Annotated in this window: 100 protein-coding genes and 2 pseudogenes (2 of these 102 running past the window's edge); 49 read left to right on the forward strand and 53 right to left on the reverse strand. The window is 59.8% G+C overall.

Annotation, left to right across the window (positions count from 1 at the left end; all coding sequences use genetic code 11):
* The 7 genes from ACA054_RS14425 to ACA054_RS14455 all read right to left on the reverse strand — a co-directional run.
* Positions 1-1200 carry the 5' portion of a flavin monoamine oxidase family protein gene (locus ACA054_RS14425; protein WP_497689994.1) on the reverse strand. It extends 264 nt beyond the left edge of the window, so the window shows 1200 of its 1464 coding nt (coding positions 1-1200); it begins with the start codon at positions 1198-1200; its stop codon lies beyond the left edge, outside the window.
* A gap of 569 nt (positions 1201-1769) precedes the next feature.
* The gene (locus ACA054_RS14430; protein ID WP_497689995.1) at positions 1770-3365 is read right to left on the reverse strand and encodes an arylsulfatase; all 1596 of its coding nucleotides are present in this window, start codon (positions 3363-3365) and stop codon (positions 1770-1772) included.
* Between the two features lie 45 nt (positions 3366-3410).
* Positions 3411-4313, reverse strand: a complete 903-nt coding sequence (locus ACA054_RS14435) for an SDR family oxidoreductase (protein WP_497689996.1) — start codon at positions 4311-4313, stop codon at positions 3411-3413.
* On the reverse strand, positions 4310-4750 hold the full coding sequence (locus ACA054_RS14440) for an acyl-CoA thioesterase (protein ID WP_497689997.1): 441 nt from the start codon (positions 4748-4750) through the stop codon (positions 4310-4312). Before ACA054_RS14440 ends, ACA054_RS14435 begins: the two co-directional genes overlap by 4 nt.
* A gap of 4 nt (positions 4751-4754) precedes the next feature.
* Positions 4755-6038 carry a histidinol dehydrogenase gene (gene hisD / locus ACA054_RS14445; protein ID WP_497689998.1) on the reverse strand — a complete coding sequence of 428 codons (1284 nt, stop codon included), beginning with the start codon at positions 6036-6038 and terminating at the stop codon, positions 4755-4757.
* A gap of 50 nt (positions 6039-6088) precedes the next feature.
* A complete protein-coding gene (locus tag ACA054_RS14450; protein WP_497689999.1) occupies positions 6089-7393 on the reverse strand; it encodes an MFS transporter in 1305 nt (434 codons plus the stop codon).
* A gap of 49 nt (positions 7394-7442) precedes the next feature.
* Positions 7443-8489: a LacI family DNA-binding transcriptional regulator gene (locus ACA054_RS14455; RefSeq protein WP_497690000.1), complete on the reverse strand. Its 1047-nt coding sequence runs from the start codon at positions 8487-8489 to the stop codon at positions 7443-7445.
* Positions 8490-8686: 197 nt separating this feature from the next.
* On the opposite strand from ACA054_RS14455, the gene ACA054_RS14460 reads away from it, so the two are divergent.
* The 10 genes from ACA054_RS14460 (at position 8687) to ACA054_RS14505 (ending at position 23345) form a co-directional block, all read left to right on the forward strand.
* Positions 8687-10657, forward strand: coding sequence for an alkyl/aryl-sulfatase (locus ACA054_RS14460; RefSeq protein WP_497690001.1), 1971 nt, complete (start codon positions 8687-8689; stop codon positions 10655-10657).
* A gap of 71 nt (positions 10658-10728) precedes the next feature.
* Complete coding sequence (locus tag ACA054_RS14465; protein ID WP_497690297.1) at positions 10729-11388, forward strand: TetR/AcrR family transcriptional regulator; 660 nt, start codon at positions 10729-10731, stop codon at positions 11386-11388.
* Between the two features lie 169 nt (positions 11389-11557).
* Positions 11558-12988, forward strand: coding sequence for a hypothetical protein (locus tag ACA054_RS14470; RefSeq protein ID WP_497690002.1), 1431 nt, complete (start codon positions 11558-11560; stop codon positions 12986-12988).
* Positions 12989-12991: 3 nt separating this feature from the next.
* Positions 12992-14449, forward strand: a complete 1458-nt coding sequence (locus ACA054_RS14475) for an acyl-CoA reductase (RefSeq protein ID WP_497690003.1) — start codon at positions 12992-12994, stop codon at positions 14447-14449.
* A gap of 144 nt (positions 14450-14593) precedes the next feature.
* A complete protein-coding gene (locus ACA054_RS14480; RefSeq protein ID WP_497690004.1) occupies positions 14594-15655 on the forward strand; it encodes an NAD(P)-dependent alcohol dehydrogenase in 1062 nt (353 codons plus the stop codon).
* 119 nt (positions 15656-15774) lie between these two features.
* Positions 15775-16917, forward strand: a complete 1143-nt coding sequence (locus ACA054_RS14485) for an acyl-CoA dehydrogenase family protein (protein ID WP_497690005.1) — start codon at positions 15775-15777, stop codon at positions 16915-16917.
* A gap of 372 nt (positions 16918-17289) precedes the next feature.
* Entirely contained in the window at positions 17290-19971 is a 2682-nt protein-coding gene (locus ACA054_RS14490) for a winged helix-turn-helix domain-containing protein (RefSeq protein WP_497690006.1), read from the forward strand.
* A 115-nt stretch (positions 19972-20086) separates the two neighbouring features.
* Complete coding sequence (locus ACA054_RS14495) at positions 20087-21139, forward strand: RHS repeat-associated core domain-containing protein (protein WP_497690007.1); 1053 nt, start codon at positions 20087-20089, stop codon at positions 21137-21139.
* 588 nt (positions 21140-21727) lie between these two features.
* Positions 21728-22087 carry a DUF6124 family protein gene (locus tag ACA054_RS14500; RefSeq protein WP_497690008.1) on the forward strand — a complete coding sequence of 120 codons (360 nt, stop codon included), beginning with the start codon at positions 21728-21730 and terminating at the stop codon, positions 22085-22087.
* Between the two features lie 442 nt (positions 22088-22529).
* A complete protein-coding gene (locus ACA054_RS14505) occupies positions 22530-23345 on the forward strand; it encodes an SDR family oxidoreductase (protein WP_497690009.1) in 816 nt (271 codons plus the stop codon).
* Between the two features lie 122 nt (positions 23346-23467).
* On the opposite strand, the gene gfa is transcribed toward ACA054_RS14505, so the two are convergent.
* Positions 23468-24046 (reverse strand): S-(hydroxymethyl)glutathione synthase, encoded by a 579-nt coding sequence (gfa, locus tag ACA054_RS14510; RefSeq protein ID WP_497690010.1) that lies wholly within the window; start codon positions 24044-24046, stop codon positions 23468-23470.
* Between the two features lie 186 nt (positions 24047-24232).
* Between gfa and ACA054_RS14515 the strand changes: the two genes are divergently transcribed.
* From ACA054_RS14515 to ACA054_RS14550, 8 genes and pseudogenes are all read left to right on the forward strand, one after another.
* A complete protein-coding gene (locus ACA054_RS14515) occupies positions 24233-25378 on the forward strand; it encodes an acyl-CoA dehydrogenase family protein (protein WP_497690011.1) in 1146 nt (381 codons plus the stop codon).
* A 44-nt stretch (positions 25379-25422) separates the two neighbouring features.
* Positions 25423-26565, forward strand: a complete 1143-nt coding sequence (locus tag ACA054_RS14520; protein WP_497690298.1) for an acyl-CoA dehydrogenase family protein — start codon at positions 25423-25425, stop codon at positions 26563-26565.
* A gap of 22 nt (positions 26566-26587) precedes the next feature.
* A pseudogene (locus ACA054_RS14525) lies at positions 26588-27490 on the forward strand (SDR family oxidoreductase); the annotation flags it as partial.
* Positions 27491-27523: 33 nt separating this feature from the next.
* Complete coding sequence (locus tag ACA054_RS14530; RefSeq protein WP_497690299.1) at positions 27524-28405, forward strand: MaoC/PaaZ C-terminal domain-containing protein; 882 nt, start codon at positions 27524-27526, stop codon at positions 28403-28405.
* Between the two features lie 64 nt (positions 28406-28469).
* Positions 28470-29576, forward strand: coding sequence for a thiolase C-terminal domain-containing protein (locus tag ACA054_RS14535; RefSeq protein ID WP_497690012.1), 1107 nt, complete (start codon positions 28470-28472; stop codon positions 29574-29576).
* Positions 29577-29657: 81 nt separating this feature from the next.
* On the forward strand, positions 29658-31355 hold the full coding sequence (locus tag ACA054_RS14540) for an AMP-binding protein (protein WP_497690013.1): 1698 nt from the start codon (positions 29658-29660) through the stop codon (positions 31353-31355).
* 791 nt (positions 31356-32146) lie between these two features.
* Positions 32147-33205, forward strand: a complete 1059-nt coding sequence (locus ACA054_RS14545) for an IS110 family RNA-guided transposase (RefSeq protein ID WP_497690228.1) — start codon at positions 32147-32149, stop codon at positions 33203-33205.
* A 516-nt stretch (positions 33206-33721) separates the two neighbouring features.
* On the forward strand, positions 33722-34780 hold the full coding sequence (locus ACA054_RS14550) for an IS110 family RNA-guided transposase (protein WP_497690300.1): 1059 nt from the start codon (positions 33722-33724) through the stop codon (positions 34778-34780).
* Positions 34781-35333: 553 nt separating this feature from the next.
* On the opposite strand, the gene ACA054_RS14555 is transcribed toward ACA054_RS14550, so the two are convergent.
* Together ACA054_RS14555 and ACA054_RS14560 are read right to left on the reverse strand one after the other, a co-directional pair.
* Positions 35334-36704, reverse strand: coding sequence for a DUF1329 domain-containing protein (locus ACA054_RS14555; RefSeq protein WP_497690014.1), 1371 nt, complete (start codon positions 36702-36704; stop codon positions 35334-35336).
* A 25-nt stretch (positions 36705-36729) separates the two neighbouring features.
* Positions 36730-38637 (reverse strand): DUF1302 domain-containing protein, encoded by a 1908-nt coding sequence (locus ACA054_RS14560; protein WP_497690015.1) that lies wholly within the window; start codon positions 38635-38637, stop codon positions 36730-36732.
* A 285-nt stretch (positions 38638-38922) separates the two neighbouring features.
* Here ACA054_RS14560 and ACA054_RS14565 point away from each other — a divergent pair, with 285 nt between their 5' ends.
* From ACA054_RS14565 to ACA054_RS14590, 6 genes are all read left to right on the forward strand, one after another.
* Positions 38923-40110 (forward strand): lipid-transfer protein, encoded by a 1188-nt coding sequence (locus ACA054_RS14565; RefSeq protein WP_497690016.1) that lies wholly within the window; start codon positions 38923-38925, stop codon positions 40108-40110.
* Positions 40111-40180: 70 nt separating this feature from the next.
* Positions 40181-40621 (forward strand): MaoC family dehydratase N-terminal domain-containing protein, encoded by a 441-nt coding sequence (locus ACA054_RS14570; protein ID WP_497639768.1) that lies wholly within the window; start codon positions 40181-40183, stop codon positions 40619-40621.
* A gap of 25 nt (positions 40622-40646) precedes the next feature.
* Positions 40647-41066 (forward strand): MaoC/PaaZ C-terminal domain-containing protein, encoded by a 420-nt coding sequence (locus ACA054_RS14575; RefSeq protein ID WP_497690301.1) that lies wholly within the window; start codon positions 40647-40649, stop codon positions 41064-41066.
* A gap of 26 nt (positions 41067-41092) precedes the next feature.
* Positions 41093-41920 carry an SDR family NAD(P)-dependent oxidoreductase gene (locus ACA054_RS14580; RefSeq protein ID WP_497639769.1) on the forward strand — a complete coding sequence of 276 codons (828 nt, stop codon included), beginning with the start codon at positions 41093-41095 and terminating at the stop codon, positions 41918-41920.
* 48 nt (positions 41921-41968) lie between these two features.
* Entirely contained in the window at positions 41969-42625 is a 657-nt protein-coding gene (locus ACA054_RS14585) for a DUF2889 domain-containing protein (RefSeq protein ID WP_497690017.1), read from the forward strand.
* The gene (locus tag ACA054_RS14590; RefSeq protein WP_497690018.1) at positions 42567-44138 is read left to right on the forward strand and encodes a class I adenylate-forming enzyme family protein; all 1572 of its coding nucleotides are present in this window, start codon (positions 42567-42569) and stop codon (positions 44136-44138) included. The genes ACA054_RS14585 and ACA054_RS14590 overlap by 59 nt, the downstream gene beginning before the upstream one ends.
* Before the next feature lie 164 nt (positions 44139-44302).
* Here the strand turns inward: ACA054_RS14590 and ACA054_RS14595 are convergent, their stop codons facing one another.
* Positions 44303-45817 (reverse strand): wax ester/triacylglycerol synthase family O-acyltransferase, encoded by a 1515-nt coding sequence (locus tag ACA054_RS14595; RefSeq protein ID WP_497690019.1) that lies wholly within the window; start codon positions 45815-45817, stop codon positions 44303-44305.
* 306 nt (positions 45818-46123) lie between these two features.
* Between ACA054_RS14595 and ACA054_RS14600 the strand changes: the two genes are divergently transcribed.
* Complete coding sequence (locus ACA054_RS14600) at positions 46124-47236, forward strand: alpha/beta hydrolase family protein (protein WP_497690020.1); 1113 nt, start codon at positions 46124-46126, stop codon at positions 47234-47236.
* Between the two features lie 138 nt (positions 47237-47374).
* Here ACA054_RS14600 and ACA054_RS14605 read toward each other — a convergent pair whose 3' ends face one another.
* Both ACA054_RS14605 and ACA054_RS14610 read right to left on the reverse strand, forming a co-directional pair.
* On the reverse strand, positions 47375-48703 hold the full coding sequence (locus ACA054_RS14605) for an MFS transporter (protein ID WP_497690021.1): 1329 nt from the start codon (positions 48701-48703) through the stop codon (positions 47375-47377).
* 56 nt (positions 48704-48759) lie between these two features.
* Positions 48760-50319: an acetolactate synthase large subunit gene (locus ACA054_RS14610; RefSeq protein ID WP_497690022.1), complete on the reverse strand. Its 1560-nt coding sequence runs from the start codon at positions 50317-50319 to the stop codon at positions 48760-48762.
* Between the two features lie 294 nt (positions 50320-50613).
* Here ACA054_RS14610 and ACA054_RS14615 point away from each other — a divergent pair, with 294 nt between their 5' ends.
* The 3 genes from ACA054_RS14615 to ACA054_RS14625 all read left to right on the forward strand — a co-directional run bounded on the left by ACA054_RS14615 (position 50614) and on the right by ACA054_RS14625 (position 54434).
* Positions 50614-51765 carry an iron-containing alcohol dehydrogenase gene (locus ACA054_RS14615; RefSeq protein WP_497690023.1) on the forward strand — a complete coding sequence of 384 codons (1152 nt, stop codon included), beginning with the start codon at positions 50614-50616 and terminating at the stop codon, positions 51763-51765.
* 197 nt (positions 51766-51962) lie between these two features.
* The gene (locus ACA054_RS14620; protein ID WP_497690024.1) at positions 51963-53369 is read left to right on the forward strand and encodes a DUF1254 domain-containing protein; all 1407 of its coding nucleotides are present in this window, start codon (positions 51963-51965) and stop codon (positions 53367-53369) included.
* Positions 53370-53402: 33 nt separating this feature from the next.
* On the forward strand, positions 53403-54434 hold the full coding sequence (locus ACA054_RS14625; RefSeq protein ID WP_497690025.1) for a DUF1254 domain-containing protein: 1032 nt from the start codon (positions 53403-53405) through the stop codon (positions 54432-54434).
* A 31-nt stretch (positions 54435-54465) separates the two neighbouring features.
* Here the strand turns inward: ACA054_RS14625 and ACA054_RS14630 are convergent, their stop codons facing one another.
* The 4 genes from ACA054_RS14630 to ACA054_RS14645 form a co-directional block, all read right to left on the reverse strand.
* Positions 54466-55332: a patatin-like phospholipase family protein gene (locus tag ACA054_RS14630; RefSeq protein WP_497690026.1), complete on the reverse strand. Its 867-nt coding sequence runs from the start codon at positions 55330-55332 to the stop codon at positions 54466-54468.
* 103 nt (positions 55333-55435) lie between these two features.
* Positions 55436-55876 (reverse strand): tryptophan-rich sensory protein TspO, encoded by a 441-nt coding sequence (gene tspO / locus ACA054_RS14635; protein WP_497690027.1) that lies wholly within the window; start codon positions 55874-55876, stop codon positions 55436-55438.
* Between the two features lie 247 nt (positions 55877-56123).
* The gene (locus ACA054_RS14640) at positions 56124-57911 is read right to left on the reverse strand and encodes an IlvD/Edd family dehydratase (RefSeq protein WP_497690028.1); all 1788 of its coding nucleotides are present in this window, start codon (positions 57909-57911) and stop codon (positions 56124-56126) included.
* Positions 57912-57959: 48 nt separating this feature from the next.
* Complete coding sequence (locus ACA054_RS14645; RefSeq protein ID WP_497690029.1) at positions 57960-59141, reverse strand: fumarylacetoacetate hydrolase family protein; 1182 nt, start codon at positions 59139-59141, stop codon at positions 57960-57962.
* A gap of 112 nt (positions 59142-59253) precedes the next feature.
* On the opposite strand from ACA054_RS14645, the gene ACA054_RS14650 reads away from it, so the two are divergent.
* A complete protein-coding gene (locus tag ACA054_RS14650) occupies positions 59254-60204 on the forward strand; it encodes a LysR family transcriptional regulator (RefSeq protein WP_497690030.1) in 951 nt (316 codons plus the stop codon).
* A 508-nt stretch (positions 60205-60712) separates the two neighbouring features.
* Here ACA054_RS14650 and ACA054_RS14655 read toward each other — a convergent pair.
* Entirely contained in the window at positions 60713-60979 is a 267-nt protein-coding gene (locus ACA054_RS14655) for a hypothetical protein (protein ID WP_497690031.1), read from the reverse strand.
* A 354-nt stretch (positions 60980-61333) separates the two neighbouring features.
* Between ACA054_RS14655 and ACA054_RS14660 the strand changes: the two genes are divergently transcribed.
* The 3 genes and pseudogenes from ACA054_RS14660 to ACA054_RS14670 all read left to right on the forward strand — a co-directional run.
* On the forward strand, positions 61334-62914 hold the full coding sequence (locus ACA054_RS14660) for an aldehyde dehydrogenase (NADP(+)) (protein WP_497690032.1): 1581 nt from the start codon (positions 61334-61336) through the stop codon (positions 62912-62914).
* Positions 62915-63004: 90 nt separating this feature from the next.
* Complete coding sequence (locus tag ACA054_RS14665; protein ID WP_497690033.1) at positions 63005-64387, forward strand: MFS transporter; 1383 nt, start codon at positions 63005-63007, stop codon at positions 64385-64387.
* A gap of 95 nt (positions 64388-64482) precedes the next feature.
* Positions 64483-64575, forward strand: a pseudogene (locus ACA054_RS14670) (ureidoglycolate lyase); the annotation flags it as partial.
* Between the two features lie 112 nt (positions 64576-64687).
* Here ACA054_RS14670 and ACA054_RS14675 read toward each other — a convergent pair.
* Positions 64688-65176 carry an APC family permease gene (locus ACA054_RS14675; RefSeq protein WP_497690034.1) on the reverse strand — a complete coding sequence of 163 codons (489 nt, stop codon included), beginning with the start codon at positions 65174-65176 and terminating at the stop codon, positions 64688-64690.
* 241 nt (positions 65177-65417) lie between these two features.
* Here ACA054_RS14675 and ACA054_RS14680 point away from each other — a divergent pair, with 241 nt between their 5' ends.
* Both ACA054_RS14680 and ACA054_RS14685 read left to right on the forward strand, forming a co-directional pair.
* Complete coding sequence (locus ACA054_RS14680; RefSeq protein ID WP_497690035.1) at positions 65418-65819, forward strand: hypothetical protein; 402 nt, start codon at positions 65418-65420, stop codon at positions 65817-65819.
* Positions 65820-66273: 454 nt separating this feature from the next.
* The gene (locus ACA054_RS14685) at positions 66274-66618 is read left to right on the forward strand and encodes a hypothetical protein (RefSeq protein WP_497690036.1); all 345 of its coding nucleotides are present in this window, start codon (positions 66274-66276) and stop codon (positions 66616-66618) included.
* Between the two features lie 55 nt (positions 66619-66673).
* On the opposite strand, the gene ACA054_RS14690 is transcribed toward ACA054_RS14685, so the two are convergent.
* The 9 genes from ACA054_RS14690 to ACA054_RS14730 all read right to left on the reverse strand — a co-directional run bounded on the left by ACA054_RS14690 (position 66674) and on the right by ACA054_RS14730 (position 77005).
* A complete protein-coding gene (locus ACA054_RS14690; protein WP_497690037.1) occupies positions 66674-67096 on the reverse strand; it encodes an alpha/beta fold hydrolase in 423 nt (140 codons plus the stop codon).
* 48 nt (positions 67097-67144) lie between these two features.
* Entirely contained in the window at positions 67145-68485 is a 1341-nt protein-coding gene (locus tag ACA054_RS14695) for an OprD family outer membrane porin (protein WP_497690038.1), read from the reverse strand.
* A gap of 209 nt (positions 68486-68694) precedes the next feature.
* Positions 68695-69867, reverse strand: a complete 1173-nt coding sequence (locus ACA054_RS14700) for a M20 aminoacylase family protein (protein ID WP_497690039.1) — start codon at positions 69865-69867, stop codon at positions 68695-68697.
* 4 nt (positions 69868-69871) lie between these two features.
* Positions 69872-71161: an MFS transporter gene (locus ACA054_RS14705; protein ID WP_497690040.1), complete on the reverse strand. Its 1290-nt coding sequence runs from the start codon at positions 71159-71161 to the stop codon at positions 69872-69874.
* A gap of 327 nt (positions 71162-71488) precedes the next feature.
* A complete protein-coding gene (locus tag ACA054_RS14710; protein WP_497690041.1) occupies positions 71489-72412 on the reverse strand; it encodes a LysR family transcriptional regulator in 924 nt (307 codons plus the stop codon).
* Between the two features lie 40 nt (positions 72413-72452).
* The gene (locus ACA054_RS14715) at positions 72453-73379 is read right to left on the reverse strand and encodes a helix-turn-helix domain-containing protein (RefSeq protein WP_497690042.1); all 927 of its coding nucleotides are present in this window, start codon (positions 73377-73379) and stop codon (positions 72453-72455) included.
* A 157-nt stretch (positions 73380-73536) separates the two neighbouring features.
* A complete protein-coding gene (locus ACA054_RS14720) occupies positions 73537-74079 on the reverse strand; it encodes a VOC family protein (protein ID WP_497690043.1) in 543 nt (180 codons plus the stop codon).
* Entirely contained in the window at positions 74076-75971 is a 1896-nt protein-coding gene (locus tag ACA054_RS14725) for an oxidoreductase (protein WP_497690044.1), read from the reverse strand. Before ACA054_RS14725 ends, ACA054_RS14720 begins: the two co-directional genes overlap by 4 nt.
* A gap of 131 nt (positions 75972-76102) precedes the next feature.
* Positions 76103-77005, reverse strand: coding sequence for a LysR family transcriptional regulator (locus ACA054_RS14730; protein WP_497690045.1), 903 nt, complete (start codon positions 77003-77005; stop codon positions 76103-76105).
* A 338-nt stretch (positions 77006-77343) separates the two neighbouring features.
* On the opposite strand from ACA054_RS14730, the gene ACA054_RS14735 reads away from it, so the two are divergent.
* The 5 genes from ACA054_RS14735 to ACA054_RS14755 all read left to right on the forward strand — a co-directional run bounded on the left by ACA054_RS14735 (position 77344) and on the right by ACA054_RS14755 (position 83836).
* Positions 77344-78684 (forward strand): MFS transporter, encoded by a 1341-nt coding sequence (locus tag ACA054_RS14735; RefSeq protein WP_497690046.1) that lies wholly within the window; start codon positions 77344-77346, stop codon positions 78682-78684.
* Between the two features lie 176 nt (positions 78685-78860).
* Positions 78861-80144 carry a salicylate 1-monooxygenase gene (gene salA, locus ACA054_RS14740; protein ID WP_497690047.1) on the forward strand — a complete coding sequence of 428 codons (1284 nt, stop codon included), beginning with the start codon at positions 78861-78863 and terminating at the stop codon, positions 80142-80144.
* Between the two features lie 80 nt (positions 80145-80224).
* Positions 80225-81163, forward strand: coding sequence for a catechol 1,2-dioxygenase (gene catA / locus ACA054_RS14745; protein ID WP_497690048.1), 939 nt, complete (start codon positions 80225-80227; stop codon positions 81161-81163).
* A 48-nt stretch (positions 81164-81211) separates the two neighbouring features.
* Complete coding sequence (locus tag ACA054_RS14750) at positions 81212-82357, forward strand: NAD(P)-dependent alcohol dehydrogenase (RefSeq protein WP_497690049.1); 1146 nt, start codon at positions 81212-81214, stop codon at positions 82355-82357.
* Between the two features lie 27 nt (positions 82358-82384).
* Positions 82385-83836 (forward strand): aldehyde dehydrogenase, encoded by a 1452-nt coding sequence (locus ACA054_RS14755; RefSeq protein ID WP_497690050.1) that lies wholly within the window; start codon positions 82385-82387, stop codon positions 83834-83836.
* Positions 83837-83904: 68 nt separating this feature from the next.
* On the opposite strand, the gene ACA054_RS14760 is transcribed toward ACA054_RS14755, so the two are convergent.
* From ACA054_RS14760 to ACA054_RS14775, 4 genes are read right to left on the reverse strand one after another with little or no spacing between them, the layout of a single operon-like run.
* Entirely contained in the window at positions 83905-84888 is a 984-nt protein-coding gene (locus ACA054_RS14760; RefSeq protein ID WP_497690051.1) for an LLM class flavin-dependent oxidoreductase, read from the reverse strand.
* A 44-nt stretch (positions 84889-84932) separates the two neighbouring features.
* A complete protein-coding gene (locus ACA054_RS14765) occupies positions 84933-85739 on the reverse strand; it encodes a sugar phosphate isomerase/epimerase family protein (RefSeq protein ID WP_497690052.1) in 807 nt (268 codons plus the stop codon).
* A 15-nt stretch (positions 85740-85754) separates the two neighbouring features.
* Positions 85755-86555 (reverse strand): sugar phosphate isomerase/epimerase family protein, encoded by an 801-nt coding sequence (locus ACA054_RS14770; protein WP_497690053.1) that lies wholly within the window; start codon positions 86553-86555, stop codon positions 85755-85757.
* Positions 86552-87568, reverse strand: a complete 1017-nt coding sequence (locus ACA054_RS14775) for an LLM class oxidoreductase (protein ID WP_497690054.1) — start codon at positions 87566-87568, stop codon at positions 86552-86554. The genes ACA054_RS14770 and ACA054_RS14775 overlap by 4 nt, the downstream gene beginning before the upstream one ends.
* Positions 87569-87726: 158 nt before the next feature.
* Between ACA054_RS14775 and ACA054_RS14780 the strand changes: the two genes are divergently transcribed.
* Positions 87727-88608: a LysR family transcriptional regulator gene (locus tag ACA054_RS14780; RefSeq protein WP_497690055.1), complete on the forward strand. Its 882-nt coding sequence runs from the start codon at positions 87727-87729 to the stop codon at positions 88606-88608.
* A 77-nt stretch (positions 88609-88685) separates the two neighbouring features.
* Here ACA054_RS14780 and ACA054_RS14785 read toward each other — a convergent pair whose 3' ends face one another.
* The 3 genes from ACA054_RS14785 to ACA054_RS14795 are packed head-to-tail and all read right to left on the reverse strand — an operon-like array spanning position 88686 to position 90610.
* A complete protein-coding gene (locus ACA054_RS14785) occupies positions 88686-89087 on the reverse strand; it encodes a DoxX family protein (RefSeq protein ID WP_497690056.1) in 402 nt (133 codons plus the stop codon).
* A gap of 16 nt (positions 89088-89103) precedes the next feature.
* A complete protein-coding gene (locus ACA054_RS14790) occupies positions 89104-89775 on the reverse strand; it encodes an alpha/beta hydrolase (protein ID WP_497690057.1) in 672 nt (223 codons plus the stop codon).
* The gene (locus tag ACA054_RS14795; protein WP_497690058.1) at positions 89768-90610 is read right to left on the reverse strand and encodes a DODA-type extradiol aromatic ring-opening family dioxygenase; all 843 of its coding nucleotides are present in this window, start codon (positions 90608-90610) and stop codon (positions 89768-89770) included. Before ACA054_RS14795 ends, ACA054_RS14790 begins: the two co-directional genes overlap by 8 nt.
* A gap of 114 nt (positions 90611-90724) precedes the next feature.
* Between ACA054_RS14795 and ACA054_RS14800 the strand changes: the two genes are divergently transcribed.
* On the forward strand, positions 90725-91624 hold the full coding sequence (locus tag ACA054_RS14800) for a LysR family transcriptional regulator (RefSeq protein ID WP_497690059.1): 900 nt from the start codon (positions 90725-90727) through the stop codon (positions 91622-91624).
* 23 nt (positions 91625-91647) lie between these two features.
* Here the strand turns inward: ACA054_RS14800 and ACA054_RS14805 are convergent, their stop codons facing one another.
* From ACA054_RS14805 to ACA054_RS14825, 5 genes are all read right to left on the reverse strand, one after another.
* On the reverse strand, positions 91648-92601 hold the full coding sequence (locus ACA054_RS14805) for an alpha/beta fold hydrolase (protein ID WP_497690060.1): 954 nt from the start codon (positions 92599-92601) through the stop codon (positions 91648-91650).
* Between the two features lie 39 nt (positions 92602-92640).
* A complete protein-coding gene (locus tag ACA054_RS14810) occupies positions 92641-94026 on the reverse strand; it encodes an MFS transporter (protein ID WP_497690061.1) in 1386 nt (461 codons plus the stop codon).
* A 90-nt stretch (positions 94027-94116) separates the two neighbouring features.
* Positions 94117-94731, reverse strand: coding sequence for a nitroreductase family protein (locus ACA054_RS14815; protein WP_497690062.1), 615 nt, complete (start codon positions 94729-94731; stop codon positions 94117-94119).
* A 69-nt stretch (positions 94732-94800) separates the two neighbouring features.
* Complete coding sequence (locus ACA054_RS14820) at positions 94801-95154, reverse strand: putative quinol monooxygenase (RefSeq protein ID WP_497690063.1); 354 nt, start codon at positions 95152-95154, stop codon at positions 94801-94803.
* Between the two features lie 84 nt (positions 95155-95238).
* Positions 95239-95436, reverse strand: a complete 198-nt coding sequence (locus ACA054_RS14825; RefSeq protein WP_497690064.1) for a tautomerase family protein — start codon at positions 95434-95436, stop codon at positions 95239-95241.
* A gap of 166 nt (positions 95437-95602) precedes the next feature.
* Between ACA054_RS14825 and ACA054_RS14830 the strand changes: the two genes are divergently transcribed.
* The 6 genes from ACA054_RS14830 to ACA054_RS14855 all read left to right on the forward strand — a co-directional run bounded on the left by ACA054_RS14830 (position 95603) and on the right by ACA054_RS14855 (position 101192).
* Entirely contained in the window at positions 95603-96505 is a 903-nt protein-coding gene (locus tag ACA054_RS14830; RefSeq protein WP_497690065.1) for a LysR family transcriptional regulator, read from the forward strand.
* A gap of 410 nt (positions 96506-96915) precedes the next feature.
* Entirely contained in the window at positions 96916-97557 is a 642-nt protein-coding gene (locus ACA054_RS14835) for a dTMP kinase (protein ID WP_497690066.1), read from the forward strand.
* 234 nt (positions 97558-97791) lie between these two features.
* Positions 97792-98865, forward strand: coding sequence for an NAD(P)-dependent alcohol dehydrogenase (locus tag ACA054_RS14840; RefSeq protein WP_497690067.1), 1074 nt, complete (start codon positions 97792-97794; stop codon positions 98863-98865).
* A gap of 211 nt (positions 98866-99076) precedes the next feature.
* Positions 99077-99961, forward strand: a complete 885-nt coding sequence (locus ACA054_RS14845; RefSeq protein WP_497690068.1) for a universal stress protein — start codon at positions 99077-99079, stop codon at positions 99959-99961.
* A 126-nt stretch (positions 99962-100087) separates the two neighbouring features.
* Positions 100088-100645: a chalcone isomerase family protein gene (locus tag ACA054_RS14850; RefSeq protein ID WP_497690069.1), complete on the forward strand. Its 558-nt coding sequence runs from the start codon at positions 100088-100090 to the stop codon at positions 100643-100645.
* A 10-nt stretch (positions 100646-100655) separates the two neighbouring features.
* Positions 100656-101192 (forward strand): DUF3833 domain-containing protein, encoded by a 537-nt coding sequence (locus tag ACA054_RS14855; protein WP_497690070.1) that lies wholly within the window; start codon positions 100656-100658, stop codon positions 101190-101192.
* Positions 101193-101195: 3 nt separating this feature from the next.
* On the opposite strand, the gene ACA054_RS14860 is transcribed toward ACA054_RS14855, so the two are convergent.
* The 7 genes from ACA054_RS14860 to ACA054_RS14890 all read right to left on the reverse strand — a co-directional run bounded on the left by ACA054_RS14860 (position 101196) and on the right by ACA054_RS14890 (position 106722).
* Positions 101196-101684 carry a DUF2878 domain-containing protein gene (locus ACA054_RS14860; RefSeq protein WP_497690071.1) on the reverse strand — a complete coding sequence of 163 codons (489 nt, stop codon included), beginning with the start codon at positions 101682-101684 and terminating at the stop codon, positions 101196-101198.
* Between the two features lies 1 nt (position 101685).
* On the reverse strand, positions 101686-102945 hold the full coding sequence (locus tag ACA054_RS14865; protein WP_497690072.1) for a class I SAM-dependent methyltransferase: 1260 nt from the start codon (positions 102943-102945) through the stop codon (positions 101686-101688).
* Positions 102920-103732, reverse strand: coding sequence for a DUF1365 domain-containing protein (locus ACA054_RS14870; RefSeq protein WP_497690073.1), 813 nt, complete (start codon positions 103730-103732; stop codon positions 102920-102922). The genes ACA054_RS14865 and ACA054_RS14870 overlap by 26 nt, the downstream gene beginning before the upstream one ends.
* Positions 103729-104976 (reverse strand): NAD(P)/FAD-dependent oxidoreductase, encoded by a 1248-nt coding sequence (locus ACA054_RS14875; RefSeq protein ID WP_497690074.1) that lies wholly within the window; start codon positions 104974-104976, stop codon positions 103729-103731. Before ACA054_RS14875 ends, ACA054_RS14870 begins: the two co-directional genes overlap by 4 nt.
* Positions 104977-104982: 6 nt before the next feature.
* Positions 104983-105732: an SDR family NAD(P)-dependent oxidoreductase gene (locus ACA054_RS14880; RefSeq protein ID WP_497690075.1), complete on the reverse strand. Its 750-nt coding sequence runs from the start codon at positions 105730-105732 to the stop codon at positions 104983-104985.
* Positions 105729-106151 carry a nuclear transport factor 2 family protein gene (locus ACA054_RS14885; protein ID WP_497690076.1) on the reverse strand — a complete coding sequence of 141 codons (423 nt, stop codon included), beginning with the start codon at positions 106149-106151 and terminating at the stop codon, positions 105729-105731. Before ACA054_RS14885 ends, ACA054_RS14880 begins: the two co-directional genes overlap by 4 nt.
* A 124-nt stretch (positions 106152-106275) precedes the next feature.
* Positions 106276-106722, reverse strand: a complete 447-nt coding sequence (locus ACA054_RS14890) for a PAS domain-containing protein (RefSeq protein ID WP_497690077.1) — start codon at positions 106720-106722, stop codon at positions 106276-106278.
* 176 nt (positions 106723-106898) lie between these two features.
* Here ACA054_RS14890 and ACA054_RS14895 point away from each other — a divergent pair, with 176 nt between their 5' ends.
* Positions 106899-107804 carry a MerR family transcriptional regulator gene (locus ACA054_RS14895; RefSeq protein WP_497690302.1) on the forward strand — a complete coding sequence of 302 codons (906 nt, stop codon included), beginning with the start codon at positions 106899-106901 and terminating at the stop codon, positions 107802-107804.
* A 146-nt stretch (positions 107805-107950) separates the two neighbouring features.
* On the opposite strand, the gene ACA054_RS14900 is transcribed toward ACA054_RS14895, so the two are convergent.
* The 6 genes from ACA054_RS14900 to ACA054_RS14925 form a co-directional block, all read right to left on the reverse strand.
* Positions 107951-108943: a LacI family DNA-binding transcriptional regulator gene (locus ACA054_RS14900; protein WP_497690078.1), complete on the reverse strand. Its 993-nt coding sequence runs from the start codon at positions 108941-108943 to the stop codon at positions 107951-107953.
* Between the two features lie 75 nt (positions 108944-109018).
* Positions 109019-110521, reverse strand: coding sequence for a glycoside hydrolase family 32 protein (locus ACA054_RS14905; RefSeq protein ID WP_497690079.1), 1503 nt, complete (start codon positions 110519-110521; stop codon positions 109019-109021).
* Positions 110518-111663 (reverse strand): ABC transporter ATP-binding protein, encoded by a 1146-nt coding sequence (locus ACA054_RS14910; RefSeq protein WP_497690080.1) that lies wholly within the window; start codon positions 111661-111663, stop codon positions 110518-110520. The genes ACA054_RS14905 and ACA054_RS14910 overlap by 4 nt, the downstream gene beginning before the upstream one ends.
* 27 nt (positions 111664-111690) lie before the next feature.
* Entirely contained in the window at positions 111691-112533 is an 843-nt protein-coding gene (locus ACA054_RS14915; protein ID WP_497690081.1) for a carbohydrate ABC transporter permease, read from the reverse strand.
* Positions 112530-113492, reverse strand: coding sequence for a carbohydrate ABC transporter permease (locus tag ACA054_RS14920; protein ID WP_497690082.1), 963 nt, complete (start codon positions 113490-113492; stop codon positions 112530-112532). The genes ACA054_RS14915 and ACA054_RS14920 overlap by 4 nt, the downstream gene beginning before the upstream one ends.
* A 21-nt stretch (positions 113493-113513) precedes the next feature.
* The gene (locus ACA054_RS14925) at positions 113514-114788 is read right to left on the reverse strand and encodes an ABC transporter substrate-binding protein (protein ID WP_497690303.1); all 1275 of its coding nucleotides are present in this window, start codon (positions 114786-114788) and stop codon (positions 113514-113516) included.
* A 168-nt stretch (positions 114789-114956) separates the two neighbouring features.
* On the opposite strand from ACA054_RS14925, the gene ACA054_RS14930 reads away from it, so the two are divergent.
* A protein-coding gene (locus ACA054_RS14930; protein ID WP_497690083.1) for a carbohydrate porin crosses the window boundary here: on the forward strand, positions 114957-115343 show its start. Its footprint extends 1179 nt past the window's final position; only the first 387 of its 1566 coding nucleotides appear in the window; the start codon lies at positions 114957-114959; its stop codon lies beyond the right edge, outside the window.

Below are 115343 nucleotides of genomic sequence, written 5' to 3' on the forward strand. Positions count from 1 at the left end.
CACAGCGTCTCGATCCTGGATGTCGAGTTTGGCGGGGTCGCTACCGAAACCGACGAAGATAGTGTGGTCCTCTGCCTTGGCGTAGGTCACCAGCAGATTGAGCGGCTGTTTCGAATCGGCGATGCCGAGCATCTTGCCCTCGGTTGGCAGCTTGCCCTTGGTCCGCACGAATACTTTGATGCCGCTTCCGGTATGACCTTCTTTCGCCGCCTCCACGAGCGCCGGGTCGAGCGCCGGGCTGAAAGCGATGCGCGGCAGCACGTTCATCGGTACGGCAATGATCACGGCGCCGGCAGAGATGATGTCGCCCTGTTGGGTGGTCACCAGTACGCGATTGCCCTGATCGTCGACCTTGGTCACCGGTGACGAAAGGCGCACCTCGGGCTTGCCGTCATCGATCATGGCGTTGATCAGGCTGACGGTGCCGTCCTTGAACGTGTAATGGCCGAGTGAGTCGACGAACAGTGACAAATCCGAGCCCGGCAGTGCCCACCAGCGCAGTACATCGGCGTAGGAGGCGCGATCGCTGGTCGTATGCGCGGCGCCTGCGACGTAGGCATCGACAATGGTGCGTTGCAGCGGCGTCAGATTCAGCTGCGCGTAACGGTCGGCTGCCGTCATTCCGTCTACCGCGAGCAGTTCTTTCCAGGTGTGCTTGGCGTCGTAAGGACGCTCCCACAGTTTTCGTCCCTCCGCGAAATAGGCGTTAACGGCCTCGGCGACGGTGATCAGGTCCTTACCCTTGAGTTCGACACGCTCGCCGTCGTGAAGCACGTAGATGGTCTGCTTGTCTTCAACGAAGGGCTCGGGGGTTTCCTTGAGCTTGAGGGCGTAGCGTTGCACCTCGCTCCATACGAAGGGTTGGCTCCAGTGGATCCAGGTGCCGCCCAGCTCGATCTTGTGGCCGGCGAATTCACTGCTGAAGGTGCGCCCACCGAGGCGGCTGCGCGCTTCCAGCACCAGGGTCTTGTAGCCGTTTTTCATCGAGTCGCGTGCTGCCGTTACGCCGGCAAATCCGCCACCGATAACGATGACGTCGTAGTCGCAGTCCGGTCGCTTGCTGGCTCGCTGTGGTTCGCCAGCCAGCGCCATGCCATTGGGCGCGGCCGCGACCGCTGCTACCGCACCCGCGGCGCCTGCTACGCCTGCATTGCGCAGGAACTTGCGACGGCTGACGCCAGTACTGTGATTCTTGTCCATTTCCACACCTTTGATTCTGACTGCTGAGGTTTGCCTCAGCCTGCCTGAACGAGGTGGGGTGCGATTGTCGGCTGACGCCAACGCTTTGCCATCGGGTGCCATCGGTTGCCCGATCGTTCCCACGCTCTGCGTGGGAATGCATCCCGTGACGCTCTGCGTCACCATTGCGCAGGGCTCAAGTCCAGCGTCGTCAGCGGAACGCGGAGCGTCCCTGGCGGCATTCCCACGCAGAGCGTGGGAACGATCAAGACCACCGGGCTCTATTTCCTTATCATTCCCACGCTCTGCGTGGGAATGCATCCCGTGACGCTCCGCGTCACCATTGCGCAGGGGCTCAAGTCCTGCGTCAACTGCGGAACGCGGAGCGTCCCTGGCGGCATTCCCACGCAGAGCGTGGGAACGATCAAGACCACCGGGCTCTAGTTACCTTATCGTTCCCACGCTCTGCGTGGGAATGCATCCCGTGACGCTCCGCGTCACCATTGCGCAGGGCTCAAGTCCTGCGTCGTCAGCGGAACGCGGAGCGTCCCTGGCGGCATTCCCACGAAGAGCGTGGGAACGATCATTCGTCAGGGTGTCTTCTGCTGGCTCTTGAGGAAATCCTGCACCAGGTTCGACCGGTCGAACGACTTGGCCGTCTGCACCGGCGGGTACTCGGCCAGGGATTTGAGGTGCGCGCCGATCAGCTCGCCCATCGGCGCCGAGATCCACGACGACTTCTGGATCATGTGGCCGTAGGAGTCATTGCTGTCGTAGCTTTCGAACGGGTCGCTGCGCAGGTTGAACATCAGCGGCGCAAACAACGCTTTGATCGGGGCGTAGTAATCCTCCTTGGTCGAGAAGTGCAACTTCCACGGGCCCATGCGCACGGCGGTCAACTTGCTCTCGATATAGTAAAACAGGCTGGTGCGCGCGCTTTCTGGCGCCTTGCCCGTCCAGTAGTCAAGGTTGTTGATGCCGTCGATGTACTGCTTTTTCTGTACTTTCATGCGCTCCACCACATCCGGCACGCCCGCTGCCGCTGCCAGGGTGGTGAACATGTCCTGGTGCGCCTGGATGCCATTCTTGATCTGCCCCGGCTTGATTACTCCGGGCCAGCGCAGCATCGAGGGCACACGCACGCCGCCTTCGTAAGTGGTCATCTTCTCGCCGCGGAAGGGGGTCGTCGCACCGTGTGGCCAGGAGGAGTGTTCCGGGCCATTGTCGGTGGAGTACCAGACGATGGTGTTTTCATCCAGGCCGTTCTGCTTGAGGAATTCGAGCACCTGACCGATGTCGTGGTCGTGCTGCATCATGCCGCTGCCTTGCATGTCGTCTTCGTGGGTGTACTTGTCGGCAGCGTGTTGCCATTTGTCGTTGAGGTGGGTGTACAGGTGCATGCGGCTGGTGTTGAGCCAAACGAAGAACGGCTTGTCGTCGCTCTTCGCTTTGCGCATGAAGTCCATCGCGTGAGGGATCACTTCCGCGCCGTCAAAATCTTCCATGCGCTTGGTGGTCAGCGGTCCGGTGTCCTCGATGGTCTGTTTGCCGACCACGCTAAAGCGCGGGTCTACCGTCGCGTCGTCCTTGTCGGTGGCGAAGCTGTGCAGCACGCCTCGGGTGGCGAACTTCTTGGCATAGGCCTGCGGTCCGCCGGGATACTGCTTGGCGAAATTCTGGTAGTCCGCGTACTCACCCTGTTCCTCGGTATTGAGGTGGTACAGGTTGCCGAAAAACTCATCGAAGCCATGCACTGTTGGCAGGTTGGGGTTGTTGTCGCCCAGGTGGTTCTTGCCGAACTGCCCGGTGCGGTAACCGGCCTCTTTCATGACCTCGGCCAGGCTCGGCGAGGCGGCTTGCAAGCCGAGCTTGTCGCCCGGTTGGCCCACGGTGGTCATCCCGGAACGAATCGGATACTGCCCGGTGATGAATGCCGCTCGGCCTGCCGTGCAGGATGGCTGTCCGTAGTGGTCGGTGAAGCGGATGCCCTCCATGCCGATCTGGTCGATGTTCGGCGTGGTGTAGCCCATGGTGCCCATGCCATAGGCACTCACGTTCTGCCAGCCGATGTCGTCGCCCCAAATCACCAGGATGTTGGGTTTGGCTGACTGGGCCTGTGCCAGCGGGGCGGCGAGCATGGCGAATGCCATGCCTATCATGGCCAGACGCTTGATGCATTCGATCATGGACTGTCTCCTCATTTTAAAAATTGAATGCCGGGTCGGGGTGAGTCAGGCGCGCAACGTTTCTACCAACTGAGCCCGCAGTTCCGGTTTGCCCGCATAGGGGTCGGGTGGATTGCGCTGATCGAGGATCGCGTCGAAACGCTCGCGCACGGAACTCATGGCGTGGGGATGCGAGTAAATATAGAAGCTGCGCTGGCTGATCGCCTCGAATGTCAGCTGAGCGATCTGCTCGGGACTTACCTTGGCCGCGCCGGTGGCCTTCTGGTTCTGCGCCTGAGCCACCGCCTGCGAACGTGTCGGAGCGTCGGCATTGGCCAGCTCGTTCGGACGATGCCGGGCGGACTGACTGATACCGGTGGGCACGAAGTAAGGGCACAGCACCGAGCAATGCACCTGCCCGGAGACCAGGGCGAGGTCGTGGTACAGCGTTTCGCTGAGCGACACCACCGCTTGTTTGGTGAGGTTGTAGGCGCCCAGGGTCGGCGCATTGAGCAACCCGGCCATCGAGGCGGTATTGATGATATGCCCTTCGTAGTCCGGGTCTTGGGCAGCGGCCGCCAGCATCGGCGGGGTGAAGATACGCACTCCATGGATCACGCTGCGCACGTTGACACCCAGTACCCAGTCCCAGTCCTTCTCGCTGTTCTCCCACACCAGACCGCCGGCGAGTACACCGGCATTGTTGAACAACAGGTGCACTGCACCGAACTCTGCCAGTGCCGCATCGGCCAGCGACTGGACCTGCGCGGCGTGCGAGACGTCGGTGCGCAGGCCGATCACCGAGGCGCCGCGGGCGCGCAGTTCGGCGACAGTGGCCTCGAGCGCATCAGCCTGGATATCGGCCAGCACCAATTTCATGCCAAGCGCGGCAGCCCTCTCGGCAAAGGCCTTGCCAAAACCCGAGGCCGCGCCGGTGATCACCGCCACGCGGCCCTTGAAGTCTTTCATGATGCTACCTCGATGCTCTCCAGCGCACGGCGCAGCTGCGCCGGCAATGGCACCGGCCGGCGCGTCACGCGGTCGACGTAGACGTGGACGAAGTGACCCTGCGCCGAAGTTACGGTGTTGTCGTTGGCGAACAGCCCGACTTCATAACGAACACTTGAGGTACCCAGGCTTGCCACGCGCAGGCCGGCGCGCACCAGGTCGGGGAAACTGATGGATGAAAAGTAGCTGCAATGGGTATCGACCACCAGGCCGACCGCCGGGCTCTGCTCGAAGTCGAGCACGTTCTGCTCCAGTAGCCAGCCGTTGACCACGGTGTCGAACCAGCTGTAATAGATCACGTTGTTGACGTGACCGTAGACGTCGTTATCCATCCAGCGTGTGGTGATGTCGCGCAGGTAACGATAGTCGCCGCGCGCGTGCGGTACCGGTTTGCTCATGACTTCAAGCCTCCTGCTTCATGCGGCGTACGCGGATATCCGCCTGCTCTTTGTGGCCGGACATGTGTTCGTAGCCGCACAGCCGCGAGCAGTACTCGCCAATCATCACGCTTGCCTCATCGGTCAGCACGCGCTGGTAGGTATGGGTCTTGATGAACTTGCCGACCCACAGCCCGCCGGTGTAGCGACCCGCGCCCATGGTAGGCAGCGTGTGGTTGGTGCCGATGACCTTGTCGCCATAGCTGACATTGGTGCGGTGGCCGAGGAACAGGGCGCCGTAGTTCGTCATGCGATCGTGGTACCAGGCCGGGTCCTTGGTCATCACCTGCACGTGTTCGGAGCACAGGCGTTCGGCGACTTCCAGGGCTTCTTCGTCGGTGTCGCACAAATAGATTTCACCGAAGTCGTTCCAGGCCACGCTCGCGACCGGCGCGGTGTCCAGGCGCGAAAGCACAAGCTCGATGGCGGCCGGCAGTTCTTCGGCGATTTTTTTGCTGGTGGTCACGCAATAGGCGGGGGAGGTCGGGCCGTGTTCGGCCTGGCCCAGCAAGTCAACGGCGACCAGTTCGGCATCCACGGTGTCGTCGCAGATCACCATGGTTTCGGTCGGGCCGGCAAACAGGTCGATACCGACGCGGCCAAACAACTGACGCTTGGCTTCGGCGACATAGGCGTTGCCCGGGCCGACGATCATGTCGACGCCGACGATGCTTTCGGTGCCGATGGCCATGGCGGCCACCGCTTGCACGCCACCCAGGCAGTAGATCTCATCAGCGCCGGCCAGGTGCATCGCCGCGACGATTTCGGGGCACGGTTTGCCTTCGAACGGCGGGGCGCTGGCGATGACGCGCTTGACGCCGGCCACTTTGGCGGTGAGTACGCTCATGTGTGCGCTGGCGATCAGCGGGTATTTGCCGCCGGGGATATAGCAACCCACCGAGTTGACCGGAATGTTGCGATGACCGAGGACGACGCCGGGCAAGGTTTCGACCTCGACATCGTGCATCGAATCCTTCTGGATCTGGGCGAAGCGGCGAATCTGTGTCTGGGCGAACTTGATGTCGTCGAGCGTCCGAGGGGACAGGCTGGCAATGCACGCGTCGATCTGCTCCTGGGTCAAACGCATGTTTTGTGGCGCCCAGTTGTCGAACTTCTCGGAGTATTCGCGTACTGCTGCATCACCGCGTTGCTCGATGTCGGCGAGGATCCCTTCCACGGTAGCGCGGACCTGGGCTTGATTGCTCGCTTTGGCTTGGGCCGATTGACCTTTTTTCAGTTGTTGAATCACGGAATATTTTCCTTTGGGTTGTTTTTGTAGGTGTGAAAGGGATTGCCGCTTCAGGCGGACTGGAGAACCGGTGCTGGCCGGCGGGCAGCCAGCACAATGATGAAAATGGCCAGCAGGTAGAGACTCATCACCAGGTACATGCTGTAGGTCGTACCGCCGGTGGCGGTGTTGATGGCGCTGGTCAGTGAAGGAATGATCGCGCCGCCGAGGTTGCCGATGCTGCTGACCAGGGCGATGCCCACCGCAACCGAAGCGCGGGGCAGGTATTCGGAAACCAGGGCGAAAAACACCGGCGTCACTGAGGCGATACCCGTCACGGCCAGGCATAGACCGGTCAGTGAAATGGCGAGCTGCCCCTGGCCCAGGGCAATGACCGCCAGGCCGAACGCGGCCAGCAGCGCGCCGGCGGTGAAATGCCAGCGGCGCTCACGCAAACGGTCCGAACTGCGGCCAAGCAGGATCACCCCGACTACCGCGCCCAATTGCGGCAAGGTGGCGTACAGGCCGATGTCCATGAGATCGGAGACGCCCCAGCTCCTGATCAGAGTCGGAATCCAGAAGGCCATGGCATAGGTGCCGGCGACCATCACCACGTAAACCAGCGCCAACGCCCAGAACCTGGCATCGCCCAGCAGATCGCGCAGGGAGCCATGGCTGGCCTTGGTCGACGATTGGCTCTCGGCGTCCAGTTGCTGGCGCAGCCGGGATTTTTCTGCGGCGCTCAGCCACGAGGCTTGCTCGGGACGGTCGACCAGCACGCGCCAGGCCAGCAGCCCCAGCAGCGGTGCGGGCAGGCCCTGCACCAGGAACAGCCACTGCCAGCCGTGCCAGCCGTAGAGGCCATCGAGAAACTTCATGATGGCGCCGGACAGCGGGCCGGCGATCAGACTGGCGAAAATGGCCCCGAGCAGGAATATCCCGATCATGCCCGCACGCCGGGCCGGCGGGTACCAGAAGGTCAGGTAAAGCAGCGCGCCAGGGGTGAAGCCGGCTTCGAAGGCACCGAGCAAAAAACGCAGCACATAGAACTGCGTCGGCGTCTGCACGAACATCATGGCCATGGCGACGATGCCCCAGCAGACCATGATGCGCAGCAGCGTTTTACGTACGCCGATCTTCTCCAGCATCAGGTTGCTCGGCACCTCGAACAGCAGATAGCCGATGAAGAAAACACCAGCACCCAAGGCATAGACCGCGTCGCTGAAGGCGAGGGTTTCCTTCATTTGCAATTGGGCGTAGCCGATGTTGATTCGATCGAGAAACGCAACGACATAGGCCGTCATCAACAATGGCATGATGCGCCAGGCTATTTTTCGATACATCGCACGATCATTCGAGGATTCTGTACAGCTCATGCCTGTCTCCTTGTTTTTGTCGTTGTGAAGGGTTTGCAGGTTTTGTGAGTCACGCCGAGGAACGAATGACCAGTCGCCCCGGCAGCTCGTGCAGCGCCTGGATGACGCTGGCGTCAGGGCGACCTTCGCCGAGCAAGTGGATGGCGCAATCGATCATCTGGCTCACGGGCTGGTGCACGGTGGTCAGGTCATTTTCCGGCCAGGCCGCCGCGCGGATGTCGTCGAAGCCGATCACGGCGACGTCCTCAGGCACGCGCAAGTTTGTGTTCATGCGCAGATGGCTGAGCACGCCGAGGGCCATCACGTCGTTGGCGCAGAACACCGCATCGATGGCAGGTTGCCCGGCGCCGAACAGTCGGGCCGCTGCTTCTCGTCCGCCTTCATAGGTGTATCCACCCTCAATGCAGGCAACCAGGCTTCGACCATGCACAGCCAGGCCCCGCTCGAAGCCGCGCAGGCGATCCGCCGTGGTGGAGATGCTTGGATCGCCGGACACAAAGGCGCAGGCCTGCCGTTGCTGTCGCACCAGATAGTCGGCCACCTCAGCGGCCATGCGCTCGTTGTCACAGCACACGGACCAGACTGTCGCGTCCTCGACGCGGCGGTTCATGAACACCACGGCGACGCCCTGGCGTGCGCACAGATCCGCCATGTGGGAAGACAACCTCGCCGCGGTCACCACGATGGCATCGACCTGGTACTGCAACAGTTGCGGCATCAGCTCATCTGCATCGCCCCCCGCAGGCACCACGAAGAGCAGCAATTGTCGGCCTGTCTGGCGCAGTTGCAGGGAGAATTCTTCCAGCAGCGCGGGATAAAAGGGATTGGCCATATTGCCAACCACCAGCGCAACGATGCCGGTCCTGCGCTGGTTCAACGAGCGGGCGATGGCATTGGGCCGATAGCCCAACTCATCGGCCATGGCGAGGATGCGCACGCGCAGCTTGGACGATATGCGCGACTGCGCATCGAAGGCGCGAGTGACAGTGGAAGTGGCGACCCCGATACGTTGGGCGAGGTCCTTGGCAGTGACACGCACGACTGTCGCGTAGCTTCCCTGAGCGGATAAATCCTCGGCAGTGCTGTCGTGCTTCATGTCGTTTGCTCCGGCCACTTTCAGTCTTGTGCAAACGTGTGCACTCATGGGCCGGATGCTATCGACGCGGCACTTGGGCAGGCTCCCCCCGAAGAGAGGGGGGGAGGCGGACAGATGCGCACATAGCCTGTTCGAAATGGCCCGCAAGGCTTGCCCGGATAAAAACAGTGGACGAGATCCACGCTGAAGGAGTCGAAATGCGCAATTCCCTGACGGCACTTGTCACGGCCATCACCTTGGCCAGCGGCCCGGCGTGGGCGCTGGACGACGAAGGCAACGCTGCCAAGGCTGCGAGTCCGACCACCGCTGCCCTCAATCACGCGGTGCTCGATCAATTGCCTTTCCAGGATCGCGCCGACTTTGAAGCCTCCCGCCGCGGGTTGGTGGCAGCCTTCGAAGGCGAGATCAGGAATGCCGATGGCAAGCCGGTGTGGAACACCCACCAGTACGATTTCCTGAACCAGCAACAAGCCCCGGACTCGGTCAATCCCAGTCTGTGGCGCATGGCGCAGCTAAACGCCAATGCCGGTCTGTTCCAGGTCGCCGACAGGATCTATCAGGTTCGCGGCATTGACCTGGCGAACATGACCATCATCGAAGGTGACGACGGGCTGATCATCATCGACCCGCTGTACGTGACCGAGACAGCCAGGACAGGCCTTGACCTGTACTACAGAAACCGCCCGCACAAGCCGGTGGTGGCGGTGATCTACAGCCATAGCCATGCCGATCATTTCGGTGGGGTACGCGGTGTGGTCGACGAGGCCGACGTCAAGGCCGGGAAGGTGCACATCTACGCTCCTGACGGCTTCATGGAACACGCAATTTCGGAAAACGTCCTGGCCGGCACGGCCATGTTCCGCCGCGGCATGTATCAGAGTGGCGGGACAGTGCCCAGAAACGAGCGCGGACAAGTGGATACCGGAATCGGCAAGGGCGCCCCGGTGGGCGGCACCATCAGCCTGATTGCGCCGACCGATCTGATTGTTCAACCGCTGGAAAAGAAGGTCATCGCGGGTGTGCAGTTCGAGTTCCAGCTCACGCCAGGCACCGAGGCACCTTCTGAAATGAATCTGTACCTGCCGCAGATGCAGGCGTTGTGCATGTCGGAAAACGCGGTGATGTCGATGCACAACGTGCTCACGCCGCGTGGCGCGCAAGTGCGCGATGCCAAGGCCTGGTGGCAGTTCCTGGACGACAGTCTGGTGCGTTACGGCGACAGGGCCCAGGTGATGTTCGCCCAGCACAACTGGCCGACCTGGGGCACTCAAGGCATCCGCACCCTGCTGGCCGACCAGCGCGACATGTATGCCTTCATCAATAACCGCACCTTGCACCTGCTGAATCAGGGCATGACCCCGCTGGAGATTGCCGACGCGATCAAGAAGCTGCCCGGTGAGCTCGATCAGAAATGGTACGCCAGGGGCTATTACGGGACCCTGAGTTTCAACACCCGAGCGGTGTATCAACGTTATCTGGGGTTCTATGACGCTAACCCGGCCAACCTTGACCCATTGCCTGCGGTCGAGTCCGGCAAGCACTACGTGCAAGCCATGGGCGGGGCTGAAAAAGTCCTGGAGTTGATGCGCGCGGCCATGCAGCAAGGGGATTACCGCTGGGCGGCGCAACTGGGTAATCACCTGGTCTTCGCCGAGCCCGAAAACAAAGCGGCACGCGAAGCCCAGGCCGATGCACTGGAGCAGCTGGGTTACCGCAGCGAATCAGCGATCTGGCGCAACATGTATCTGACGGGTGCGCAGGAATTGCGTCAAGCCAAACCAGTTGGGGCTGCCCAGGCCACCTCCGACCTGATAAGGGCGGCGACACCGGCAATGTTCATGGATGTGCTGGCCGTGCGCATGGACTCGGACAAGGCCCAGGGCCACGACATGACCTTGAACTGGAACTTCAGTGACCTCGACCAGCATTTTGCCCTGACACTGCGCAACGGCGTTCTGACTTATCGCGAGCACGCCAGCCATGCCCCGGCCGATGCTACGGTGACGATGAGCAAAGCAGTGCTGGACCGGATCAGCTTGCGTCAACTGGATTTCCCTACGGCGCTCAAGCAGGGAGATATCAAGGTTGAAGGGGATGCGGAACGCTTCAAGGCGATGCTCGGCATGCTTGCCAGTTTCCAGCCGACGTTCAACGTCGTGACTCCGTGACCCGTCGCGGCGATGTGGGTCGAGGCTACGCAGGGACTGTCCCGGAGGGGACGGGCGGTGCTGCCCGTGGCGTGAGCAGCCATGACAACGTGCTGGTGGAACTGCCGGCCAGACCTCGAAAGCAACCGAAACAGGCACGTTCGGTGGCTTTGGTCGACGCCTTGAAAACAGCCGGGCGCGATGTCCTCGAACGGGAAGGGCGCGAGGCGCTGACGATCTATCGCCTTTCCGATTATTCGGGCGTGGCGAGCAGTTCCATCTACGAATATTTCCCCACCATCGAATCGCTGATCGGCGCAATTTTCGAGGATTACCGCGCCGACACTCGCCTGCAAGTGATCGCCAGCATCCACGCGCTACCCGCGTCGGCAACGCTCTACGACGGCATCGAAATGATCCTGCGCACCGGCCTTGCAGCCATGCACCGCTGGTTGCAGATCGACTCGGAACTGAGCATCAAGGCCGTCTACTACGGCGAACTGGTGCGCCTGGAAATCGTCAAGCCGGAGCGCTTCTGGATCTCGATGGTCATTCCGGCGCTGGTGCAACGCTTTTCCGATCAAGTCCTGGTGCGTGATCGCGACAAGGCAGGCTTTCTTGCTTACCAGGCCGTGACTGCGCTGCCCCGTGCGCTGCTGATCGAAAAACCGGACTACCTGCTCCAGGACGACACCGTTCGGATGCTGGCGCGCATGCTCCATGCACTGCTGACCACGGCGGATGCGGAATAACACTGCTACATAACCATTGACTGAATAAAAACCGTTCAGAAACAGCATGTTGCAGTGTTTATGAGGGTGGCGGAATCCGGAAATGATTTCGACCTCCCGCCCCCTAAACTGGCTCAGCCATGAAGGCCGTTGCACATCGACGGCCAGGTGAATCCCAGGAGACTGACCCTTGAAAACAACAACAGAAGAACAGGTCGAACTGCTGCTGACCGATCCGGCGGCCCTGGTCGAGCACAGCTTGCAGAACTGGAAGCAAATGTCTGCCGAACAGATCGACACGCTGCAACTGGCCGGACTGAAACGGCGTTTCGGCGAAATGCGCGAGCGTATCGCGATGCTGAAGAAACTGGCAGACGGCGAGGGCATCGACCACATTGAGCAACTGGACGACGTAGTGCCGTTGCTGTTCGAGCACACGATGTTCAAGTCGTACCCGCCATCACTGCTGGAAAAGAACAACTTCGCGGCCATTAACAAATGGCTGGGCAAGCTGGTGATTCCGCAACTGGCCGAGAAGATCGTCGCCGTCGATGTCAGCGCCTGCAAGGGCCTGGACGACTGGTTCGAAACCATGGACCGCGAAATCCCCGAGCTGTGCCTGAGCCACACTTCGGGCACCTCCGGGACGTTGTCGTTCCTGCCGTGCAGCACCCGCGAGTTCGAAAAGGCGTCCGAAATTCGCAAGCTCTACGCGTGGAACATGACCGGCGCGGACACGCCGGACCCCGATTTGCACACCGCTTATCCGTATTACCGCAAGGGCTATCTCAGCCATTTGCGCGGCATGAGCGCGCTGGCCAAAGTGCTGCTGCCCGATCTATCGCATTTCCACCCAGCCTATCCGTCGACCCTGTCCAGCGACGTGCTGCGCCTGGGCGCCAGGCTACGTGCGGCCCACGCCAATGGCACGCTGGATCGCCTGGTGGTGGCGCCTGAACTGCTGGCTAAGAAAAAAGCTTTCGACCAGCAACAGGCCGAGATGCCGCAGCACCTGGCGGCATTTTTCGATGACATTGCCACTCGCCTCAAAGGCAAGCGCGTGTACATCGGCGGCACCTGGAACCTGCTGCACAACATGGCCAAGGCTGGCCTGGAGCGCGGTCTGGAAGGCGTATTCCATGCCGATTCCTACATCGCCACCACTGGGGGAGCCAAAGGTGTGGTGCCGCCCGAAGGTTGGCGTGAAGACGTCATGCGCTTCATGGGCGTGAAGGTTTTGCACGAGTCCTATGCCATGTCGGAAGTGGTCAGCGGCTCGCACATGCGTTGCGAGCAGGGCAACTACCACCTTTCACCTACGGCGATTGCGTTCCTGCTCGATCCCGAAACCAGCAAGCCGCTGCCACGCCAGGGGCGCCAGACAGGGCGCGCAGCGTTCTTCGACCTGGGGGCCGACATCCATTGGGGCGGTTTCATCACCGGCGATGAAGTCACCATTGAATGGGACGAGCCCTGCAGCTGCGGACGCCACAGTCGCTACGCGGTCGGTGCCATCCAGCGCTACAGCGAAAAGAACGGTGGTGACGACAAGATCACCTGCGCCGCATCCGAACAATCCCATCGCGAAGCGATGGACTTCCTCAACACCCTGGAGGGCTGAGCCATGACCCATCCTGTTGCGCCGATGATCATTCGTGGTCAAGTGATCACCGACAACCTGATTGAAGTCGGGGGCCGCGGTGGCGACCTGAGCTTCCTCACGCCCGACGCGAACAAGTACATCGATCAGCTGCCACTGGGCAGTCCGGCCCGGCTCGCCGATCTCTATACCTTGAGTTTCGACGACATTCTCGATTATGCCGTCGAGCTGGGTGAACGCCTGGCGTTGCACAAAAACCAGTACCTGCAGGAAGCCTGCGAACTGTCGTACCTGACAGCGCCGACCACCCCGACCATCGTCAAGGCCTCCTACATGGGCCTGCAGAATATGCTTTCGCGTGAGTTCATTAGCGAGATGGCGCAAAGTACGGTGGGTATCAAGTATCTGGAAGGCTGGGTGCCGCAGAGGCTGCTCGACGGTACCGAATTGGAAGTGCGTTGCTTCGGTGCGCGGACCTTGCACATCGTCGCCGGCAACGCGGTGTCGCTGTCGTTGTGGACCATCATCCGCAACATGGTCCTGCGCAGCGATGCGATCATCAAGGCGCCGTCCAACGACCCGTTCACCGCGCTGGCCATCGCTCGCACCATGGTCGACATGGCACCGGACCATCCGCTGACGAGGCACCTGAGCGTCGCCTACTGGAAGGGTGGCGACCAGGCGTTCGAGCAGCGCCTGTACCAACCGCAAAACCTGGAAAAAATCGTCGCCTGGGGCGGCTTCGCGTCGATGAAGCATGTCACCCAGTACGTACAGCCCGGTCTGGAACTGATCTCCCTGGACCCCAAGCGCAGCGCCAGCATCATCGGCCAGGAGGCCTTCTACAGCGAAGCGAACATGCGCGAAGCGGCTGTGCGTCTGGCAGCCGATATTGGCGCGATCAATCAGAAGGGCTGTGTTTGCGCGCGGGTGGCTTATGTGCAGAGTGGCACCGATGAGCCGGGCCTGGAGCGACTCAACACCTTCGGCCGATACGTCTATGAGGCCATGCTCGGTTTGCCCAATACCCTCAGCACCGCGCCCAAGCGTTATGACCAGGGACTGAAGGCGCATGTCGACGCGTTGCGCCTGGATGACGAGTGGTACCGGGTTATCGGCGGCAAGGAGGGCGAGGGCGCAATCATCTGTTCGCAGTTACCCGAGCCTGTGTCCTTTGCTGCCAGCCTGGATGACCGGACTGCCAATCTGGTGCCGGTCGATGACTTGAGCGAAATGCTGGCGGCGGTTGACGCCTATACCCAGACCGTCGGCGTCTATCCGGAAAGCATCAAGGATCAGCTCAAGGATGTGCTGCCGCTGTATGGCGCCCAGCGCATCGTTTCACTGGGTTATGCCGCCGCCATGAAGTTCGCGGCGCCCCAGGACTCCATCGAGCCGATGCGCCGCATGGGCAAGTGGATTTCCAACCAGATCGCAGCGCCAGAAACCAGCGCCGCGCCCTGGCTGCGCCCGTCGATCTGACAAAAAACTCATAGACAACACCAACCCCCTGTAGGAGCGAGCATGCTCGCGAAAAACGTCCAGACAACGCAGGCATCCAGACAGCCCGCGTCATCGTTGACGTCCATCGCGAGCATGCTCGCTCCTACATCTGGAGAAGTAAACATGACCACCTGTATCGGCTACGGCGTCCATGAAGCCAACGCACCCCTCGAACCCCTGCAATTCGAACGCCGTGCGCTGCGCGCCGACGACGTCGCCATCGACATCGACTACTGCGGCGTCTGCCATTCCGACCTGCATTACGTGCACAACGACTGGAAAAGCACGCGCTTTCCCTGTGTACCGGGCCATGAAATCGTCGGTCGGGTCAGCGCCGTGGGCTCGGCCGTTGTCCGTTACCGGGCTGGCGATCGGGTCGCCGTCGGGTGCATGGTCGACAGCTGCCAGCAGTGCGAGGCCTGCGAGCATCATCAAGAGCCACACTGCAGCCAAGGCATGACACCGACCTATAACGGCCTGGACCGCATCAGCGGCGAAGTGACCCGCGGCGGCTACGCCCAACACATCGTCGTGCGCGAGCGTTTCGTGCTGCGGGTGCCGCCGGCACTGGACCCGCGCTTCACCGGTCCGTTGCTGTGCGCGGGCATCACCGTATGGGCGCCGATGCGCGAGCACGACGTCAAGGCCGGCACGCGCCTGGCGGTCATCGGGCTGGGCGGGCTGGGCCACATGGCGGTCAAGCTCGGCGTCGCGCTGGGGGCTGAAGTCACCGTGATCACCACGTCGCCCGGCAAGGTCGATGATGCCCTGGCGCTCGGCGCGCATCACGTACTGCTGTCCACTGATCCTGCGGCAATGAAAACGTCCGCCAGCAGCTTCGACCTGGTGCTCGATACCATCCCGCGTACCCACAACGTCAACCCTTACCTGATGCTGCTGGCCCGTAACGGCACACTCGTGCTGGTCGGCGCTCTGGAACCGTTGGAGCCGATCCACGGCGCGTTGTTGGCGATCAACAACCGCGCAATTGCAGGCTCGTTGATCGGTGGTCTGGAACAAACCCAGGAGTTGCTGGACTTCTGCGCCGAGCATCAGGTGCTGCCAAGTTGCGAAATGATCGACATCCAGGACATCAACCAGGCGTTCACGCGCATGCAGAACAATGATGTGAAGTACCGTTTCGTGATCGATATGGCCTCGCTCAAGGATGTCGAACTTTCCTGACCCCAACCACACACGCCTGGTTCGGCCTACCCGCTTCGAGGGGGCAGGGCGAGCCTCGGGCGTCTTAAGGTGGCGTAAAGGCGCCCGCCGTCCGAACACATCCAACCAGAGGTCATTCAATGATTCCGCGCACTCTCTTCCATCATGAACATGAAGCGTTTCGCAATACCGTAAAGCGGTTTCTCGCGGAGGAATGCACGCCGCACCACGAACAGTGGGAGGAGGACCACCTGGTACCCCGGCAGATCTGGCAGCGCGCCGGTGAACTGGGCATGCTCAACGCCACGACCCCGGAGGCCTATGGCGGCCTGGGCCTGGACCGGCGCTTTTCGATGATCGCCGTCGAGGAAGTGGCCCGTGCCGGGCTTTCTGGCTTGAACGGCTTCAACGTGCACGACATCTGTGCCGGCTACCTGATCAACTTCGGCACCGAAGAACAGAAACAGCAGTGGCTGCCGAAAATGGCCAGCGGCGAAGTCATCTCTGCCGTAGCCATGACTGAGCCCGATACCGGGTCCGACCTGCAAGCGGTCAAGACCCGCGCCGTGCTCGACGGCGACGACTACGTGATCAACGGTGCCAAGACGTTCATTTCCAATGGCACCAACAGTGACATCATCGTGGTGATCGCCAAGACCGGTAATACGGGCAAAGGCTCGCGGGACATCTCGCTGATCCTGGTGGAGGCCGACCGGGTCGGCGTCACCAAGTCCAAACCGCTGCGCAAGGTCGGCCTGCATGCCCAGGACACCACCATGCTGTTCTTCCAGGACGTGCGGGTGCCAAAGGCCAACATTCTGGGTGGCGAACCGGGCCAGGGGTTCTACCAATTGATGAAGGAACTGGCCTGGGAGCGCCTGAGCATTGGCATTCTCGCCATTGCCGCAAGCCAGGCGGTGCTGGAGCAGACCATTGCCTACACCCGCGATCGCAAGGCGTTCGGCACACCGATCATCGAATTCCAGAATTCGCGCTTCAAGCTGGCGGATCTCAAGACCGAAATCGTCATTGGCCAGACCTACACCGATCGCTGCATGGAACTCATCCTGCAACACGAACTGAGCCCGGAGGCAGCGGCGGCAGCCAAGCTCTGGTGCACCGAGCTGTATTCGAAGGTAGTCGATCAATGCGTGCAGCTGCATGGCGGCAATGGCTACATGCTGGAGTACCCGGTTGCCCGTCATTATCTGGACAGCCGCGTCAACCGCATCTACGGTGGAGCCAACGACATCATGCGCGAACTGGTGGCACGAACCCTCTGAATCGTCGACAAGTCAACCTGACATCGACGGATCTTTGTAGGAGCAAGCATGCTCGCGATGGACGTCAACGATAACGCGGGCTGTCTGGATGCCCGCGTTGTCTGGACGTTTTTCGCGAGCATGCTCGCTCCTACAGGGTAGCCCCCCCTCGATTGTGGGGGGTGGGCTGTCTGTTTTCCCCGCCACCATCTGTGCCAAAGCGGATCCCGAGGTTGCCAGAAACCTGCTCGCAACCATGACACGCGCTGTCTTTTAGCGGTGTTCGGGTCAATAATCCGGCAATCGCCAGAATGTGGCCATACCTCGCCGATCCGTATCGTGCAGCCCCACGCTGTTTCGCCGGATTTTGCGGGATCGGAGACCAGGCAGGACATGCATACCGACAAGCTGCTCGTATCGACGAAATTCGCTCCACCGCGCATTGGTACCCAGACCATCCTGCGCGAACGCCTGCTCGAGGATCTGCGCGGCATGACGCAATGCCGCGTGGGCCTGGTGACCGGCAGCCCCGGTTTCGGCAAGACCACGCTGTTGGCCCAGTGGCGGCAGGTCATGATGCGCACCGGGGCGGAGGTCGCCTGGCTGGCGCTGAGCGCCGATGACAAGCACGTGCCGATTTTCTTCGCCTATTTACGTGGCGCGTTACAGCGTCTTGGCATCGTCCTGGACAGTGGCGTGCCGTTGGAAGGGGCGCGACCGGAGTTCATCGACGAGGTGGTGGCGACCATTGTCGAAGGTGCCGCCAGTATCAACAAAGAGTTGTTCCTGGTTATCGATGACTACCAACACGTCACCGACCCGCGTTCCCACCAGCTCATGCAAAAGCTGCTGGATCACAGCCCCGAGAACCTGCACTTCGTCATCTCGTCCCGCGTCGGCCCGCCGCTGAGTTTCAGTCGGCTGCGCCTGAGCGGACAGTTGCTGGAACTCGATTGCGCCACCTTGCCATTCGATCTGGCCGAATCTCGCGCCTTTCTCGAACAGAGCCTGGCCGCATTGAAGCTCAGCCCGGAAGAGTTCCATCAGATCCATGAGCTCACCAGTGGTTGGCCAGCCACTTTGCAACTGGTGATCATCCTGCTGCGCAGTGATCCAGACTCGCGCGGCGCCTTGCGCGAAATGGGTTGGCGTTCCGACGACCTGCAGAGCTACCTGGCCGAAGACGTCATGGCCCATCTGCCGCCCGAGCTGGCATCGTTCATGGAGAGTATGAGCATTTGCCGGCGGTTCAACGCTTCCCTGGCGCAAGCGATCACCGGCGACAGTTCGGCACAAGCGATGCTCAAGCGGCTGGATGAAGACAACCTGCTGATTTTTCGCGTCGAAGCCGATGATCGCCAGCCGTGGTATCGCTTCCATGCGCTGTTCGGCGATTTCCTGGCCACACGGCTCGCTCGTCGTGACAGCGCCGCGCAAACCGAATTGCATAATCGGGCCGCACGTTGGTTCGCCGAGCGCAAACTGCTAGCCGAGGCGGTCCGCCACGCCACCCTGGCGGGCGACCTCAGCTATGCCGCCGAGTTGATCGAGCGGGCAGCCCCGGCAACCTGGAGCCTGAGTCAACTGAGCCCGCTGCTACGCCTGCTCGACCGTTTGCCGCAGGAAATCCTGTTCTCGCGTCCGCGTTTGTTCTTTCTCGGATGCCTGGCCTACGCACTCACGGCCCGTCCGGCCAAGGCAGAAGCCTGGCTGGAGCAATTCCATCGCAGCGGTGCGGCCCAACACGCCGACGTCGCCTATCGATTGCCGCTGGTGCAGGCGGCCATCGAGGTCCAGCGTGATCGTACCGAGCCCATCATCGGCTTGCTCAAGGACTTCCAGGCGTTACCGGATGACTACTCGGTGACCCGTTTCGGCGCGCCGGCACTGCTGACCATCGCTTATCTGGCGGCGGGACGGATCGAGGAAGCGCTGCAGTGCCTTGATGACAATCCCATCCCTGAGGTCGAGCGCAATGGCGAGATGGCGTTGGTCGCCGAAGGGGCCCGGACCCTTTGTTACCTGCAGGCCGGCCAGATGCGCGAAGCAGAGCGGATCGGTACGGCACAACTGGCACGCGCCGTGTCAGTGCATGGACACCGCGCCGCCAGTGCCTATCTGGGCGCAGCCACGCTGGCCGAAGTTTACCGCGAGGTGGACCGTACCGATGAAGCGCGGGAAATCCTCGCCAATCGCAATGGCCTGCTGCAATGGGCCATGCCCGACACCATGCTGCGCGCCACGATTTGTCGCGCGCGCCTGGACCTGCTCCAGGACAGCGCCGCCGTGGCCATGGCCTTTCTGCAACGACAGGAACGGCACTTTCGCACCATCAACCAGGATCGTGCCCTGGCGCATTGCCTGGCCGAGCAGGCTCACATTGCCTTGCTCGAGAACGACAAGGCACAGGCCACCGACAGGGTCGGCAAATTGCAAACGCTTGCAGAAAAGCACCGCGAGTCCCTGGGCTTTCAGGCAGATATTCCGGCAATTGCGGCATTGGCCCGAGCACGTTTGCTACTGGCCACCAACTACCCGGACAAAGCCCTTGAAGACCTGGCAATCCTCAGCACCTACGCAAAGAAATTCAGTCGCGGACAGTTGCTGGTCACCGGTCAGTTGCTCATGGCTTGCGCGAGGGCCGACCTGCTGCAGCCGGAGCAGGCGCAAGCGCACTTGCTTGAAGCCTTGACCCAGGGCCGTCGACTGGGACTGGTGCGCACCTTCCTCGATGAAGGCGAAGTGCTGCGCAAGATGCTCGCCGTGCTGGCAAGTAAACGGCTGGCCAGCGAGGACGAGGCTTACCTGGCGCAGCTGCTGGAGCGCTTCGGCCCTGGAAGCGTCGGACGCGCCAACGAATCGTCGGCCAACAGCGCGTCTTCAATGCTCACGCCACGGGAGCTGGCCATCCTGCAATTGATCAGCCAGGCGATGGCCAACAAACGCGTGGCCCTGACACTGAACATCTCGCTGGAAACGGTGAAGTGGAACTTGAAAAACATCTACGCCAAGCTCGGGGTTTCGAGTCGCTATGACGCGGTGTCGTGGGCGCGCAAGAATGGGTTGATTGAGTGATCCCCACAGGCTTGTTTCATGGACAGAACACTAGCAGTTCTGCTAGTAGGCAGGGCTGGCCAATTGCGCGAGAGTAGTCGCCTGAATCGACGGACCTTTCAGCGAGCCCGCCCCCATGCGAACCAACCGCGAAACCCCGCTCTGCCGCTACCACTACGACGCACTGGATCGCCTGGCCGTGTGTACGCCAGCGGAGCAGGCAAGCACCGGGCGCTTCTATCAGAAAAGCCGCTTGGCCACCGAGATCCAGGGCTTGGTGCAGCATTCAATCTTTCAATACGACGATCAACTGTTGGCGCAGCACCAGCGAAGGGGCGGCACAGTAGCAACAACCTTGCTCATCACCGATCAACAACGCTCGGTGTTGAACGCACTCGACGCAACGCCGCCTCGTTCCCTCGCCTACACACCTTACGGCCACCGCCCTGTGGGAAACGGCTTGCTCAGCCTGCTCGGTTTCAACGGCGAACGGCCGGATCCGGTGACAGGGCATTATCATTTGGGTAATGGCTATCGCCAATTCAACCCCGTGTTGATGCGGTTTAACAGCCCGGATAGTTGGAGCCCATTTAGAGAGGGGGGAATCAATGCTTATGCCTATTGTGCAGGAGATCCGATCAACTGGACGGATCCAACAGGGCATGTATTAAAAAAACTCCTGCTCAAGCTGGATCTTAGTGATCTTTATAAAACCGATTTTTATAAAACGGTACCTGTAGTGAGAGATCAATTGGGAGGCAGTGCAGCAGTAAAGGCGCAGGCAAAAGCGGTGAAGATGCCTTCTGAAGAGTATCTACTCCGTAGAACCATCGATTACATGAAGTATGAGTCGAAATCTATGATAAATTCCAACAAAAACTATATTAGTGCGTCTGCCAATATTGAAGACGCTATTAATGAGCTTTCACGTGCCGCAATAGAAATAAGCAGTCATCGCACACTTAGTATCGAAGTAATGCGCCACCTTCGACCGATGGGTTGGGAGGCTGCTGCTGATAAAGCAAGTAGGTGGGGTGCAGAAGTCGAGCGTGGGTTTGCAGAAGTTAAACTAATAGCTAGCAATAAAGTCAGGGCTTTAGCGAGAGCTCAGTTTGAAACCCCACCTCCTATTACAAGATACGCTCCCCCGGTGCCTCCAAAACCAGGTAACACCATTCGAAAGCAATGACTACCCCCAACTTCACTATCGACTGTGCGCTGGACAAACCGCGCAACATTCAGCGCTTTTACGGGAGCGGCCAACAATCGCGTGGCCTGGACGCTGAATACTTCGCTGGAAACGGTGAAGTGGAACCTGAAAAGCATCTACGCCAAGCTGGAGGGCGGGGGCGAGTCGCTATGACGCGGTGTCGTGGGCGCGCAAAAATGGGTTGATTGAGTAGGGGAAAACAGTAGTTTAAACACGCTCAAGATTGTTTGTTTAAACGCCCTACAGATTACTTCCTGAAAGCTACAAGACCTTGCGTCGTTGCCTACGGGTACGCCAGAATCCGCCGGCTTGTGCGCCTTGGGGCTGCTCGGTAACTTTATTCGGGTCACTGATTGTCAGTGATCGGGTTTAGTAGCTCGGTGGTTTTAATCCAAGACGTACAACGCTTCTACCAGTCAGGCTTTGCGCCTGCATTCTGATGGTGGCTGTACGTAGGGCGCCCTTGGGCGCGCCGGTTTCTTGGATTCCCCGGTCTACTAACCTGCGTACAGCTGCCACCCCTTCTTTAGTAGGGATGGGTGATGGCCCCATTCAGGAATCCACAACATGTTCAAGGTAACACCAACCCCGCCGGACACCGATCCAGCATCCCCATACGAACCCGATTCAAACAAACTCAACGAGGCCGCCGAACGCGCCCTCGATTTCCACTTCCCCTCGACGGCCGACATCAAGGCCACGCCGCGAACACACAGCACGCTGTTTACCGTCGACCCGCAAGCCACGCGCGAAACCCTGATGGTTTATCTGGTCGAGACACTGGCCTCGGTCGATGTGATGGTGCACCAGTTGGTCGATCATCTGGACGGCGGCTCACGCAACGCGCTGCTGGGCATTTCAAACAGCGTGATGCTGGCGGAAATCACCGCGAACCGGGTGTTGGATCAGATTGATCCGCCTGACTAGCTCACACAGGAACCTGCAGCATGCCCCCACAACTGACGCCGAGCACAGGCTGACGTATGGCGGAACCGGGAAAGGTGCATATCTTGTAGGAGCCGGCTTGCTGGCGATGGACGTTAACGATAACGCGTGCGATCTGGATAAATGCGGGGCACTTGAGACCATCGCCAGCAAGCCGGCTCCTACAGGGGGCCGTGACCGATTCGAAAATCTTCAAACCGCGGGGATAAATCCACTCACCACAAAATGCTCAGTGCTGCTGGATCCTAAGCGCAAAACACCAGCGCAGCGAAGGAGGGGAGCGTTGCGTGGACGCGCCGATTACTTCCCCCCCCTGGCGTTTCGCGGGGGCAGTCTATACTTGGGATCGATTTTGGTAGCCAACCCTGTTGGAGGGGGTAACTGCTTTTCCGAGTATCAAACCAAGGGAGTCGCCGCATCTCTTATGGCCAATAAACTCACTACAAAGACTGCCATCGTTACCGGGGCCGCCCAAGGGATTGGCGCAGCGATCGTGCGGCTCTTCGCGCAGGAGGATTGCTTCGTCTACGTCACTGATATCAACGACGAACTCGGCACAACCGTTGCAGAGTCACTCGGTGATCGCGCCCGCTATCTGCACCTTGATGTGCGGCGCGAAGATGATTGGGTACGAGTGACGACGCAGATCCTGAAGGAGCGAGGCAGGCTGGACGTCCTGGTGAACAATGCGGGTATCACCGGATTTGAGCACGGCGCCGTGCAACATGACCCGGAGCAGGCGCGTCTGGAGGACTGGCACGCCGTGCATCAGACCAATCTCGATGGTGTTTTCCTGGGTTGCAAGTACGCCATTCGCGCCATGCGGCATCACGGAACAGGCTCCATCATCAACATCTCCTCTCGATCAGGCCTGGTTGGCATCCCGGGCGCCGCGGCCTATGCCTCGTCCAAAGGCGCAGTGCGTAACCACACAAAAACGGTGGCGCTTTACTGCGCCGAGCAAGGACTGAAAGTTCGGTGCAACTCGATTCATCCAGCGGCCATTCTCACACCCATGTGGGAGCCCATGTTGGGCACCGACGCGGGTCGTGAAGAGCGAATGGCCGCACTGGTTCGAGATACTCCACTCAGAAGGTTCGGAATGCCCGAAGAGGTGGCGGCCGTGGCACTGCTACTCGCCTCGGATGACGCGACGTACATGACCGGCAGTGAGCTCAACATCGACGGCGGCCTCTTGGCAGGCACGGCCGCGACGCCCTCCGTAGGAGCTGTCGAGTGAAGCGAGGCTGCGATCTTTTGACTTTGCTCTTGAAAAAACAAGATCAAAAGATCGCAGCCTCGTTTCACTCGACAGCTCCTACAGGGGAGGGGGCGCGTACGTTTATCCGGTCGCGCCATCAATCAGGCATTGGGGAGCAGGCCTTTCTTTTTGGCGACATGAGTCGCCAGTGCGTCCATCAAGTCCGGGGACAGGCAGTCGTAGGGCTCCAGGCCGATTGAGCGTAGACGCTCACGAATAGCCTGCATTTGCGCGGGCGGTGTGCCGGTTTCGATGATGGACGACACGAACGCCGCGAAGCCCGGCGCAGCCCATCCGCTTTGGGGAGAGAGCTCGGTGTGGACGAAATCCAGGCCATAGAACGCATGGTCCTTGTTCTCGATGCGCCCGAAGAGATGGGCGTGACACTGCTTGCAGGCGTGGCGCTGGATAGTGGCGGTTTCGTCGACAATCGCCAGTTTTTCGCCGTGGGCAGTGACGCTGACCTTATCCCGGGGTACCACGGCGATGACCGCGAATGTCGCGTCTTGCGGTTTCCAGCATTTGCTGCAGCCGCACGCGTGGTTATGCAGGGTTTGTGCGCCGATCCTGACCTCGACCTTGTCGGTCGCACACAGGCATTGCAGGGTGCCACCTGTGAAATTCGCGGCGGCGGGTTGGAAACCGTTGTCCAGTACAGGGTGAAGTTTCAAGGTGGCCATGCTGGCTCCTCCTGTTCAGGCTGCCCCCAGATAAATGCCCCCAGATAAAGAATAGCGCGCCGTTGTGTTTTTCGAATGCACAAATCCCCCCCTCCCCGAGGGGGCGGATCTGCGAAACCTCCTCCTATGATCGATCCAGAGCCCCTTCAAAGGTGGCCGACCGACGACCGAAGGAGAGAACCACCCATGATCCCCCGTAGCCTGTTTGACCATGAGCACGAGGAGTTTCGCAGCAGCGTGCGGCGCTTCCTGGCTCAGGAATGTGCTCCCTGCCTCGAACAGTGGGAAGCCGACCATCGGGTCCCGCGGTCTATCTGGGAGAGGGCCGGCGCGTTGGGCATGCTCAATGCCACCACCCCCGAAGCCTACGGCGGGCTGGGGCTGGATCGACGTTTCTCGATGATCGCCACCGAGGAAATCTACCGGGCGGGCCAGGCATCGGGGCTGATCGGTTTCGGCGTGCATGACATTGTCGCCGGCTACCTGGTGAATTTCGGCAGCGAACAGCAAAAGCAGACCTGGCTGCCAAAGATGGCGGCAGGCGAGGCCATCGGCGCAGTAGCGATGACCGAGCCTGATACCGGCTCCGACCTGCAGGCGGTCAAGACCCGCGCCGTGCTTGAAGGCGATGAATACGTCATCAACGGCTCCAAGACGTTCATCTCCAACGGTACCAATTGCGACCTGGTGGTCGTGGTGGCCAAGACCGGTAATACCGGCAAGGGCGCCCAGGACATCTCGCTGATCCTGGTCGAAGCCGACCGCGCAGGTTTCAGCCGGTCGCAGCCATTGCGCAAAGTCGGGCTGCACGCCCAGGACACCACCATGTTGTTCTTCGACAACGTTCGGGTGCCGAAGGAAAACCTGCTGGGGGGCGTGGCCGGACAGGGCTTCATCCAGTTGATGAAGGAATTGGCCTGGGAGCGGCTATCCATCGCCATCAGCAGCGTCGCCGGCGCCGAGGCTGTGCTCGAAAGCACGCTCGAGTACACCAAGGGCCGCAACGTCTTCGGCAAACCGATCTTCGCCTTCCAGAACACCCGCTTCAAATTGGCCGACCTGAAGATGCAATTAGCGGTGTCGCAGAACTATGTCGACCGCTGCATGGAGCAATCCCTGGCCCGCACGCTCAGCCCCGAAGCGGCAGCCTCGGCCAAATTGTGGTGCTCGGACCTCTACACCAAAGTCGTGGACGAATGCGTCCAGCTGCATGGCGGCAACGGCTACATGCTCGAGTACCCGGTTGCGCGCCACTACCTCGATCACCGCGTCCTGCGTATTGCCGGCGGCGCCAACGACATCATGAAAGATCTGGTCGGGCGCACGCTCTGATCCCGGTTGCAGACTCAGGATAAAGAGAAATGCCCATGGAATACCTGATACCCCGTTCCTTGTTCAGCACTGAACACGATGAGTTTCGACGCGCCTGCCGCCGCTTCATGGAGGAGGAAGTCAACCCGTTCCACGCCCAGTGGGAGAAAGACAAATGCGTACCGCGTGACGTCTGGCGCAAGGCCGGCGAGATGGGAATGCTGCTGCCTTCGATGCCAGAGGAATATGGCGGGCCCGGTGCCGATCGCCTTTTCGACGTGGTTTTTTCCGAGGAATTCATGCATGCCGGCGCCTCGGGCCTGATCGGCTTCGGCGTACACGGCCTGGTGGCTAATTACATCCTCAATTACGGCACCGAGGCGCAGAAGCAGGCCTGGTTGCCGAAAATGATCGCAGGTGAGGCCGTGGGCGCCATCGCCATGACCGAACCCAATACCGGTTCGGACCTGCAAGCGGTGCGCACTCGCGCCAGGGCCGAAGGTGACGAGTTGATCATCAACGGTTCCAAGACGTTCATTTCCAATGGTGCGTCCTGCGATCTGGCGCTGGTGGTGTGCAAGACCGGCGACAGCGGCAAGGGCGCCCATGACATCTCGCTGATCATCGTCGAAAAAGAACGCGAAGGCTTCAGCCGTTCGCAGCCGCTGGAAAAAATCGGCCTGCATGCCCAGGACACCAGCATGTTGTTCTTCGACGACTGCCGCGTACCGGCCGAGAACGTGCTCGGTGGCGTGCAAGGGCAGGGCTTCTATCAGCTCATGCATGACCTGGCGTGGGAACGGATCATCGGCGCCGTCGGGTTTCAGTGCCAGGCCGAGGCGGCGCTGGATCACACCATTGAATACACCCGCACGCGCATCGTCTTCGGCAAGCCGGTGCTGGACTTCCAGAACTCGCGATTCACCCTGGCGCAACTCAAGACCGAAATTCAGATCGGCCGTTCATGGGTCGACAGCTGCTTGGCCTTGCTGCTGCGCGGCGAACTGACGGCCGAAGCGGCCGCCGTGGCCAAGTACTGGACCGCGGAGCTCAGCAGCCGCGTGGTCGATGCGTGCCTGCAATTGCATGGCGGCAATGGCTACATGACCGAATACCCGATCGCCAGGTTGTACCTCGATACCCGTGGCAACCGGATCTGGGGCGGTACCAACGAAATCATGAAGGAAATCATCGCTCGCACGTTGTGAGCGCGATCATAGGAGAGCAAACGTGTCTCAAGAAATTCGCTTTGACGGCAAAGTTGCCATCGTCACCGGCGCCGGCAACGGCCTGGGACGCGCCCACGCCTTGTTGCTGGGTTCCCGGGGTGCCAAGGTCGTGGTCAATGACCTGGGCGTGAGTACCGAAGGCCTGGGCACTTCAAGTTCCGCAGCCGATGCCGTGGTCGCGGAAATTCGCGCCATGGGTGGTGAAGCTGTTGCCGACTACAACTCGGTGACCGAGGGCGAGAAAATCGTCGCCACCGCGCTTGAGGTGTTCGGCACGGTCGACATCCTCATCAACAACGCCGGGGTCTTGCGCGACAGTTCGTTCCACAAGATGACCGAAGAACAGTGGGACCTGATCCAGGAAGTTCACGTCAAGGGCGCCTTCCGCCTGACCCACGCCGTGTGGCCGATCATGCGCGACAAGGGCTACGGCCGCATCGTCATGACCGCATCCGGCGCTGGCATCTTCGGCAACTTCGGCCAGTGCAACTATTCCACTGCCAAGTCCGGCCTGATCGGTTTCGCCAACTCGCTGGCCATTGAAGGCGCGAGCAAGAACATCCGGGTCAACACCATTGCCCCGGTCGCCGCTTCACGCATGGTGATCGCCAGCGGTCTGTTCCCCCAGGAGCTGCACGACAAAATCAAAGTCGAGGACTGCGCGCCGCTGGTGGGTTGGCTGTGCAGCGAGGAATGCGCAGACACTGGCGGCCTGTTCGAAGTCGGTGGTGGCTTCCACGCGAAATACCGTTGGGAGCGTTCCCACGGCCGGTTCCTGCACACCAATACCCTGAGCCCGGAACTGGTTCGCGATAACTGGTCGCGCATCACTCAATTCGATGAGCACAGCGTTCATCACACCGATGGCGCCGACGGCCTCAAAGAGCTGTTTGCACGCATGGAGTCGCCCGCCAAGGGTGGCAACGCCTTCATTGATATGGAAGTGGCAGCCAACGCCGTCTCCCATCTGGAAACCGAATACGACCAGAACGACGCCGCGCTCTATGCACTGGCCGTTGGCGCTGCCAAGGACCCGCTGGACCGCGATGAATTGAAGTACGTGAACGAGTTCCTCGGCGACGAGTTCCGTGTTCTGCCGACCATGGCCGTGTTGCCGGCGACCGAAGTGTTCCTGCGTGCCGCCAAGTCCGGCGAGCCACAGCTGGAAGGCCTCAATGTGCCGTTTGCCAAAGGCCTGCATGGCGAACAGTACACCGTGATGTATCGCCCATTGCCGCCTAAAGCCAAGCTCAAGCACACCATGCGCTTGAAGTCGGCAATCGACAAAGGCAAGAGCACCGTGACCATCCTGGCCATCGAGACCACCGACGAACACGGCACGCCGCTGTTCTACAACGAAGTGACGGGCTTCTACCCTGGCGTGTCGGGTGCAGGCCTGCAACGTGTGGCCAGCGAAGAGATCAACGTCGCGCCGGAACGTGAGCCCGATGCGGTGCTGGCTGACAAGACTGAAGTCAACCAGGCGCTGCTGTATCGCCTGTGCGGTGACTGGAACCCGATGCACGTCGATCCGGACTACGCCGCCAAGGCCGGCTACGAGAAACCGTTCCTGCATGGTCTGTGCACCTTCGGCTACCTCGGTCGCCATGTGATCAAGGCGTTCTGCGGCAACGATTCGCGTCTGTTCAAGAGCGTGCGCGCGCGCTTCGCGTCCATCGTGATGCCCGGCGATACCCTGGAAACCCGTATGTGGCGTGAATCGCCGACGCGCATCATCGTCGAGATGCGTGCGGTCGAGCGAGACATCGTTGTGTTGAAAAATGGCGCGGTCGAATTGTTCGAGTCCGTACCGGCCTGATTGCCTGGCCACCTGCCGCTTCCATGAACGGGAAGCGGCAGTTTTTCTATTTCAGGAGAGCACGATGCAACGTTGCGTCAATGTGATTGGCGTAGGTATGTCGCCCTTCAGTCCAGCCGCGCTGGGTCCCGATCCCCCATTGTTGATCGGCACTACGATACGACAGGCGCTCACCGACGCCGGCTTGTCCGCGGGCAACATTGCGGCGGTCTATGCCGTTACGGGCACGATGGATGGCGCGACCTTGCAGCGTGCTCTGCAACCCGTGGGGCTTGCGCATGTACCGCTCTGTCACTTTCCGGAGAGCAGCGCTGATGGCAGTGCCTTGTTAGCACGCGCTTGCCAGGCCATCACCCTGGGGCAGTCGGAAAGTATTCTGGTGCTGGGCATTCAGGGTGCGCCTGTCATGCCAGCGTCAACCCTCGGGTTCGAGCCTCTCGGCGCCACGGCGCGGGAGTACATGACGCGCTACCTGGCTCGACGGGAGACCTTCGCCATGATCGCCGTCAAGGCGCGCCAGCATGCCGCGCTCAATCCGCTGGTAGCGTTCAAAAACGTGCTGACGATGGATCAGGTGTTGCAGGCCGAGATGATCGCCGATCCGCTCAGCCATCCGCAGTTTGCCTGGGCCAGCTCGGGTGTAGCAGCGGTTTTGCTGTGCTCCAGTGAATTTGCCCGGCGCCACTGCAACGGCGCGGTCGTTCAAGTTGCTGCCCAGGCCTGTGTATCCCCGCAGCAAGTGAACGGTCTCGAACAGGGGGCAACCTTCGCTGGCGTCAACTATGACGTCAACGTCGCCGCCGCCCGGGAACTGTATGAACAAGCGGGCAGGGGACCACAGGAAATTGCCGTCTGCGAACTGCACGACGTCAGCACCGTCAGCGAGTTATTACTTTATGAGGCGCTGGGTTTCTGTCAGGAGGGCAACGGTGAGAAACTGGTCGAAGACGGCGACAATACCTACGGCGGCAACCTGGTCATCAATCCTTCCGGTGGCCTGCTGACATTGGGTCAAGCCTCGGCGGCGAGCGCTCTGGCGCAATGTATAGAGCTTGTGCACCAGCTGCGTGGGAGTGCCGGCCGACGCCAGGTCGCCGATGCGCAACTGGCCCTGCAGCATCAGACAGGTAACGACGGCACGGTGACGACGACCCTTTTTCAGCGCGATTGAGTTCTGCAGCGAACGTCGCGACGGGCCCCGAACAGAATAATTTCAATGGGTGGAACACCTCCCTCAAATGCAGGATCTGCAATGAACAACAACAATAAGCACCCGACACTGTTGCATCGCTTCCTTCACTGGGAGCACAGCACGCCAGATTCAATTTACCTGACTCAGCCCTTGCCCGATGGCAGCGTGCAAGACTTCAGCTGGCGTGAAGTGGGCGACCAGGCGCGGCGCATGGCCGCTCACCTGCAGAGCCTGGCCTTGCCCGCGAAATCCTCCATTGGCATCTACGGCAAGAACACTGCCCACTGGATCATCGCCGACCTGGCGATCTGGATGGCCGGCCACGTCAGCGTCCCGCTGTACACGACTGCCAATAGCGACACGGTGCGCTACGTGCTGGAGCATGCGGAAATACGCCTGCTTTTCGTCGGTCGTCTTGAAGGCGACGCGGTGGGCTGGAACGCTGTTTGTGCCTCGATTCCGCCCGACATGCCGTTGATCGATTTGCCTATGTCCGGCTGCGGCAAGGGTGAGTCCTGGGATCAGATCATCGCTCGTACCGCGCCACTGCAAGCGGTGGTCGAACCGGCGCCAGAAGAACTCGCCACTATCATCTACACCTCGGGCAGCACCGGCGATCCCAAGGGCGTGATGCACAGCTTCGGTGCCATGTTCAGGGCGCCGGCGGTGACCGGCTGCATGTACGCCAACGGCCAGGGCACCAGCAGCAGTGACCGCTTGCTTTCCTACCTGCCTCTGGCCCATACCGCCGAGCGAGCGGTGGTGGAAGCGGTGTCGCTGTATAGCGGCTGCCGGGTGTTCTTCAACCTGGGGCTGGAAACCTTCAGCGACGACCTGCGCCGCGCGCGTCCAACGATCTTCCTGTCCATGCCGCGGTTGTGGGGCAAGTTCTATCAGGGCATCAACGAACGGATCGATCCTGCCAAACAGGCCGCCGTGTTCGCCGATCCGGTGGAAGGCAAGCTGATGAAGGCGCAGATCCTCTCGGCCCTGGGGCTTGACCAGGTGCATACCGGCCTGTCCGGTTCCGCGCCTTTGCCGGTGAAGGTGATGGAGTGGTACCGCGAGCTGGGTCTTGAACTGCTGGAAGGCTATGGCATGTCGGAGAACTTCGGCACCTCGCACTTCAGCCTGCCGGGCCAGGTGCGTGTCGGCTACGTTGGCGCGGCGATTCCGGGTGTCGAATGCCGTATCGGCGACAACAACGAAATTCTGGTGAAAAGCCCGGCGCAGATGCTGGGTTATTACAAGCGACCCGATCTGACCGCCGAGAGCTACACCGCCGATGGCCTGTTCTGCACCGGTGACCGTGGCGAGCTGGACGAGCAGGGGCGCTTGCGTATCACCGGGCGGGTCAAGGAGTTGTTCAAGACCGCCAAGGGCAAGTACGTCGCGCCTGTGCCGATCGAAGCCAGGTTGGGCAATCATCCGCGTGTCGAGGCGTCCTGCGTCACCGGCGTTGGCCTGGCGCAACCGCTGGCCTTGCTCAACGTTTCACCCGATACCCGCGCCGCACTCGCCACCGCCGAGGGCCGCGACAAGGTTGCCACTGAGCTTGAGGTTTTCCTGGCCGAGGTCAATGCCCAGTTCGAGTCGCATGAGCAACTGGGGTGCCTGGTGGTTGTCGCTGAACCCTGGACCGTCACCAATGCGCTGCTGACACCGACCCTGAAGATCCGCCGCAGTCTGATCGAGGACCGCTATCAGGGCCAGATCGAAGCGTGGGGCGCGAGTCGCTGCAAGGTTGTTTTCGAGTAGGGCTTTACACCGCTGTAACTGAGCCGACCTTTGGGGTCGGCTTTTTTTTAGTTGGCGAGTCTGGGGGGCAGTGAATCTGCAGCAGACACAAAATCTGCGTACTGCCACAAATCCCATGTAGGAGCTGGCTTGCCAGCGATGGCGGAGTGTCAGTCACAAGTGATGTTGGATGTGCCGGCCTCATCGCAAGCAAGCTTGCTCCCACAGTGAATCTGCAGCGGACACAAAATCTGCGTACGGCCACAAATCCCCTGTAGGAGCTGGCTTGCCAGCGATGGCGGAGTGTCAGTCACCAGTGATGTTGGATGTGCCGGCCTCATCGCGAGCAAGCTTGCTCCCACAGTGAATCTGCAGCAGACACAAAATCTGTGTAAGGCCACAAATCCCTTGTGGGAGCGAGCTTGCCAGCGATGGCGGAGTGTCAGTCACCAGTGATGTTGGATGTGCCGGCCTAATCGCGAGCAAGCTCGCTCCCACAGTGACTCTGCAGCGGACACAAAATCTGCGTACGGCCACAAATCACCCTGTAGGAGCTGGCTTGCCAGCGATGGCGGAGTGTCAATCGCCAGTGATGTTGGATGTGCCGGCCCCATCGCGAGCAAGCTCGCTCCCACAGTGAATCTGCAGCAGGCACAAAATCTGTGTAAGGCCACAAATCACCCTGTAATTGGATGGACTCGCCCCAGCCGAGGCGTCAATGCGCCACGATGGCAGTCTAAACAGCCAACGACAGCGAGGGCGAGTCCATGAAAAATCATAGTTCGATTGATCAATCCCTGTCTTCTTCCGATTTGTCGGCCTGCACAACTTTGGCGGTCGATCTGGCCAAGCAGGTCTTTCAGGTCGCCGGTGAAGATGTCCTTGGCCAAGTGCGCTACGAGCAGCGGATCAAGTCGCGTGAGGCGTTTTATGAGTTTCTCCAGCAGTTGCCGCCTCATGTCGTGATTTTGATGGAGACCGGTCCGGGTGCTCAAGCCTGGGCCCGGCAGCTGCAAGACAAAGGCAATCTGGCGCGGATTCTTCCAGCCGGTTTGGTGGCCACACACCGCAGCGGGCCTAAAAATGATCGCAACGATGCGCTGGCGATTCTGCGGGCGGGTCGCGATGAAAAAATCTGCGCGGTACCGGTCAAAAGCGTTGCGGCGCTGGCAATGCAAGCGCTGCATCGCGCCCGTCAGGGCTATGTGCGTCGACGCACAGCGGTAAGCAATCAGATGCGCGGCCTGCTGCTCGAGCACGGCGTGGCCTTGGCGCAGGGCGATGTTGCGATCAGTCAGAAAATTCCGCGGGTACTGGAAGATGCCACCCAGCCGGTGCCGGGCCTGCTGCGTGAACTGATCCACGAACTGTTGGCCGAGTGGCGCCATTTGGGCGAGCGCATCAGCGTGCTGACGGGACGCCTGGAAGTGGCCGCCAACGCCGACATGACGGCGAAGCGACTGATGACTGTGCGGGGCATCGGCCCAGTCACTGCCACGGCACTGGTGGCCAAGGAAAGCAAGCCTGAGCGATTTCCCAATGCCCGCAAGTTTGCCGCGTACTTTGGCATGGTACCTGACCAGCACAGTAGCGGGCAGACGGTCCGGCTGGGGGACATGACCAAGCGAGGTGATGTTTATTTACGCAGCCTGATGATCCAGGGAGCCCATGCGGTGCTGCAACAACTACGACCTGATTCCCAGCAACCCGATGACCGCCGCTTGTTGCGGTGGATGAGCCGACTGGGCCGTAAGGAGGCTGCGATCAGGCTAGCCAACCGCAACCTGCGAATCGTCTGGGTGCTTCTACAGAATGACCAGTCTTATCGTCGCCATGCTGGTGATGGTCAGCAAGCGACGATGAGCCACTGAGCGACAGAGTTCTGCCACCGAGGTACTGACTGTCTGACCCTTTGCTGAAAAAAATTGACCCCAGGTAAGACCGGCGTGGATTGATGCCTAAGCTCCTACTGGCCTTCGAGGCCTGACTGTAATCGGCATACCACGAGCTCTTCCAATTTTGGCCAGAGGCCGAAGACGGCTTCCACGAATAGGCCTAATACATAGATGCAACGGGGCGACAGTTTTTCAAAAGCGGGTAGACAGTGGGGGCGAGTCCATACATAGGAGCTGGCTTGCCAGCGATGGCGGAGTGTCAATCGCCAGTGATGTTGGATGTGCCGGCCCCATCGCGAGCAAGCTCGCTCCCACAGTGAATCTGCAGCAGGCACAAAATCTGTGTAAGGCCACAAATCACCCTGTAATTGGATGGACTCGCCCCAGCCGAGGCGTCAATGCGCCACGATGGCAGTCTAAACAGCCAACGACAGCGAGGGCGAGTCCATGAAAAATCATAGTTCGATTGATCAATCCCTGTCTTCTTCCGATTTGTCGGCCTGCACAACTTTGGCGGTCGATCTGGCCAAGCAGGTCTTTCAGGTCGCCGGTGAAGATGTCCTTGACCAAGTGCGCTACGAGCAGCGGATCAAGTCGCGTGAGGCGTTTTATGAGTTTCTCCAGCAGTTGCCGCCTCATGTCGTGATTTTGATGGAGACCGGTCCGGGTGCTCAAGCCTGGGCCCGGCAGCTGCAAGACAAAGGCAATCTGGCGCGGATTCTTCCAGCCGGTTTGGTGGCCACACACCGCAGCGGGCCTAAAAATGATCGCAACGATGCGCTGGCGATTCTGCGGGCGGGTCGCGATGAAAAAATCTGCGCGGTACCGGTCAAAAGCGTTGCGGCGCTGGCAATGCAAGCCCTGCATCGCGCCCGTCAGGGCTATGTGCGTCGACGCACAGCGGTAAGCAATCAGATGCGCGGCCTGCTGCTCGAGCACGGCGTGGCCTTGGCGCAGGGCGATGTTGCGATCAGTCAGAAAATTCCGCGGGTACTGGAAGATGCCACCCAGCCGGTGCCGGGCCTGCTGCGTGAACTGATCCACGAACTGTTGGCCGAGTGGCGCCATTTGGGCGAGCGCATCAGCGTGCTGACGGGACGCCTGGAAGTGGCCGCCAACGCCGACATGACGGCGAAGCGACTGATGACTGTGCGCGGCATCGGCCCAGTCACTGCCACGGCACTGGTGGCCAAGGAAAGCAAGCCTGAGCGATTTCCCAATGCCCGCAAGTTTGCCGCGTACTTTGGCATGGTACCTGACCAGCACAGTAGCGGGCAGACGGTCCGGCTGGGGGACATGACCAAGCGAGGTGATGTTTATTTACGCAGCCTGATGATCCAGGGAGCCCATGCGGTGCTGCAACAACTACGACCTGATTCCCAGCAACCCGATGACCGCCGCTTGTTGCGGTGGATGAGCCGACTGGGCCGTAAGGAGGCTGCGATCAGGCTAGCCAACCGCAACCTGCGAATCGTCTGGGTGCTTCTACAGAATGACCAGTCTTATCGTCGCCATGCTGGTGATGGTCAGCAAGCGACGATGAGCCACTGAGCGACAGAGTTCTGCCACCGAGGTACTGACTGTCTGACCCTTTGCTGAAAAAAATTGACCCCAGGTAAGACCGGCGTGGATTGATGCCTAAGCTCCTACTGGCCTTCGAGGCCTGACTGTAATCGGCATACCACGAGCTCTTCCAATTTTGGCCAGAGGCCGAAGACGGCTTCCACGAATAGGCCTAATACATAGATGCAACGGGGCGACAGTTTTTCAAAAGCGGGTAGACAGTGGGGGCGAGTCCATACATAGGAGCTGGCTTGCCAGCGATGGCGGAGTGTCAATCGCCTGTGATGTTGGATGTGCCGGCCCCATCGCGAGCAAGCTCGCTCCCACAGTGAATCTGCAGCGGACACAAAATCTGTGTACGGCCACAAATCCCTTGTGGGAGCGAGCTTGCTCGCGATGGCGGAGTGTCAATCGCCAGTGATGTTGGATGTGCCGGCCCCATCGCGAGCAAGCTCGCTCCCACAGGTCTACATGCCTTCCAGCGTGCCAAACGCAAAACGCCCCGCAGGCGGGGCGTCTCTTTAACCACTGTTTCCTTAGGTCAGCGAATACCCGCGTTACGCAACGCGGCAGGCGTGAAGTCTGCCAGTTTGGTGCGGGCACCGTATTGCGGTGCCGATTTGGCCTCGTTGCTCATCCCCGCGACGATGTAGCGTCCGGCGAGGAGGTCGTAGAACCCTTGCGCGGCGGGTGCATTCAGGCCTTTCTCGTAGTTGCTGTAGGTGTAGTTTTCACCCACACGCCAGAGCTGGCCGCGACCGTCGTAATGGTCCACCTCGGCCAGGGTCCAGGTGTCTTCATCAAAGTACATGTCACGCTTGGCGTAGATGTGCCGTTGACCGGCTTTCAATGTCGCCTGCACGTGCCATACCCGATGCAACTCGTAGCGGGTCAGGTCCTGGTTGATATGACCAGGCTTGATGATGTCCGCGTACTTCACGCTTGGCGACTGCAGCTTGTAGTTGTTGTAGGGAATGTACACCTCCTTCTTGCCGACCAGCTTCCAGTCATAGCGATCCGGGGAGCCGTTCATCATGTCGGCGTTGTCGGAAGTACGCATGCCGTCCGACGCCAGGCCAGGAGCATCGTAGGCCAGCTGTGGCGCGCGGCGAACACGGCGTTGACCGGCGTTGTAGGCCCAGGCCTTGCGCGGCTCGGTGACCTGGTCGATGGTTTCATGGGCCATCGATACGGTGCCAGCCAGGCGCGCGGGCGCGTCAACGGCGAAGATGTAGTAGTAGAGGATGTTCTTCTCGGCCTGCAGGTCGACGCCATCCATGTACTGCGGGAAGCTGTTCTGGTCGTGGGTCTCGACGATGGTGTAGTCGCCATTGACCTGCGGCACAGCCTGGACCGCCCAGCGCTCGACGTTCTCACCGCGGAAACGGGTCACGTAGTTCCAGTAAACCTCGACGCCATTCTTGGGGATCGGGAAGGCGTAGTAACGCGAGTCGGAAAAATTGCTCAGCCCAGTGCCTTCGTTGACCGTCTGCACATTGACCGCGCTTTTCTTCGCGGCAGCGTAGATGCCCACGGGTGCCGCAGCGGTACGGTGACTTGGATAGACCGGGATCTTGTAAGTCTCGGGATAGCGCTGGAACATGGCGAGCTGGCCGGGTGTCAGCTTGTCCTTGTACTGCTGGGCATTGGCCGCCGTGATGGTGAACAGCGGCTTTTCGTTCTTGAACGGGTCACCGAGGAAACCCTTGGCGTCCACCGGTGCCGCGCCGGCCTTGAGGCCGCCGTCCCAAGCGGGAATGCTTTTGTCGGCGTTGCCTTCTTTCTGCGCGCCAAGTGGCGTCAGGGTCGTGCCGAGTTGGGCCGCTTCCTGTTCGCTGACGGCGGCCATGACGCCGGTGGCCAGCAGGGAGAGCGCCAGGCCTGCGCAGGTGATGATCTTGCTTGCTTTCATGGATGTACCCTCTGTCTGTTGCGGCTCAGAAGTTGACGCCGAAGCTGAGCGAGACGAAGTCCCGGTCGGTGGTGGTATTGAATTGGCCGCCAAAGAAGTCCGTGTAACTCAGGCTTGCGGTGTAGGTGGAGAGGTAGTCGGCATCCACGCCGACGCTGACGGCTTTGGCACCTTCCTCAAAGTTCGGGCCCCATCCGTCCACGTCATGGGACCAGGCCAGGTTTGGCGAGAGGTTGATGCCGACGATGACGTTGGTGTAGTCCAGCTTGGCGCGCATCCGATAACCCCAGGAATCGGTGGTGTAGAAGCCGTGGCTGTTGCACTCCTTTTGCGGGTTGGTCGCGGTGGCGCAGACGCTCGCATTCTGGGTACCGGGGAATTCACCGGCGCCAAACACCGGGCTACGGCCGAAACGCACATCGGTGCCATCCGCCGAGCCCAGGCCATTGATGCGGTTGTAGCCGACTTCGCCTACCAGGGTCAGGCGGCTGGCACCCAGCACCTGATCGAAGAACTGCGTGGCCGTCACCTGCGCCTGCATCACCGGCATCCGTTTGTAGCCAGGCAGGTCACCGCCCAGGGCTTGCGCGGTTTCGCCGGAGGTAAAGACCGGTGAGGTCTGGGTACTGAAGTTGGTATCGGTGGATTGAATCGCTGCCAGGTTCAGGTCGGCGGTGTTGATTTGCAGCGGCATGTTGGGGCGGTAGCTCAGCTCGCCACCCACAGAGGTCTCGCCCAGCGTGGTCTGGAAGCTCAGCCCGTAAAGGCGGATGTCCTCCGGATAATCGACGAAGTACCGCGCGGCACGTACCCGGTCGAACTGGTTCTGGGCCACGCCAATTGCCCGTGCAGCGGGGGGCAGGGCGCCCACCTGGGCAGCCGTGATCGGCGCGACGGTGGTTTGCTTGAAGCTCAGGTAAGGGTTGCGGCTGTGGTAGTTCATGGCATAGAAGCCGAACTCGGTGTCGTGCAGGGCGGGGGCGAACCAGCGCAAGGCGATGCCGTATTGGCCGCTGTCGCGCGGATCGTTGTCCTTGACGCGCGGCATGTAGACGTCGTCTACCACGCGCCCGCCAAGAATCTGCGCGGCGGTCGCGGTGTTTCTGGCTTCGCCTGGGGCGAGGTCGGGACCGGCGAATACCAGGCGATCGTTGCAGCCTTGGGGCAGGGGGTCGGAACCGAAGAAGGTGCCGCAGTTATCGACCACTGAATTGGCCCATTCGAGCTGATAGAAGCCCTCGACGGTGAGGTTCTCCGCCAGCCCCTGGGACACGTAGAGCATGTTGACCGGGATCAGGCCTTCCTTCACTTCGGCGCCGGGGCGACGCAGGGCGGCGACGTCGACGGGGTTGATGCTGTTGATCGAGTTGCCGATGAAGGTGCTCTCGCCCCAGCTCACCACCTGTTTACCCAGGCGCACGTTGCCCGGCAGATCACCCAGGTTGTAGTTGTGATAGATGAAGGCGTCGAGGAATTCGGCGCCGGAAGACTTGGCCAGATCCTCACGACCACTGTCGTCGATGTCGTAGAACAGGCGATGTTCGTCCTTCAGTTCGAAGTCATACCAATACTTGCCGCGCACGAAGACGCCGCTGTCGCCGTACTTCAGTTCAAGGTCATGCACGCCCTTGAAGATCTTCGAGAAGGTTTCGCCCTTCTTGAAGTTCTGCCGGTTGTCATCCGCCGTACGAGTGGCCGATTCACCGCGCAGGCCAAGGGTGTTGGCGGCGTTGATGAATTTGGGGTCCGGCCCGCGTACGGCCCAGCTGGAACCGACGGAAAGGGACGAATCGAACTGACCTTCGATTTCGCCGATCTGGAAGTCGATGGCGTTGGCACTGGCGCATGTCCCAAGGCCCACGGCGAGGGCCAGCAGGTGAGGGCGCAATACGATTTGTGTACGGGTAGAGGACCGCAGGCGTTGGGAGCTCATATGTCTTTCGAAAGTCACGTGTTGGTTACCCCTCTGATCTTGTTGTTCTGGTGTACCGCCACGTAACGCTAACGCCGGCGCCCTTCGCCCTTCCCCCTCCAGTGGGGGGGGATCCCCCTCCATTTGTCGCGCCCCCCGATTGCCTTGTGCATGGCCGTGAAGCCCCCTCCACCGGAGGGGGTATGAGGGCGTGCGGTGTACGTAACCATCGTTCGACGGTTTGCTGCGCTCGCCAGAGGCTTAAGCGTGCAGCACAGGCCTTGATAACTGACCTTGGAGAAAGTGATGTCCCAGAAAGTAATTGTTGCCGGCGTCGGCATGATCCCGTTTGCCAAGCCCGGCCAGAGCGGTACTTATATCGAAATGGGTGCGCAAGCCATTCGCCAGGCGCTGCAGGATGCCGGCCTGGACTACCGCAAGGTGCAGCAGGCGTACGCCGGTTATGTGTACGGCGACTCCACCAGCGGCCAGTCGGCGCTTTATGAAGTGGGCCTGACCGGTATTCCGGTGATCAACGTCAACAACAACTGCGGCAGTGGTTCTTCCGCGCTCTACCTGGCACGCCAGGCTGTGGAAAGCGGCGCCGTGGATTGCGCCCTGGCTTTCGGCTTCGAGCAGATGCAACCCGGTGCCCTGAAGGCCCACTGGCTTGATCGCCCGATCACCTACGGCAAGGGCCATGAAGTGGCCGACGCGATCTTCCCTGAAGGCCGTGAAATGCCGGACGCCCTGAAATTCTTCGGCGGCGCGGGTAAAGAGCACATGGAGAAATACGGCACGAAGATGGAAACCTTCGCCGCCATTCGCGCCAAGGCCAGCCGCCATGGCGCCAACAACCCGTTGTCGGTGTTCAAGAAGGTGCTGACGACCGAAGACGTCATGGCCGACCAGGTGATTTTCCCGGGCGTCATGACCCGCCTGATGGCGTGCCCGCCGACCTGCGGCGGTGCTGCAACCATCCTGGTTTCCGAACGCTTCGCCAAGCAACACGGCCTGCGTACCGATGTCTGCATCCTGGCCCAGTCCCTGGTGACCGACCAGCCGGACGCCTTCGAGCCGCGGTCGCTGATCAGCATCGTCGGCGTTGGCATGACCCGTCAGGCCTCCAATGAAGTCTACGAAAAAGCCGGCGTCGGACCTGAAGACATCCGCATCTGCGAGCTGCACGACTGCTTCGCCCACAACGAACTGCTGACCTACGAAGGCCTGGGTTTCTGTCCGGAAGGCGGCGCCGAAAAATTCGTGATGGACGGCGACAACACCTACGGCGGTCAAGTGGTGATCAACCCGTCGGGTGGCCTGCTGTCCAAAGGTCACCCGCTGGGCGCTACCGGTCTGGCCCAATGCTACGAGCTGACCCATCAACTGCGCGGCACCGCCGACAAGCGCCAGGTAGAGAACATCCAGCACGCCTTGCAGCACAACCTGGGCCTGGGCGGCGCCGGGATCGTGACCCTCTTCGGTCGTAACTGATGCCACGGCGCGCCCGTAGCGGGCGCGCCCTTTCTTTGACTGACAAGACTGACTGACAGGACTGCCTGACATGCCAGACAAGAGTCTGATCGGCCGCTCATTGGGCGTGACCACTTGCGAAGTTGAAAAGGGCCGCCTGCGCTTTTTCGCCAAGGCCATCGGCGAAACCGACCCGGTGTACACCGATGAAAATGCCGCCAGGCAAGCGGGGCACCGGTCATTGCCGGTACCGCCCAGTTTCCTGATGTGCCTGGAAGCCGAAGGGCGTGACAGCGACCATATCGTCCAGGACATTTTCGGCTTCGACCTGGGGCGCATCCTGCATGCCGAGCAGGGTTTCGACTATCACGGCCTGGCCTATGCCGGCGACGTGCTCACCTTCGATACCCGGGTGGTGGATGTCTACGAGAAGAAAGGCGGGGCGCTGACCTTCGTAGTGCAACAGACCCGTGTCACCAACCAGGAAGGTCAGCACATCGCTGATATCCGCTCATCACTCGTACAGCGCTGAGGAGCCCGTCATGAATGCATCCCCCATGAACTCCTCTCAGCTGCGTAACGTGCAGATCGGCTTCGAGCTGCCACCGCTGATTCTACGGGCCATCAATCGCACGACGCTGGCGTTGTATGCGGGGGCCTCGGGTGATCACAACCAGGTGCACATCGACCTGGACTTCGCCCGCAAATCCCGCCAACCCGATGTTTTCGCGCACGGCATGCTCTCGGTGGCCTACCTCGGCCGCTTGCTCACCGCCTGGGTACCGCAGCAGCAGATCCGCAGCCTGGCGGTGCGATTCACCGGCATCACCCAACTCGGTCACATCCCCACCTGCCACGGCAAGGTCGTCGAACTGTTCGAGGTCGATGGCGAACGGCGCGTGCGCCTGGCGATCCGCTGCGTCAATCAATACGGCGACGAGAAACTGGTCGGCGAAGCCACCGTGGCCCTCACCTGATTCCAACAAGAACAAGGAATATCCCCATGAAAAAACTCGAAGGCAAAGTCGCTCTGGTCACAGGTTCCGGTCGTGGCATCGGGCGCAGTGTCGCCCTGAAACTGGCCGGCGACGGCGCGCGCGTCGTGGTCAATGACCTGGACGCTGGCCCTGCCGAAGAAGTGGTTGCTGAAATCCGTGCCCTTGGCGGTGAAGCCGTCGCCTGTGTCGGCAGCGTCACGGCCGCCGATTTCGCCGATCGCTTCGTCAAGACAGCGGTCGACAACTATGGCGCTATCGACATCATCGTCAACAACGCCGGCTACACCTGGGACAACGTGATCCAGAAGATGAGCGATGAGCAGTGGTACGCGATCATCGACTGCCACATCACCGCACCGTTCCGCATCCTGCGCGCTGCCCAGCCGATCATCAGCGCCATGGCCAAGAAGGAGGCCGCCGAAGGTCGCGTGGTCAATCGCAAGGTGGTCAACATCGCGTCGACGTCGGCTGGCGGCAACCCCGGTCAGGTCAACTACTCCACGGCCAAGGCTGGCGTGCTGGGCATGACCAAATGCCTGGCCAAGGAATGGGGCCGCATGAAAGTCAACGTCAACGCCGTTGCCTTCGGCCATATCGAGACCCGTCAGACCCAGCCGGTGGAGGGCGATCCGCGCTTCATCAACATCGAAGGTCGCGAGATCAAGGTGGGCATCAGTCCAGCCATTGTCGAGCAGTCCAAGAGCATGATTCCGCTGGGTCGTCCGGGTAATACCGAAGAGGCTGCCGGCGCCGTGTATCTGTTCTGCATCCCTGAGTCGGATTACGTCAGCGGCCAGGTACTGGTTTGCGGCGGTGGCCTGGGCAACGTCTGAAAACCGGGCGGGGCGTTCAGGCGCTCCGCCATCCTGGAGTGCATGGCCATGACAGTGCCAATTTCCGGTAACCCCAAACGACGCCTGCTGCACACCCGCAAGGTGGTCTGCACCGGTTATGAGCGCGATGACGGCCTGTTCGATATCGAAGGATGCCTGCTCGATACCAAGGGCGTCGACACTGAGTTCGCTTATGGAACGATTCCCGCCGATGGTGTGCTGCATTACATGCGCATCACCATGACCATCGACCAGAATATGGAAATCCGCCAGCTCAAAGCCGTTTCCGAGCAGGCGCCTACGCCCGTGTGCAGCCATGTCAACCGAGCCTACGCGGCATTGGTGGGGCTGCGCATCAGCGCCGGTTTCAAGCAGCGGGTCGCCGAGCGCGTCGGCGGATTGAAGGGCTGTACCCATCTCACCGAAATGCTTGGCCCGATGGCAACCACTGCCATCCAGACCATGGCCCCCGTGATGCAAAAACGCCTGCGCCAGCGCGCCGCTGCCGATCCGGATTTCAAGATGCCTGACCACTGGGTGATCGGCACCTGCCATGCCTACCACCCCGATGGCGATGCCGCGCGCCGCGTCAATGAGTGGAGGCCTGGCGATGCCGCTTCGGCTCATAACAAGAATGAGGCCTCCGATGAAGATGAACTTCGCACGTACGTTCGCCCAGCTCGCCATTCGTTACGGCGATCATGAGGCACTGGTCAACATCGAGCGCCAACGTCGCTACAGCTTCACCGGGCTGCACCAGCTGACCAACCGGATCGTCAACATGATGCACGAGCGGCTACAGCTGAGGCGTGGTGACGTGTACCTGTGCATCCTGGAGAACGACAACCTGTCGCTGCTGCACACCTGGACCGCGCTCAAGGGCGAGGCGGCCGTGGCTTACACCAACTTCCGTGACTCGCAGGTTGAGCACATGGCCCAGATTGAGCTGCTGCGACCCAAGGTTGTGTTCCTGGAGAACCTGCTGCTTGACCGTTACTTCGACTGGCTGCACGCCGCTGGCATCACTGTGGTCTGCATGGATCCGCCGGCCGTCACTCGCGAAGGGCTGTACGGTTTCGATGAATTGCTGGAGGGCATCGGTGACCACGATCCCGGCACGCAGAGTGATCCGCGCGAGGACATCCTGGTCTACCGCTTCACCGGCGGCACCACCGGCAAGAGCAAGTGCGCGCAGTACACCATGGACAACTGGCTGGCCTGCCGTGACGCCTTTTATGCCGAGAGCGAGCAGGCATTCGATGCAGGAACCCGCTTGCTGCACATGGCGCCGATCAGCCACGGTTCGGGATTGAGCCTGTTGGCAACGCTGTTCCGTGGCGGTTGCACGCTCACCCAGAATGCCCCGGATCTCGCCCAGTGGTGCCGCAACATTGAGGCCGAACGGGTCACGGTTGGTTCGTTGGTGCCGACCCTGTTGTATCGCCTGCTTGATCTGCCGGCAGCCAGCGATCATGACTTGTCCAGTCTGCAAACTGTTTACTACGGCGCGGCACCGATGAGCCCGAGCAGGCTCTCGCAGCTGCAACAACGCTTTGGCAATATCTTCCTGCAGATCTACGGTGCCACCGAGTGCCTGCAGCCGGTGGCCACGCTGGGCAAGGTCGACCACCTGCTGGCCAGCGAGGATGGCCGGCTCGCTTCGGCGGGCCGGGTGGCGCCAGGTGTCGAGCTGATGATCGTCGACGAGCGCGGTGAAGAGGTCGCCGCCGGTGGCACTGGCGAGGTGTGGCTGCGCAGTCGGGCCACCATCGGCGGCTACCACGGCAATCCTGAGGCAACCGCCGCCGAGTTCGTCGATGGCTTCTGGAAGTCGGGTGACCTGGGTTACATCGACGAGCTGGGGTATTTGTTCATCGTCGATCGCAAGAAAGACATGATTATCACCGGTGGCTTCAATGTCTATGCGGTCGAGGTGGAGGCGGCGCTCAATGCCCATCCGGACGTGGCGCTGTCGGCTGTGGTCGGTATCCCCCACGCGCAATGGGGCGAGGCGGTGCATGCCGAGGTGGTGGCGAGGGTTGGCACGCAACCATCGCTGGAGGCGTTGATCGAGCACGTCAAGCAACGGCTGGGACGTTTCAAGGCGCCCAAGTCGCTGGTGCTGGTCAGCGAGCTGCCGATCAGCCCGGTCGGCAAAGTGCTGCGCCGCCAGGTGCGTGACAAGTACTGGAAGGATCAGGCCAGGCGTATTTCCTGACCACGCCAGGCACACGAACCTGTTGGAGCCGGCTTGCTGGCGATTGCGTCAGTCCAGTCGATACATATGTTGACTGGTCCACCGCTATCGCCAGCAAGCCGGCTCCTACAGGGGGAATGTGTACGAGCCCCCGACCAGAGTGGCCGGGAGCATGGTGCATGCGGCTAGAGCGCCTGCTTGTCGTCGACCTTTTGCGCGGTGGATTTTCGGGCGACGCGTCTTTCTTTGGCAGCCTTGGGCATCTCGGCCTGTGCCGCCACCGCCTGCATTTCCTCATAGGAATCCCTGAGGCACTGCGCGAGGAAGTCCGGGTCGGGAACGACGTTCGGTGAACTGGTCAGCGAGATGAACATTTTTCCGCAGTAGCTGGTGGGGTTCCAGATCAACGACAGGCCATCGACCAGCGGGCCAACACCGCACCAGTACACCAGCTTGGCACCCAGCATGTAGAGCGGCACATTGGGGCCGGGGACGTTGGTCACCATGCAATTGTGCAGCACTACCGGGCCCTTGCCGCCCATGCCCATCAGCGTCGCGAGGCGGCCGGCGAGGCCCAGGGTGGCCGGGGGCGCGAATTTCTGCAGATTGGTCAGGTCGTTCGCGCCGACCGCGTTCTGGATGGCCTTGGATTGCGAAGTGGCGGCTTGCAACGCTTCCAGACGGGCCACTGGGTCCTCGATGTCCGTACGCAGGGGGAAGGTGAGCATCGACACGGTGTTGCCGGCGGCGATGGATTCATTGCCCTGGCGGGTGTTGACCGGTGCCAGGGTTACCAACGACTTCTCCGGTAGTTCATCCTTCGCAATCAGGTAGCGACGCATCGCCCCGCCGACCATGGCCAGGACCGCGTCGTTGACCGTCGCCCCGGGCACCAGGTTCTTGATCTGTTTCACTACACTCAGATCCAGGGTGACCGAATCCCAGACCCTATTGGACGTCACGTTGCTGTTGAAGCGGGTGCGCGGTGCGCCACCTTCGGAACCCAGTACCGAACGCGCCATTTTGCGCAGGCTGGCCACGGTGAGCTTGGGCAGCACGCGGGCCAGCGGCATGGCCATGCGGGCGGAGGCCGTAATGTTGTCGGTCAGCATGCGGCTGACCGTGTCCAGCGGGCCGCATCGCCGCGGCGAACTCGCCGCCGCGGGCTTTTTATCAACCACGGCAACGGGCTTGCCCTGGACACCGGCCAGATCGTGCAAGGCCCAGGTCAGTTCTGCGGCGGCGGCACCGTCCATCGCGGCATGGTGGGTCTTGGTGAGGATGGCAAAGCTGCCCTTGGGGATGCCCTCGATATTGTCCAGGCCCTCGATTACATACATCTCCCAGGGGGCGCGGGAAAGATCCACCGAGCGGGCATGGATGCGCGACACCATGATGCAGAACTGGCGCCAGTCGCCCGGTTTGGGCAGCGCGAAATGGCGAACGTGGAAGTCGATGTCGAACAGGTCGTCTTCCACCCAATAGGGATAGCCAAGACCGAAGGGCACCTGGACGATCTTGCGCTTGAACACCGGTGAGACGTCGAGGCGCTCTGAGATATGGTGAACGATATCCCGAAAACCGAGGCGTTGGCCCTCTACTGTGGACTGATCATAGATGTAGATCATGGTGCAGTGCGACGCGGCATGCGGACGATCGACTTTCAGGAACAGGGCATCTTGCCCGCTCAGTTTGCTCATCGTTGAGGCTCTCGCTAGGTGGTGGATGTGGACTGGCTGAATCCCGTGAGCTGACCGAGGAGCTCGTCCGGGCCCCGTCAATGCGACGAAGGTCGATGTATGGCAGATTCGTCGATCTGCCGTTGACCCGTCCCCCTGCAAATGGGGGGGCGTGCATGGCCGGCGCGGTCTTTATTCTGGAGGCTATCGGAGGGGACTGTGCACGCCGCCGGGGTGCGCACAGGACTCTCGGCCACAGAGGGGGTTTTCGTGTTGAGTGAAGAGCAGTCCGCGAGTGACGCAGGACGCAGTCCCTGGTGGGAACGTTTGTCCGAAGACTTCTGGCGCCAGCCCGATGGCACCGAACTTGATGCCCGACACCGCCTGAAGATCCATGGCACTGCCGCGATCGAGCGGGTGATGCGCACCTCTTTGTCGGCTACGGTAGCGGCAAGCGCTCTGGCGACGCTATCCAAGCCTGGCTGTCTGCAGCGCGAGTTCGAGGCACTGCGCTTCTACGAACCGCTGGCGCGCGCCGCAGACGCCTCGCGAGTATTCCTGCCACCGCCGCGCGATATCGTTATTTCAGAGCGCGAGTTGCCCGGCAAGGACATCCGCCGTCTGCAGTTGCGATTCGCAAGTCCGTTCAAACCGCTCAATCCATTCGCCCGTGCGCAGTTCGAGGCCATGCAGCGCAACGCGTGCGCCCATGCCCAGCACTGGTGCCATGGCGACCGGCCGCGACCGACACTGATCGTCATCCACGGTTTCGCCGCCGACCCGCACTGGCTGAATGCCCACGCCCTGTCGCTGGCCAGTTTCTATCGGCGCGGCTACGACATCCTGCTATTCACTTATCCGCACCACGGCCTGCGCGCCGAACCCGGCAACTGGTTCAGCGGTCAGGGACTGTTCGGCAATGGGCTGGTGGCCTTCAACGAGGCGCCGCTGCATGCGATCCACGACCTGCGGGTATTCATCAATTACCTACAGGGGGGCGGTGCCCGGCAGATCGGGGTGACGGGCATTTCCCTCGGCGGATACACCGCGGCGTTGCTGGCGGCCGTTGACGAGCGCCTGGCCTGGTGCGTCCCGATCGTGCCTGCGGTCAGCCCGGTCGATGTGTTCCTTGAGTGGCAGCCCACGGGGTTGCTGCTTTCCCGGCTGATGCGTAGCCAGGGCATTGGCGTGGCCGAAATGCGCGGATTGTTAGCCGTGCACAACCCGCTGACCTATGCCCCTTGCCTGGACGGCGAGCGCATGCTGATCATCGGCGGCGCGGGAGACCGGGTCACCATGCCACGACACCTGCGCATGCTGCACCAGCACTGGCCGGGCAGCGAGCTGCACTGGTTTCCGGGCAACCACATCCTGCACCTGGGCCGTGGTGATTATCTGGCACGCATGGGCCAATTGATGGATCGATACTCCGGACACTAACGCTGGATCGATGCTGGTACTACTGGCCCCATCGCGAGCAAGCTCGCTCCCACAGTTTGATCGGTGTACGCCGGACCATTGTGGGAGCGAGCTTGCTCGCGATGGGGCCGGTTCAGACGCTGAACGAGGGAAGGGGGGTTATGCCCCCGAATCTCGTCGATCCTTCAAGCAGTGAGCCGGAATCCCGACCAGCAAAACCACCGCCCCGACCACCATCACCACTGCCATCACATCGAACGCCAGGTACAGACTGCCGGTGGCGGACTTGATCGCCCCGACCGCGGCCTGACTCAGCACGCCGGCAAAGTTGCCCAGGCTGCTGATGATCGCAATGCCACCTGCCGCTCCCGCCTTGTTCAGCAGGGCTGGCGGGATCGTCCAGAACAGCGGGATGGCCGACAGCGCAGCCGCGGAGCCCAGGCTCATGAGAAAGATCGACAGTACCACATTGCCGTGCACCAGGCCGAGCAGGGCAAAGCTGCTCGCACCCACCAGCATGGTCAGCCCCAGATGCCAGCGGCGTTCCATATGCCGGTCGGAACTGCGCCCCAGCAGGTACATTGCGCACAGGGCGACGATAAAGGGCAGGGCGGCCAGCATGCCGATCAGTTTGAGGTCCTCCAGGCCGAAGCCACGGATCAGCGTCGGAATCCAGTAGGTCACGGTGTTTGAACCGCTGTAGATGCAGAAGTACACCAGTCCCGCGATGTACATTCGAGGGTCGCGCAACACGCCGCCGAAGTGACTGCTTGCAGCGCCCGGCTCACTGGAAATGTCCTGGGTGATTTGACGCTTTTCTTCATCGGTCAGCCAGTTGGACTGCTCGGGACGGTCAGTCAGCCAAAACCAGCCGAAGATACCTAGAAGAATAGTGGGTGCGCCGGTCAGAATGAACAGCACTTGCCAGTCCTTGAAGCCCAGCCAGCCACCCAGGTGAGCCATGATCACGCCGGACAGCGGTCCGCAGATGATCCCGGCCACCATGCCCGACATCAACAACCCGGCAGTGACCCGCCCGCGCAAGGACGCCGGCAACCAGTAAGTCATGTACAGGATTATCCCGGGAAAGAACCCGGCCTCCGCCACGCCCAGCAGGAAGCGTGCGGCGATCAGTTGGTTGGCCGTGGTGACGAAGGCCGTCGCCACGGTGACCATGCCCCACAGCAGCATGATGCGGGTCAGTGTGCGGCGAGCGCCGACTCGTTGCATGTACAGGTTGCTGGGGATCTCGAAGAGGATATAGCCGAGGTAGAAAATCCCTGCGCCGATACCGTAGGCGGCGTCGCTTAGTAAAATGTCCTCGGCCATGCGCAGCTTGGCGAAAGACAGGTTTATCCGGTCGATGGCATTGACGACGAAGGCCAGCATCAGGAAGGGCATCAACCGCCACAGCACCTTGGCGTAAACGCGTCGAGTGAGAGGGTGCGCGATGGCGCTGTCCGGATATTGTGAAAGGGTGTCATTCATGTATCGCTCCGACGCGGTGGTGCGTTTGTTGTTATTGGGAGAGTGACTGCTGGCCTTCACACGACGAGCTCGATCAGGAACGGCCCCGGTCGGAGGTTGGCCATGGCGAACAGTTCGTTGAAACGCTCCATGTTGTCGGCCCTTGCTGCTTCTACACCCATACCCGTAGCGATCTGCACCCAGTCGAGATCCGGATTGCCGAGATCGAGCATGCTCATGGCGGTGGCACCGGCCGTGGCGCCGACGCTGGCCAGTTCGAGCTGGAGGATGGCGTACTTGCGATTGGCGAGGATGACCACGGTGACGTCGAGTCGCTCGCGGGCCATTGTCCACAGTGCCTGCGGCGTATACATGCCGGAACCGTCGGCCTGCAGGGAAATCACCCGTCGCCCGGGAGCGGCGACCGCGGCGCCGAGGGCCATCGGCAGGCCGTGACCGATGGCGCCGCCGGTGTTCTGCAGCCAGTCATGCGGTGCTGCATGCCGGGTGCCCGGATAGAACGCATGACCGAAGGTGGCGGCCTCGTCGACCACGATGGCATGTTCCGGCAGCAGGACACTAAGCGACTGGGCGACGGCTGCGGAATTCAGCGGGCCGCTTCCGAGCTGGGTTTCAGGCGCTGCCTCGGGGAGTGCGAGCGGCGCCGCTTGCAGTTCCTCGGCCAGGCGCCGCAGGACGTCAGCCAGGTCCTCTTCCGGGCGCGCCAGCACGTGGACGGCGGTATCGTCCGTGTAGGGCCGGGATGGCTTGCCCGGATAGGCGAAGAAGTTCGCGGGGGCCGGGGCACCGACCAGGATGATGTTGGCAATGCCGGCAAGTCGGGCGCGGGCGGCGTCACCGAAGTAGGGCATCCGCTCGATCTCGAAGCGACCGCGCCCTCGGGGGATACGCGCGTTCTGCACGGTACACAGCAACTGCGCACCCGTCGCCGCTGCGATCCGGTGGGCATCAGCCAGTGCATCCTCTGCCAGGGCGCGACCGGCCAGCAACAACAGGCAAGGCCGGCCGCCACGCAAGGTGCGGGCGACATTCAGCAGCACATCAGGGGATACGCGTGGCGCGGGTATCGCCGGCAATGCCGCGACGACCTGGCCTCCTGCGTCCCAGCTCACATCAGAGGGCAGGATCAGGCTGGCGACGCCGCCCGGGGCGGTACAGGCTGCCTGGATTGCCGCCGCTGCGGCGGCACCGACTGCGCCGGCCTCGGTGGCGGTGCGCGTCCAGACCGACACGGGACGTGCCCAACCTTCGACGTCGGTGGTCAGTGGCGTGTCGTACTGGCGGTGGTGGGTGGCGTGGTCGCCGATGATGTTGATGACCGGCGAGTTCGCGCGTCGCGCATTGTGTAGATTGGCCAGGCCGTTCGCCAGGCCGGGGCCGCAATGCAGCAGCGTGGCCGCAGGCTTGCCGGCGATGCGCGCATAGCCATCCGCCGCTCCGGTTACGACGCCTTCGAACAGGCCCAGCACGCAGCGCATGCCGGGAACGCGGTCGAGCGCGGCAACAAAGTGCATTTCGCTGGTCCCGGGATTGGCGAAGCAAGTGTCCACTCCACCTTCCAGTAGCGTGCGTACCAGGCTTTCAGCACCATTGATTGGCGCGGAACCGATGCTCATCGTGTTATTCCTCTTGGACTTGTTGTTGTAGGTGAGGTAGTTCGTACGGCGAGTATAGGGAGCGGACGGGCGGGATCCTTTCCGGATTCCAGTGGGCCATGCATTGACCCTAACCAGCTGAAAATAAAGGATTATTTTATTTTAATTGGAGGTGGATGGGCGACGCCTCCGGATAGCGTGGCACCCACTCCGAAGGAGGGGGTGGGGCGTGAAACCGAGCCTCTACGGTAGTGGCCGCAGCCTCACGCCAGACAAGCGGAGGTCGTCAAAACCACCCCTTGGAGATCCCTTCCGATGCTATCGATGGCATTCAATACCACCCGCTCGATCATCATCGAGCGCGGTGCCGCCAGCCGTCTTGCCACGCAGGTGCTCAACCTGGGCGCTAGCTCCGTGTTGCTGGTGACCGACGCGGGCGTCATGGCAGCCGGGCTGCTCGATCCGGTGCTGGCCGGTTTTAGCGCAGCGTGCGTCCCGGTCCGGGTATTTGCCGAGGTATTGGCCGACCCGCCGGAATCGGTGATCCTGGCTGCGGTTGAAGCGGGCAGGGCCTGTGGTGCGGATTGCGTGGTCGGTCTTGGCGGCGGTAGTTCGCTGGATGCCGCCAAGCTGGCTGCGCTACTGTTGCGCAGCGGCGAAGAACTGGCGCAGATCTATGGCATCAACCAGAGCAAGGGCGCACGCCTGCCGCTGATCCTGGTGCCGACCACCGCCGGCACCGGCTCCGAGGTCACCGCAGTCTCGGTGGTCACCACCGGTGCCGGTGAGAAGAACGTCGTGATCTCGTCAACCCTGCTGCCAGATCTGGCGGTGCTGGATGCCGAGCTGACGCTGGGATTGCCAGCGCATATCACTGCCGCGACCGGTATTGATGCCATGGTCCATGCGGTTGAGGCCTACACCAGCCGCCACCTGAAAAATCCAATCTCTGACTGCCTCGCGAAAGATGCATTGCGCCTGCTCTCCGGCAGCCTTTATCAAGCCTGCCGCGATGGTGCCGACCTGACGGCCCGGGAGAACATGTTGCTGGGTGCGTGCCTGGCCGGGATGGCTTTTGCCAATTCACCGGTGGCTGCGGTGCACGCACTGGCCTACCCGATCGGCGCGCGTTTCCATGTGCCGCACGGAGTGTCCAACGCCCTGGTGCTGGGGCCGGTGATGCGCTTCAACCTGGAGGTGGCGGCGCCGCTCTACGCACAGTTGGCCGGGCTCGTGCTGCCGAACGTCACCGGAAGCGAATACCATCGAGCACGCGCCCTGGCCGATCATCTGGGTGCCCTGGCCGGTGAGTTGAAATTGCCGACCCGTTTGCGCGACGTGGGTATCGGCGAGGCCGATATCCAGGCCTTGGCAGAGGATGCGATGAAGCAATCGCGCCTGCTCGGCAACAACCCGCGCACGGTACGTCTGGCTGACGTTCGGGCTATCTACCGGGAGGTGCTATGAGCAGCAAGGCCTACCGTCCCCGACGCGAGGATTTTCGTTACTGCTTGCCGACTGATCCCGTATCAACGCGTGACCGGTCGGTCCCCCCCTCGACATGAGGGGGCATTCCTTTTGCCGCGCTGGGTGACCATCGGTGCACTGCGGCAGGGAGAAAATTCGCTGCTAAAGGCTCGTCAGCTCGTTACAAGGACTTCCTCGTGGACAAGAACACTATAAAACGCGTTGTCATGGTTGCATTGCTGGCAATGCTCTGCCAAGCGCAACTGTCCGTTGCAGCTGCACTGACACCGACCGAGGCTCGTGTCATCGCCAGGCAAGCCTACATTTATGGCTTTCCCCTGGTGGATCATTACCGCGTCCAATACACCTACTTTCAGGACCAGCAGCATCCGGAATACAAGGCGCCGTGGAATACCCTGCACAACACGGCGCGCATCTACACGCCTGACGACAAGGCCTATCCGACACCCAACGCCGACACGCCGTACTCGCAGCTGGGCGCAGACCTGCGCAGTGAGCCGCTGGTGTTGACCTTACCGGCAGTGGAGAAGGGACGTTATTACTCGGCGCAGTTCGTCGATGCGTACACCTACAATTTCGGTTACGTCGGCAGCCGCACGACAGGCAATGGAGGTGGCACTTTCCTGCTCGCCGGCCCCGACTGGAAAGGCACGGTGCCACCGGGCATCGACCGTGTGTTTCGCTCCGAAACCCGCTTCGCCTTTGTCTTTTATCGCACCCAGTTGCAGGGTGCTGACGACCTTGAAAACGTCAAGAGGATACAGGCCGGCTACAAGGTTCAGCCTCTTTCTGCGTTTCTTGGGGAACCGGCGCCAGAAGCTTCGCCCCCGGTCGATTTCCTGGTCCCGCTCAGCGCTGAAGCAGAACGAAACAGTCTGGCGTTCTTCAACCAGCTGAACTTCGTCCTCGGTTTCTGCCCGATACATCCATCGGAAATCGAACTGATGAAGGAGTTTGCCAAACTGGGCATCGGCCCGGGACAGACCTTTGATGAACATGCTTTGCCAGATGACATCCGCGAGGCCATCAAGGCCGGCATCGCTGACGCCTGGAAAGATTTCGAGGCTCTCGGTCAGAAGGTCGCCCTAGGGGAGATTTCTACCTCGCGTTTCCTCGGTAGCCGCGAGTTTCTCGGCAACAATTACCTGTATCGCATGCGGGCAACCGTCACTGGCCTCTACGGCAATGACCGGGAAGAAACCCTCTACCCACCGTTCTATCTCGACGCCAGCGGACAGAAACTGGATGCTTCGCTGCATCGTTACTCCTTGCGTTTTGCACCGGGCCAGCTGCCACCGGTCAACGCTTTCTGGTCGCTGACTCTTTACAACGCTCAGCGTTTGCTGGTCGCCAATCCGTTGAACCGATACCTGATCAATTCGCCGATGCTGGCAAACCTCAAGCGCGACCCCGATGGCGGCGTCACGCTGTATATTCAGCATCAACCACCAGGCAAGGAACAACAAGCCAACTGGCTGCCTGCGCCCAACGGCCCGTTCTACATCGCTGGCCGGCTCTACTGGCCGCAGCCCGAAGCCCTTGACGGCCGGTGGCAGGCGCCGAAAGTTCAGCGCATTGATTGATTTTCCCGAGATTCCCACGCAAGGACCCAGATCATGCACATGTTAAAAGCGCCCATGCTTGCGCTCATCCTGATCGCGCCGCTGTGCTTCGGGACGGTGGCTGCGACAAATACTACGCGGGTGACGGCGGATAATTTTGTCCGCGCAGAATCCGACAAATTTTTCAGTCGAGTCGTTGCGCGGGGAGGCTTCGGCAAGTTCGTGCACAACCGAGAGCTGACCCCCGTCGAGACTCAGGTGGTCATCCGTCCGAACCGTGACACGCTGTATTCATCAGCGGTGTTCGACCTGGAAGCTGGGCCGGTGACCGTCACGCTGCCCGATGCCGGCCAGCGCTACTTCTCGCTGATCGCTATCAACGAGGATCAATATACTCAGCCATTGATGTACAAACCCGGCCGTTACCACTTCACCCGCGAGTCGATCGGAACCCGCTACGTCCTGCTGGGTGTGCGCACGCTGGTAGACCCGGCTTCGGCCGACGACATGCAGCGCGCTAAAGCACTTCAGGACCAGATCAAAGTGGATCAGCAAAATGGGCCGGGGGATTTCGAAGTCCCGCATTGGGATCAGGCAAGCCTAGACGCGATACGAACCTCACTGCTGGCACTGGCTGCCACAGTCCCGGACTCGCGGGGGATGTTCGGCAAACCCGCAGAGGTCGATCCCGTGCGCCATTTCATCGGCAGTGCGTCCGCCTGGGGTGGAAACCCCGCGCAGGACGCTTATTACTTCAATGTGACGCCGACACGAAATGATGGCTCCACCCGTTACCGCCTGACCGTCAAAGACGTACCGGTGGACGCTTTCTGGTCCATCAGTGTTTATAACGCGGCGGGTTATTTCGAACGCAACACTCAGAACCTCTACACCCTGAACAACTTGACCGCGAAACGAGAAAGCGATGGCAGCATTGCCGTGCAATTCGGCGGTTGCGAAGACGGAGTCGCCAACTGCCTGCCTGTCACTGCGGGGTGGAACTACATGGTGCGGCTGTACAAGCCGCATGCGGATGTACTGGATGGCAGCTGGCATTTTCCTGAGGCCACGCCTGCCGGCTTGTGATCAGTGGTGTCCGCAAGATGGCTGCGCACACTCAATGCTCATGGGCATGTGAATGGATCGTCAGGGCACCCGGTACCTTGGTGCGCTCAAGCCCCCCACGGTCCAGCCACCTGAGGGTCTGCTCATAAGCGCGCTGCAACAGAGACTCGGTCTGGGCAAAGTTGAACACCGAGACATCCACGGGACACAAAGGCGGGACGATGTGCAGGCTGGTGAGGGTGCGGAAGTGTTCGATATCGCTCACCAACTGTCGCATGCTCATCAGGTTGACGGTATGCAGGGCTAAGGCGATCAAGCCTCGGGGCGGTTGCGACAGGGCGCAACTCACTCCAGTGGGGACTACCACGACGTTGGTGGCTCCCAGGGCGACGGCAGTTGAAATAGGTGTATTGCTTGCCACGCCACCGTCGATCAGGAACTGATCGGCAATTTGTACGCAGGGGAACACCAACGGTATGGCTGCGCTGGCCAGTAACGCTTGCCCGAGATCACCACTGGACAGGACGGTCTCGGCACCGCTGAGCAAGTCGGTGGTGACGATGTACAGGGGCAGCGTCGCATCCTCAATGCGGTGAATGGGCAGTGCTTGACCCAGCAGTCGGTTCAAGGCTGCCGGCTGCAACAGAAAACCCCGCCGTTTGATCAGTCCTCTACAGGTATCGAGCCAGGACAGGGGAAAGATGTCTGTTTTACGCAGGCCACGCCAGAAACCGGCGAGCGCCTCGACGCCTTCGGCATCGGGTCTTGCGGCAAAGTAGGCACCGTTGATGGCGCCCACCGAAGCACCCACCACTAAGTCGAATCGAACATTGGCCTCGACCAAGGCCCGCAACATGCCAACCTGGACAGCACCCAAGCTGCCACCGCCAGCGAATACGATTGCAGTTTTGGTCGCCATGCCCGAAATCTCTGTGCAGCCGTGCGTCGAATCAGTGTAGCTGACGGGAAAGCGCCATTTTCGGACGGCAGATCGGTGAGGCGCTGCAGGTCCGAAGTTCGTATCAGCGGTTATTTCGCCAAATGAAAAAATTCAACGCGCCGGCTACACAAAGCCACGCCAGGTAAGGAAAGAGGAGCAAGCCAGTGATCACGTCAAGCTGCAAAGTCATCACCACCATTGCAGCGACCACAAGCCAGAGCAGCGTCAGGATCACCATGCCGGCGAAAAAAAGGTGCGCGCCGAAAAACACCGGAGTCCACAGCGTATTAAGCGCAATCTGCGCCGCCCATAAAGCCAGCGCCACCTGACTTCCAGGTATCTGGGTCAAGCGGAATCCGACCCAGGCGAGCAACAGATAAATAATCGACCACGCGAGTGGAAACAGCCAGTTGGGTGGCGTGAAGCCGGGTTTATCGAGAGATTCGTACCACTGGCCCGGTTTGAAAAAGAAGCCTGTGCTTGCGGCGGCACCGCAGGCCAGAAGGAAAACGTAAAAGGTCATCACCGTTCCTTAGCTGAGGTCAATTGTCTTGAGTTGCGAAACAAGTCCGAACCGCTAAAGAGAGGACGTCCAATGAAGTGAAAAGTTTGGGTTGATGAGCGATATTTGTCTGTCCACTCTCGCCAAAGTTGGTACATCAGGTGCAGGCAGCAATATGCTGCGCCAGTCCAAAATGCCAACAACACTAATGTGCAGATTGCACAGTAGTGTTGATTTTTCCGGGACACCAGGGGCTGTTCAAAAGCCGTCAGTGCGAATGACGGGGCTCGCCGCCACTTCGGGCAATGACCCGCAAATGCAGGGTGGCCGGCTCCAGGCAGCCGCCCGTGGACAGCTGTCCGACCAGTTGCCGGTATAGCTCTTGCCAAGGGGTTTGCGAGGCTGGGATGTTTGGCGTCCACTCGGCGCGGCGGCGGGTCATTTCGGCTTCGTCGACCAGCAGGTTCACCGATCTCGCGTTGAGGTCCACGCGCAGGCGGTCGTTGGTTTTCAGTAACGCCAGGCCACCTCCCACGGCTGCCTCCGGAGACATATTGAGGATCGAAGGGCTGGCTGAAGTGCCGCTCTGGCGACCGTCGCCAAGGCAGGGCAGGGAGTCGATGCCTTGCTTGATCAGCGCTGCCGGGGGAGCCATGTTCACGACTTCAGCACTGCCCGGGTAGCCAACCGTGCCTGCGCCACGAATGACCAGGATGCAGCGCTCATCGATTTCCAGCGCCGGGTCATCGATCCGGGCGTGATAATCCTCCGGTCCTTCGAACACGATTGCCCTCGCTTCGAAGCTGTTTTCCGCGCCAGGTTCGGACAGGTAGGTCTTGCGAAAGGCTTCACCCACCACCGACATCTTCATGATCGCACTGTCGAAGAAGTTACCGCTGAGCACAATGAAACCTGCGCGGTGTTTGAGCGGAGTTTCAAAGGGGTAGATCACGTCGGCGTTGCTGGTCAGCGTGCTGCTGACGATTTCGCCGATGCTCTTGCCGCTGACCGTGGCGCAGTCTTCGTGCAGACGTCCAGCTTTTTGCAGTTCGTGCATCACCGCCGGTACGCCGCCCGCGCGATGGAAACCTTCGCCCAGGTACTTGCCTGCCGGCATGCAGTTGACCAGCAACGGTACGTCTTCGCCAATGCGTTGCCAGTCATCGAGGCTTAGCTCGACGCCCATATGGCGGGCGATGGCGATCAGGTGAGGAGGGCAGTTGCTCGATGCACCCAGTGCCGAGGCCACGGCGATGGCATTCTCGAAGGCCTCGCGGGTCATGATTTGCGATGGACGCACATCCTGCATCACCAGTTCGCAGATGCGCTTGCCGGTGGCGTAAGCCATCTGTCCGCGCTCACGATAGGGAGCCGGAATACTCGCGCAACCGGGCAACGACATACCCAATGCTTCGGCCAGGGCGTTCATCGACAGAGCAGTACCCATGGTGTTGCAGTGACCCACCGAAGGCGATGCTGCGGTGGTCATTTCCATGAAGCCTTCGTAATCGATTTTCCCGGCTGCCATCAGGTTGCGCGCATGCCAGAGTACGGTGCCGGAGCCGATCAATTCACCTTTGTGGTGGCCATCGAGCATCGGCCCGCCAGACAGGACAATGGCGGGCAGATCGGTAGTCGCGGCGGCCATCAGGCAGGCCGGGGTGGTCTTGTCGCAACCGGTGGTGAGTACGACGCCATCCAGTGGATAGCCGTGGAGAATCTCCACCAGCCCCAGATAGGCCAGGTTACGGTCCAGTGCGGCAGTAGGCCTGCGTGACTGTTCGGCGATCGGATGGACGGGGAATTCCATGGGGATCCCGCCGGCATCCCGAATGCCGGCCTTGACCCGCTGCGCGAGTTCCAGATGATGACGGTTGCAAGGGGTCAGGTCGCTGCCAGTCTGGGCGATACCAATGATCGGGCGGCCCGATTGCAGCTCTTCACGGGTCATGCCGTAGTTCATGTAGCGCTCGACATACAGGGCAGTCATGTCGGCGTGGGCAGGGTCGTTGAACCATTGCTCGCTGCGCAGGCGACGCTTAGGCGTATCACTCATGATTCATTTCTCTCTTGTAATTGGATGAAGCGACAATCTGTTGTGGCATCAGCGTGCAAGCAGTCCACGGGAGGCCAGGTTACGCAGCAAGGCACTCACACCAAAGGTCCATGCCGTTGCCTCGCAGCTTAGGGTCACCTGATTGTGCAAACTGCCAAGCAATGGGCTGCTGATACTGACCCGGTCACCCAGTTTGTGGGTGAAACCGCTGCCGACATGATCGCGATCTTCGGTAGGGGCGAACAGGGTACCGAGAAACAGCAGGAAACCATCGGGATATTGGTGATTGGCGTTGAGGGTCTGGCCGGCCAGGTCCTGTGGGTCACGGCTGATCTGACTCATGGAGCTCGATCCGTGCATCCGGTAGCCGTCCTCGCCTTGCACCTCAAGGTCGACCACGCAGGCGCGGACATCGTCCAGGCTGAAGGTCTCGTCGAACAGGCGGATGAAAGGCCCGATCGAGCAAGACGCATTATTGTCCTTGGCCTTGCTTAGCAACAGCGCGCTACGGCCTTCGAAGTCCCGCAGGTTGACGTCGTTGCCCAGGGTGGCGCCGTGAATCTGCCCGCGGCTGTTCACCGCCAGCACCACTTCCGGTTCCGGGTTGTTCCACTGTGAACCCGGGTGAATGCCAATCCGGCTGCCGCTGCCGACAGAGGCCAGAACCGGCGCCTTGGTGAAGATTTCTGCGTCCGGACCGATACCCACTTCCAGGTACTGTGACCACATGCCCTGTTCGATTAGAAAGGCTTTCAAGCGCATGGCCTGCTCTGAGCCAGGAACGATCGAGCGCAGGTTGTCGCCGATCACGCTGTGCACGGTGGCCCGCACGGCTTCGGCTTTGGCGGCGTCACCACCCGCCTGCTCCTCGATCACACGCTCGATCATGCTGGCGGCGAAGGTCACGCCGGCGGCCTTGATGACTTGCAAATCCAGGGGTGGCAGCAAATAAGGTCTGGATGGATCGGCGTCGGGGCCAGTGTTGGCCAGCAGGGCTTCGACACTGGCAATGAAAATACCGGGCGTCTTGCGTACTGCCGCGAGCGGAGCATCGGATTCCAGCAAGTCACTCAAAGTCGCGAAGCGCTCCGACAGATCGAATACGCCGTCGGCGCGCAGGACGATCGGCGAAGGGCCGGCGATTTGTCCTGGGACCCAGGCACGTCCGATCAAGATACCGGCCACGCCATCGACCGGCAGGGTGTTTTCGGGAGTAAGCATCAGCGACATGGCAATCTTCCTGGTTCGTAAAGACTTCACGCTAGGGCGGACAGCCGATAAACTCCAATGAGATAATTTCAGTATTCGATAACGTAAAGTTATTGCTTCGCGAGGTGTGCCCGTGACGGAACTTTCTTTCTCCAGCTTTTGCGGATGGCTTAAATTCAGGCATCTGCAGTTGATCGACACCCTCGGGCGCACGCGCAACATGCACCTGGCGGCGCAACAGATGAATCTCAGTCAGCCGGCCATCAGCAAGATGCTCAAGGAGATCGAAAGCCTGCTCGGCTTTGCCTTGTTCGAACGCCTGCCGCGCAGCATGCCACCCACGGCACTGGGTGAGCATGTGCTGCGCTATGCACAGATTGCCTTGAACGACGCGCGCTCCTTCGTCGAACAGATAAGCAGTCTGCGCGAGGGAGGGCACGGTCACCTCAGGATTGGCGGTATCTTTGCCGCTGCCGCCGTGGCATTGCCCGAGGCCATTTTGCAGATCAAGGAACGCTGGCCATTGCTGTCGATCGAGGTTGTGGAGCAAACCAGTAACCACCTGATGAAAATGCTGGAGGAAAAGAACCTCGACCTGGCCGTCGCCCGTTTCACCGACCAAGGCCAGCAGCAACGTTACGACTTCCAGCCGCTGGCGCCCGAACCGTTCTGCATCGTGGTCAACCACCGTAACCCGCTGGCCGGTGCCGGCCCCATCTCACTGCAGCAACTGGTGGACTTGCCGTGGATTCTCTACCCGGTCGGTACCCCCATTCGCGGCCGCATGGAACTGGCGTTCGCCGAGGCCGGCGTGGGAATGCCCCGAAACACCGTCGATACCATTTCCATGCAGACTTTCCTGCAGGTGCTGCAACGCGGGCCCATGATCGGCATGCTGCCCCATGCCATGGTCGATCCGCTGCTCGAAAGCGGCCAGCTGAAAATCCTGGATACGCCGTTGCACCTGGTGCCCCAGGACTACGGCATCCTCACGCGCAAGGGTGAGCAACTGGTGGGGGCAGCCTTGGAGTTTGCCGAGATATTGAAGGAGAACGCCCGGCTGGCCAGGGATTCGGCGGGTTGAACACGATGGGGTTGACTGCTGTTCACTTAAGCATGGGGTTGTGTATAAGAACTGGATTGGGGGGATATCCATTGCTGCGGTAACGGCTACTTATGGTTCCGCTTTTACAGCGGGTCACTTTGAAAAGCGCAAAGTAACCAAACGCTCTTGCCCCACCACTCGGTGCCTCGCTTAGGCTCGGCATGCCCTCACTCCGGCATTGCTCCGTGGGTCGCCGCGATGGGCCATCCCTGGCCCAGCGCGGCTAAACCGGCGTCCTGCCGGTTTACCCACTGCGCAATGCCTGCGTTCGGCCATCGTGGTTAACGGGGCGCCCAAATCTAAAGCCAAAGCGAGGCGGCCTGACAGCCGACCTGATTTCAAGTGAACACGTTTGATCGTTCCCACGCTCTGCGTGGGAATGCATCCTGTGACGCTCCGCGTCACCGTTACGCATGGCTCAAGTCATGCGTCGTCAGCGGAACGCGGAGCGTCCCTGGCGGCATTCCCACGCAGAGCGTGGGAATGATCACAGCGCGGACAGACCTAAAATCAGGTCGGCTATAAGGCCGCCTCGCTTTGGCTGTTGCTTCGGCTTTTGATTTTCTTGCCCCCTCGAGAGGCCGAGTGGAGGTTCTGCGCAGTGGGTAAACCGGCATGGATGCCGTTTAGCCGCGATGGGCCAAGGATGGCCCATCGCGGCGGGCCCTGTAGGAGCGAGCATGCTCGCGAAAAACGCCAGAACAACACGGGCATTCAGATAGCCCTCGTCATCGTTGACGACCATCGCGAGCATGCTCGCTCCTACAGGCTTTTCCAAGTGACTCGCTGTAAAAGCGAAACCATAAGTGGCCGTTACCGCAGGAATGGATATGTACACCTGAAAGAGAATTGGTCGGCTGTGAGGGCGCCTTCGCCGGCAAGCCTGGCTCCTACAGTATTTGCGAAACCATAGGTGGCCGTTACCGCAGCAACAGATATACACCCAATCCAAATATGCACCTGCACCCCCCCAACCTAAATGACCAGCAGGTTGGCGGGCTTTTTCGATAACAGATCGTTATCGGTTAATCCGAAAATGCCATTGGGAAAGAATCGATTCGCGACAGTAAAGTAGCGACTGGCTTCCAATCAGGGTTAGGAGACTGTCATGCCCGAACTGTCCGGACACAATTTCATCGCCGGTGGCCGCAGCGCCGCCGGATCGGTAGTGCTGCACAGCGTTGACGCGACTACCGGGCAAGCACTGCCCACAGCCTTCATCCAGGCCACGGTCGAGGAAGTGGACGCCGCTGCCATGGCCGCCGCTCACGCAGGCCCGATTTACCGCAACTTGCCAGCCGCGCGCCGGGCCGAATTCCTTGAGGCGATTGCCACCGAACTGGATGCACTGGGTGATGAATTTGTAGCCCTGGTCTGCCAGGAGACTGCTCTACCGCCAGCACGCATCCAGGGCGAACGCGCCCGCACCAGCGGTCAGATGCGTCTGTTCGCCCAGACCCTGCGTCGCGGTGATTTCTACGGTGCGCGCATCGATCTGCCGTTACCTGCACGCCAGCCCTTGCCGCGCGTCGATATACGCCAGTGTCGCCTGGGAGTTGGCCCTGTGGCTGTGTTCGGCGCCAGTAACTTTCCGTTGGCGTTCTCTACTGCTGGCGGTGACACCGCCGCCGCGCTCGCCGCGGGCTGCCCGGTGGTGTTCAAGGCCCACAGCGGCCACATGGCGACCGCCGAACGGGTGGCTGAAGCCATCATCCGGGCCGCCGAGCAAACCGGCATGCCCAAGGGCGTGTTCAACATGATCTTCGGTGCCGGCGTCGGGGAGGCGCTGGTCAAGCATCCGCTGATACAGGCAGTCGGTTTCACCGGTTCGCTCAAAGGCGGCAGGGCGCTGTGCGACATGGCGGCTGCACGTGCGCAGCCGATCCCGGTATTCGCCGAGATGAGCAGCATCAACCCGGTGCTTGTGCTGCCGCAAGCGTTGCAGGTTCGCGGCGAACGTATCGCTACCGAACTGGCAGCGTCGGTGGTCATGGGCGCAGGGCAGTTCTGCACCAATCCCGGCCTGGTCATTGGCATCCGCTCTGCGGCGTTCAGCACGTTCGTGCAGTCCCTCACTGCCTTGTTGGCCGATCAACCGGCGCAAACCATGCTCAATGCCGGTGGCCTGCGCAGTTATGTGCAGGGTTGCGCAGCCTTGGCGGCGCATCCGCAAATCACCCATCTGGCAGGGCAGGCGCAGCAGGGCAACAAGGCCCACGCTCAGTTGTTCCAAGCCGATGTCAGCCTGCTGCTGACGGGCAATGAACTGTTGCAGGAAGAAATTTTCGGCCCCGCCACCGTGGTGGTTGAAGTCGCTGATCGGGCTGAGCTGTTGGCGGCCCTGCAAGGGTTGCGCGGTCAGTTGACTGCGACTTTGCTGGGTGAGCTCGAAGAGCTTGAAGCGTCTGCCGACCTGGTCGCTGCGCTTGAGCAGAAAGTCGGCCGTTTACTGATCAATGGCTATCCGACGGGTGTGGAAGTCTGCGAGGCCATGGTCCACGGCGGCCCTTGGCCGGCGACGTCTGATGCCCGTGGTACGTCGGTAGGCACTTTGGCCATCGATCGCTTCCTGCGTCCGGTGTGCTACCAGAACTTCCCTGACGCCTTGCTCCCTGATGCCCTCAAGAACCGCAATCCATTGGGGCTGACGCGCCTGGTCAACGGAGAGAAAACCACCGCAGCACTCTAGTCATTGCTCCATCGCCGAGTGAACGGTTCATTCGGCCTGACCCATTCGATAAAAACAATCAGGCATGTCCACATGCCCAGGGGTTACCTCATGCAAACGATATCCGAGCAAATACCTGCGCAGGCTGCTGCCAGCGAGCTCGACTTTGAAGACCGCACCTACCGCAAGGTCATCTGGCGCATCCTGCCCGTCCTGCTTCTGTGCTACATGGCGGCGTACCTGGACCGGGTCAATATCGGCTTTGCCAAGCTCGACATGCTTAACGAGCTGCAATTCAGCAATACCGTCTATGCCTTGGGCGCCAGCATGTTCTTCTGGGGCTACTTCCTCTTTGAAGTGCCGAGCAACCTGTTGCTGCATCGCTACGGTGCGCGCTTCTGGATCGCGCGGATCATGTTGACCTGGGCCGTGATCTCCATGGCCGTGGCATTCACCGTGCCGCTGGCGGGTTTATTCCACATCGAATCGAGCACCATGTTCTATGTGCTGCGTTTCCTGTTGGGCATCTGTGAAGCCGGCTTTTTCCCCGGTGTGATTCTCTACCTCAACTACTGGTTTCCGACCCATCGGCAAAGCCGGGTGATGTCCGGGTTCCTGATGGCCATGCCGATCAGCCTGACCCTGGGCGGAATCCTTTCCGGTTGGTTGATGAACAGCATGCAAGGCGTGCACGGCATGTCCGGCTGGCAATGGATGCTGATCATCGAGGGCATTCCGTCGGTGATCATGGCGTTCGTCGTCATCGCCTGCCTGGCCAACAACATCGACTCCGCCAAATGGCTGTCCGCTGCGGAAAAAGCCTTGCTCAAGGCCAATCTGCAAACGGATAACCAGGGCAAGGCCTCGCGCCTGAGCGAAGTGTTCTTCAATCCGCGGGTGTGGCTGCTGGTCCTGATCCTGCTGACCTTCAACACCGGTTTTTACGGACTGGCGTTCTGGATGCCCTCGATCATCAAGAGCACCGGTATCACCAACAGCTTGCACATTGGCTTCCTGACCGCCATTCCCTATGCAGTGGCTGTCGTGGCAATGCTGCTCAACGCACGCCACTCCAACCGCACCGGTGAGCGACGCATGCACGCCGCGATTCCTGCGTTTATCGGTGGCGTCGGCCTGATTCTCAGCGCCTACTTTGCTGACAACCTGGTGCTGTCGGTATTCTTCCTGAGTATCGCTGCTTCCGGAATTCTCAGCCTGATGCCGATTTTCTGGACCCTGCCGGGGACCGTGCTGTCGGGTGTCGCTGCGGCTGCCGGCATTGGCATGATCAACGCCATCGGCAATCTGTCTGGCTTCACTGGCTCCATGATCACGGCCGTGGCGGAGAACCTCACCGGCAATATCAACAACGGTACCTATGTCTTGGCGCTGTGCCTGTTCGTCAGCGGCGGGCTGATCCTGGCCATTCCCGCATCGATGCTCGGCAGAACCCCGAAAACTGCAATCACCACCGCGAAGCTGGAGACGGCATGAACCTGCGCAACAAACGAGTGCTGATCACGGCAGCGGGACTGGACGTGTTGTCGCCCAGTTGGCCTTGTATCTGGGCAGCGATGCGTCCGCCTACACCACAGCCGGTCTTCCTGCGAGCGGGGCAGACGATTCACCTGGGTATTGCGGGGTTGGGCGAGCAGCAGCAAGTGACTGTGCAGGCGGATTGAGCTGTCGGTGTTCCAGCTGTTGATTGCTCCCTATCCTCTTCTGGGAGGAAGAAGGAGGTTTTCCACGAGGCAAATTGAAGCCCGCTCACCGAGCGGGCCATGCCATTTCGGGTCATACACCAAGCTCCGTGCGACCTTTTCGGCGCAGGTAAAGACCGTAAAACAGGCCGGTAGCGAGCCAGACGGCACCCATCTCGAGCACGGGCCGGTGCATGCCGGACAGTACGGTGAGTACCACCACGATGCCGATGATGGGCACGAGCCAGTGGGCGAAGATCCGCCGACTCCGGCCCTTGATCCCCATTTTAACGAGCAGTGAAAGGTGCAGCAGGACGAAGGCGGACAACGCACCAAAGTTCACGAACGAGGCCAGGGTGTTGATGTCATCGCGCATGGCCATGGCCATGGCGATCGTGAGCGAGAACAGAGTCGACAGCACCAGGGCGACGTGGGGCGTGCCATGCACCCTGTGCAGTCGCGCGAACAGACTGGGGAGCCGGCGGTCGCGCCCCATGGCAAATAGCACCCGGGAGACGCCTACCTGCATCGGCAACACGTTGGTAAAACCGACGACCATAGCGGTCAGCCAGGCGACCGCCATGGCGCTGAGCGGGCTGATTTGAGCGGACAGCAGTTCGTAGATCGCACTGGTGGGATCCTTGATGGAAAGCGAAGATGGAGGCGGTCGAGCCGACGGTCACGCCAGCCCCGACGTTGCGCAGGTTGCGGCACAGTGTCGAGGTCTCCAGCGCGTCGATGCCTTGGGTTTCAAGGGCCAGTTCGGCGGCGATTTCGGCAAAGGTGTACATGTACGACAGCGACGGTGAAACCAGCAGGCCGGCTTGGGCGTACAGTTCACCAAATTGCTCGCGGACCTGGCGCATATAGCCCTGTTCACCCGTGGTGTCGAGGTGATGGCAACCGGCTTTCAGCGCGGCTTCAACAGCAGTCAGGCCGAATTTCACGAAAGGTCCTACGGTATTGCAGACGACTTTCGCCCCTTTGAATGCGTGAGTGAGCGCTTCAACAGTGTGTTCTGCTTCGATAATTTCATAGGTGGCGGACTCCAGGCGCACCACGCGTTGCGCCATCATTTCCCGCACTCGCCCGGCATTGCGCGCCACGGCGGTGAACGGGATGTCCTGATCGATCAACCAGTCCATTGTCAGCATGCCGGTGTAAGCGCTGGCGCCATAAACAACTACAGGGTATTTAGCCATTTTCGTGCGTTCTCTTGTTTTTGATGTATTGCTGGATGGGTTGTCGAGGTCAGTGCTGCGCCCAGCCTTCGGCATAGAGTTGCTGGCATAACAGGCCAACACGCATCGTGATGATGCAGTTCTCGCCGTCTTCGATCAGTGCGTTAAGGGCCTACAGATGCATCTGTCTTCTGGGGGAGGAAAATGACGTGGTTTGATTGTTCAAACCCCCCCATTGGTTGGGGGGAGGAGGGCGCATCGGAACTACGAACGTCGGCGTCTGTGGAGGATTTGTAGCGAGTAGTGGAGCGCTTTGCGCGGCATCGATGCCTTCCAGCCTTGCGATAATCCAGGTGGCCAAGTATTGGGATGCTGATCCCATGAACGGCGCAAAAACCGGCGGCGCGCTATGTTGCAGGCTTCAATGATGAGCGCTCGGCGTGGTTAGTGAATACGACCTGTTTATCCTGAAAGCGTCAACGTCCCGAACTTTCGTTCGATGATTCTGGTCGACAAATCTCAAGCTTCATCAGCGCGCCCAGTGATTATTGTGCGCGGTATCTCAACCGGCTTGATAAAGGCGGTTAAAAAACAAGAATGGGTGATAGCGATGAATTGTCTCATCTGTGTCGGCTTGGCGGAGCGTATCCAGTGTCATGGCCCGTGGGAGGAGAGGGATTGTCCAAACTGTGGACGCTATCGTGTTTCCGATGAGCTCCTTTTGACCTTGATGGACCAGGGACAGGTCTTCGATGTCCGTAAGACCAGAGACTGGCTGCACAGCCGACGCAAAGCAGGCGTCACACCGTCAATAGAAATGCATGAGGCGTTACTGTTGCTCTAGCGTTCGGCCTGACTGCAATCAATCCAGGCCGATTTGAATCTGGCAGGGAACCGATCTACAGCACACGGCTAACTGCATCAATGACACTCTGCGTTTTTTCTCTGTGCGGAACGTGTTGGCAATCGCTGATTACAAGTATCTCGATCTTCCCGCGGGCCAGGTTGGCGTAACGGTGGGGATGCAACGTTGAGCCGAACTCATCGTCTGCGCCATGGATAACCAGCAAAGGGCATTGGATCGCTGGAAGATCCTTCTCGATGGTCCAGTCCGCATAGGTGGGGGAAAGCCAGGTTTGAGTCCAGGCATTCAATACCCATTGAGCCTTTTCACCGTGGTACCTGTGCAAACGCTCGATTTGTCCTGGTTGTTCAAACTGTTGTTTGGCACTGCGGATACCGCACACTGTCCGCTCTTCAACAAAGGCTCGAATACGTCGAATAAACCGCCAAGTGAATGCGCCGCGGGGCCGGTTGTGCACCTTGCGGTCATTTCACCGTTTCATCGGGCCAACAGGCCGCCTGTTAGCCTAGAACAACTTGACCGGCACGTTGACGATCAATCTGAACTCATCAACATTGCCTTCCAGTTGATATTCACTGGCACGGTGCGAGGAATAACTGGTGATCAGGCTGATGTTCCTGAAGGTGCCCGATTGCACTGTGTAGCTGGCATTGCCGCCCACTTCATAGTGGCTTTCACCCCGCTGCTTGAGTACCGAGTTGTAAATGCCGTTCGGCCCACCGTCGTAATGACTGCCGTCGATGCCCATGCCCTTGATGTACCAGAGCGTAGTCTTCAGACCAGGTAGACCATAAGCGACCCAATCGTTGTTATAGATCACCCCGATCGAGCGCTCATTGGGGCCGTTGTAAAAGGACATCATGGTATTGGGCAGGCTGATGGCGTTGGATTCAAAGGGATAATCGAAATATTCGTCACCCTTGATTTGCTGCAGGCCGATCTTCAGCGAGTGGTTGCGCCATTGGGGCGTGATACTCAGGCCGTAGGCCTGCTGGTCGATTTTGCCGCCGATTTCGCGACCACTTGACTGGGTGGTATAGGCATCCAGTTGCACATCGACGTTAACCGGTCCCCAGTTGGTTTTCTTGCCCAGGCCCAGATACTCGCGATCCCAGATATCGTCGAAGCGAGAGACATAGGCGCTGCTGCGCCAGCCAGCGCTCGATACATAGTCGGCCCCGGCGTAAGCGTTAAAGTCACTGGTGACCAGGGGCGAACCGTAAGTGGGACTCAAATCCTGGCTTCCGGCCCCGGTACGCGGTGAGCCCTTGTCGAAGTAGCCAGACTTGATCGTTAAACCTTCGACGTCATGACTTTCCAGAGACACACCATTGAACGTTGAAGGCAATGTACGGGTGTCGGTGTAGGACATCATCGGTGTCCTGACTTGCTGCCTACCAACCTTGAACAGTGTGTTGGCAACCTTGAACTTCAGCGCCGCGATACCGAGTTTGCTCCAGTCATCGACCACATCGCCGTCCTTGTCCACCAACATTCGATTACTGCCGCCTGCCGCCGCTTTGCGGCTGCGCTCCAGCGCCACGGCCGAGAAGGTCGACAGATCCAGGCCAAACTTCACCGGCCCTTGGGTAAAACCGGAAACGAAGTCGAGCCTGATGCCTTCCAGCCAGGCGGTACGGTCACGCAGCTTGCGGACTCCGTCGGGTGTTTGCAGTTTGAAATAAGTGGCCTTGTGGCCGACCTCGTGTGAGTACCACTGACGGGTATTGAGCGTCAGTGAGCTGTCTTGCAGCAAACCTTGTTCCTGGGCATGGACCTGGGAAGTACAAACTGCGGCCGCCAGCGAGCCGACGGTGAATAACGCCAAATTACCTGTGCGATACATAGACTTTGCCTGTTGTTTTTAGGGCAGATAAGAAGTAAGTCGCCGAGTCATCGTTATGGAGTTCTTGCGCGGGCAGGGCGTGGCCGGACTTGACCATCAGGCCGCAGCGGCCTGATGGTGGTCGTTCAGATATTGGAATGCCGGTTCAGCGGCTCGAGCACTTTGAAGTCATCAAAAATCGATGATGATGTGAACCCAAGCCTGCGCCCTCAGTTGAGATAATCCTTCACAAGTTTCAGCCAGCAGTCGGAGCCGATGCGAATCAGCTCGTCATTGAAGTCGTAGTGGGGGTTATGCACTGAGCAGCCATGAAACTCGCCTTCGCCGTTACCCAGGAAGAAGTAGCAGCCGGGCACTTCGGTTAGCATCCAGGCGAAATCTTCTGTCGCCATGATCTTCGCCGCTTGCGGCAACAAGTGGCCGGGCTTGAACAGCGGCGCCAGGCTCTGGCGAAGCATCTCTGTTTCTGTCGCCGTATTGACCAGCGCTGGCGCCAGTTGCGTGGTTTCAAGTTCGATTTTGACGCCGAACGTGTATTCATGGCCCTGGGCGATTTCCGCCAGGCGCTGATTGATTTTGCCTTCAGTCTGCGCGGTGTCGGTACGCACGCTGATCAACATCGATGCCGTGTCGGGAATGATGTTGTAGACACTGCCTGCTTCGACCATGCCGATGCTGATCACGGCGTGTTCATCAACGCAGAGATTGCGCGACTTCACTGTCTGGATCGCGTTGATCATGCTGGCCAGCACCGGTATCGGATCGACAGCGCGTTCGGGCATTGCGCCATGACCGCCGCGACCTTTGATCAACACACGCACGCATTCCGAAGAGGCCATGGTCGGACCGGCCTGGACCACAGCGGTGCCCAGCGGTATTCCCGGCAAGTTGTGCAAGGCAAAGATCGCGTCACAAGGAAAACGTTTGAAAAGACCGTCGTCCATCATGGCCTTGGCTCCACCCAGACCTTCCTCGTCAGGTTGGAAAATCAGGTTAAGCGTGCCATTGAAGTCGGACGACTGAGCGATTCGCCACGCGGCTGCCAGCAGGATGGCAGTGTGGCCGTCGTGGCCGCAGGCGTGCATGCGGCCCTCGATCCGGCTGGCATGGGCGAAGCAGTTTTTCTCCTGCATCGGCAGAGCATCCATGTCGGCACGCAGGCCCAATCGGCGAGTGCCGCTGCCTCGACGCAGTACGCCGACCACCCCATGTCCACCGATGCCGCGATGAACTTCGTAGCCCCAGCTTTGGAGCCTGCTGGCCACCAACTCGGCGGTCAGCGGGGTATGCGCGCCCAATTCAGGGTTCTGGTGGATGTCCCGGCGCAGCTGGATAAAAGCATCCAGGTCCTGTTCGCCCACGGTTTGAGTCAATGCATTCATCAGGTCACTCCCGACCAGGGTTTTCGGGGAATACAGCCAGGCAAGCCAAACTGATGGCGCCGCCGGCGAGTAGGTACAGAGCTGGCGCCTGGGGGGTATCCAGGGCAGCCGTGAGCCACGTGGCGATCAATGGGGAGAAACCGCCGAACAAGGTGACGCCGAAGCTGTAGCTCACGGCGGTGCCCAGTGCGCGACGATTTTTCGGAAAGGCTTCCATGATCAAGGCGAAGAAGGCCCCCGAACCGATGCAGCCAGGCAGCACCAGAATCGCGATTACGAACATCGCCACAAACAAATTGGTGCTCAAGCTGAGCAAGTAGAAGGCTGGCCACGCCAGTAGCACGGGCAGGGTTATCGTCCAGACCAGCAGCTTCTTGCGCAAGTCATGGCGATCGGCAAAGCGCCCGGCCAGTGGCGTGATGACAGCCAGGCAGGCACTTGCTACACAGGCGATAACCAAGGCACTACGTTGCGGGTAGCCCAGGGTGACCGTCAGGTAGGCGGGCATGTAGAAAATGAACAGGTATATGCCAATGGTAGCGCTGGCCATCAGGCCGATCGCCAGCAGGGTGTGGCGCAGGTCGATGTGATCGCGCAGCCGACCGTCGCGTTTGGTCGGTTGGGCCTCGTGGGTTTCAGGCAGGAAGCGACGGATGTACCAACCTAGCGGACCGATGAGCAGCCCCAGTAAAAAGGGAATGCGCCAGCCCCAGTTTTCAAGGTCCTCGGCACTCAACGTGTTGTTTAGCAGTAAACCAAGGCCGGCACCGACCATGGCCGCGTAGCCTTGGCTGGCTGCCTGCCAACTGACGTTACGACAGCGGTTTGCCGTAGCACTGGACTCCATCAGATACACCGACGCGGTCCCGACTTCACCTCCCGCAGAAAAGCCCTGCATGAGGCGGCCAGCCACCAGCATCAACGTGCCGAACAAGCCAATGTCCTGATACGACGGCGCGAAGGCAATCATCGCAGTGCCGACTGTCATCAGGCTGATTGTGAGGCTCAACGCCGATTTGCGGCCACGGCGATCGGCGAAGCGCCCAATCACCACAGCACCCACCGGGCGCATGAGGAAACCCACGCCGAAGGTGGCTAAAGACATCAGTAGCGATGCCGTTGCCGACTGTGCAGGAAAGAAATTCTTTGCGATCACGACCGCGAAGAAACTGTAAATCGTGAAGTCATACATCTCCAGGGCATTGCCTAGAGCGCAAGCAACGGTGGCTTTCCTGGAACCGTTCACGGGTGGAGCAGCGGTGCAGGGGAGAGGGGGCGCTTGCAGAGTAGTCATCGATTTTTCCTGTGACAGTTTTGTTGTTGCCCGAATATCCGGCAAACACTGCCACTGCGCACTTGCGCTTTTCTTCGATGATTAACCGTTAGTTATGATGCTTGGCCGCCCAAGCTCAACGGGGTGTCAATTCGGTGCGATATTGGCCGATTATCGATCACACGACCTGTTTGATGACAGTGACTCGGTCGTCGCCGCAGGCTGCGGAGCGGGCAGCTGCATGGTTTCAGACCAATAATCGCGAGGCTACGGTCGCTGGCCCCTGGAAACGAGCCAGACTTAACCATTGGGCATATCGTTGTGTTTTTCTTAAGTTTGTCGTCCGCGTTAGCGCGAGAAGTCCGTAGACTGATTCACTGAAATCACGCCCTTGATCGCGTAGTAAAGGTCGCGAGCCGTGGTTGTCAAAGCGTTGCGATCAATACACACCAGGTAGATGGGGTACTCAGGGATGATTTCTTCGATCTTGACCTGTATCAGGTCTTCATTGAGCGCCTTGGGTAGCGTATTTTCCATTCCGGCTTCGCTGAGTGTCATGAATGCATCGGCGTGGTGCAGTAGATCAAGCGCCAGCAATACCGATGAACACTCGGTGATCCGCTGCGGTGGAGGGATCTCGTTGTCTTCGAACATTTGATAGAACTGAGACGAGTGATCGTCGACGGCATCGAGGCTGATCCAGTTCGCAAACTGCAACTGACGCAGTGAGCGGGAGTGGCGCAGAGGGTTGTTTTTTCGACAGACCACCACTCCCTTCATGCGGCTCAAAGCTTCCCAATCCAGGTTAAGTCTCTGCGTATGCTGCTGCGAGGTGACAGCGAAATCCAGCGTACCGTCCCGCAGGCGCTGGAGCATCTGGTTGGGACGAAGGTCAACCAGGCGGATGCGAACGCGCGGATTCTTCGTTTGGTATCCAGCGATGCATTCTCCCAGCCCCTTGAGCACAGATGTCAGGGAGGTGACACCGACGGTGACCTCACCGACCTGCAAATCCCTGATGTTTTCCGCCTCCAGTTGCAGGCGTCGCATGCTCTCGACTGTCAACTGTGCATGGCGAATGATGCGGCGGCCTTCATCGGTGAGCGACATTCCCCTGTGAGAGCGCTGCAGCAGAGCCAGGCCCAGCTCGCTCTCCAGGTCCTTGATTGATCGGCTGATGGCTGGCTGAGTGACATGCAGTACTTGGGAGGCTTCACTGATGCTTCCGGTTTGGTGGATAGCTACCAGTGCCTTGATTTGATGGAGTTTCACTTAACGACAGGTCCTTGCAGTGCGACGAAGGTGCTGCACGTTACTGCAAGGCCGAGGAGCAAAAAAGCCTGGAAACGTTTTTCTCGCGATACTGCTTGGGTGTCATGGACAGTTTTTCCTGGAACAGTCGGGTCATGTGGCTCTGGTCCGAGAACCCGCAGTCCATGGCGACCGCTTTCAACGGAACATCACGCACCGTAGACAGGATCCGCTCAGCTTTTTTCAAGCGGCGCGACTGAACGTACTGATGGGGCGAGACCCCGTACACAGCCCCGAACACCCGTACAAAATACGACGGGCTCAGGTCGACAATGGCAGCCATGTCTTTGACGGTAATCGAACAGGACAGGTGTGAGTCGATGTATTGCTGAAGCTGGTCGCGTTTGAGGTTTGTCAGGCGAGACGCTTGATCGCTGTCTCTGAGATCACACCGCACATACTGGCGCAGCAGATGAATGCACATCTGTATTTCCAGCGTCTGGGCAAAGATGCTGCTGCCCGGTTCGCCACTCAAGCATTCGATTTCATAGGCTGCCATGAGCCTGGAGAGCGTCGCGTCGTTAACGAGGGGGCAATGGTCGACAAAAACACGGTCAACATCCTGTTGAAAGACTTCATTGGCGACTTTGGCCATCATTGCTTGCGAAATGTAGATATGACTGACCTCGATATCATTCATCCAGTACCACCGGGATGATTCGCCTCGGGTCAAAATGGTCACGTCGTTATCACCAACCGACCATTTTTGCCATTGCTTGCCATCATGGAAACCCAGATTGGATGTCCCTGATTTCCATCTCACCAACTCGTAGTCGCGCATACACGGGATGCGGACTTCGGTTTTGTCAAAGCGGTAGCCCCGAATCGACATGCCGTTATCGGGTGCAGTCTCGACGGTACCCTTGATCGTGACTTCACCAGGGATTACGTCCAGCATTTTTTCTGGCGTTAAAAGGATGGCACTCATCTCAACTCCCTTTTTATTGGTATTGGCAGTGGAGTTTTTTATCAGCACTTGGCAGTTTTTGTGACATTCAAAAACTATCACATCCTTCAGGTTTGTACGCAAAACAGGCCTGCCATCGATCAGGGGATTTGCACCCGATCGTCTGGCAAGCCTTTTCCTACTTCACCTGGGTTTCGTGACCGCTCGGCTCGGTCAGCCCCGGTCTCCAGCGGCGCAGGTGAGTGTGACGCTCGTAGGCCTGCGCCGAGGGGTAAGTCACCAGCTCGATCGTACTTCCCCAAGGCGTGCGGGTGTAGACGTAGCGATTACCTTTTCCCGCGTCACCGCCCGGGAGGTCGCCAGGGCGGCTGAGCAGGACGCCACCGGCCTTCTCCAGGCGATCGGCGGCGGCGTCGATATCGTCAACGTAGATGCAGATGTGCTGAATTCCCAAGTCGCTTGGAACCACAGGCTGCGACTGCTGCACCCCGGTATAGGAAAACAGCTCCAGGTTGGGACCGTTGCCGAGGCGAAGCATGCGGATTGCGGTAATCACAGCGCCGGGTGCGATGCCGAGTCCCACCTCCACTTCAGCCCCCCCCAAGGGCGCGTCAAGCATGTCGTAAAGTTTCTCGGCACCAAAGGCGTCGACGAAGAATCGGGTCGCCGCTTCCATATCCGGAACGGTAATGCCTACGTGTTCGATCGCGCGAACGTTCATGCCAACTCTCCTATTTTCGCTGCCGCCCAGAAACCGGATTGGGTCGCCTCATACATCCGTCCACCACGGGACCTCGTACCGATGCCATGGACGCGAATGTCATCAACCGACGCATCCAGGACAGTTGAAGCATTTCGGGCAGTCGCCATCACCACGTAGCCTTCATCGGGCTTCGCGCCTGCTGTGCGGATCGATACGTCAAGGCCCTTGAGAAGACCGGTGAGATGCTCGCGCTGCATATCATTGGTATCGACGCCCACGCCATCAGCGGGTGAAACAAGGCTGACCTTTTTGCCTTGCTCGGCCAGCCACAGGGCCGCGAACATGGCGGTCTCGGTTTCACCAAAGACGGTAACTTCATCAGTCACGGGAAGATCCCCGTTTGCCAGCATGTCGGCAACATCCAGACCCTGATCTTGCGCAACGGTACCGGTCGCCAGCAGTACCGTGTCCCACGGGGTCAAGTCAAAATCGGCTGCATCGGTATTGAGATGCACATCGACGCCCACGCGTTCGAGTTCGCTCTCGTAAAAGTCAATCATGTTCTTGACCTCCATGCGAAACGGGCTTGCAGCTGCCCAGGCATGGAGTTGGCCACCGATGCGATCCGCTTTCTCGACCAACTGCACCTGGTGTCCGCGCTCAGCAGCCAGGATCGCGGCCTCACAGCCGGACGGCCCGCCGCCGACGATCAGCACTCGCTGCTGTTTGGAAGCAGGGCGACGAGCGTCACTCGCTCTGCGCTCCTGGCCGAGGGTAGGGTTTATCACGCACTGGGTACCCTTGCCGTTGAACATCCATCGTGAGATGCATTCATTGACCGCCAGGCAGCGGCGAACACTTTGCGGTTGCCCGCGCCGTGTCTTGTTAACCGTCTCAGGGTCGGCAAGACCCGATCTACCCAAGGCCACAAAGTCGAGTTCGCCGTCAGACACTGCTTGCGCCATCTCGTCGAACAGCCAAGTGAGGCGACCGACGCCGATGACCGGGATCGAGACATGCTGTTTGACGAGTTTGGCGTAATTGACCAGCGATCCTGGCGGGACCATGGGCAGCAACGTCATCGCCGTGTCGTAGTTCCCGGCGCTGACATCCAGTGCGTCGACGTAAGGCTCGAGCATTTCGCAAAAGGCCAGGCCATCTTCCAGGGAGAGGCCGCCCTCGTAGGGCTCCATCACGCTCAGGCGATACAGGATCGGAAAGTCTGCACCGACCTGTTCGCGAATCCCGCGCACGACTTCGAGGGCGAAACGGGCACGATTTTCCAAGGATCCGCCCCAACGGTCGGTGCGCTTGTTGGTGAAAGGGGAGAGAAACTGGCCAAGCAAATACCCATGCGCGCCGTGCAGCTCAACGGCATCAAAACCGGCTGCAACAGCGCGCCGGGCACCCTGAACGTACTTGTCGATCAGCCCAGGAATTTCATGTTCTTCGATTGCTCGCGGTGGTGTGCCGAACGCGCTGGTGATGCCCGCTGTCGGCGCGAGTGGTGGTTCGTTGCGTTCGGTATTGCCTTGGGAATTCTGACGTCCGGTATGGTGCAGTTGCACCGCAATTTTCGCGCCTTCGCCGTGGACCGCGTCGACCAGATTGCTGAGCGCGCCAATGAACCTGTCGTGGTCGATTCGCATCGGGTGGCCGGCCGTGCGCCCGACTTCCCAATCGATCGAAGTGTTCTCGGTGATGATCAGAGCAACCCCACCACGGGCTCGGGCCCGATGGTATTCGATGAGCTTGTCGTCAACCTCACCGAAAGTGCTGGCGAACTGAGTGAAGATCGGCGCTTGCACGAAGCGGTTGCGCAAGTGCAGGGTGCCGATCCGCCCGGGCTGGTAGAGCGCCGCAGCCGGGCTGTCTGAAGCCACAAGATTTCGGATGTCTGGGTGTGCCATTGCCATCTCCTCATTATTTTTTTTGTTGTGAGGTTGCAGCATGGAACGGGAGACGGCATGAGTATTGAACATTCATGTCGAGGCGTTGAAGAATCCTGCTGTGGCGTGGCAGTGGTACGCGCTCAGGTCACTTAGTCAGAAAACAACTCGAACATCAGCTGGCGAAGCCAGCGATTGGCGGGATCCTTGTTGTAGCGTGCATGCCAGAACAGGTTGATTTCGATGTTGGGCAGTTCCACCGGTGTCGGTAGCACCGCGAGCCCAAAGGGTTGTTCGCAACTGCTGGCGAATCGTTCAGGCACTGTTGCCATCAAGTCGGTGCGTTGAAGGATGTGCCCCACTGCGACGAAATGAGGTACTTCCAGGCGTATGTTTCGCTCGATGCCGGCCCGCGCCAGAAAGGTATCAACTTCGCCGTGCCCCGTATTCGCCGCCACGACGCGAACATGTTCATAGCTGCAAAAGCGTTCCAGCGTTAACGGTTCCCTGGTGGCGGGGTGGTCCTTGCGGCACATGCAGACATAGCGATGGTGAAACAGGCGCTGCTGGAAAAAACCTGCCTGCAAGTGCGGCAGTAATCCAACGGCGAGGTCGATCGCACCGTTCTGCAACCCTTCGGCCAAGGTATCGGAGGTGTTGCGCAGAGTGCTGATAGAGCAACCCGGAGCACGTTCAGCCAGCGCGTCCATCAGCCGCGGCATGAAGTAGATTTCACCAATATCGGTCATCGCCATCGTAAATCGACGATTGCAGTTGAGCGGATCGAACGTGTCCTGCCGGCTCAGAGCATCGCGCAAGGTCTGAATGGCCAGTGCAACCGGTTCAGCCAACTGCTGGGCGTAGGGCGTAGGCTCCATTCCTTGATAGGTGCGAACGAACAGTTCGTCGTTCAACGTGACACGCAGTCGCTTTAACGCGTTGCTGACAGCGGGTTGGGTCAGATCAAGATTATCCGCCGCCGTCGATACCCGGCGATCGATCAGCAGTTGGTTGAATACCAGTAGAAGATTGAGGTCAAGTTCACGTAATTCCATAAAGCCTCGTGCAGATTGCGCACTCATGAGGGCGAAAGATCTTTGCCCGTTGTTGGGTCTGCACCGCTCTGAAATCGCCGCTGCAAGGGTCCCAAGCCTAACAAGCGCCAGAGCGCTGAGTCCATCGCAAGAGCGAGGGGGCTTTTGCTCGTCCTCGATCTTTATTCACGTTCGAAATAATGCCTATTCATCTGGCTGCATTTATCACGGTTGATGGTTTGCCCATGATCGACTCCTTGCCCAGTTATGCACACTCTGCGTAACACCAATGGGCACCGCGCAATAACCGGAGGCGTCAGTTCCTCCGGCTCTATAACAATGACAAGAAGAGCGATGCCATGCGTACGATAGATGTAGCAGCCCTGATTGACGGGGCACGTTTCAATACCTTCCATGCGCGCGTGCTGTTCTGGTGCGCGCTGATCATCATTTTCGACGGTTATGATCTGGTCATCTATGGGGTCGTGCTGCCCTCACTGATGGCCGAGTGGGGCCTCAGTTCGTTGCAGGCTGGTGCGCTTGGCAGTTGCGCGCTGGTGGGCATGATGCTGGGTGCGTTGTTTTTCGGTTCATTGTCGGATCGTATAGGCCGACGTAAAACCATCATGATGTGCGTCGCGATCTTCAGCGGGGTCACGGCGATCAACGGCCTGGCCCAAAGCCCCGAGGCGTTTGCGTTATGCCGGTTCATCGCTGGTCTTGGGATTGGCGGGGTGATGCCCAACGTTGTGGCGTTGATGAACGAGTACGCGCCAAAGAAATCCCGCAGCACCTTGGTCGCGATCATGTTCAGTGGTTACTCATTAGGGGGCATGCTATCGGCGAGCCTGGGCATGGTGCTGATCCCGCAGTGGGGATGGCAAGCGGTGTTTTATGTAGCGCTAATTCCGCTGTTGGCTTTGCCGTTTCTGATACGACAATTGCCAGAGTCGATGGATTTCCTGCTGCGCACCGGGCAGTCCGTGAAGGCTCAAAATCTATTGGCACAAGCCGAGCCGTCTTACGTACCCACTGCAAATGACCAGTTGAACCAGATGGTCGCCAAAGGCACGACAGTGTCGATTGCACAGCTGTTCCAGGACGGGCGCAAGGTGCACACCTTTATGCTGTGGTTGGCGTTTTTCTGTTGTTTGCTGATGGTTTACGCACTGAGCTCCTGGCTGCCCAAACTCATGACTGCCGCAGGCTATGGATTGAACTCCAGCCTGGCGTTTCTGCTGGCGCTAAACCTCGGCGCGATTATTGGCGCAGTAGCCGGTGGCTGGCTGGGGGACCGTATTGGCATCGCCAAGGTCTTGTTCGCGTTTTTCAGTTGTGGAGCATTAGCCCTGAGCCTGTTGGCGCTCAAAGCGCCGTTACCGGTTCTTTACCTGCTCATCGCTATCGCAGGGGCGTGCACCATTGGCACGCAGATCCTGGCCAATGCCTGCACGGTGCAGTATTACCCCGCGCACATTCGGTCCACAGGGCTTGGTTGGGCGATGGGCATCGGCCGCACCGGAGCCATCATCGGCCCTTTGCTGGGCGGCGCACTGCACGCTTCATCGCTGCCGCTGCAGGCGAGCTTTCTCATCTTCGCAGTACCAGGACTGATAGGGGCCATCGCTATTCTGGTCTTTCTCATTCAGAACGCTTCAAGCCGTCAGGCTGCTTCATCCAGCCAAACCGTGTCGCAGTAACGAGGGCCGAAACAGGCGAGCCCACGGAGGGGCTCGTCTGGCCAATGGTTGGTTGTGCGCAAGAGTAATATTCACACCAGTGATGGCGTGTATTGGAGTTGCGGTATTTATCAATAGCGCTCGGTTGGCGATGATTTGGTAACACCAATAACAATCAGCCTCACGGGTAACTTGCTATGCGTACTTCTCAATCCAAACTGCAAATCGGCATTGTTGGCGGCGGTATTGCCGGCGTGGCCCTGGCCCTGGACCTGTGCCGTCATTCCCACCTGAACGTGCAGTTGTTCGAAGCGGCTCCTGCCTTTGGCGAGGTCGGAGCGGGTGTCTCGTTCGGCGCCAACGCTGTCCGTGCCATCGCGGGCCTGGGTATTGCCGAACCCTACCGCAAGATTGCCGACCAGACCCAGGATCCCTGGCAGGACATCTGGTTCGAATGGCGCCGGGGTGAAGATGCCGGTTATCTGGGTGCCAGCCTGGCCGAAGGGGTAGGGCAGTCTTCTGTTCACCGTGCCGACTTCCTCGACGCCCTGGCCAGCCAGTTGCCCGAAGGGATCGCCCAGTTTGGCAAGCGCGCCCTCAGCGTGGAGCAGGATGCCGAACAGGCTCGTGTACTGTTCACCGATGGCACTGAGCATCGCTGCGACCTGTTGATCGCCGCGGACGGTATCAAGTCTTCAATTCGTGATCATGTTCTCAACGGTCTTGGCCAACCCCTGGTGGCGCCACGTTTCAGTGGTACCTGCGCCTACCGCGGGATGATCGACAGCGAACAGTTGCGTGCGGCGTACCGGGCTCGGGGTGTCGATGAGCACTTGATCGATGTCCCGCAGATGTACCTGGGGCTTGATGCACATATCCTTACATTCCCGGTCAAACAAGGCCGCCTCATCAACGTAGTGGCCTTTATTTCCGATCGCAGTCGCCCTGATCCAACCTGGCCAAGCGATGCTCCGTGGGTGCGCAATGCCACCCAGGAAGAAATGCTCTCTGCCTTCAATCATTGGGGAGACGCTGCTCGGGTGCTGCTCGAATGCATTCCGGCACCCACTCTTTGGGCGCTGCATGAGCTCGATGAGTTGCCAGGCTACGTGCACGGCCGCGTGGGGCTGATCGGCGATGCCGCGCACGCCATGTTGCCGCACCAGGGCGCTGGCGCAGGCCAGGGGTTGGAAGACGCCTGGCTCCTGGCGCGACTGCTGGCCGATCCGCAGGTTCTGGCCAGCCAGCCACAAGCGGTGCTTGCGGCTTACGACGCCATCCGTCGTCCACGTGCCTGCCGTGTGCAGCGTACTTCCTGGGAAGCCGGGGAGCTGTATGAAATGCGTGATCCAGCTGTAGCCGGTGACGAAAAACTGCTGGGCAAGACCCTCGCAGAGCGTTTCGACTGGCTGTGGAACCACGATATGCAGTCCGACCTGCAAGAGGCGCGTGCCCAGTTGGGTTGGCGCGCAGTCGCCTGACGACCTGAACCGACATGCACGGAGGGAGCACCCAGCGGCTCTCTTCGTTGGTCAACACCAATAAGATCTGGTGAATCAAGATGACAGTGAAAATCTCTCAACTGCCGGCATTGCAGCAATTTTTCCGCGAAGCCTCCGGACTGGACAACAGCGAAGGCGATCCACGCCGCAAGCAGATCGTTTTACGTTTGCTGCAGGAAGTGGCCCGGGTGATCGAAGATTTGCAGATCAGCGACGATGAATTCTGGGGGGCGGTGGACTACGTCAACCGCTTGGGTGCCAAAAACGAAGCAGGATTGTTGGTCGCTGGACTCGGCATCGAACATTTCCTCGATCTACTGGCGGATGCCAAGGACGTCGAAGCGGGTCGCACTGGAGGCACGCCGCGGACAATTGAAGGTCCTTTGTATGTGGCGGGTGCTCCACTGAGTGAATACCAAACCCGAATGGATGACGGGAGCGAGGACGGTACCGCAACGGTAATGTTCCTGGAGGGGCGCGTCACGGACTTGAACGGTCAGCCAATCGCCGGAGCCACCGTGGACTTGTGGCAAGCCAATACCCAAGGCAACTACTCATACTTCGACAAGAGCCAGTCGGAATACAACTTGCGTCGCCGGATTCTCACGGACGCCAATGGTTGCTATCGAGCTCGCAGCATCGTGCCTTCAGGGTACGGTTGCGATCCAACCGGCCCTACTCAGGAATGCCTCGATCAGTTGGGCCGTCACGGGCAGCGACCTGCGCATATCCACTTCTTCATTTCTGCCCCGGGGCATGAACATCTGACCACGCAGATCAACCTGTCGAATGACAAGTACCTGTGGGACGACTTCGCCTACGCGACACGCGATGGACTGATTGGCGAAGTCAGTTTCGTCGATGACGAGGCACGGGCCGCATCCATGGGCGTGGCAGGGCGCTTTGCCGAGATGACGTTCAATTTCAGCCTGCGTCCGGCCGCGAGCGAAGAAGCAGCCCATCGCAGCCAACGCCCGCGAGCGTTGCAGTCTGCCTGACAAACCGACGTTTTCCCGGCTTTGACGAACCACTTCAAGGAGACAACGATGTCCCGGACCGATGCACAATCGATGAACATCCGCGCCGCAGTGCTGCGCACCTCCGGAGCCCCATTGCAGATCGAGGATGTGCTGCTCGAGGCTCCTCGACCTACCGAAGTGCGCGTACGTGTGGTTGCCACAGGTGTCTGCCACACGGACATGGTGGTGCGAGACCAGCTGTTTCCTACACCACTGCCGATCATCCTCGGCCATGAAGGTGCGGGTGTCGTGGATGCAGTCGGTTCTGCAGTCACCACGGTACAACCGGGCGATCACGTGGTGATGACGTACATGTCATGCGGCCTTTGCCTGCCATGCGAAACGGGCCACCCGGCCCACTGTACGCACATGCACCCGCTGAACTTCGGTGGCGGCCGACTTGATGGCAGTAGCTCCGCATGCGCATGTGACAGCGATCACGCTATTCACGACCATTTCTTCGGCCAATCCTCGTTTTCCACTTATACGATCGCCAATGAGCGCAACGTGGTGAAGGTGGCTAAACAGGCGCCACTGGAGCTGTTGGGCCCGCTGGGTTGCGGCATCCAGACGGGCGCAGGATCGGTGTTCAATGCACTCAAGGTTGAGGCCGGATCAAGCTTCGCCGCCTTTGGCGCGGGCGCGGTCGGCCTGGCGGCGGTAATGGCTGCGAAGGTCGCAGGCGCTACGACCATCATTGCTGTGGACGTCACACCGAGTCGGCTGGAACTGGCGCGCGAACTGGGGGCCACCCATGTCATCAACAGCCGCGAAGAAGATCCGGTTCAACGTATTCAGGCCATCACCCAGGGCGGTGTCAATTACAGCCTCGAATGCTCCGGTCGCCCCGAAGTTCTGCGCCAGGCGATCGACGCACTCACCACGCTTGGCACCTGTGGCATCGTCGGCGCAACCAAAGTCGGCACCGAGGTAGCCTTCAATATCAATGACGTGATGATTCCCGGCAAACGGATCATCGGCATCGTCCAGGGCGATGTTGTTGCCAATGCCTTTATTCCAAAGCTGGTAGATCTCTATCTGCAGGGCCGATTCCCCTTCGACAAGCTTTGCAAGTTTTACGCGTTCGATGAGGTGAACCAGGCGATGGCCGATAGCGAGCGCGGTGTCACGATCAAACCGATCCTTCGCATGCCAGTCCCTGCTTCGGTCTGACTTTTTCCATTTTTAAAGGAACCCGCAATGACCGTTCAACTCGTGATAGACAATCAAAAACTCGACGCCTCCAATGGCAAGACTTTCCAACGTGTCGATCCGCTCAGTGCCGCGACCGTGAGCGTGGGGGCAGCTTGCAGCGTCGAGGATGCCATCCGTGCCGCCGAATCTTCCCAGCGCGCTTTTCGGACGTGGTCCGGAACAGGCCCAACCGAACGCCGGCGCATTCTGCTGGCGGCTGCCGATGCCCTGGAATCGAAAATGGCGCAGTTCTGCTCGGTCATGGCCGAAGAAATCGGCGCTTCGCAACTGTGGGCACAATTCAACGTGGGCGCATCGGTCAACCTGCTGCGTGAAGCCGCGGCGCTGACCACACAAATCAAAGGCGAAACCATTCCTACCGACAAGCCAGGCGCACTGTCGATGACGTTGCGCCAGCCGGTGGGTGCGGTACTGAGCATCGTGCCCTGGAATGGTCCGGTCATCCTTGGCGCACGCGCTATTGCCTACCCACTGGCGTGTGGCAACACGGTGATTTTCAAGGGTTCGGAAAGCAGCCCACGTACGCATGCATTGCTGGCGGAAGCGTTCTACGATGCTGGTCTGCCTGCGGGCGTGTTGAACTTTCTGATCAGCGCGCCAGAGGACGCGTCTGCCGTGACTGAAGCGCTGGTAGCGCATGACATTGTGCGTCGAGTGAATTTCACCGGCTCGACCAAGGTCGGCCGTATGATTGCCCAGACCTGTGCCAGTCATCTCAAGCGCTGCCTCCTGGAACTGGGTGGCAAAGCCCCTTTCATCGTTCTGGATGACGCGGATATCGACGGGGCAGTCAACGCCGCCGTTTTCGGAGCATTCCTTTACCAGGGACAAATCTGCATGTCGACCGAGCGTTTCGTGGTCGATGAAGCGGTTGCCGACCAATTCGTTTCCCGTTTCGCAGAGCGCGTGCGGTCTCTGGAAACGGGCGTTCCATCAACGACTCCAAGCTGCGTGATTGGCCCGATGATCGGCCAGGGCTCGGTGCAACGGATCAACCATTTACTCGACGACGCCATTGGCAAGGGTGCTGACATCGTTGCTGGCGGTCTGGCGGAAAATGCCCTGATGGGTCCGACATTGGTCGATCGGGTAACCCGTGAGATGTCGATCTACGACGAAGAGACCTTTGGCCCGGTGACAACGATCGTCCGGGTGAAAGGCGCCGAGCAGGCGCTGCAGGTGGCCAACGACACCGCCTACGGTCTTTCGTCCTCAATATTCAGTCGCGATGTCACACGGGCATTGGAGTTGGCGGGCCGACTTGATGCCGGTTGCGTACACATCAATGGCGCCACTGTGCAAAACGAACCGCAGGCCCCTTACGGCGGAATGAAGAAGAGCGGTTACGGCCGCTTCGATGGCAGTGCAGTCATCGAGGAGTTTACCGAGGTCAAGTGGGTCACGGTCGAACCCTCCAACCAGCCTTATCCATTCTAGGATTGAAACCGGCGCGTAATGCGCCGGTTTTTTCTGTGGGTCACACACGCAACAGATGACTAGGGTCCTCAGTCAAGCAGGTCGGCAATGGATTCGGCGGCCAGTTGATAGGAGCGGCAGCGTGCGTCGGGGTCATGAATTCTCGCATCGATTATGACCTCGTCCGCCTCGGTGGTCGCGATAAATTGGCGCAACCAACTGCCAACATCGTCTTTGTCGCCTACTGCAGTGCAAGACATGGCTTGAGCCAGATTGTGGCGATCCACGTCGGCAAGCTTTTCCATGAAACCCTCTTGCGGGCGCGGCAGCGCACCTGCTTTGCCCGCGTACAAATTGGCTACCCAATGGCGGTGCGAACTCGCCAGGTAATCGGCTTCGGCGCGCGACGGGGCCGCGAAGACATTGGCGCCAGCGATGACATAGGGGCGGTCCAGTAAGGCCGACGGCCGGAACGAAGTGCGGTAGTGCGTGATGGCTTGCATCAGGAATCGAGGCGCGAAATGTGAAGCGAATGCGTAAGGAAGCCCCATTGTTGCCGCGAGATCAGCGCTATTGAGGCTCGAACCCAGCAGCCATAGCGGCACGTCATGCGTCTCGGGAATTGCACGAACCAGCTGGTTTCCGTTGTCCGCCAGGTAGTCCGTCAATTGCTCGATGTCTTGCGCGAAGTCGCGCTCGGAGGCGTCACCGCGCATGGCGCGAATAGCCAGTCCTGCTGATCCGGGTGCCCGGCCAATGCCTAAATCGATACGGCCTGGAAACAAGGTATCCAGTGTCCCGAATTGCTCTGCCACGATCAGAGGGGAGTGGTTGGGCAGCATGATTCCACCAGAACCGACTCGCAGGGTGCGGGTGGCCGCAGCGAGATGCTGGATGAGCACGGTGGTCGCCGAAGAGGCAATCCCCGGCAGGTCGTGGTGCTCGGCGATCCAGTAGCGTTTGTAGCCATGAGCCTCCACGTGTCGCGCCAGGGAGACGGCGTCATCCAGCGTGTTGGCGAAGGTTTTGCCTTCGCCGATCATCATGAGGTCAAGCACAGAAAGGGCTGTCATTGCATGTTCCGTTTTTGAGTTGAGTTCTGTGACGCGGCCATCCGCTACTTCAGCGGGAAATCCGACCAGGACGGATGACGTTCCAGGCGTTGATCGATTTCCCGTAGCGTTGCCAGGCAGCGCTGGAGCTTGAGGTAAATGTCCCCCCCGTAATCCCAGCCGAGCACGCCAAGGCTGCCGGTATAACCGACGCGATTCAGCGCGGCGATCAAGGCGAAGTTGTCCATCTCTCCGCGGTCGACCGGCTCCATGGTCGCCACGCCGCCCCAGCCCAGCTGCGAAAGTGCACTGCCAGAGGTCACCACTTGCATCAGCCAGGGTTTCATCGCGCCAAGACGCTTTTCCAGTTCGCCTTCCTGGCTGGCGTACCAGTGATAGCCATTGAACGAGGCCCCCAGGCGTGGGTGAGCGAAGAGCTCGCAAATCTGCACGACTTGCTCGGTGGTCTGAGTGACATGATGAAGATGCGGGTACAAGGCGATCCGTAGTCCGCGCCGTTCGGCAATGGGCAGCAGCGACTCGATGAACCGCAGAATGGCTTGGGCGCCATTGACGGAGGTCTGTATCGCCAGCTCGATCAGCTCTACACCCTCGACGGTTTCGACGATGCGCCGTATCAGCGCGTCATTGCGCCCCTCGTGTAGCACCAGGTAAAGGCCTTCGATGTGCAGGCCATGGTTTTCCCGGACGCTGGGCAGCAGGCTGAGGTCAGTCAGTGGTGTGCCACCCCAGGCAGCCACAGTAATGCCGTCGTAACCGATCTCGGCCAACATTTCGCACTGCGTCTGGAAGGCATATACGCCCATCGACGAGTAGAAGAAGGAATCGAGTGCATGAATGCGATGAGCCATGATTTTTCTCCTGGCTCAGTGCGGCGAATCGGTCAGGACAGCCCACTCAGGGTGGGCGGCCAGCCGTTGTTCCATGGACCGGAAGGCGGTGGCCGAGCGGCGCAGGTTGCCGTAGACATCGCCGCCCATGCTTTCCCAACCGAGCACGCCAAACCGTCCGTCAAAGCCACGCCGTTCGAGCGCGCCCAACAACACGAAGTTGTCCATTTCCCCCTCATCGAGCGGTTCGATGGTCGCCAGGCCGCCCCAGCCGAGCGGGGAGCGCCGAGTGCCGGCAATGTTCACCTGTTTCAGCCAAGGCCACATCGCATCAAGGCGCTGCTCAAGGGCCTGCTCTTCAGTCGCGTACCAGTGATAGCCGTTGAACACGATGTTGAGGCGCGGATGGTTGAACTCCCTGCAAAGGGCCACTGCCTCGGTGGTCGTCTGCATACCGTAGCGGGCGTGTGGGTACAGGCTGATCTCCAGCCCTCGACGCTCGCAGATTGGCAGCAGGCGCTCGAGCATCTGGCGGTCAAAATTCGTGACTTCGTCGCCGGAATGCAGGGCCAGTTCGATGGTGGTGCAGCCCTCGATGGTCTCGAACAGGTTGATCACAAACGATTCCAGGCCCCTGCGATAGATCAGGTAGACCGCACCGACGTCCAGGCCCCAGGTGGGTTTGACCTGGGGGATCGACTTCAGGTCCTTACTCCAGGCAGATATCGTCAGCCCCTGGTAGCCGAGTTCGGCGAGCATCTCGCACTGCGCGGCCAAGGGATAGGTCCCCAAGGCCGTCTGGAAAATGAAATCCATATGATGCAAAGGACGATTCATGAGTGGGTCTGCGCTGTTAATGGGTTGGCGGGTAAGGACGCACTGGGAAAGTGCGGCAAGAGGTATTCGCCCAGCTCGTCGATGACTTCCGAGGCGTGGCGGCGCTGAGGTTTGAAGTGCAGGGCAATGTGACCGACGCCCTGATCCTGTTGACGTTTCCAGTGTTCGATCAGAACGTTTCGCCCGGCACGCAGCACGCGCCCAGGCTGGAGAGGATGGTTTGGATCTCGGTCGAGGTCGAACAGAGTGCCGTAGCCATAGGGCTTGTAGACGGTGTTGCCACAGGCTGCACGCCACCGATCGATAATCTGGGGAATCAGGACAGGATTGGAAATGTAGGAAAGGATGCCGTCACTGTTCTCACCAACCCACTCCAGCGACTGACCCGCCTGGCCAACGATAATGGTTGGCATACGTGAGCCCACTGGTTTGGGGACGAGGTCAATCTTTCCATTCAACTGGCCATAAAATCGTGAAGGGTGCACGGCCCAGTGTGTTTCCGAGGCGGCGCGAATGATTGCCAACCCGTCACGGAAACGCTCGGCGCGGTTACTGAAGTCGAGTCCGAAGGCGGGGTATTCCACGGGCCGATCGCCTGTGGCCAGGCCCAGAATGAATCGTCCCCCAAGCAACTGATCGATGCTCGCGGCCTGCTTGGCCACGATCAACGGATCGCGCAGGGGCAGGACAATGCCAGCAGTACCGATGGCTATCTGCTTGGTTACGGCGGCGAGGAAGCCGGCATAGACCAGCGGATCAAGGATCTGACCCACGTCACCGAAGTTCGGATCGTAAAAAGGCACGTCCCGTAGCCAGATGGCGGAAAACCCCGCTTCGTCAACCTTTTGAGCTAATTGCGCGTGATCCTGCAGGGTCGGGCCCGGACTATCGGGATAGCTTTCCAGTGGCGCAATAAAACCGAAGGTCAAATGGCCGGGTTGGAAAACGCGCGCGAAGCCGGGGTGTTGCTTGAGCTCCGGCGCAAGTTCACAGGGGCAATGCATCGAAGTCATTCGAAGTCTCTCGTCTAGTCAGATGAAGGTAACTACGCCGTGCGATAGAGCAGCGAGAAGTCACGATGGCGGTGACTATAAGTTGTATGATGAGAAAGAAAAACAGGATGAAATTCCGATCATTTGCGAATAAAAGGCTCAAATAGACTGAGGTGGCCATGGATCATTTTGGAGCGCTCAATGCGTTTGTTCATGCAGCGCAAACGCGCAGTTTTACCGAAGCCGGACGCCGGACCGGGGTGTCTTCTTCGGCCGTTGGCAAGGCGGTTGCCCGGCTGGAGGAAGAGCTGGGTGTAAGGCTGTTTCACCGCTCCACGCGCGCCATCACCCTGACGTCCGAGGGCAGCCTGTTTTTGGAACGTTGCCATCGAATTTTTGCCGAGTACGAGGTTGCCAAGCGCGAGCTCACCCAGGCGGCCGGTAAACCCCAGGGGAAGTTGCGCCTCGGGTTGCCACAGCTGGGGATGAGGTTGATGCCGCACTTGATTGCGTTTCAGCAGGCCTATCCCGAAGTGGAGTTGGAGCTGGAGTTCAGTGATCGGTTGGTCAACGTCATCGAGGAGGGTTTTGATGCCGTGATGCGTATCGGTGAGGTTGAAGACTCGCGGCTAATGATGCGCAAGCTCAACGGCTACAGTCATCGCCTGGTGGCGTCGCCAGACTATCTGGCACTACGGGGCGTGCCTTCACGGCCATCGGAACTCTCCAGCCATTCATGCCTGCGTTACCGATACCCCACCAGCGGTAAACTCGACGCCTGGCCTCTGGTGGCAAAAAAGGGGCAGGCCAGTGTTGAACCGGGACAGTCGGCGACTGCCAACGCGATTGAACCGTTGCTGGCGATGGCTGAGGCGGGTCAGGGGATCGCTTGCCTGCCTGATTTTTTTGTCGAGGACGCCATCGCTGACGGACGATTGGTGCCGGTGCTGGATCGCTACGTTCGCGACCACCGCACCTTTGCCATTCTCTGGCCAGCCAGTCGCCAGCCATTGCCCAAGATAAAGGCCTTCGTGAGTTTTATGACATCGCGCCTGACGTGATTCGTTACGGTTGCCCCAAACGCAAACCGCCGACGCGCTGGGGGCAGGGCGTCGGCAGATGTTGAGCCAGCAGTCACTTACGCTTTGCTGGAGGCTTTTGTCGCCATGGCGCCGTCACCCAGTAACGCGACGACCAGTGCTGTCGCCGCCAGGTAGACAGGATATTCCCAGCCGCCATTGGCGTTGGTGAAGCTCCAGCCATTGCCGAAGTGGACGCTCGCGGCCACGAACAGTTGAACCACCGCCAGAGCGGCCACCCAGCGTGTGTAGACACCCAGTACCAGCATCAGGCCGCCGATGACTTCAAAGGCCATGACCGGGTAGGCCAGGAAGCCCGGGAAACCGATGGATTCAAAAAAGCCTGCGGTGCCTGCCGGGGTGAACACCAGCGCTTTGGTCAGGCCGTGAGCAATGAACATGAGGCCGAGGGCCAGGCGCATAACGAGTGCGGCGTACGGCGCGGTGCGTGAGTCGATCATGGTGCAGTTCCTTTGTTTACTTGGAGAGTGACAGCGTGTGGGTCAGCCATAACGAGAAATCCGCCAGTTCTTCAGCGACGATCTCGTGGGCCATGTCGTAGAGGTGCGTTTCGTGGACGACGCCGATTCGATCCAGCCAGGCGTCCGCTTCTTTCGCCCAGGCCACTGGCAGGACGTTGTCCTGATGACCATGGGCGATGAACGCGCTGACGGACTTGAGCCGATCGGCGCAGGCGACTCGGGGATCGAGTTCACGCAGCATTCGGCCGCTCAAAATGGCGAAACCGGCAACCAGTTCGGGTTCGGTGACCCCAAGACTTGCACTCATGATGCCGCCCTGGCTGAAGCCGGCGATCACAGTCGGCAGCTTGGGCAGTGCTTCGATGAAACGCTGCAGCAGGTGCCGGCTGGACTCCGCTTGCTCCTGATTGAACGAAGGGCCGTTGCTGGTGAAGTTCACCTGGTACCAGGCGTAGCCTTGTGGACCGACCTGCAGCGGACCGCGCAGCAGAATTACTTCCAGTTCTGCGGGCAGCGATGCGGCCAATGAGGCAAGATTCGCTTCGTTTGAACCGACACCATGCAGCAGAAGCAGGCGGCCTTTGGGCGCCGAAGTGCTGCACCCTTTGCGGAAAAACAAGCCCGTTTGCGGCTCGCGGGCCGCTTCGGAAAATGTCATGTCACCCATGGTTTTCAATGCCTTGACTGAGTTGAATGGATTCAGATCCATCCTGGTGGTTCGAGGAAAACAGGTAGCTGTCCATTGCCAGCACCCCGTAACTCACGCCGCCTTCCAAGACACGTGTTTCATAGTGTTCGCCGGCCGCGCCAAGGGCGATGAGCAGCGGTAAAAAATGCTCGTCAGTCGGATGGGCACGTTCGGCAGAAGGGGCGTACTGCATATAGTTCAGCAGTAGGTCGGTGTTGCCTGCCTGCAGGGTTTGGGCTGTCCAGGCAGCAAACTCTTTCACGTAGTCAGCCCCCTGGCTGGCCGCCCCCCGAAACTCATACAAGTTATGGGTCAGGCTGCCGGAAGCCACGATCAGCACGTTCATATCGCGCAGTGGCTTGAGGGCTTTGCCCAATTTCCAGGCCTGGTGTGTGTCGAGGCCGGCAGGCATCGAGACCTGAACGACAGATATGTCGGCTTCGGGGGCCAGATACAGCAGCGGCACCCAGGCGCCGTGGTCCAGACCCCGACGGGCATCAAGCCGGGACTTCCATCCCGCCTTCTGCAGCAGACCGACGATATGCGCGGCGAGCGCTGGAGCGCCCGGTGCCGGGTAGCGCAACTGGTACAAGGCATCTGGAAAACCACCGAAATCGTGAATGGTTTCGGGAGCAGTGCTCGCCGTCACGCTGACTTCGCCGCGGGTCATCCAGTGCGGGGAGAGGACGACGATGGTATCAGGCCGCGGCAGTTCGCGACCGACTTCAGCCAGACGTTGACCCGCCAGACCCGGCTCGATGGCAAACATCGGAGCACCATGGGACACAAACAACAGGGGGAACGATGTGTTCATGAGTGAATGCGCCTCACTGAATGAATGTGCGTTTCGATGGGGACAGTTTATAGATTGAGTTGCTGAGATAAATAAGGCCAAATACGACTTACTGTTCCACTTACCGAGACAATGATGGACAGAGCGTTGGAGATGCAGGTCTTCTGCACCGTGGTCGATAAAGGCAGCTTTGTCGGGGCCGCCGAACCCCTGGGCATGTCGAAGGCGGCCATCTCACGCTACGTGAGCGGCCTGGAAGAACGTCTCGGCGCGCGGCTTCTGCAGCGCACGACACGACGGCTCTCATTGACGGAGGAGGGGCGCCAGTTTTACCACCAGGCGCGGGAAGTTCTGGCGCTGATGGATCAGGCCGAGGAGGCGGTATCGTCCAACGCACCGGAACCCAGTGGCGTTTTAAGGGTGAATGCACCGGTCAGTTTCGGCGTGCTGCACCTGGCACCGCTCTGGGGCGAATTCATGAAGGCCTACCCCAATGTCGAGCTGGATATCAGCTTGAACGATCGACTGGTGGATCTTGTAGAGGAGGGTTTCGATGCCGCTGTGCGTATTGCGCGCATGGAAAACTCTTCACTGATTGGGCGTCGTCTGGCGGGCACGCGGATGTGCCTGTGCGCTTCACCTGATTATCTAGCGAGCCACCCCCCAGTGCGCACCTTGGCTGACCTGGCAGAGCACGGGGTCCTTGCGTATACCAACTTTGCCAGCGGCAATGACTGGCAGTTCACGGGCCCTGACGGCAGCGAAACTGTGCGCACCCGCTCGATTGTTCGCTGCAACAATGGCGATACCTGTCGCAGTATTACCTTGGCGGGGGGCGGCATTGCCTTGCAGCCCAGCTTCATGGTGGCCGAGGATTTGCGGACGGGGGACCTGGTTGAGATCCTGCCCGAGTACCAGTCCGTCGAACTGGGGATCTACGTGGTCTATCCCACCCGCAAGCACTTGGCGACCAAAGTCCGGGTGCTGATCAATTTTCTCGCTGAGCGATTTGCTCATCCTCAATGGGAGCAGTAGAGGAAATTTCCCCGGACAGCATCTCACGGCTTGTTCAGAAAGCCTCGCAGATCGGTCGCGAACTTTTCTGGATTCTTCAAAGCAAGGAAGTGATCGCCCTGTTCGGCCTTGGAGTAAACATGCAGTGCAGATCCCGCAACGACCGAATTCATCCAGCGCTGGCTGTCCAGCCAGTCGCTGTATTCACCGGTGAAAATGGCGGTTGGCACATCGATCTTCGTCTGGATGACATCGCGCCAGTCGTTGGTGACGTGATCGAACAGCACGCGCTCCATAAACGCCATGTCGTCCGTCACAACGGCCTGAGCCAGGCTGATTGCGTTGTGAAACCAGGGCGAGTCCAGGGCCATGGCCCGTTCCATCACCCGAGTCGCGCTGATCAGTTGGTTAGTAGGCGCTCCCTTGGCGTAGGACGCAATCATGCGCTCTGGCGAGGTGGTGAACGCCCCGGCTTGCAGACGCTGCTGTTCGGTCCAGTCTTCATGACAATAAACCGAGGGTGCCTGGTCAATGATGCTCAGTGTGCGCATGTCTTGTGTACCGAACAGGTCGATATAGGCCCACAGGATCGACGCGCCCATCGACCAACCGCAGTAATCGGCCTGCGACACACCCAGGTGTTCTGCAAACTGCTTCACGTCCATGGCATATCGGGAAATCCGGTTGCCAGAGGCCACCTTTTCCGAGAGCCCCTGGTTTCTGACATCCAGCACGTACACGTGATAATGCTGGCTGAGGATGTGCATGAGATGGAAATACAACGCGCCGTTGGCTGACCAGCCCGGGATGAAAATTAACGGCGTGCCCGTACCTGCTTCCCAATAGGCGAGGTTGACCCCGTCGCTGGTGACAAAGCTGTTGAGCTTCAGGCCTTCAAATTCAGAAACCCGAACCGGTTGACCAGGAATTTCATGGGGCAAGTGAAAGTCTTCGCCGAGCAACGAGAGCAGCGATTGATTGTTCAGTGGGTATTTCACAGTGCAGTCCCATCCAGTTGAAGAAATGGCTCGGTGGGTTCAGGGCGCATGGGCGCGACTCTCATCCATACCGGCATTCACGTACAGGTTTACGGCGATGCAGATGGCCAGGACCAACGCTGAAAACAGCATCGCGCTGGATAACCCGGTAGAAAAATCGGCTTTATCACCATGGGCAATCATCGTGCCGAAGACCGCGACGCCAATCACACCGCCCAGTTGCCTGGCAGAGGCCATAAGACCGGAGGCGATGCCCGCGTCATGCTGTGTGACCGAGGACAGCATCGAGTTGGTAATGAACGGTACTGACATGGCGCTGCCAATTCCCACCAACATCAACGCACCATTGAGCAACCAGAGCGAACTATTGGAAGTGGTTTGCGAGAGCGCGATGAAGCCGAGGATCTGAACCGTGAAACCCGTCGTGATAATACGAGTGGCACTGAACCGCCTGGCGAACCTGGACGAGAGCATCGTGGACAGTGTCAGCACCGCCGTCAGCGGGATAAACGAGAGCCCCGTCTTGAAGGCGTCATAGTGCAGGAATGCTTGGAAGTAAATGCTGAAAACGAAGACCGTTCCATAAAACGTCAGGTTGATCGCCGCGCCTGCGAGCGCCATGCTCCCCAGCACTTGGTTTGTCGCCATGTGAGCGGGCAGCATCGGATGTTTTACCCGACGCTCGATCAGAACAAATGCCACCGCACTGATCGCGGCAATTGCCATCGCGGTGAGTGTTTCGCTGGCCCAACCCTTGGCACTGGACTCGGTCAAGCCATAGGTCAGTGACGCCAGGCAAATCGCAATACTGATCTGCCCTGGAATATCGACGTGTTTATCGACCCGAGGGGAGGCGGGGGCATAGCGCAGGATCAGCCCAACAGCCAGCAGGCCGATGGGAATATTCAGCAGGAAGACGCTTCGCCAGCCGAAGTATTCGATCATCAGTCCGCCGATCACGGGTCCTGCGGCCAAGGCGATCCCCCCACAGGCGCCCCAGAGCGCAACAGCAGCGCGACGCGCATCGGGGTCATGAAATGACACTCGAATCAGGGTCAGTGATGTCGGTATCAGAAAGGCCGCGCCGATCCCCTGCACGATACGCATGGTGATTAGCGTGCTCATGCTGGCGGCGAGACCACAGCCAATGGAGGCGAGCGTAAAGAGAGCGAAGCCCGCTACAAACACGGATTTTGCCCCCCATTTGTCGCCCCATGCCCCACCCAGGATAAGCAAGGCAGAAAAGGGCAGCGCGTAGCTGTTGATGACCCACTGCAGGCCTGTGAGGTCGGTGCCGAACGCGCTCTTGAGGGCGCCCAGGCCGACGTTAACGACGCTGACGTCAAGTTGAACGACAAGAAACCCCAAGCAGGCGGCGGTCAAAATCGCGCGTAACGAAGCGGGTGAGATGGATTCAGCGGTCACTGGTTTACGGTCCAGGCAAGTTGTGGTCGCGAGTCGATCAGCAACGGCCAGCGAAGCCAGGTAGTGCCTGACTATCGCTGGCAGCACTGCTTACACGAACTGCAAAACGTCGTTGACAGCTTTACGAGGCTTCTGCGGCCAGTTGGCCGATCCAGGGTAGCCAACGGTGATCAACATCACCGGGATCTCCGTCGCGGAAAGACCGAACGCTTGTGCCACTGCCGATTGGTCGAACCCGATCATGGGAGTCGAAACAAGGCCTTGTCCTTTGGCTGCGAGCATCAGGGTCATGGCGGCCAGCGAGCCCGAGCGGATCGCCTCGTCGCGTTGCAGCTGCGGATTTTGCTGGTACATGCCTTGAGCGGCGCCCAGCCACATGTCGTAGATCGCCTGGTCAATGATGCCGGCATCCAGTGTCGGCTTCAGGGCAGAAGGCAGGGATTCATGGGGATTGAGGGTGCCACAGACAATAAAGGTCACGGCGGCATCCATGACTTTCTGTTGGCCGTAGGCCAGTGGCAGTAATCGCGCCTTTGCTTCGCTGCTGCGAACGGCCAGAAATTTCCAGTTTTGCAGGTTGAAGGCGGAGGGGGCGTGCGTGGCCAGATCGACCAGGTTGGTGACCTGTTGATCCGTCAACTCGCGTTCAGTGTCATAACTGTTGGCGGAAATGCGCGACTTAATAACTTCAGCAATACCAGACATAGTGATCTCTGTGCGGGAAAGGGGAACGCGCAGACCCCGTGTTTTGGTTGGCCTGCGCAGTCGATGAACTTAGCGACTGAAGCCGTCGAAGGGGGTCATGTAGACCGCGCCGAAAGGATCCAGGCGTTTGCGGACTTCTGCATCCGGAGTGCCGTAGACCACCAGGCTGGTGACGGTGCACAACTCGAGGAAACGCTGGCCGAACGGTGCGAAGGTGGTGTCTACGTGACTGACGACGGCAACGGCGTCATAGCGTTCAAGGATGTGAACGGTGCTGTTGTCTTCGTTGACGCTGTATTCGTAAACCAGCGTGCCGGGCTCGGTGCGCGTGGCTGCCACGATGTTCGAGATCAGCGCCTTGAACTCTCCAAACGCCTCGGGTTTTACAGCGAGGGAGAACAAGCAGGAGATATATGGGTGCATGAGTAGCCCTCACGTCAGAGGCTTCCTGAAAAGCCGGTAGAGGATGCATCGCTGGCCAAGCCGATGCATTCGATACTGATGGGGTCAGGACTTCTCGGGTGCATCCCGGAACAGCTTGCCGGCGCCAGCCCAATCCGAAGCCGCCACGTCCTCGAAAATGACGTAGATGTAATTGGCATCCGTACCGGTGTGTTTAACGATGCTTTCGGTGATGTCGGCGGCAACAGCGGCTTTTTGCGCATGTTCTTTACCTTCGAACCAGCTCACACGTACGACGGGCATGATGATGTCCTTTTTGGGCATTGATGATCGGGAGGAGGTGCGCGACGTGCGATCACAATCTGCACCGTTGCATTGCGGGAGCCCATCTTACTGTTGAGTCTTCTGGCGATAAACGACCTAAAACTATAATCTGGGTAGATCAAAACTCTACAATTGGCGAATCGGCATGGTACCTATCGAATCGTTTCAAGGCGTCATCACCTTCGTCGTGGCGGCGCGTTCGATCAGCTTCACCCAGGCTGCCGAGCGCCTCGGGGTGTCAAAATCCGCCGTCGGCAAAGCCATTGCGCGCCTGGAAGAACGCTTGGGCACACAGTTGTTTCATCGCACGACGCGGCGCATTTCCCTGACCGCGGATGGTGAGGCGTATTTCGTGGCGTGTTCTACCGCCCTTGAAGAAATTGGGGCCGCAGAGAGCGGGTTGGGTCCCGGTGGTGGTGAGCCCTCCGGACGCTTGCGAGTCGACATTCCAGTGGCATTCGGGCGTCGGGTCGTGGCCCCATTGCTGTTCGAGATCGCCAACAAGTACCCGGCTTTGCAACTGAACCTGACGTTCTCCGACCACTTGGTTGATCCCTTCGAGGAGGGCATCGATTTGCTGGTTCGCTTTGGAGAACTGCAAGACACTAGCGGTCTGGTGGCGCGGCGGCTGACCCGACAACGCTGGGCGATTTGTGCCGCCCCTGACTATCTGACGCGCTTTGGCGTCCCACAGACCCTGGAAGACCTGAGCCGGCACCGTTGCATTGTCGGGCATCGACGCGGCCAGCCGCTGTCGTGGCGGGTCATGCAGGCGGGGCAGACCGTACGTTACGCACCACCCTCTACCCATCAGATTGGTGACGGGGAAGCCATGATTCTCGCGGCGGTCGCCGGCGCCGGTCTGTGCCAGATGCCACGCAGCCTGTTCCAGGACGATATCCAGGCGGGCAGGCTGGTGGAGGTTCTGCAAGTGTATGAACCCGAAGCTGTCGATGTGCATGCCGTGTGGCCAAAGGTGTCTCATCTGCGGCCGAAAGTCAGGTATGTGGTCGATGAGTTGGTCAAGCTATGTGCGCATTGGCATTGATCAAGACTGACAAGTTGAGGTGCAGAGCGCCGGGCGTTCGCATTGTAGGCCTCACTCAGGCTGCTCGATCACCTTCGCGCCGGTGATTTGGTGACAGTGACGCGGGTAGACAGGCTCGCGCGCAACACCCGCGGGCTGACATGCCACACGCGGATGATCAACAGGGGCGGAGTCGCAAGGATTGCAGTGAGTGTGTAAGGATTCCATATACATGATTTAACTTATGGGCGATGACCGATGTTCATAAGCGGCTGTTACCCTGGATTCTGAGACCCGTTAACCAGAAATCAGGTTAGAGTGTTCATCAATGTCTGCTCATAAGGTCCCTCCATTCGATTCGCGTAGTCGCGCCAAGCGATTCCAGCGAACGAGCCGGGCAAAAAAACCGTATATCAATCGTTATGTGAAGAATGAATCGTCCGCTGTTTATTTCTCTAGATGGGCCCAAGGGAACCGGCAAAACCACACTGTTGGAGGCCGTTACGAAAGTACTGAGGGCAGACAACAAAAAGGTGATCCGACTTTGCGAGAGTAAAAGCGATCCCTATAGGGGTGAAACAATGGCCCTCGTTAACAAACTCGTCAGAAATCCCACCCGGGATTTGGAGTTGAGGGTTTGTGAGCGCCTTGCTGATAGCCGAACCTGGATTTCCCGGCACGTGCTGACTAAGCAGCCACCAGGCAGCATCATCTTGATCGATCGCTGGTACCCGTCTGATGCCGCGTTTCGCCGGATAGTCCCGTTTGCAGAGATTCTACAGTTGAACATTGATCGAAACGTGCGAGTGCCAGACCTGCATGTAGGGGTTGTCACCGCCCCTGATATTTCATGGGCGAGGGCAGCGGCACGACGGCGTGGGTTGAGCAGTACTGTGATCCATAAGCTGGAAGAACACGTCGCTTGTACCAAGGCGTTCGAGCGCGCGATTGCAGATCACGGCTGGGTTTTATGCCGTAATGAAGGAACAATCGAAGACGCAACGATGCAGGTAGTTTCTGAGATCTATAGCGTCCTTCGGTGCGCCGACGACCCAGTCGGAATGGCGGGTTAAGAAACAAATCAATGAATTGCTCCGAATCGGATTGGCGCAGATTGAGGGTGTAGGGCGCCGGCTTTGATCTTTGTCAAATGGAAGAGGGAAGGATGATGTTGCCCGACATGCGGTTGTCCGTGCGTCGGCCAGTAACGAAATTGTTGACCATGATCAATCTTTCGTTCGTCTTACCGGCGCAGTCTGTGGGCTCGTGCTGCACGTTGGCTTACTTACGGTAAATGAGGGAGCACCATGGCAACCATGCGAGCGGCTGTTTTCGTTGAAAAGAATCGGATCGTGTTGGAAGACAAGCCCGTGCCGGAAGTCGGACCGCTGGATGCATTGATCCGTATTACCACCACGACCATCTGCGGTACCGACGTGCACATCCTGCGCGGTGAGTATCCGGTGGCCAGGGGGCTGACCGTGGGCCATGAGCCAGTGGGCGTCATTGAGCGACTGGGGTCGCAGGTGCGTGGTTTTGTCGAGGGGCAGCGGGTGATTGCCGGTGCCATCACGCCCAGCGGGCAAAGTTACGCCTGTTTATGTGGCTGTGGTTCCCAGGATGGACCAGACACCCGCCATGGCTTTCGCGCTACCGGCGGCTGGAAGTTCGGCAACACCATTGACGGCTGCCAGGCCGAGTACGTGCTGGTACCGGACGCCCTTGCCAACCTCTGCCCGATTCCTGACGGGCTCAGTGACGAGCAGGTATTGATGTGCCCGGACATCATGTCCACCGGGTTTTCCGGGGCAGAGCGCGGCGAGGTGAATATCGGCGATACCGTTGCCGTGTTTGCCCTGGGTCCGATCGGCCTCTGCGCAGTGGCGGGTGCACGGCTCAAAGGTGCGACAACGATCATTGGCGTGGATGCCGTTGCCGAGCGGATGAGCGTTGCTCGACGGTTGGGCGCGACCCATGTCGTCAACTTCAAGGACGGCAACGTGGTCGAGCAGATCATGGCGCTGACCGATGGCCGTGGTGTCGATGTGTCCATCGAGGCACTGGGCACCCAAGGCACTTTCGAATCCGCCCTGCGCGTACTGCGTCCGGGTGGTCGACTATCGAGCCTCGGCGTCTACTCCAGCGATCTGCGCATTCCCCTCGATGCCTTTGCTGCAGGGTTGGGGGACTACAGCATCGTCACCACCCTGTGCCCGGGCGGCAAGGAGCGCATGAGGCGCTTGATGGCGGTGGTGCAGAGCGGAGGCGTGGACCTGTCGCCGCTGGTAACCCACCGTTTCAAACTCGATGATATTGAAGCGGCCTATGAATTGTTTGCTCACCAACGAGACGGTGTGATGAAGGTCGCTATTACGCCGTGAGGCGGTGCGCGCTGATTCTCGGTCGACTGCGAGGTGGTGTGGGTACAGCATCTGTACGAGGAGATCCGGTTCCTCTGGCGGAGGCGTTCATGAGCATTTTTCTGAGCGCCGAGCATCGGCAGGGGCATGACTTCCAGGCTGAGCCGGCAATGGACATTGCTAGCTAATTGCTGATGTCTGCACAGAATATCCAACCTACTGGAGACTTATCATGAGTCAGTATCAAAGTCTGTTACTGATCATCAATCCGGCCTTGCGCCATTCCCCGGCCATGAATCATGCGGCAGCGCTCGCCAAGGCCAGCGGCGCGAGTTTGCACATAGCGGCGCTGATCCCTTCGTTCAAATGGTTATCGCTGCTTGAAGAAGGCGATCGAGATCTGGCTCGGGAGCGCTACTTGCAGGACCATCGCGACGGGCTTGAGGCTCACGCCGAGAATTTGCGTGGTAGAGGGATTGAGGTAACCACCGAGGTGGCTTGGGCTGAGGACATGAAGCTAGACATCATTGATCACGTGACAGACATGCAGCCCGACTTGTTGATCAAGGAGGTTCAGCATGAGTCCGTGCTCAAACGGGCCTTCTTCACCCCGCTGGACTGGCACTTGCTACGTCACTGTCCGGTACCGGTTTACCTGGTGGGCGGGAGCGGATTCGTTTTACCCCGCAAGGTTGTAGCAGCGGTCGAAGTGTCGGATATCGAGTCCGCCAGTAACGAGCTGAATGAGCGAATCATCAAGCAGGCTTGCAGTCTCGCCATGCAGTGTAATGCCGAGCTGCATTTGCTGTACGCCTGCGATATCTCGGCCGCTTTTCTTGCAGACATGGGTGGCCTGACGCTCGCTGACCTGACCAAAGCGCTTCGCAGGGACCTGGAAACGTCTTTCCTTGGGTTGGCAGATCGATTCGGGGTGCCCTCAGATTCTCGCCATTTCATTGAGGGAGATCCGGTCACGGCGTTGAGTGAATTTGCCAACGAGCACAACGTGGATGTGATCGTGATGGGCAGAGTACAGTCCCATGGGGTGGACAAGCTTCTGGGCAGCACGACCGAGCACATTCTTTATCAGGTGCCATGCTGCGTTCTGGCGGTATAGATCGAATGTAACCAAAGACTTTCGCCGAACCTGGGGTAAAAAAGTTATACACGTTTTGGACTGAAGGCTTAAAATCTATACATTGGACTGGTATTGTATAGTATTTAACAAAAGGCCGAGACGTTGATGAACGTGGCTGATGCCGGACGCTTTCTCAAACATCGTCTGTGGAGATGTTGGCTGTTCGCGCTGGTACTTGCCGTACCTGCCTGGGCGGACTGGCATCCCGCGCTGCCCGATGGGCGTCTGGTGGGCAGCGGTGACTTTACCTGGTTCGGCGTGAATCTATACACCGCGCGGTTGTGGAGCTCGGGGTTACCTTGGACCTGGGATCAGCCCTTTGCACTCGAACTGACTTATCACCGTGTCTTTTCCAGGGACACGCTGGTGGAGGCCAGCCTCAAAGAAATGCGGCGCATGGCAGAGGCTCGTCTAGGGGAGGCCACCCTCCAGCGCTGGTCAAATGAAATGCGTGAAGCCTTCGTCGATGTCCGGCCCGGCATGCGCATTACTGGGCTCTACCATCCCGGCAAAGGCTGCACTTTCTTCGTCGACGGCCAGTTGCGCCGACGGGTCGAGGACCCTGCATTCGCCCGTGCCTTCTTTGACATCTGGCTTGATCCGCGCACTCGGGACAAGCAATTACGTCAACGACTGCTGGGGTTGTCCGGGCCGGCTGAGTGAGGAGGTTGAGATGCGTCAAATACTGGTGCTGCTCGTTAGCCTTTTGCTGGTCAGCTGTAATAACGTTGGCGTGGAGCACTACGCAAAGGAGCGGCCGGCCCTGGATCTGGTGGCGTTCTTCTCCCGGCCGGTACAGGCTTGGGGCCTGTTCCAGAATCGCTCGGGCGAAGTGGTCAAGCGTTTCCATGTCCAGATCGAAAGCCGCATCGAGGGCCAGCAGTTGATTCTCGACGAGCGTTTTCTCTACAGCGATGGCACGCGTCAGCGGCGCGTCTGGACCCTGGAGCCAGCCGGCGCCGGGCGTTGGCGTGGCCGTGCGGACGACGTAGTCGGAGAGGCTAGCGGCGAGGTCGCTGGCAATGCGCTGCGCTGGCGCTATCGCCTTGACCTACCGGTTGACGGCAGGCATTGGGAAGTGGATCTGGACGACTGGATGTACCTGATGGACGAAGACACGATGATCAATCGCTCGAGTATGAGCAAGTTTGGCGTCGAGTTGGGACAGGTGATTCTGTTCTTCCGCCGCCAGCCGGAGTCGCTTGAGTGAACATCAGCGGGGCGCAGCCAGTCGCAGGATGAGCGGCATCCATACAGCCCACAGGGGCGCTAGCAGCAGGGCTGTGCCAAGGGTGCCCCAAGGCAGGCCTACACCGGCCAGCGTTGCGCCGGCGATGTAAGCCAGAGGTCCACCGCACAAGCCCAGTAGCGCCCCGTACCAGATGGGGCGTCGAGCCCAGGCCAGGCTGTGGCGAAGCCCACTGGCCAGCACCAGCCACAGCAGGGCCAGCCACAGGGGTAGGGGTTGCCGGGTAAAATCGAAGACTCCCAGCGCACCCAGGCCGGCGTCCAGTAAACAGCCTGCCATTCCCACAAAGACCAGAGTGGTTGCTTCGTCGCCGGGCCGTGGGCAAGCAGCCACGTGCACCAACAGGCCTGCCACCACCGGCAATAGCAGCCATGGATGCCGCTCGCTCAGCACGCAAGCCCACCAGGCGGCCTGCATCCATAGCGCGTTGCCGATCAACCAGGCCCGGCTCAAATCAGGCGGCCGGCAGTGATGCGCGGCGTGCGGCCGGGGCTGCCCAGAGCAGTTGGGCGACGCCGATAGCGCGCTCCTCGAATCCGCCTTGGCAGTAACACAAGTAGAACTCCCAGAGGCGCTGAAAGGTGTCGTCATAGCCCAGCTCGACCAACGCGCTGCGCGACTGGCGCAAGTTGTCGCGCCAGTGCTGCAGGGTCCGCGCATAGTCCAGGCCGAAGTCCTCCATGTGCACCAGGTTCAACGTGGTATGGCGACTGGCGGTCTGCAGCATGACGCTCAAGGAGGGCAGGGCACCGCCGGGAAAGATATGGCGCTGAATGAAATCCACCGACCGTTGGGCCTGTTCATAGCGCTGGTCGCGGATGGTGATGGCCTGCAACAGCATCAAGCCGTCATCCTTGAGCAGCGTCGCGCAGCGGCGGAAGTAAACCGGCAGATAGCGGTGCCCGACCGCCTCGATCATCTCGATCGAGACCAGTTTGTCGAAGCGTCCGTCAAGGTCTCGATAGTCCTCGCGCAGGACGGTAATGCGTTCTTGCAGGCCAAGATCGCGGACGCGCTGCAGGGTATGGGCGTACTGCGCCTCGGACAATGTGGTGGTGGTCACCCGGCACCCGTGGTGGGTGGCGGCATGGATCGCCAGGCTACCCCATCCGGTACCGATCTCGAGCAGATGATCGTCGGGGCGCAGCGCGAGTTTGTCGCAGATACGCTCAAGCTTGTTCAGTTGGCCCTGCTCCAGACTCTGCTCAAGACTGTCGAACATTGCAGCCGAGTACATCATGGTCGGGTCCAGCAGCCGCTCGAACAAGGCGTTGCCCAGATCGTAATGGGCGAGAATGTTGCGTCGCGCGCCGCGCCGGCTGTTGCGGTTGAGCCAATGCAGCAGGCGCAGGATCGGACGGCCCAGGCGCGCCAACCCGCCTTCAAGCGCGTCGAGCACCTCCAGGTTGGCGACGAAGAGGCGGGTGACCGCGGCCAGGTCCGGACTGCGCCAGTAGCCGTGGACGTAAGCTTCGCCGGCACCGATCGAGCCGTTGGCAGCCACCATGCCCCAAGCTGCCTCGTCGAAGATTTCGACCTCAGCGTGAAGCGCGCTGCCGCCATCGCCGAACAGCCACTGCCGGTCCTGGCAGATCAGGCGCAGACGGCCTTGGCGCAGGTTGCGAAGTTGAGTGAGCACGGCGCTTCTGGCCAGGCCGCCGAATAACGGCGCCAGGCCAAGGGATTTGCTAGCGCTCAGAGTTGGATCGGACATGCTCGGACTCCTCGTGGACATGATGGCCAAGGTCTTGGCTGCTCTGACGGGTTGTGTGGGCGTAGAGCGGTGTGCGCTTGAGCAACAGACGCATGGCTTGCCAATAAATGGCGCCGAGGGTGCGCAGACTCATCCAGGGGAAGGCCAATATGTGGCGTCGTAGTGCTGCGCCATTCAGTGGCTGCCGCGTCAGAGCCAGGTCGGCCTCAAAGACTTTTTGCCCTTCGCGGCGGTTTTCCATGTGGATGCGCATGTGCGCGCCATCGATGTGGAAGCGCATGTGGTACTGCATGTCCATCGGCAGGAACGGCGAGACATGGAATGCCTTGGCGACCGAGAAATGCCGGGGCTGGCCGGGCAGCACCGACAACACGTAGTGAAAGCGCTCACGCCAGGGTGTGTTACGCACCTCCAGCACAATCGCCGCCAGGAGGCCATCGCTGTCGTGGCAAAAGTAGAAACTGACCGGATTGAATGAAATCCCCCAACTGCGCGGCTGGGTCAGCAAATGAATGGTGCCGCACGGCGCCTGGCCCAGGGCCTTGGTCACCACTTCGCGCACAGCTTCCTTCAAGGGCATACCGCGACAGGTCCAGGCTGGCAGGTAATCGGTTTCTCGCCAGCACAACGGCGCCCAACGAGAAGCACCGAGTAACGGAGACAGGCCCAGCAGCAGTTCCTGTTCGTCCAGATCCAGGTAAAGCATGCCGCTGCGATAGCGGAATCCATGGAACCGCGGCACCAGACGCCGGTGGCTGACCCAACCGTAACAAAGGCTGCTGTTCACAGGCGCTCCCCGAACCTTTGGGCGACGTTCAGTGCGCTGACCACGCCATCCTCATGGAAGCCGTTTGCCCAGTAAGCGCCGCAGAAGTAGCTGTGCCGGTTGCCCTGTAGTTCACCCTGGCGAGCCTGGGCCGCCATGGCGGCAAGGCTGTATTGAGGATGTGCATAATTGAAGCGTGCCAGCACCTGCGACGGGTCCACGCAATCGCCCTGATTGAGGCTTATGCAGAAGGTTACCGGGGCGTCGAGGCCTTGCAGAATGTTCATGTTATAGGTCAAGGCCGCCGGGGCGTGCGCGGGGCCGCCGAGGCGATAGTTCCAGCTGGCCCAGGCCTTGCGCCGGCTGGGCAGCAGGCGGGTGTCGGTGTGAAGCAATACGTCGTTGGCGGCGTAGTCGAGGGCACCCAGCACCTCGTGCTCGGTGGTCGTCGGGTCCTCCAGCAGCGCCAAAGCCTGATCGCTATGGCAGGCGAACACGACCTTGTCGAAACGCTCATAGCCTGCGGCGCTAGTGATTACCACGCCGGTGTCGTCCCGGCGGACGCTTATCACCGGGCAATTGAGCCGAATGCGCTCGCTGAAGGTCTTGCACAACGGCTCCACATAGCTGCGCGAGCCACCCTCGATCACTCGCCACTGTGGCCGCTGGCTGATCGAGAGCAGGCCATGGTTGCGAAAGAAACGGATGAAGAAGTGCAGCGGGAAGCGCAGCATATCGGCCCTTGATACCGACCAGATGGCCGAGCCCATGGGGACGATATAGTGATGGACGAAACGCTGCCCGTAGCCTCCCTTGCACAGGTAATCGCCAAGGCTCATGCCTGGTTCAATGCGGTCGCCGTCAAGGTCTGCTACTGCCTGGCGGTTGAAGCGCACGATATCGCGCAACATGCCCCAGAAGCCCGGCGACAGCAGATTGCCGCGCTGGGCGAAGAGGGTGTCCAGGTTATTGCCGTTGTATTCCAGGCCGCTGTGCGGATCGTTCACGGAAAAGCTCATCTCGGTGGGGCGCGAGACAACCCCGAGGCGATCCAGCAAGCGAATGAAGTTGGGATAGGTCCAGTCGTTGAAGACGATGAAACCGGTGTCCACGGCATAGCGCTGGCCGTGCCATTCGATGTCGACAGTATGGGTATGACCGCCGATCCAGTCAGCCGCTTCGAACACGGTCACCTCATTGCGACGTGACAGCAGATAGGCACAGGTCAGCCCAGAGATCCCGCTACCGATGATGGCGATACGCATGTGACGCTATTCCTGTTCGGTTCGCGCCAGTCGACGGCCCAGGGCCAGGCGCCAACGCGCTGGCAGGGCGCCAAGCAAGCGCAGGACGAGAATGAAGAGGCGGGGAAAGTTGATTTCCAACGGTCGGCGCGTCAGGCGCGCGACGACATGCCGGGCGGCGCGGTCGGCCGTCCAGAGTTGTGGCATGGCAAAGGCGTTGCGCTGAGTCAGGGGGGTGTCGATGAACCCCGGGCTGACCAACGTTACATCAATGCCTTCGGCGCATAGATCCAGGCGCAGGGATTCGACAAGATAACGCAGGGCCGCCTTGGAAGCGCCATAGGCTCCAGCCCGCGGCAGCGCCAGCCAGGTCACCGAGCTGCCGATCACTACCAGGTGTGGTCGTTGCCCGCGGCGCAGCAGTGGAAGGGCCGCCTGCAGGCAGTAACTGACCCCCAGCAGGTTCGTGCGCATCACGCGCTCGACTGTCTGGGCCTCGAACATGCCCGGCACAAGGTATTCGCAGGTGCCGGCGTTCAGGATCACCAGGTCCAGTGCGCCCCATGCATGCTCGATGTTCTCGCAGATAGCCGAGACCTGCAGTGGGTCAGTCACATCGCCGGTAGCGAGCAGGGCCTCAGGGTACCTCAGCACCAGCGGCATCAGTGCCTCCGCCCGCCGGCCACCCAAGGCCACCGTATGACCTTGCTCCAGCAGCTGTTCAGCCAGAGCGGCGCCGAGGCCGCTGCTGGCCCCTGTCAGCCAGCAGCGGCTCATGCGAGCCTTCCCTTGATCCAGCCGATCACCCCGCCAAGAACCGGGACGTGCTCGTAGAGCAGGGCGCCGGCATCGAAGTAGTCGTGGTGCAGGTAGACCTGTTTCGCCCAGCGCAGGTGGCTGCAGCCTTGCAGACTGATCGGCTGGCCACGGGACAGGCGTGGATGACGAAAATGCAGGTTCCAGCGCAGGTAACCGTGTCCAGACGCGGTCTCATCCACATCAAGGAGGTCATAGCGGATATCCTGGACGTTGTTGTACAGCTTTTCGAAGTAACTGCGCAGTGCCGGCAAGCCATCAAGCTGATGCAAGGGATCACGAAACTGCACGTCGTTGCTGTATAGCTCGCCCAGTCGGTCCAGGCAATCAGCGTTCAGCGTTGCGAACGTGTCAGCGAAATGGTGGAGATATGCAGACATGGCAGGCTCCAGGCAAAATTGTACAAGTCGAAAAAACTGTACAGGTTTACCTGAATCCTACGGCGAAAATTGTACAAGTCAATATTCTTGTACACTTTTTATGCCGGTCGTGGCGCAAAGGGTGTCAGCCACCAGCCGTGGCCAATTGACGGCGAAGCTCGGCCACTTCGATCTCAAGGGACTGAATCCTTTCCAGAGCGGCAATCTTGTCGCTGACGTCGTGCTGTATGCCAATGTAGTAGGTCAATTGGTCGGCATCATTGTGCACGGGAGTGATAGACAGTTCGTTCCAGAACGGGCTGCCATCCTTACGATAGTTGCGCAGCACCTGACGGCAAGGCTGACCGAGGCGGATGGCATCGCGGATTGCCTCCAGGCTGGGCTGAGCATGATCGTCGGCCTGCAGGAACCGGCAATCCTGATAGAGAATTTCGTCGGCACTGTAGCCCGTCAGGCGCTCGAAGGCAGGGTTGGCATAGATAAGGATGCTGTCATTGCCTTCCTGCTCGGCCACGACGATGCCGTCATTGGAGGCTTCGACCATAAGTTGCAGGAGTTTGGCGTCAATCATGGGCTGGGCTCGCTGTGGATCGTTGGTTTGCCCCAAAGCGTAGTCTTCAGTGACAGCCATGCCTAGAGGGCAGGGCGCAGGGACGCCGGACATCGATTGGTGCTGGTTAAAAAGTGCCATGCCTGGTTTAGAATGCCGACACACTCAGGATGCAACGACTTTCAATGACCGAGCCCATCGAATCCGCCTCCGACGACGTCTTGCTCCCCATGCGGGAAGTCGCCAGCCTGACCGGCGTCAACCCGATCACCCTGCGGGCATGGGAGCGCCGCCACGGGCTGATCCGACCCGTACGCACTGTGGGTGGGCATCGCCTGTATTCGCAACAAGACATCGAACATATCCGTAACATCATGCTCTGGACCAGCCGGGGCCTGCCCATCAGCAAGATAGGCGCTTTGCTCGTACGGCAGCAGGACACGTCCGGTATTACTGTATCAGGCTCGGTCGAAGCCCCCCTGGTTCAATGGCAAGAGGCAGTTCATCGTGCCACACAGGCTTTTGATGGCGCTGAGCTGGAGCGCCTTCACGGGCAAATATTCACGATCTACCCGAAGGCTACTGTACTGGAGGATATTTTGCTGCCGGTCTGGCGCAGCCTCGCATCAGGCAGTGCTTTCGGCCGACGCAGTCAGTGGCTGTTCCTGGACGCCTTCTTGCGCGCGCGGATGTTATTGCGACTGCAGATGAACCAGAGCAACGGTGCGTGCGTGCTGCTGGCAGACGGCTCGGGCCATGCGCATGAACTGGAGCTGTTGTGTGCCGGTTTGTTGATGAGTAATGACCAGCTGCACATCGAGGTGCTGGGAACGGGCCAGCCCCTGGAAGAACTGCCGTTGCTGTGTAAAGCGATTCAGCCCGCCGCGCTGGTGCTATGGGTCCAGGCGCCACTGCAGGCAGATGCGCACAAGCGCCTGCGGGCCCTTCAAATGGGCGTTACGTGCCCAGTGGCTTTGGCCGGCGACGCAGCTGTCGCTTCTTCGTCAGAGTTGCGTGGTTCTTCGATTGCCATTTTGGGCGATGACGAAGCGAGCATTTTGCCCAGGCTGGAAGCCTTGGTAAGGGGGAGGCTGCAAATTTGAATTCAGTTGCGTGTTCAGTTCGAACGCTTCATTGCCATGCGTCGCGAGCTGGTCGACTGCCTGAAATCAGCATGATTGCTGGGCGGCTGGTACGGGTACCTGGCGAAGAATTGCCCCGCATGCAGGTGCTATCACCTAACCAATTCTTATAGCGATGCCCTGACCACCAATGGACAATCAACTGGCTGGGCTCCCGATTCCTCGAGGGTCTCGATCAGGTGCCGGGCAGCCTTGCGACCGATCTCGTAGTACGGCAGTTGCACCGTGGTCAGCGGCGGGATGAACAGCTCAGCAATACCGATCATGTTGTCGTAGCCGAGCACGGCGACATCGTCGGGAATATTCAGGCCACGGCCCAACAACAGCTGATAGGCACAAAAGGCAATACGGTCGTTGCCACAGATCAGAATGTCGAATTGGGGACGACCCTCAAAGATGTGCCGGTCGAGGATGGCTGCGGTTTCACCATAGGCGTCATGATCGGAAAGGTCGTATTGCAGGAGCGCATCAGGCGCCAGTCCGAATGCCTGACAGGCACGCTCCATGCCTTTTTGTCGCAGACCCCAGGCTAGACTCTCTTTTGGCAGATTGATACACAGAGGGCGCCGATAGCCCTGGCTCAACGCATGATGTACCGCTCGATACTGCCCCGTTTCGTCGTCTGGCACATAACTCACCAGGTGACTGTCATCTGCCAGGCAATTGGCGAGTACCAGGGGTTTGCTCTTCAAGCGCTCGGGAATGCTCACGTGGCGAAACCCCATAGCACTGAAGATCAACCCGTCGGGACGGTGCGACAACATCAGGTCGATGTTCTGGTCGGTGGGCGGATTGCTTAGCAGGTTGAGGATAAATACATTCCAGCCGGCTTGCTGCGCGGTCTGTTCGATGGACAGCAGCAGCTCGACCGCGAACGGTGTGGTCGCGGTGTCCAGCGCGAACACACCGATGGTGCGCGACTGGAGGTTGTCGCCGCGCATCTTGCGCGCCGACAGGCTCGGTACGAATTGCAGTTCATCAATGGCGCGACGTACCCGCTGAAGGGTTTCGGGGCTCAGTTTTTCTGGATTGTTGAGCGCTCGAGAAACCGTCATCAGAGACACGCCGGCCAGTTGTGCAACGTCTTTCACTGAAGTCATGCGAGGCGAAACCGGTCAGGTTGACGCAGGATCATGACACATGGCCTGCGCTTCTCGCGACTCGAATGACACTGATCATAGCCATCCCGAGGCGAGAGGCCATGCCCTGGGAATCGAGACACGCCCGCCAGTCCCGCTTGCAAGAAGCTTCACACCCAGACTATCGGGCTGTGGGTAGATGCGACTGCTGAGGCTGAAGCGCCCGTTTTCGTCGAACACCTCAATGGACGAGCGATCGAGGAACACACGCAATGCCAATAACTCTTCTGTCGGGTCTATCGACACGCTGCGCTGATCCGTGACTTGCGCACCCGAGCGGCTGCGGTCAAGCACCAGACGCTGCAACGCCGCATCGTAGTAGAGCAAAGTTTGTTCATGGCCATCCTCGCTGCAGCGCAAGGCGATGCCCAGGTGTCCGTCGGTGCAGCCGAGTAAATCCAGGTGCACATGGATTTCGAGCATATCGCCGTTCACTTCTGGCACCCACCGGGTTCCCGACGCCTCCCACCACGGCGTACTCGGCAATAGCGTCTTGCGCAGGGCGGTGAGTTCCCGTGCCGGAAACACGCAAAGGCGATCTGCGCACAGTTCAAGTTCGCGTGGCAATCCGAGCATGCCGCACCAGTGATGGGCCTGGCTCGGCATCGGGCTTTCCCACATGTCGAGCCATGCCCACACAAGGCGCCGACCATCGGCGGCCAGCAGCGTCTGCGCGGCATAGAAATCGTGGCCGTTATCCAGCTCGATAAAAGGCCCGCCGGTGAAGTGCCATTCGCTGTCGAGTCGGCCCACTCGATAACCGGTCTGGTACTTGTTGAGCCGTCCGTAATCCAGGGGTTGCATGCCCTGAGGGGAGTACAGCAGCACATCGCGTCCGTTCAGTCGGAACAGATCCGGGCACTCCCACATATAGCCATCGCCCTCGCTGCCACCGGACACATAGTCAAGGAACTCCCAGACGTGCAGATCCGTGGAACGGTACAGCGGGAGCAGCGGCCTATCGCCCCGACGTGCGCCGGCAATGAGGTACCAATAGTCATCCTCCTTCCATACCTTGGGGTCACGAAAGTGCATGATGGTGTCTTGCGGCGCGGTCTCGATGACTGCGCCATGCTTGACGAACCGGACACCGTCGATGCTGGTGGCCAGGCACTGGACTTGACGGATGAAGCGTTCGTCACCCACTTCCCCCAGCCAAGTGTGTCCGGTGTAGATCAGTGCCAAGGTTTCTCCGCACACCACCGCGCTACCGGAAAAACAACCATCGCGGTCGAAGTCATCGCCGGGTGCCAGCGCAATGGGCAGATGTTGCCAATGGACTAGATCGGCACTCTTGGCATGCCCCCAATACATCGGGCCCCATTTCGCTTCGAAGGGGTAGTGTTGATAGAAAACGTGATATTCGCCACGAAAGTACACCACCCCGTTAGGGTCGTTCATCCAGCCCGCCGGGGGGGCGATATGATAACCGGGTCGATAATCCTGGATGACGCGAGACAGGCCGTCACTCAGTGCGCGCTGCGCAAGGTCAAGGGAAGAAGACTTGGGATCGCTCATAGTATTCAAAGGCAAGGTCATAGGGCGTGTACTCGGACTGAGCGCAGAGAGGCTTCATTCGGCAGGTTTTCCATGGTTTTTGGACGGCGCTCCAAGGCCGTGCCGTCGTCGTCGAACAGGTGCAGGTTGTCGATGTCCAGCTGCGGTTCGACCCGATCGCCCACCTGCCATCCGGCGCTGACCTCACAACGACAGATCAGTGGCTCATCCTGACCTGTTTCGAGGTGCACATACGTTTCGCTGCCCAGGTATTCGACCCCGGTCACCACGATCCCGCCGGTTCCCTCAGCCGCTTTGAGCGAAATGTGCTCCGGGCGAATCCCCAGGCTCAGCATTGTGCCCGCCGCCAGGTTCGAGCTGTCGAAGGGCAGGGCGGTCATACCCAAAACGGGAGTGTCGAGCAGGCTGGTTGCGCCCGGGGCATGCAGGCGCGCCGCCAGGAAGTTCATTTTGGGCGAACCGAGAAAACCGGCGACAAAGCGGCTCGCTGGGCGCTCATAGAGTTCGCGCGGTGAGCCGACCTGCTCTACGCGACCGCCATTGAGCACAACAATTTTGTCGGCCAGGGTCATCGCCTCCACTTGATCGTGGGTGACGTAGATCATGGTCGAGCCCAGTCGATCATGCAGCCGGGCGATTTCGTTGCGCATCTGCACCCGCAAGGATGCATCCAGATTGGAGAGCGGCTCATCGAACAACAAAATGTCCGGCTCCCGTGCCATGGCTCTGCCCATGGCTACACGCTGACGCTGTCCTCCAGACAGTTCCTTTGGTTTGCGTTGCAGCAATTTGTCCAATTGAAGTATCTGCGCTGTTTTCAGCACGCGTTCGCGCAGACTGGTCTTTTCGGTCTTGGCCAGTTTGAGGCCAAAGCTGATGTTGTCGTAGACGCTCATGTGCGGGTACAGCGCATAAGACTGAAACACCATGCCGACGCCACGCTCGCGCGGTTCCAGGTCGTTGACCCGTCGCCCGTCGATCAGCAGGTCGCCGCCGCAGATCGAATCCAGTCCGGCGATCAGTCGCAGCAGGGTCGACTTTCCGCAGCCCGAAGGGCCAACGAACACTACGAATTCACCCGCAGCGATCTCCAGGCTAACGTCGCGAAGAATCCGCACGCCGCCCAATTGTTTGTTCACGTTGTCCAGTTTCAATTTGATCACAATGCTGTTCCTTGTAGTTGTTGGGCATCAACCCTTTAACGCGCCGGCAGTGAGACCGGAAACGATTCGGCGCTGGAAGATCAGCACCAGAATCACCAGTGGGACGGTGACCAGCACCGATGCGGCCATTAACAGCCCCCACGGCAGCTCATGGGGGCTGCCGCCGGAAATCAAGGCGATGGCGACCGGCACGGTGCGTTGCGTGTCGGTGAGGGTGAAGGTCAAGGCAAACAGGAACTCGTTCCACGCGGCGATAAAGGCCAACAGGCCAGTGGTAACCAGTGCGGGCCATAGCAGTGGCAACAGCACCCGGGTAAGCGTGACCCAGGGTGAAGCGCCATCCATGATTGCCGCTTCTTCCAGTTCATGTGGCAGTTGGCCCATGAACGTGGTCAGCACCCAGACGGTGAAAGGCAGGGTGAAAATCGTGTAGCTCAGGATCAATGCCCAAGACGTGTTGTATAGGCCCAGGGCGCGTATCACTTCAAACAGCCCCGACAGCACAGCGACCTGGGGAAACATCGACACGCCCAGAACCATCATCAATACCGTGCCACGTCCACGGAATTTCACCCTTCCCAAGGCATAGGCGGCGGTGACACTGAGGAACAACGCCAGCGTCACAACGCTAAGCGCAACCACCAGCGAGTTACCGATAGCCCGCAGGAATGAGGCTTGGTGGAGTACCGCCGCGTAATTGGAGAAGTCGGGGCTTTCGATCCAGTAGCTCACCTCGAACAAGGCACTGGACGGCTTAAGCGAAGTCACGATGGCGTAATAGAAAGGGAAGACCGCATACAGCAACAAAACCCCGATCAGGCACCAGAATCCGAGGCGCAACAGCGCTTTTTTCAATAGGCGCGGGCTCATGACCGAACCTCCATTTGACGGCGTCCGAGGTAGAGATAAAGCATGGCAATTACCGCAACGACCAGAAACAACAGAGTCGAGGCCGCGCTGCCATAGCCAACATCCTGGAACTCCACCAGGTGTTGGCGGGCATAGACCGACATGCTCATGGTGCTCGAAGAATTCGAGGTCAGCACATAGATGACGTCGAATACCCGCAGGGAATCCAGGATGCGGAAGATCGCCGCCACCAACAATGCAGGCATCAACAGTGGAAGCGTGACACGCCAGAACACTTTCAGCGGATGAATGCCGTCGACCCTGGCGGCTTCGTAACAATCGCTCGGCAACATCTGCAAGGCAGCCAGCATCAGAAGCGTGACAAAAGGTACGGTCTTCCAGACGTCGACGATGATGACCGCCCACATCGACAGGTCCGCATCTGCCGTCCAGGCCAGGGGAGCATCAATCAGGCCGACGCTCAGCATCATGTGATTGATGATGCCGAACTGGTCGTTGAGCATCCATGACCAGATCTTCGCCGAGACAATCGTAGGAATCGCCCAAGGAATCAGAATCAGCGCACGCACCAAGGAACGGCCGGTGAACTTGATGTTCAACAGCAACGCCACCAGTAGCCCCAGGACGACTTCCAGTCCCACCGACACCACGGTGAAATGCAACGTGTTGCGCACAGCGTTCCACCATTGAGGATCGACCAGGACACCCGACCAGTTGGAACCGTTGTGGAACAGATAATTGCTCAAGCCTACGAAGGATCCACCACGTGTGTCCGCCAGGGTGGCATCAGTCAGGCTGAACCAGAATGTACGCAGTAGCGGCCAGGCGGCCACGAGGGCCAGACATAGCAACATCGGTGTCAGAAACAGCCAGGCGGCGCGTACTCGGCGACGCTGTACAGGCGTTTCCCTGGTGAGCAGGAGCTCGTCACAGGGAGCATGGGTAGTAGAGACAGACATGGTGATTTCCTTCCTTGTGGCTTACCAGTTCCGGCGTTTGATGCGCGTGAGTTCGCTTTCCAGTTCGGCCAGCGCCTGATCGACAGGCAACTCGCCCGCCAGCACGCCATGTACTCGATCGAAGAACGCATTGGAGACCCGGGGATAGCGATCGGCGGTTATTGATGCGGGGCGCATGACCCCTTCGTTGAGAATGCTGAGAAGTTGACTGTAATAAGGCATTGCCGCGAGCAGCTCGGGATCTTGATAAAGCGACTCGATAACCGGGTTATAGCCGCCTACCAAAGCTCGATGTTTTTGCTGCTGGACACTGGTCAGGTAGGTCACCAGTTCTGCGGCAAGTTTTGGATTGGCGCTGTAACGCGATACCGCCAGACCCCAGCCACCGAGGGTGGATGCATGGGTGCCGGTCTCGCCGCCGCGGGGCAGGGGGGCGACCCCGACCTTGTCTTTTACGGCACTGTCCTGGCTTTGCACCAAGGCCCAAACATACGGCCAGTTACGCATGAACAGCGCATTTCCCGACTGGAACACGCCACGGCCTTCCTCCTCGGTGTAATTGAGTACGCCACGCGGGGAGATGTCTCCTACCCAGCTTTTCGCCAGGGTCAAAGCCGTTCTTGAGGCCTGACTGTTGACCACGATGTCGCCTCGTGGGTTGACCAGCCCGCCTTGCGGTTGGCTGCTGATCCACTCCAGCGCATTACACGTCAGGCCCTCGTAGGCACGCCCCTGAAAGATGTAACCCCACGCATTGGGGTTCCCGGCAGTGCGCTCGGCCTGTTGAATATTCCTGGCGGTAGCGGTCATTTCCTCCCACGTCTGGGGAACCTGCTGGTTGTACTTCTCGAGCAAGTCCTTGCGGTAATACAGCAAGCCCGAGTCCGTGAACCATGGCATCGTCACCAGCCGTCCGTTCACCGTGGCGTTATCCACCTGTGCCTGGAAATAGCCTTGAGTCGCGTTGGCGGGCAGCACCTCGCGCAGATCCATCAGATGTTTGGCCAGCATTCCCGGCCACACCATATCGATTTGAATGATGTCGATGTCGGCGGACTGCGCACTGAGGATCTGCTGGTAGAACGACAACCGCTCGGTCGCCGAGTTAGGCGTGGAAACCACCTCGACGTTGTTGCCGGTCTGTTTCGACCACGCCTCGACAGCCTCCTTGCAGAGTTGTAACTCCGCACCCACCGCACCGCACGAGATCGTCAAATTGGCTGCGCTCGAGAGAGATGGAAGCCCGGCACAAAGGGTGAGCAGTGCTGCTGGAAGGAGAGATCTGAGCTGTTTCATAAAGCGCCCTTTATTTTTGTTTTTAGAAAAGTTAACGTTAACATCGCCAAATGTAGCAGCGTATTTGCGATGAGGCATCCTTTTTTTCGTCGATTGCGACAATTCACAACTCACGAAAAATGGCCGCTCGCGGGAACAAAACAATAAAAACAAAACAGGGAAATCCACATGCAGAAAGCACCAGGCTGGCTACTCGCAGGCGTGCTCGGCACATCAGCGGCAACCTCTCAGGCCGCGACTCTGGAAGAACGCATGGCCGCATTTGAAGCCCGTACCAGCGCAGCGGAAAAGCGTGCAGCCGCAGCCGAACAGCAAACCCAGGCACTCGCCAGGGAATTGCAGCAAATCAAACTCGCAGCTCCCGCTTTGCAGCCCGCTGCGTCTACTGCCGCAGCCATTTCGGCGCCTGCTTTGGACACCCGACTGGCAAAACTCGAAGCCCGTCAGCAAAGCATGGAAAAGCAGGGCAGCAGCGGCCACCTCACGGACGGCTTCAGCTTCAAGGGTTATGCCCGTTCCGGATTGCTGATCAACGACAGGCTAGGTGGTGGTCGT

The organism is Pseudomonas sp. LBUM1653 (assembly GCF_059716115.1).

Coding starts and splice junctions, on each gene's coding strand:
- ACA054_RS14530 (WP_497690299.1), top strand. CDS start 27,524: ATGGAAGTGGCAGCCAACGCCGTCTCCCATCTGGAAACCGAATACGAC.
- ACA054_RS14580 (WP_497639769.1), top strand. CDS start 41,093: ATGAAAAAACTCGAAGGCAAAGTCGCTCTGGTCACAGGTTCCGGTCGT.
- ACA054_RS14855 (WP_497690070.1), top strand. CDS start 100,656: ATGCGTCAAATACTGGTGCTGCTCGTTAGCCTTTTGCTGGTCAGCTGT.
- ACA054_RS14655 (WP_497690031.1), bottom strand. CDS start 60,979: ATGCTCGCGATGGTCGTCAACGATGACGAGGGCTATCTGAATGCCCGT.
- ACA054_RS14760 (WP_497690051.1), bottom strand. CDS start 84,888: ATGACAGCCCTTTCTGTGCTTGACCTCATGATGATCGGCGAAGGCAAA.
- ACA054_RS14725 (WP_497690044.1), bottom strand. CDS start 75,971: ATGGCACACCCAGACATCCGAAATCTTGTGGCTTCAGACAGCCCGGCT.
- ACA054_RS14905 (WP_497690079.1), bottom strand. CDS start 110,521: ATGACCTTGCCTTTGAATACTATGAGCGATCCCAAGTCTTCTTCCCTT.
- ACA054_RS14645 (WP_497690029.1), bottom strand. CDS start 59,141: ATGTCGCTGATGCTTACTCCCGAAAACACCCTGCCGGTCGATGGCGTG.
- ACA054_RS14535 (WP_497690012.1), top strand. CDS start 28,470: ATGCAACGTTGCGTCAATGTGATTGGCGTAGGTATGTCGCCCTTCAGT.
- catA (WP_497690048.1), top strand. CDS start 80,225: ATGACAGTGAAAATCTCTCAACTGCCGGCATTGCAGCAATTTTTCCGC.
- ACA054_RS14830 (WP_497690065.1), top strand. CDS start 95,603: ATGGTACCTATCGAATCGTTTCAAGGCGTCATCACCTTCGTCGTGGCG.
- ACA054_RS14705 (WP_497690040.1), bottom strand. CDS start 71,161: ATGACTACTCTGCAAGCGCCCCCTCTCCCCTGCACCGCTGCTCCACCC.
- ACA054_RS14455 (WP_497690000.1), bottom strand. CDS start 8,489: ATGAAGCACGACAGCACTGCCGAGGATTTATCCGCTCAGGGAAGCTAC.
- ACA054_RS14815 (WP_497690062.1), bottom strand. CDS start 94,731: ATGTCTGGTATTGCTGAAGTTATTAAGTCGCGCATTTCCGCCAACAGT.
- ACA054_RS14515 (WP_497690011.1), top strand. CDS start 24,233: ATGATCCCCCGTAGCCTGTTTGACCATGAGCACGAGGAGTTTCGCAGC.
- ACA054_RS14640 (WP_497690028.1), bottom strand. CDS start 57,911: ATGAGTGATACGCCTAAGCGTCGCCTGCGCAGCGAGCAATGGTTCAAC.
- ACA054_RS14565 (WP_497690016.1), top strand. CDS start 38,923: ATGTCCCAGAAAGTAATTGTTGCCGGCGTCGGCATGATCCCGTTTGCC.
- ACA054_RS14700 (WP_497690039.1), bottom strand. CDS start 69,867: ATGAATGCATTGACTCAAACCGTGGGCGAACAGGACCTGGATGCTTTT.
- ACA054_RS14780 (WP_497690055.1), top strand. CDS start 87,727: ATGGATCATTTTGGAGCGCTCAATGCGTTTGTTCATGCAGCGCAAACG.
- ACA054_RS14480 (WP_497690004.1), top strand. CDS start 14,594: ATGACCACCTGTATCGGCTACGGCGTCCATGAAGCCAACGCACCCCTC.
- ACA054_RS14730 (WP_497690045.1), bottom strand. CDS start 77,005: ATGGAATTACGTGAACTTGACCTCAATCTTCTACTGGTATTCAACCAA.
- ACA054_RS14840 (WP_497690067.1), top strand. CDS start 97,792: ATGGCAACCATGCGAGCGGCTGTTTTCGTTGAAAAGAATCGGATCGTG.
- ACA054_RS14685 (WP_497690036.1), top strand. CDS start 66,274: ATGATTCTGGTCGACAAATCTCAAGCTTCATCAGCGCGCCCAGTGATT.
- ACA054_RS14765 (WP_497690052.1), bottom strand. CDS start 85,739: ATGGCTCATCGCATTCATGCACTCGATTCCTTCTTCTACTCGTCGATG.
- ACA054_RS14835 (WP_497690066.1), top strand. CDS start 96,916: ATGAATCGTCCGCTGTTTATTTCTCTAGATGGGCCCAAGGGAACCGGC.
- ACA054_RS14925 (WP_497690303.1), bottom strand. CDS start 114,788: ATGAAACAGCTCAGATCTCTCCTTCCAGCAGCACTGCTCACCCTTTGT.
- ACA054_RS14915 (WP_497690081.1), bottom strand. CDS start 112,533: ATGAGCCCGCGCCTATTGAAAAAAGCGCTGTTGCGCCTCGGATTCTGG.
- ACA054_RS14675 (WP_497690034.1), bottom strand. CDS start 65,176: ATGGCGGTCGCCTGGCTGACCGCTATGGTCGTCGGTTTTACCAACGTG.
- ACA054_RS14475 (WP_497690003.1), top strand. CDS start 12,992: ATGACCCATCCTGTTGCGCCGATGATCATTCGTGGTCAAGTGATCACC.
- ACA054_RS14695 (WP_497690038.1), bottom strand. CDS start 68,485: ATGTATCGCACAGGTAATTTGGCGTTATTCACCGTCGGCTCGCTGGCG.
- ACA054_RS14435 (WP_497689996.1), bottom strand. CDS start 4,313: ATGAAAGACTTCAAGGGCCGCGTGGCGGTGATCACCGGCGCGGCCTCG.
- ACA054_RS14610 (WP_497690022.1), bottom strand. CDS start 50,319: ATGAGCATCGGTTCCGCGCCAATCAATGGTGCTGAAAGCCTGGTACGC.
- ACA054_RS14770 (WP_497690053.1), bottom strand. CDS start 86,555: ATGAATCGTCCTTTGCATCATATGGATTTCATTTTCCAGACGGCCTTG.
- ACA054_RS14630 (WP_497690026.1), bottom strand. CDS start 55,332: ATGGCGACCAAAACTGCAATCGTATTCGCTGGCGGTGGCAGCTTGGGT.
- ACA054_RS14885 (WP_497690076.1), bottom strand. CDS start 106,151: ATGTCTGCATATCTCCACCATTTCGCTGACACGTTCGCAACGCTGAAC.
- ACA054_RS14890 (WP_497690077.1), bottom strand. CDS start 106,722: ATGATTGACGCCAAACTCCTGCAACTTATGGTCGAAGCCTCCAATGAC.
- ACA054_RS14795 (WP_497690058.1), bottom strand. CDS start 90,610: ATGAACACATCGTTCCCCCTGTTGTTTGTGTCCCATGGTGCTCCGATG.
- ACA054_RS14715 (WP_497690042.1), bottom strand. CDS start 73,379: ATGAGTGCCATCCTTTTAACGCCAGAAAAAATGCTGGACGTAATCCCT.
- ACA054_RS14720 (WP_497690043.1), bottom strand. CDS start 74,079: ATGAACGTTCGCGCGATCGAACACGTAGGCATTACCGTTCCGGATATG.
- ACA054_RS14790 (WP_497690057.1), bottom strand. CDS start 89,775: ATGGGTGACATGACATTTTCCGAAGCGGCCCGCGAGCCGCAAACGGGC.
- ACA054_RS14660 (WP_497690032.1), top strand. CDS start 61,334: ATGCCCGAACTGTCCGGACACAATTTCATCGCCGGTGGCCGCAGCGCC.
- ACA054_RS14595 (WP_497690019.1), bottom strand. CDS start 45,817: ATGAGCAAACTGAGCGGGCAAGATGCCCTGTTCCTGAAAGTCGATCGT.
- ACA054_RS14880 (WP_497690075.1), bottom strand. CDS start 105,732: ATGAGCCGCTGCTGGCTGACAGGGGCCAGCAGCGGCCTCGGCGCCGCT.
- ACA054_RS14900 (WP_497690078.1), bottom strand. CDS start 108,943: ATGACTTCAGTGAAAGACGTTGCACAACTGGCCGGCGTGTCTCTGATG.
- ACA054_RS14605 (WP_497690021.1), bottom strand. CDS start 48,703: ATGAATGACACCCTTTCACAATATCCGGACAGCGCCATCGCGCACCCT.
- ACA054_RS14540 (WP_497690013.1), top strand. CDS start 29,658: ATGAACAACAACAATAAGCACCCGACACTGTTGCATCGCTTCCTTCAC.
- ACA054_RS14625 (WP_497690025.1), top strand. CDS start 53,403: ATGCACATGTTAAAAGCGCCCATGCTTGCGCTCATCCTGATCGCGCCG.
- ACA054_RS14460 (WP_497690001.1), top strand. CDS start 8,687: ATGCGCAATTCCCTGACGGCACTTGTCACGGCCATCACCTTGGCCAGC.
- ACA054_RS14820 (WP_497690063.1), bottom strand. CDS start 95,154: ATGCACCCATATATCTCCTGCTTGTTCTCCCTCGCTGTAAAACCCGAG.
- ACA054_RS14665 (WP_497690033.1), top strand. CDS start 63,005: ATGCAAACGATATCCGAGCAAATACCTGCGCAGGCTGCTGCCAGCGAG.
- ACA054_RS14785 (WP_497690056.1), bottom strand. CDS start 89,087: ATGATCGACTCACGCACCGCGCCGTACGCCGCACTCGTTATGCGCCTG.
- ACA054_RS14850 (WP_497690069.1), top strand. CDS start 100,088: ATGAACGTGGCTGATGCCGGACGCTTTCTCAAACATCGTCTGTGGAGA.
- ACA054_RS14570 (WP_497639768.1), top strand. CDS start 40,181: ATGCCAGACAAGAGTCTGATCGGCCGCTCATTGGGCGTGACCACTTGC.
- ACA054_RS14825 (WP_497690064.1), bottom strand. CDS start 95,436: ATGCCCGTCGTACGTGTGAGCTGGTTCGAAGGTAAAGAACATGCGCAA.
- ACA054_RS14845 (WP_497690068.1), top strand. CDS start 99,077: ATGAGTCAGTATCAAAGTCTGTTACTGATCATCAATCCGGCCTTGCGC.
- ACA054_RS14485 (WP_497690005.1), top strand. CDS start 15,775: ATGATTCCGCGCACTCTCTTCCATCATGAACATGAAGCGTTTCGCAAT.
- ACA054_RS14450 (WP_497689999.1), bottom strand. CDS start 7,393: ATGAGCTGTACAGAATCCTCGAATGATCGTGCGATGTATCGAAAAATA.
- ACA054_RS14440 (WP_497689997.1), bottom strand. CDS start 4,750: ATGAGCAAACCGGTACCGCACGCGCGCGGCGACTATCGTTACCTGCGC.
- ACA054_RS14800 (WP_497690059.1), top strand. CDS start 90,725: ATGGACAGAGCGTTGGAGATGCAGGTCTTCTGCACCGTGGTCGATAAA.
- ACA054_RS14505 (WP_497690009.1), top strand. CDS start 22,530: ATGGCCAATAAACTCACTACAAAGACTGCCATCGTTACCGGGGCCGCC.
- ACA054_RS14560 (WP_497690015.1), bottom strand. CDS start 38,637: ATGAGCTCCCAACGCCTGCGGTCCTCTACCCGTACACAAATCGTATTG.
- ACA054_RS14615 (WP_497690023.1), top strand. CDS start 50,614: ATGCTATCGATGGCATTCAATACCACCCGCTCGATCATCATCGAGCGC.
- ACA054_RS14875 (WP_497690074.1), bottom strand. CDS start 104,976: ATGCGTATCGCCATCATCGGTAGCGGGATCTCTGGGCTGACCTGTGCC.
- ACA054_RS14555 (WP_497690014.1), bottom strand. CDS start 36,704: ATGAAAGCAAGCAAGATCATCACCTGCGCAGGCCTGGCGCTCTCCCTG.
- salA (WP_497690047.1), top strand. CDS start 78,861: ATGCGTACTTCTCAATCCAAACTGCAAATCGGCATTGTTGGCGGCGGT.
- gfa (WP_497690010.1), bottom strand. CDS start 24,046: ATGGCCACCTTGAAACTTCACCCTGTACTGGACAACGGTTTCCAACCC.
- ACA054_RS14430 (WP_497689995.1), bottom strand. CDS start 3,365: ATGATCGAATGCATCAAGCGTCTGGCCATGATAGGCATGGCATTCGCC.
- ACA054_RS14590 (WP_497690018.1), top strand. CDS start 42,567: ATGAAGATGAACTTCGCACGTACGTTCGCCCAGCTCGCCATTCGTTAC.
- ACA054_RS14495 (WP_497690007.1), top strand. CDS start 20,087: ATGCGAACCAACCGCGAAACCCCGCTCTGCCGCTACCACTACGACGCA.
- ACA054_RS14490 (WP_497690006.1), top strand. CDS start 17,290: ATGCATACCGACAAGCTGCTCGTATCGACGAAATTCGCTCCACCGCGC.
- ACA054_RS14575 (WP_497690301.1), top strand. CDS start 40,647: ATGAACTCCTCTCAGCTGCGTAACGTGCAGATCGGCTTCGAGCTGCCA.
- ACA054_RS14735 (WP_497690046.1), top strand. CDS start 77,344: ATGCGTACGATAGATGTAGCAGCCCTGATTGACGGGGCACGTTTCAAT.
- ACA054_RS14585 (WP_497690017.1), top strand. CDS start 41,969: ATGACAGTGCCAATTTCCGGTAACCCCAAACGACGCCTGCTGCACACC.
- ACA054_RS14500 (WP_497690008.1), top strand. CDS start 21,728: ATGTTCAAGGTAACACCAACCCCGCCGGACACCGATCCAGCATCCCCA.
- ACA054_RS14750 (WP_497690049.1), top strand. CDS start 81,212: ATGTCCCGGACCGATGCACAATCGATGAACATCCGCGCCGCAGTGCTG.
- tspO (WP_497690027.1), bottom strand. CDS start 55,876: ATGACCTTTTACGTTTTCCTTCTGGCCTGCGGTGCCGCCGCAAGCACA.
- ACA054_RS14755 (WP_497690050.1), top strand. CDS start 82,385: ATGACCGTTCAACTCGTGATAGACAATCAAAAACTCGACGCCTCCAAT.
- ACA054_RS14920 (WP_497690082.1), bottom strand. CDS start 113,492: ATGTCTGTCTCTACTACCCATGCTCCCTGTGACGAGCTCCTGCTCACC.
- ACA054_RS14865 (WP_497690072.1), bottom strand. CDS start 102,945: ATGTCCGATCCAACTCTGAGCGCTAGCAAATCCCTTGGCCTGGCGCCG.
- ACA054_RS14775 (WP_497690054.1), bottom strand. CDS start 87,568: ATGACTTCGATGCATTGCCCCTGTGAACTTGCGCCGGAGCTCAAGCAA.